Consider the following 113,435-nt stretch of genomic DNA (forward strand, 5'->3'; position numbering starts at 1 on the left):
ACCCGCCCCTGGGCGTCGCAGCCCGGATCGTCGACCATGAACACCGACACGAACAGATAACCGCCCGGCTCCAGCGCGGCGGCCATCTGGCGCGCCAGCGCCTCGCCCTCGTTCGCGCCCAAATGGTCCAGCGAAGTATTGGCGACGATCAGCCGGTAACGCTCCGGCTCCAGCTCCAGGCCGGCCAGATCCGCCACCTTGCCGCCCACGTTCAGCCGGCGCTGGTCCGCCGCCTCGCCCAGGCTGGCGATCGCCTCCGCCGAGCCGTCCACCGCCGTCATCGCGAAGCCCTGCTGCGCCAGGAACAAGGCGTTGCGACCCTGGCCGCAACCCAGATCCAGGCCGGCGCCGCCGCCCGCGACATGATATTTTTCCAAGTACTGAACCAAGGACGGGGACGGTTTGTCCCCGTAGAAAGACGTGCTCGAACGATACACGCCGTCGAATCCCGCTGCTGTCATGATGATGTCCCCGCTTCGGCTGCCCGCCTGATCGGCCCATCGCGGCCCGAATCTGTCGTCCGGGATACCTGTACGATAGGCCACCTACCCTTTTGGACAGCATAGACGATGTCCCCAGCAAGAACATCCCTATCGATTTAGCTATTCATCAAATCATTTGCGGCAGCGCGTGCAGGGACTGCGCCGGCAGCATTTCCAGCAGCAACCAGATCGCGGTCACCGCCAGCATCGCGGCCATGCCGCAATTGAAAACGCGCAGCCGGCGCGGCGACGCCAGGAAGCGGCGCGCGGCCACGCCGGACCCCGCCCACAGGGCAATGCAGGGCAGGCCGATGACGAAGGTCAAGGCGGCGAACAGCAGGCCCGCGTGCCAGGCGTTCATCTTGGCCGGCAGAAACACCATGGCGATATTGAAGCCCATCAGCCACACTTTGGGGTTCAGCCAATTGAACAGCACTCCGCCCCAGAAGCCCATCGGCGCGCCGCCGGATTCGCCCGCGGCCGGCGCCGAGCGCGCCATGCCCCAGGACAGCCACAGCAGATAGAGACAACCGGCCATCGCCAGGTAAAGCTGCACCGAGGCGATGACGGCGATCAGGCTGCCCAGAAACACCGTCAGCAAGCCCACCTGCACCGACAAGCCCAGCGACATGCCCAGCAAGGCCGGCACCGTGCGGGAAAAACCGTGATTGACCCCGGACGAGGCCAGCACCAGGTTGTTCGGCCCCGGCGTGATCGACATCACCAACAAATAAGTTACCAATGCAACAAAATTCATTACCGTTCCAGCCCATTGAAGGCGCCAGGATGGTCCGGGCGCGGTTTGTTTTCAATGCGAGAATGATAACGCCGCGGCAAGGACGAATACAGATTCAGAAAAATTGAATTGGAACCATAACAGTTATAAAATAACAAAACTGTTATGGTCGCTTTTTCCGGAAATTGTACCGATGGCGACCCTCATATCTGTCAGCGAGGCCCAAGCATGAGCGACGAACCCCTGTACCAGCAGTTGGTCAACGAATGGATCACCCTGATCCAGACCGGGGTGGTGCAGCCCGGCGAACGGCTGCCCTCGGTGCGCAAGGCCTGCGAGATGCACAAGGTCAGCCCGTCCACCATCCTGCTGACCTACCGCACGCTGGAGGACCGCGGCCTGATCGAGGCGCGGCCGCAGTCCGGCTTCTACGTCAAATCCGCCGCCACCCTGCCGCTGCCGCGCATGCGCCGGCAAAGCGCCGCCCACCACGCCGGCGAAGTGGTGGACCAGATCGAGGCGGTGATGACGGCGCAAACCCGGGAGGACTTCATCGATCTGTCGCTGGCCAGCCCGCGCGGCAGCGACTTCTACCCCACCACCCGCTTCAAGCACATCATGGGGCGGCTGCTGCGCCAGCACCCGGAGCTGACCACCGACTACCCGTTCCCGCCCGGCTCGGAGCGGCTGCGCCGCCAGATCGCCCAGCGCGCGGTCAGCTGGGGCTGCGTGCTGGCCGCCGAAGACCTGGTGATCACCAACGGCTGCACCGAGGCGCTGCAACTGGCGCTGCGCGCCTGCTGCAAGCCGGGAGACACCGTGGGTCTGGAATCGCCCACTTATTTCGCGCTGCTGCCCACGCTGAAGAACCTGGGCCTGAGCGTGATCGAGATTCCCACCCACCCGGCCAACGGCCTGTCGCTGGACGCGCTGGAGCTGCTACTGTCGGAAAAGCGGCTGAACGCCATCGTGGCCATGCCCACGGTGCACAACCCGCTGGGCTGCACCATGCCGGCCGAAGCCAAGCAAAGACTGGCGGCGCTGGTCAACGAGCATCAGGTGCCGCTGATCGAGGACGTGCCGCACGCCGACCTGCATTACGACGGCGCCACTCCGGACGCGGTCAAGGCCTACGATCGGGACGGCTGGGTGCTGCTGTGCTCCAGCTACAGCAAGACGCTGGCGCCGGGCTTTCGCATCGGCTGGATCGCGCCCGGGCGCTTTTTGCGCGAAGTGACGCGGCTGAAGTTCGCCAGTTCGCTGGCCCAGCCGCGGCTATTGGAGGAAACGCTGGCGGAATACCTGGAAACCGGCGGCTACGACCACCACCTGCGGCTGATACGCCGCCATTTCATGAGCCAGATGGAGCGGCTGCGCGGCACCGTCGCCAGTTGTTTTCCGGCGCAGACGCGAGCCACCTCGCCGTCCGGCGGCTGCCTGCTGTGGGTGGAGCTGCCCAGCGGGGTGGACACCATGACCTTGTTCCAGACGGCGCTGGCCGAGCGCATCACCGTGGCGCCCGGCACGCTGTACTCGGCCAAGGGCCGCTACCGCAATTGCGTGCGGCTGTCCTGCTGCTATCCGTGGAACCCGGCGTACGAACGCGCCTTGCGGCGCGTTGGGGAATTGGCGGGGGAAATGGCCGACTGAATCAGGCCGGACGGCCGTTACGCGGCGGCTGGCCGCGCACGGCGGCGCGCGAAGAGGCCGGCGCCGAAGACGGCGCGACCGCCGGCGCGTGCTGCGGCGCGGACGCGGGCGGCGTCGCCTGGGCCGGCAGAGGGCCGCCCGGCTCGCGGCCGGCCGGTTCGCGCGCGAACTGGGTGTCGTCCGCCTTGCCCGGCGACAGCCAGCGCACCGCGGACAGATCGCCGTCCACCTTGGCCTTGGCCACGTCCTTGCAGGTCAGGCACACCGGCACGCCCTTGCGCGCCTTCAAGGCCTGGTCCACCCGCGCGCCGAACACCACCGCGGACTTCTGCTTCTGCCAGGCCAGCAGCGTTTCCGCCAGCATCGGGAAAGAGGGATCGTCCTGCTTGTAGTGGTTGCGGTAAGCGGTCAGCCACAGTTCGCCGGCGGCGTCCTGGTTCAGCAACACGGTCTGATAAGCCACCGTGACCGCGTCGCCTCGGACCACGGTTTTGGACAACGACAGGGCGTCGTCGTTTTTCATCCGCACGCAGCCGTGGCTGCGGAAGCCCGGCACCGAGCCGGGCGCGTTGGTGCCGTGGAAGCCCAGGCCCAGCTTGGCCTCGCCGAAACGGATGAACACCGGGCCCAGCGGGTTCTTGGGCCCAGGCGGCACCACGGTCTGCACTTCCTTGCCGCTGCGGCGCATTTCTTCCTGAATGGAGCGCGGCACATGCCAGGCCGGCGCCTTGTAGATGCCGGTGATGTCGAAGCTGCCGGTCGGGGTCTGGGTCAGCATCTTGCCCACCGCCACCGGGTAGATTTTGGACAGCCTGCCGTCCTGGTACTGGAACAGCCGCGCCTGCGGCAGATTCAGCACCAGATGCAGGCCCGCGGGGTTGACCTGCACATCAGGCTCGGGAATCACCGCCGCGCCGACCAACGGCGTCACGCCAAGCCCAAGCCACCCCAACAGCCCAACACATCGCTTCAACATACCGCACCATATCTAAAATCACTATTGTTCGATTCTAACAGAAAGCGTGGGAAAGCAAGATTCTGACTATTACCAAGCCCTCCGCCCCGCCCGACCGCCGCTAATATTGTCGGTTTTACGCCAGCATAGCCGGCTTTGGCTCAAAGTTCCGGCCAATGCGCCAAGACCCAGGCCGCCGCGTACAGGCCCAGGCCGAAACTGGCGTGCGCCATCAGGCTGCGCCGGCGCGCCAGCCATGGCCGCGGCGTCTTCGCCGCGAAAAAGCCCGCCCCCATCGCCGGCTGCATCAGCAGGAAGGGCGCCGCCGCGCTGAGGAGGCCGAACAACAGCGCCGGCCCCGGCGTCGGCGCTCGCCACCAGGCCGCGCCGCACGCCGCCAGCAACAACAGCGCGAACGCCCCGCCGATCAGATAATGCGCCAGCCAGCCCAGCGCCCGCTCGCCGCGCGCCGGCTCGGCGCGGGCGATGCTGGCGTGAAGGAAGCGGCCGCGCCGCCAATGCGCGATCCAGCGCCCCACCAGCGCGTAATCCAGGGACGGCGTGCCGAAGCCGCGCCGCAACAGCCATGCCCACGCGTCCATCACCGCCGTGGCGCCGACGCCCACCAGCGCGCCGCGCGCCAGCCATTCCGTTACCGCATCCATGCCCTCTCCCCAAGAATCGTTCAATATCCGCCCGACAGGACGCGGGCGCAGACAAAACCAGGCCAATAGATTATCATTAAATAGATTGATTGAATGATATTTTGAAAGCCGCCCATGCCCAGCCCCCTCCCGCCCGCTCCGGAACGCTTCGCCGATCTGGCCGAGCTGGCCCGCACCCTGAGCCACGCCCACCGTCTGTTGCTGCTGGAACACATCGCTCAGGGCGAACGCCCGGTCGAGCGGCTGGCCGAACTGGCTGGCCTGTCCATCGCCAACGCCTCGCAACACCTGCAGCTCCTGAAGCGCGCCGGCCTGGTCCAGACCCGCCGCGACGGCAAGCGCGTGCACTACCGGCTGGGCGACGGCCCCATCCTGGCCGTGCTGGACGCGCTGCGCGGCCAGGCCGAGCACCGCCGCGCCGCCATCCGCGCGCTGCTGGACTACGCCGCGGCCCGCCCCGAGGCGCTGGACGGCGTCACCCTGGACCAGCTGCTGCCGCGGCTGGGCGACGGCGACCTGATCCTGCTGGACGTGCGGCCGGCGGACGAATACGCCGCCGGCCACCTGCCCGGCGCGCTGAACCTGCCGCCGGAGCGACTGGCGCAAGGCCTGGCGCAGTTGCGCGCCGGCGCCGAAATCATCGCCTACTGCCGCGGCCCCTACTGCGTGCTGTCCACCCAGGCGGTGGCGGCCTTGCGCGCGCGCGGCCTGAACGCCAGGCGCTTGGACAGCGGCTTTCCGCAATGGAAGGCCGCCGGGCTGGAGGTGGAAACCGGCGCGCCGGCCGACGCCGACAAAAAACCCCTGCGCGCCGGCGGATAATTTGAGAAAATCGCCGCTTTCCGTTTGATTTTCCAAGCAACACCATGACGCACAAACAGACTATCGCCCAGGTCGAGTCGCTGGACCACGAAGGCCGGGGAGTCGCCCACGTCGATGGCAAGACCATTTTCATCGACGGCGCCCTGCCTTATGAAACCGTGGTCTACAGCGCCTATCGCAAGAAGTCTTCCTACGAAAACGCCAACACCAGCCAGGTGCTGAAGGAAAGCTTTCTGCGCACGCAGCCGCGCTGTCCGCATTACGGCACCTGTGGCGGCTGTTCGATGCAGCATGTGGAGTTCAGCGCCCAGGTGGCGGTCAAGCAAAGGGTGCTGGAAGACAATCTGGCCCGCATCGGCCGGGTCAAGCCGCAACAGGTGCTGACCCCCATCGCCGGCCCGGCCTGGCACTACCGCCACCGCGCGCGGATGTCGGCGCGGCTGGTGGAGAAAAAGGGCGGCGTGCTGGTGGGCTTCCACGAGAAGCGCTCCACCTACATCACCGATATGCGCGAGTGCCACATCCTGCCGCGCCATATCTCGGACCTGATCGTGCCGCTGCGCGAGATGATCTACAAACTGTCGATCAACAACCGCATGCCCCAGGTGGAGCTGGCGGTGGGCGACAAGGTGGACATCCTGGTGTTCCGCAATATGGAAGCCATCAACGACGCCGACCACGCCTTGTTGCGCGCCTTCTCCGACGCCCACGGCAGCAAGGAGCGGCCGCTGCAAATGTGGTTGCAGCCCAAGGGGCCGGACACCTGTTATCCGGTCTACCCGCTGGACGCGCCCAAGCTGACTTACAGCTTGCCGGAATACCGCGTGGAAATGCCCTACTACCCCACCGAGTTCACCCAGGTGAACCCCGAAATCAATGCGGTGATGGTGGCGCGCGCGCTGAAATTCCTGGACCCGCAGCCGGGCGAGCGCATCGCCGACATGTTCTGCGGCATCGGCAACTTCACCCTGCCCATCGCCCGCTCCGGCGCCAGCGTGCACGGCATGGAGGGCAGCCAGCCCCTGGTCAAGCGCGCGGTGGAAAACGCCACCCACAACGGCTTGCAGGACCAGGTCAGCTATGAAATGGCCAATCTGTTCGACGTCACAGAGGAATCCTTCGCCGCGCTCGGCCGCTTCGACAAGATGCTGGTGGACCCGCCGCGCGACGGCGCGGTGCAGCTGTTGAAGGCCATCACCGAAGACACCGCGCCCAAGCGCATCGTCTACGTGTCCTGTAACCCGGCCACGCTGGCGCGCGACGCCAATGTGCTGGTGCACACCAAGGGCTACACGCTGAAGGCGGCCGGCATCATCAATATGTTCCCGCACACCGCCCACGTGGAATCCGTGGCCTGGTTCGAAAAGACCGGCCCGTGCAAGAGCCGCAGCGAAATCGCCGTGATCGAAGCCGCCGAAGAAGCCGAACGCGAAGCGGTCAAGGCGGCGCAGCGCGCCGAAGCGGCGGCGGAAGCCGCCAAGAAGGAGCGGGAACTGGCGGAAAAGGCCGCGGCCAAGCAAGCGCGCCGCGATTATTATTTCGCCGAGCAAGCGCGCCGCGAAGCGGAACAGCAAGCGCAGTAGACCCGCATGCGACAAGCCTCCGGCCATGGCCGGGGGCTTTATTTTTGCCGTCGCCGCGCAGCTTGTTTGATCAAACCGGCTGGTTTGCGATGGCGGATAAGCGCACAGTGGCGGGCGAATGCGTTTTACATGGAATCCTCGATAGCTTCATGTCAAAATTCGCCGTTCGCCTAATCAACAATACCAAGCACACACAGCGGGCACGCCCGCCGAACGTCGCCGCTCCTGCCTGAAGGGCGGCCCATCAAGGCAATAAACATGCACATATTTCAATTCGTCTTCGGACTGCTGGTTGTCTTCCTGCTGACCCAATTGGTGGCGCGCGACCGCAAGAACATCAAGATCCGCTACGTGCTGCAACTGGTGGTGGTGGAACTGGCGCTGGCCTATTTCCTGCTGCACTCCAGCTACGGCCTGACCCTGGTGGGCGGCGTGGCCGGCGTGTTCGACAAGCTGATGAGCTACGCCGGCGAAGGCACTAACTTCGTGTTCGGCGGCCTGCTCAACCAGGGCGAGTTCAGCTTCTTCCTCAAGGTGCTGATGCCCATCGTCTACATCTCGGTGCTGATCGGCATCCTGCAACACATCCGCGTGCTGCCCTGGGTGATACGCGGCATAGGCTGGGTGCTGGCCAAGATCAGCGGCATGGGCAAGATCGAATCCTTCAACGCCGTAGGCTCCATGATCGTCGGCCAGTCCGAGAACTTCATCGCCTACAAGAACATCATCGGCAGCTTCTCGGAAAAGCGCATGTACACGCTGGCAGCCACCGCGATGTCCACGGTGTCGATGTCCATCGTCGGCTCCTATATGCAGATCATCCAGCCGCGCTACGTGGTCACCGCGCTGATCCTCAACCTGTTCAGCACCTTCATCGTGCTGTCGCTGATCAACCCCTACGACGCCAGCCAGGACGACGATGAGCTGATCAGCGCCGAAGCCGCCCACCGCATGTCCTTCTTCGAAATGCTGGGCGACTACATCATGGCCGGCTTCAAGATCGCCGTGATCGTCGGCGCGATGCTGATCGGCTTCATCGCGCTGATCACCACCGTCAACCACATCTTCGATGCCATCTTTGGCGTCAACTTCCAGTACGTGCTGGGCTATGTGTTCTACCCGCTGGCCTGGCTGATGGGCATCCCGGCCGCCGACATCATGCCGGCCAGCAGCATCATGGCCACCAAACTGGTGACCAATGAATTCGTGGCGATGATGGAACTGAAAAAGCTCACCTCCCAGTTGTCGGAATACACCATAGGCGTGATCTCCATCTTCCTGGTGTCCTTCGCCAACTTCAGCTCCATCGGCATCATCGCCGGCGCGGTCAAGGGCCTGGACGAGGAGCGCGGCAATATGGTGTCCCGCTTCGGCCTGAAACTGGTGTACGGCTCCACCCTGGTCAGCATCCTGTCGGCGCTGATCGGCGGCCTGGTGCTGTAAAAGCCTCTACGCCCCTCCCGCCAACGGGCCCGGCCGCTGCCGGGCCTTTTTCATGCCTCCGCTCAAGCCACCTTGTCGAGAAAAATCAGCTTGATCGGTTCCGCCAGCAATTCGTCGAAGCGCTGTTCGAAAGCCTGGAAATAAGGCGCGGCCAAGTGCTCGTCCAGCGCGGAACGGCTGACGAAAGCTTCCCGCATGTAAAAGCTGCCCGGCTCGTCCTTGAGCTCGAACAGGGTGTAATCGAGGTTGCCCGCCTCGCGGCGGGTAGGTTCGACCAAGGCGGTCAGCGCCGCGCGAAGCGCTTCGCGCTGGCCGGGCCTGGCCTTGAGCACGGCGATGCTGATCAGGGGCGATGTCGTCAAGACGTGGTTCTCCGTGGTTGAAATGATGAATCGGCGGCGGCGCGCTTGCCTACGCCTCAGGCGGCCAGTATGGCGACGCCGCTCGCGGCCAAACAGGCCGGGCGCGCGCAGACTCTTTCAATCCGCGTTTGAAAACGCCGCGCCGCGCGCCGCACCATAAAAAAACCCGGCTCCGCCGGGTTTTCTTCTGGATTGCAAACAGCCTCACACCTTGGGCCAGGCGATGGGCCGGTAATCCGGCAAGCCGTCCTTGAACGGCGGAATCCGCTCGCCCTCCATCAAGGGGCGCACATAGTCGAGGAAGGCCGGCGTCACGCTGAAGCCGTCGGCACCGATGAATTCCGGCGGCAGCCGCTTCTCCTGATCGCCCACCACCGCCAGCGGCACTTCCACCACGTCCCAGCAATAGGGATGGTTCTGGACGCGCTTGATGCCGGCCATCACCCCGCTCTTGCCGGCCAGCAGCCACTCCACCGCCCGCTCGCCCATGATGTAGGCCTGACGCACGTCCATGCTGGATCCCAGATGGCCGCCGGCGCGCTGCAGGTAATCCACCTGCGCCACGTGCGCGGAAATGCCGCGTTCGCGCAGCAGCAGCTGGGCGATCCAGTGGCCGGCGCCGCCCAGTTGCTCGTGGCCGTAGACCTCGGACTTCTTGGCTTCGGCGACGAAGCGGCCGTCGGCGTCGGTAATGCCCTCCGCCACCGCGATCGCGCATTGGCCGAAGCGCGCCAGCCTATCGTCCACCGCGGCGAGGAAGCGCTCGGCGTCGAAAGCCACTTCCGGCAGCAGCAGCAAATGCGGCGCTTCGCGCTCATTGCGCGCCGCCGCCGCGCAGGCCGCCGCCAACCAGCCGGTGTGGCGGCCCATGGTCTCCATGATGAAGACCCGGCCCCAGCCCATGCTGGTCATGTCCAGGCCCACCTCGCGCATCGCGCTGGCCAGGAATTTGGCGGAGGAACCGTAGCCGGGGCTGTTGTCGGTGCCCACCAGATCGTTGTCTATGGTCTTGGGAATGCCCACCACCTTGAGCGGATAAGCCATATGGCGTTCGAACTCCGCCAGCCTTTCGGCGCAGCCCAGCGAACCGTTGCCGCCGTTGACCAGCAGATAATGGATGTCGTGCCGGGCCAGCACTTCGCGCAGCCGCCTCCAGTCGTCGCCGGCCTCGGCGAAGCCGCCTATCATGCGCCGGCTGACGCCGAAGCTGCCGCCGGGCATGAAGGCCAGTTGGGCGATGGCCTCGTCCGACACCGCGTCGGTGTCGCACAAGCGGTCCTCCAGCAAGCCGGCCAGACCGTCGAAAGCGCCGTACATCGACAGGCCGCGCTTGCGCGCGGTTTCAATCGCGCCCTGCGCGGAAGCGTTCAACACCGCAGTCGGGCCGCCCGACTGCAAATATACGGCACGGGGTTTGGACATCATCGCCACCTGGAGAAATGGAGAATCAAACGGCGCGGCGCGCGGCCGGGCCGGGAATACCACAAACATACCACTGGCCGGAAAGCCGCCTCAAGCCGGACGGCGCCGCCATTCCCCATTTCCTTGACCGGCGGCAAATCCGCGCGCAAGTTGCCGCCGCGCTACAGCCGGCCTTGGTCCGCCTAATCCCAGCGCGGGCTGAACTCCGGATTGGCCAGCCGCTCGCCGCGCTCCAGACCGGCGATGGCGTCCATGTCCGCCTCGCTCAAACTGAGCGCCTCCGCCTCCAGATTGGCGGCCAGGTTGGCGCGCCGGGTGGACGACGGGATCACCGACAACCCCCGGCGCAGCAGCCAGGCCAGGGCCACCTGCGCCGGGCTGGCCTGATGGCGCGCGGCGATGCGCTGCAACAGCGGTTCCGCCATCACCTTGCCGTAGGCCAGCGGCATATAGGCGGTGACCGGCACCCCCTGCTCGCGGCAGAAGTCCAGCAACTTGCGGTTTTGCAGGAAGGGATGCGCCTCCACCTGCTGGCTGGCGATCTCCCCCGGCCCCAAGGCCGCCAGCGCCTGGCGCAGATGGGCGATGGTGAAATTGGACACGCCTATCCGCCGCGTCAGCCCCTGCTGCCGGGCCTCGGCCAGCGCCTCCATGTATTCCGCCACCGGCAGCGCGTCGCCGGGCGACGGCCAATGGATCAGCGTCATGTCCACCTGTTCCACGCCCAACAGCTCCAGGCTGCGGCGCAGGCTGTCCGCCAGACGCTCCCGGCCCAGGTTCTCGGTCCAGATCTTGGTGGTGACGAAGACCTGCTCGCGCGGCAGCCCGCTCCGGCGCAAGGCCAGGCCCACCTCGGCCTCGTTGCCGTAAATCTGCGCGGTGTCGATGTGGCGATAACCCAACTCCAGCCCGGTCAACACCGAGTCCACCACCTGCTCTCCTTCCAGACGGAAGGTTCCCAAACCAATTTTCGGCATATCCATGAATGAACTTCCTTTCCGTTGCGCGCCCCGCGGCGCTGCGTGTTTCAAGTCTTGATCCTGCGGTCAAACCGGCTGCGAACACAGCGCCGGCGTCCGCGCCGCGCGGCGGTCCAGCGCGCCGGACCAGGTGGTCAAGGCCAAGGCCGCCAGCACCACCAGCGCGCCTATCCACGGCGTGGCCAGCAAACCCAGCTCCGCCACCACCCAGCCGCCGGCCCAGGCGCCGCCGGCGATGCCGACGTTGAAGGCGGCGATGTTCAGGCCGGAGGCCACGTTCACCGCTTGCGGCGCGTCGCGTTCCGCCTGCCGCACCACATAGAGCTGCAAACCGGCCACATTGCCGAAGGCCACCGCGCCCCAGGCCAGCACCGTGGCCACCACCCAGGCCGGCGACGGCGCGGTGAAGGTCAGCGCCAGCAACACCAGCGCCAGCAAGGCGAAGATGATCTGCAAGGCGCGCACCGGCCCCTTGCGGTCCGCCAGACGGCCGCCCCAGATATTGCCCGCCGCCACCGACACGCCGTACACCAGCATCACCAGCCCCACCCGCGACGGCGCGAAGCCGCTGACCTGCTCCAGCAGCGGCGCCAGATAGGTGAAGGCGATGAAAGAACCGCCGTAGCCCAGGGCCGTCATCGCGTACACCAGCAACAGCCGCGGCCGTTTCAGCACCGCCAGCTGCGCGGCCAGCGAGGCCGGCGGCGGCTGCGGGATGTCCGCGGGCACCAGCAGCAGGCTGCCGACCAAGGCCAGCACGCCCAGCGCCGAAACCGCCAGGAAAGTGGCCTGCCAACCCAGGGTCTGGCCGATGAAGGTGCCCAGCGGCACCCCGGTCACCAGCGCCACCGTGAGGCCGCTGAACATCAGCGCGATGGCGCTGGCCGCCTTGTCCTTGCTCACCAGGCCGGTGGCGATGGTAGAGCCTATGGAAAAGAACACCCCGTGCGCCAGGCCGGTGAGCACCCGCGCCGCCATCAGCGCCTGGTAGCCCGGCGCCTGCCAGGCCACCAGATTGCCCAGGGTGAACAAGGCCATCAGCGCCAGCAGCAAGGGTTTGCGCGGCACGCGGCCGGTCAGCGCGGTCAACAGCGGCGCGCCCACCGCCACGCCCAGCGCGTACAGGCTGACCAGCAGGCCGGCGGACGGCAGCGACACCCCCAGGCCGGCGGCTATGGTGGGAATCAGGCCCACGATGACGAATTCGGTGGTGCCAATGGCGAAGGCGCTCAAGGTCAGCGCCCATAAGGCAAGCGGCATGATGTTCTCCCAAAGAAAAGCCGAATCGGGCCCGCCCTTGCGGGCCAAACGAATAAGGCCGCATTCTCCGCGCTTGCCAGCCGCGGAAAAATCCGCTTCACTGACAAAAACTTTTGCTCAGGAGTCAATAATGCTGCCAATGGAGGCATTGATTGCGTTTGTCTCAGTCATAGACGCCGGCTCCTTCTCCGCCGCCGCGGAACGGCTGAACCAAACCCCGTCCGGCATCAGCCGCAGCGTCAGCCGCTTGGAAAAACAACTGGGCGTGGCGCTGATCACCCGCACCACCCGCCGGCTGGACCTGACGGCGGAAGGCCGCTGGCTGCTGGAGCGCGCGCGGCGCATCCTGGCCGAGCTGCAGGACACCGAGGCCCAGCTGGCCGCCAGCCTGGCCCAGCCCAGCGGCCTGCTGCGCGTCAACGCCGCCACCCCCATCCTCACCCGGCTGATCGCGCCGCTGGCCGCCGGCTTCCTGGAGCGCCATCCGCTGGTGCGGCTGGAGCTGGTGGGCGCGGAAGGCATCGTCGACCTGATAGAAGAGCGCGCCGACGTCGCCATCCGCGTCGGCATGGGCGCGCTGGCGGACTCCAGCCTCAGCGCCCGGCGCCTGGGCGACAGCCGCATCCGCCTGGTGGCCTCGCCGGACTATCTGCGCCACCGCGGCGCGCCGGACGACGTCGACGCGCTGGCGCGGCACCGGCTGCTGGGCTTCACCGCGCCGGAAACGCTCAATCAATGGCCGCTGCGCCACCGCGGCGGCAACGGCCTGGCCATCCAGCCCGCGCTCGCCGCCTCCAGCGGCGAAACCTTGCTGCATCTGGCGCTGAACGGCGCCGGCATCGCCTGCCTCAACGACCTGCTCACCGCCGAAGACCTGCGCAGCGGCCGCCTGCTGCCGGTGCTGGACGCCGTCAGCCTGCCGTGGAGCCAGACCATCTGGGCGGTGTTCTACAAACAGGGCGCGCTGGCGCCGCGCGTCGGCGCCTGGGTGGACTACCTGGCCGCGGAACTGGGCCAGAGGCTGGACCGGCCGCCGGAGGGACAAAAAACCCCGCGGCCATCATGAAACTCAGGAACTGAATTAATTTTCCGCTTACAAAAACAATGAGATAGACAAATTTCGGCGGCCGCCGCCCGCTCGCGCCATGACCACCCTGCCCCCAAAGCTCACCGCCGCCGTCGACGGCGTCGCCATGGAATACATCGCCGTCGGCGACGCGACCCCGCCCATCGTGCTGATCAACGACGCCGGCGCGCCGATGGAAAGCTGGTACAAAGTGCTGCCGGGACTGGAAGCGCTCAGCGGCGTGTTCGCCTACAACCGCTGCGGCATCGGCAACAGCGGCAACGCCCGCGAGGCGCAGACCGGCGCCGCGATGATGGAAACCCTGCGCGCGCTGCTGTTCAAGGCGGACCTGGCCCCGCCCTATGTGCTGGTGGCCCACGCGCTGGGCGGCCTGATCGCCAATCTGTTCGCCCGCAGCTACGCCGGCGAAGTGGCCGCCGTGGTGCTGCTGGACGCCGTCGCGCCGGAAGACATCAGCGCGCTGGACGCGCGGCAAGGCCGGCTGGGCCAGTTGCTGCGCCGGGCGCTGGACCTGGCCCAGGACCGGGACACCCTGAACGAAACCGGCCACTTGCGCCGCAGCGCGGAGCAGATCGCCGAAGCGCCGCCCTTCCCCGACATCCCGCTGTTCGTGATCAGCGGCGGCGCGCCGGGCCTGGCCTGGCTCACCTCCAAAGCGGTGCAGGACGCCCGCGCCGAAGGCCAGCGCCGCTTGGCGGCGCTGTCGCCGCGCGGCCGCCACCTCGTCGCCGCCCGCAGCGGCCACTTTCCGCAATTCTCCGAACCGGAACAGGTCGTCTCCGCGGTGCGCGACGCGCTGGCCGCCTCCGCCGCTCGCTAAGAGCCTGTTCAAAGTCTCGCGAGCAAGGGCGAGACAAGGCGAAAACTAGCGAAAAAGCGGAATGTACACGCGGTACGACAAGGAGGCGCAACGCTGGATCAGGAGTGTTGTTAGCGGGTCTAAACCGTCCTCCCGTCACAAACGCTTGAAGTAATAGGCGGTGGGGTGCAGGCGGCCGTCCGGGCTGGCGGCGTAGTCCGGAATCTCCCCGCTCTTGCTCCAGCCCAGCTTGCGGTAGACCGCTTCCGCGCCGGAGCCGGCCTCGGTGTCCAGCACCAGCAGCCGTATGCCCTGTTTATGTGCATGATCCGCCAAGGCCGCCATCAATCGGCGCGCCACGCCGCGGCCGCGGCAGGCCGAATGCACCAGCAGCTTCTGCACCTCGGCGCGGTGGCGGCCGTTGCCGCGCTGGCAGGGCGCCAGCTGCACGCAGCCCAGCAAGGCCCCGTCCTCTTCCGCCAGCCATAATTGCAGGCCCGCGCCCAGCAAGGCGTCCACCTGCGCCCAATAAGCGGCGGCCTCCGCCTCCGGCAAGGGCGCGAGAAAGCCCACCGAGGCGCCGCCGGCGACGCAGTCGGCCAACAAGGCGCTCAGGCGCGAATAATCGCCGGCCGCCAGCGCCGGCGCCATTCTGATCGTGCTCATCTTTTCTTTCCCCGTTGAACGCCGCGCAAAGGCCGCGGCGACGAGCTGGGGCAAGCAGTTTTCATGCCGGGGCGCGGCGCGGCAAACCTGCTAGTCTGGAAAAAACCCTATCGGACGTTGTCATGATTTGGTCCCCGCTTCGCCTGGCGCTGATCTGCTGCGCCGTTCTCGCCGCGCCCCGTCTCGCCGCCGCGCCGCCGCCGACGCGGGAGGTGGTGCTGGCCAGCGGCGAGTGGCCGCCCTATCTGTCCGCCAAGCTGCCGCAGCAGGGCTATGCCTCCCATATCGTCAGCGAGGCCTTCCGCCTGGCCGGGATCTCGGTGCGCTACCGGCATTTCCCCTGGGCGCGGGCCGAGGCCATGGTGCGCAGCGGCGAGATCGCCGGCTCGGTGGTGTGGTCGATCACGCCGGAGCGCGAGCGGTTCGCGCTGTTCAGCCTGCCGGTGGTGGTGGACGAGGAAGTGGCGTTTCACCTGGCCAAGCGCCCGCTCGCCCCGGCGGCGCTGCCGGACTTGTACGGCCTGCGCATGGCCACGCCCAACGGCTCCAAGCTGGGCGTGTGGGGCGAGGCGGTGCGCGCCGGCCATATCCGCAACGACAGCACCCAGGACATAGAAAGCGGCATGCGCCAGTTGCTGGCGGAGCGCATAGACTTTTTCCCGCTGGTCAAATCGGTGGGGCAGTCCTTGCTGCGCCGGCGTTTCACCCCGGAACAGCGCGCCGCCATCGTCTACGCGCCCAAGGTGTGGGAGCGCAACGAATACCGGCTGATGCTGAGCCGGGCGCAGCCGCAAAGCCAGTGGCTGCTGGACCGCTTCAACGAAGGCCTGGTCCGCCTCAAGAACAGCGCCCAGTACCGGCGGATGGAACGGGACTTCGAGGACGGCGCCTACGATCAATAAGCGTCCGGCCGCTCCAGGCTCACATGCGCTGAAACAGATGGGCGTAGCTGCGGCTGACTTCCAACGGCTCAGGATAGCCGCGCAATTGCAGCAGCAGGCCGCGCTGGCCGTCGTCGCGCTTGATCTGTTCGATGGCGTCCACCCGCACCAGAGTGGAACGGTGGATCTGCCAGAATTCGTCCGGGTCCAGCGCCTGCAGCAATTCCTTGATCGGCATGCGGATCAAGGCCTCGCAACCGGCGGTCTGCACCCGGGTGTATTTTTCGTCGGACTGGAAAAACAGCACCTCGCCGGTGCTGATCATGCGCAGGCTGTTGCCCACCGAGGCCTTGATCCAGCGCAGGTAGTCCGGCCGCGCCAACTGGCGGCTCAGTTGCTGCAAGGACGCCTGCCAGTGCGTGGGCAGCGCCAGTTGCCGCTGCTCCCAGCGCTGACGCGTGCGCGACAGCCGCTCGTCCTCCACCGGCTTGAGCAGATAATCCACCGCGCCTTCCTCGAAGGCCTTGATCGCGTACTGGTCGTAGGCGGTGACGAACACCACCGGGCACAGGCCGTCCATCTCCATCGCGGCGGCGATGCCGTTCTGCACCGGCATGGTGATGTCGAGGAAGGCCAGGTCCGGCCGGTGTTCGCGCACCAGCTCCACCGCCTCGGCGCCGTCGTGGGCCTCGGCCACTATCCGCAACTCCGGCCACACCCGCTGCAAGGCCATGCGCAGCTGCTCGCGCATCAGGCGCTCGTCGTCGGCGATCACCGCGCTCAATTTGCTCATGTATCCACTGTCCTGTTCTGGCCGGCCGCTCACACCAGCGCGAACGGCAGGCCTATGGTGGCGCGGGTGCCGCCTTCCGGCAACACTTCCAGCAACAGCTGGGCGCGCTCGCCGTGCAGCATGGCCAGACGCTCGCGGATATTGCTCAGGCCCAGGCCCTGCCCCGGCTGCTCCGGAAAACCGACGCCGCTGTCGCTGACCGCCACCAGCAGCTCGCCGGTCAGCACCTTGGCGCCGATGACGATCTCGCCGCCCTCGGCCTTGGGCTCCAGCCCGTGCTTGATGGCGTTTTCCACCAGGGTTTGCAGCATCATCACCGGAAAGCGCGCGTCCAGCAGCGACTCCGGCACCTCCAGCCGCACCCGCAGCCTGTCCTCCATGCGCAGCTGCATGATGTCGAGATAAGCGCGCGACAATTCCAGCTGCTGGCCCAGGCTGGTTTCCGCCGGCGACTCCCGCCACTCCGGCAGCGAGGAGCGCAGGTAGCGGATCAGCGCCTTCTGCATCAGCAAGGCGCGCTCCGGCGCGGTTTCCATCAACTGGCACACCGAAGACAAGGTGTTGAACAGGAAGTGCGGCTCGATCTGCGCCTGCAGCGCCCCCATCCGCGCCTCCGCCAGCTGGCGTTGCAGCGCCTCCACCTCGGCCAGCTCCTCGGCCTGCTGGCTGCGGACCACCGCCGCGTCGGCGCGCAGGTCCGCCCGGCGCTTGCCGCCGGCCACGATCTTGACGATGCAGACGGTCACGCCCAGGAAGAAGGCCAGCACCGGCACTCCGATGATGCCGCCCATGATCAGGCCCAGGAAGCAGATTAGCAGCAGCCGCCCCCAGCCGACGATGGCCAGCCAGTCGAAAAACAGCCACCAGTAGATGGAGGCCTTGTGGCTGACGAGGTCAATGCCCGCCAGCGCCTCCGCATGTTTTTGCCTATCCACGATACGCTCCCCGGTCTTGCTTCATTTCTTCCTCGGTCCTCCCCGTCAGCGCCGCCGGCCGCGACGGCTTCGGCGCGACGCAGGCCTTGACCAGGAAGGACATCAGTATCAAAAAAACCACCGCGCCGCTCAAGGCCAGCACGCCGCTCAAAATCAAGGCCAGCAGCGAGATCAGCGCCAGCCGCCCCCAGCCGAGGCCGGCCAGCCAGTCTACATAAAGCCGCCAGTAAATGGCGATCTTGTGCTTGACGCCGTTCAGTCCGTCCAAGGCTTCCGCGTGTTTTTCCCGGTCCATGTCTAGCTCCTCGTGATGCGTTGTGGTTGACGCTGCTCACTGTAGCCAACGGCCAAAACGGCCGACAGCGGCTTGCGACGAAACGCACAGGGCGATGGACGAAACGGCCGAGAGAGCGACGAACGGGCGACGTTTTGACGCCGCCCGTCCAATTTACAAATCCAGCTCCCGCTCCAGCGCGCCCATCTCCCGCCGCCATTCCTGCTGCAACAGCGGCTTCTGATGCTTGGGCTTGCGCGCCAGATCCGCGCTCAGCAGCGCCTCCAGCTGATACAAGCGCTCCAGCTGCCGCTCCGCGCCGCTCGCCGCGGGCGTGTCGCCGGCTGCAAGCGTCGGCTCGGCCGCGGCCGAGACGGCCGGCGGAGTGAACAGCTGGGCGTAGGCGCTGGCGGCGTCCGGCCACTCGCGCAGCCGGCCGTCGTCGAGCACCCAGAAACGGTTGCACGATTGCTCGATCAGTTCGCGGTCGTGCGAGACCAGCAGGAAGCCGCCGGCGAAACCGGCCAGTTCTTCCGCCAGCTCGCGCTTGCCGTCCAGATCCAGATGGTTGGTGGGCTCGTCCAGCCACAGCAGGTGATAGCTGGCCAGCGACAAGGCCAGGAACAGCAGCCGCGCGCGCTCGCCGCCGCTGAGGGTGGCCACGGTCTGGCCGTGGCGCGCATAGGCGAAGCCGGCGGCAATCAGCGCCTGGCGCCGTTCCGCGTCGCTCTGCGGCGCGAACGGATACAGCGCGTCCGACAAGGAGGCGAGGTCGTCCAACTGACGCAGCGACTGATCGTAATAAGCGATGCGCGCCGCCGGATGCGGCCGCCAGCCCTCGCCGGCCTCGCCCTGCCGCCAGTCCTGCCAGCACTGGCGCAGCAAGGAGGACTTGCCGGCGCCGTTGGCGCCGAGCAGGGCGACTTTGTCGCCGCTGCGCAGGCTCAGCTCGTCGGCCTCGAACAAGACCGGCAGGCCCGGCGCGGCGCGCACTTGCAAGCCTTCGAAGGCTTGCAGCCGGTCCGCCGCCAACGCTTGGCCCTGCAGCCGCAAACGCCACGGGCTGCCGCGGCTGACGAAGGCTTGCTCCTCCTTCAGCCGCTCCACCCGCTTCTGCATGGACTTGGCCTTGCGCACCAGTTTTTCATTGTCGTGCTCGCGGCCCCAGATCGCCAGGCGCTTGCTGCTGGCGTTCAGGCGGTCTATCTCCTTCTGCTCGCCGGCGTGGCGCGCGCGCGCGGCGGCGTCGGCCTCCGCCAGCGCGGCCCGCGCCCGGCTGCACGGCAATTCGAAGCGGTACAAGCGCTGGTCGCGCAGCATCCAGCTGTGCGAAGTCACCGCGTCCAGCAGCCGCGCGTCGTGGGACACCAGGATGAAGCCGCCCTGCCAGCGGCGCAGGAAGTCCTCCAACCACAGCAGGGACGGCAGGTCCAGGTGGTTGCTGGGTTCGTCCAGCAGCAGCAGATTGGGCTGGCGCAGCACCGCCCGCCCCAGCAGCAGCCGGGTGTGCTGGCCGCCGCTGAGGCTGGCCGCCGGGGTGTCGGCCGCGGCCGTCAGCTCCAGTTCGTCCAGCAGGCTGTCCACCCGCCAGCTCTGCTCCGGCTGGCGGTCCACCGCCTCCAGCAGCGCCGCGCGCGCGCTCAGAACCGCCAGCCGCGGCGGCAGATGTTGCTCCACGTACTGCAGCCGGCACAGGCCGGCGTATTGCACCTCGCCTGCGTTGGCCTCGCGCTGGCCGGCCAGCACGCCGAGCAGGCTGCTCTTGCCGCAGCCGTTATGGCCCAGCAGGCCGATGCGGTCGCCCAGTTTTACGGTAAAGGAAAGGTCCTGGAACAGCGGGCCGTGGCCGGCGTCCAGTTGCAGGGATTGCGCGGAAATCAGGGTTGTCATGCTCTTGCTCTCGTTTTTTCGGGACGTGACGGTCCCTGTCAACAGGAGCGCTGGCGACAACGTGGGAGTCGGCTAAAGACTCGGCGAGTGAAACTCGAAGTGAAGAGTGGCTTTGCTCCGACCCGGTTATCGCAGCGCGATGGAACTCGGGCAAGAGCCGGCAAATGCGCTAAACAAGAGGGCCAACATTTCTGGGCGCGCAAACTGAAGCATATTTACCTCCTTTCTTTACATGGTGGTGCGGAGCGCCTTGCAAAGCCGGCGCGTTCCGCGTCGCCGCCTCGCCAAGAGGAGACGGCCTCTCTTTATCCATGACGGATACAAGCTTGCAGTGTAAACCATGCGCCGCCGCGCGCGCCAGCCGCCCGCAAGCCCCTCCCGCCCCTATTTCCCGAAATACGGGAATGAAAAGCAAGAATTTGCGATGAATTACCGCCTGATGGGAAACCCGGCTTTTTAGCGGCGGTCGCAACAGATAAGGTTAGAAAATCCTAATAAGGACCGGATATGACCACCCTCAGCTCTTCCTCCGATCGCCTGTTGCAAACCCTGCAACTGGTGGCGGCCTCGCCCCAGCCGCTGAGCGCCAAGGATATGGCGCGGCGGCTGGCCTTGCCGCCGTCCACGCTCTATCGCCAGCTGACCCACTTGAGCCAGTGGGGCCTGCTGCAGGCGGGCGAGGACGGCGCCTATCACGCCGGCCCGCTGGGCCTGCAACTGGCGATGGGGTTTCAGCAGCACAACACGCTGGCGGCGCAGGCGCGCCCGGAAATGCAGCGGCTGGCGCGGCTGAGCAATGAAACCGTGGCCTTGATGGTGGCCACCCGCCAGCAGGTGATTTGCATCGAGATGATGGAAAGCCAGCAGGCGCTGCGCTGCGCCTTCGCCGCCGGCAAGGGGCAGCCGCTGGCGCGCGGCGCGTCGGCGCTGGCCTTGCTGGCCTTCATGCCGGCCGCGCAAAGCCAGGCCACCCTGGACAGCATGCTGCCGCCGGAGGAGCACGAGGCCATGCGCCAGACCCTGGCCGAGGTGCGCCGCCAAGGCTACGCCACCAGCGACAGCGCCATCGACCCCGGCATCTGGGGCGTCAGCGCCCCCTTGCTGCAAGGCCGGCGCAAGCTGCTGGGCGCCCTGACGCTGATGGCGCCCTCCGGCCGCGCCCAACGCAGCGCCCTGCTGGTGGAGCAAACCCGCCAGGCCGCGCGCAAGATCAGCGCTTACCTGGGCTGCGACTGAGCGGCCCGACACCGAAAGAGCAAGCATGACGCTACATACTCCTCCGGCCGCCTGGAGCGGCCGCATCGACGCCGAAGGCGAACTGGCGCGCCGCTGGCATCAGCGCCTGCGTCCGTGGCAGCCCGGCGCCGCCGCCGGCTTCGCCCTGCTGGGCTTCGCCTGCGACGCCGGCGTGCGCCGCAATCAGGGCCGCCCGGGCGCGGCCGGCGCGCCCAGCGCCATCCGCCGGGCGCTGGCCAACCTGGCCTGGCATCAGCGGCAAAATGGCTACGACGCCGGCGACGTCCATTGCCGCGACGACGAACTGGAAGCCGCCCAGGCCGAGCTGGGCCGGCAGGTGGCCAGTCTCCTGGACGCCGGCCAGTTCCCCATCGTGCTGGGCGGCGGCCACGAGGTGGCTTACGGCAGCTTCCAGGGGCTGGCCCGGCATCTGGAAACCGCCGGCCGCGCGCCGCGCGTCGGCATCGTCAACATCGACGCCCACCTGGACCTGCGCCAAAGCCCGCGCGCCTCCTCCGGCACCCCCTTCGCCCAGATCGCCGCCGACTGCGAGCGGCGCGGCTGGCCCTTCCATTACCTGTGCGCCGGCGTGGCGGAAACCGCCAATACCGCTGCGCTGTTCGCCACCGCCCGGCAACTGGACGTCCAGCTGCTGTTCGACGAGGAACTGCAGCCGTGGCGGCTGGAGCGGCCCTTGCGAAAACTGCGGGACTTCATCGCCGCCTGCGACTGCCTGTACCTGACCATAGACCTGGATGCGCTGCCGGCGTCGCAGGCGCCCGGCGTCAGCGCGCCGGCGGCGCTGGGCGTGCCCTTGGCCACGCTGGAAGCGCTGATCGACGTCATCCGCGCCAGCGGCAAGCTGCGGCTGGCCGATATCGCGGAGCTGAACCCGGAGCTGGATCAGGATCAACTGACCGCCCGCACCGCGGCGCGGCTGATACACCGGCTGACGCGGCCGCTCTGAAACCGGCTCCGCAAGCTGTTTAACGCCTCGCGCGTCAGCGCGGGACTCGCCAGACGGAACAAGCCGCGGCACAGCGGCGAACCGCACTTTTGCAAAGGAGAAACCCATGCAGCAATGGAAACTGGATTTGATCGCCACCACCGCGCTGGCGGTGCTGGCCCTGCTGGCCGGCTACCGGCTCAAGCGCCATGTGCGCTTCTTCGAACGCTTCTGCATCCCCGCGCCGGTGATAGGCGGCTTCGCCGTCTCCATCGTCGTCCTGCTGCTGCGCGAGAGCGGCGTCGCCGCGGTCAGCTTCGACACCACGCTGCAAACCCCGTTCATGGTGGCCTTCTTCACCACAGTGGGCATAGGCGGCAGCCTGGCGCTGCTGCGCACCGGCGGCAGCACCTTGCTGATCTATCTGGGCATCTGTTGGGCGCTGGCGGTGTTCCAGAACGTGTTCGGCGCCGGCGCGGCCGCCCTGTTCGGCCTGGACCCGACGCTGGGCGTGATGGCGGGCGGGGTGTCGCTGGAAGGCGGCCACGGCGCGGCGGCGGCCTTCGGCCCGATGGCGGAGCAACTGGGCACCCGCGGCGCCACCGCGGTGGCGCTGGCCTCCGCCACCTTCGGCCTGATCGCCGGCGGCGTGCTGGGCGGGCCGCTGGCCAGCTGGCTGATCCGCCGTTACCAATTGCCCATCCAGCCCAGCAGCGGCGGCGCGCCGACGCCGGCCTATCACGACCACGAAGCCAGCGTCACCGTGAACAGCGATTCGCTGATCGCCGCCATGGGCCTGGTGCTGGCGCTGATGACCGCCGGCACGCTGCTCGCCCGGCAAGTGGAACAACGCTGGGACTTCGTGCTGCCCGCCTATGTCGGCGCCATGTTCGCCGCCATCGTGTTCCGCAATCTGAACGACCGCGCGCGGCTGCTGCGGCTCAACAGCGCCGCCATCGACGCCGTCGCCGACATCTCGCTGGGCGTGTTCCTGACCATGGCGATGATGAGCTTGAAGATCTGGGAGCTGTACGATCTGGCGCTGCCGTTGTTGGGCGTGCTGTCCTTGCAAGTGATCGCGCTGACGGCGATCAGCGTCTTCATCGCCTTCCGCCTGCTGGGCAAAAACTACGACGCGGCGGTGATGTGCGCCGGCCTGATGGGACACGGCCTGGGCGCCACGCCCAACGCGGTGGCCAATATGAGCGCGGTGTGCCAGAAGCACGGCGCCACCTCGTACAAGGCCTTCCTGATCATCCCGCTGTGCGGCGCGGTGCTGATAGACTTGGTGGCGATTCCCTTCCACGCCTGGATCATCAACTACCTGCATTGAGGCCCGCCATGACGCTCATCCGCCTGCAAGACTGCCCGCCCAGCCCGTGGAAAAACGGCGGCGGCAGCACCCGGCAATTGCTGATCTCCCCGGCCGGGGCCGGTCTGGACGATTTCGACTACCGCGTCAGCCTGGCCAGCGTGGCCAGCGACGGGCCGTTCTCGCGCTTCGACGGCGTGGACCGGCAGCTGCTGATCCTGCAAGGCGCGGGGCTGGAGCTGGAACTGGAGGGCCGGGACCGCCTGCGGCTGACGCCGGGCGGCGCGCCGCTGGCCTTCGCCGGCGAAACCCCGGCGCAAAGCCGGCTGCTGGACGGCCCGCTGACCGATTTCAACGTGATGACGCGGCGCGGCCGCTACCGTTCGCGACTGGACCATCTGACAGTGGACGGCGAGCTGGAACTGCGTTCCGACGCCGAGCTGACCTTGCTGCTGACGCTGGAGGACGGCGCGCAACTGCTGCAAGACGGCCGGCCGCGGCCGCTGGCGGCCTGGGACGCCGCCGTCGCCCGGCGCGGCGAGACGCTGCGGCTGCGCGCCGCGCGGCCGCTTCCGCTGTGGCGGGTGGAATTGGAGGCGATCAGTCCGGTCTGATCCCGCCTATAATCACTTAGGCCGTTGAAATAGGCCGATAGGCTATTTAATCCCCTAAGGAGATTTCCATGGCATCACCCATTTCCTATGTCGAGATCGGCGCCGGAGACGCCCGCGCCGTCGGGGCCTTCTTCGCCGAACTGTTCGGCTGGAGCTTCCACCCGATGGGCGCGGACGGCGGCGGCTGGTTTCAGGCCGGCTCGATCAAAGCCGGCTTGCACGGGGGCGAAACCGCGCCGCGGATCGATCTGTTTTTCCAGGTGCCCAATCTGGCCGCGGCCGTTGAGCGGGTGCGGGCCTTGGGCGGCCAAGTCGACGGAGAGATGGCGGAGGAGCCGGGCTTCGGCAAATTCGCTCAATGCCACGCGCCCGGCGGCCTGAGCTTCGGCCTCCATCAGCCCGAGGCCTCCTCCGCAGCGTCCAGTTCACGCTAAGGACGGACATCGGCGCTCCCGCGCTCTTGCGGGGCGCCGTTGGCCACGGCGGGCCCAAGCCCGCCTATTTCTGCCGCGTCACCCAGCTGCGCAGCGACACGCCGCCGGGAATGCCGCGGCACTGCGGCGCCTCGTCGGCGTGCATCAGTTCGAAGCCGCCGCCGGTCCAGGCCCAGGAGGCGCTGACGTTGCAATCGCCTATGCCCCGCCCCTTGGCGTAGCTGCTGAGCACGCCCTGATTGAATTCGGCGTTCATTAAATAGGCGGCGTCGCCGTCGGCCAGCTTGGCCAGCTCCGGCCGATACGGCGGCTTGTCCCGGGCTATCCACACGCTGAAACCGCCCTGATAAGCGCCGCGGCCGCATTCGCGCAGCACCAGCACCTTGTCGGCGCTCAAGCGGTGAACGTCTATCCCCGGGTTCTCCGCGTCCGGCATGTCCTCCCAGCAGCCGCGCTCGCGCACCGCCTTGAGAATGGGCGCGGCCAGCGCGGCGTCGCCGGGCCGGGCCGCCGCCGGCACGGGTTTCAGCAAAGGCGCCGGCAAGGCCGGCGGCACCGAGGACTCCGGCTTCGCGCCCTTCCTCACCAGCGCGCCCGGCGTGCCCAGACGGCCCTGGGCCTCGTCCATCTTCAGCAAGGCGGCCTTGAGGCCGGCCAGCGACAGCGTCCATTCCAGCTTGCCGTCGCTCAGGCTGATCCCATCCGCGTTGAGCATGCGCGGCAGCAGCTGCGCCATCTGCGCGGCGCTCAAGCTCTGCTCGGTTTTCAAGCCGCCCAGTTTGAAATCGCCCAGCCGCAAGGTCAGCGGCCCTACCTTGCCGTCGTCGGCGTCCGCCGCGATCAACTCTCCGGTCAGCGGCGCATTGGGGCCGCCGTCGCGCTTGAGCAGCAGGCTGACCGGATTGTCGCCGTCCGCGGCCTGGGTGCCGTTGGCCTCGCAATGGCGGGTGTTGTCGCAGGCCACCGCCCAGTCCTTGTAGCTGTCCACCTTGGCCCAGGCCGCGGCGGGCAAGCTCAACGCCGCCAAGGCGGCCATGATGTGTATTCGCATGATTACCCTTAGTTTTATTTCAGGCCGGCCGCGCGGCAGCGAGGCCAGACCACCAAAGCGCAGCAGGCATGACGCAAACGCTCAATCCCGCTGGCACACCCGGATCCGGTGCCCGTCCGGGTCTTGCGCCAAGAAAGTGCGGCCGAAGACTTCGGTGCTGGGCGGCTCAGCGATACGCAGATCGGGCTCGTTCCGCCAAGCGTGGTACAGCTGGTCCACCGCCTCGCCGGATGCCAGCATGATACCGGTTTCGACGAATCTCGGGACATCGGCATAAGGCGCAGCCCCGCCGCTCCACAAGGCGAACAGCGCCTCGCCGCCGGCGCTGAAGGCGACGTAACGCGGGCTGACGAACACCGGCTCGGCGGCGAACAAACGGCGGTACAGCGCGGTGGAGCGCTGAATATCCGTCACATACAGCAATTGCAGATTGGGTTGGGGGGCCAAGGTCATGGCTTGCTCCTTTTCACTGAAATGCGGCTTGCGCCGTGGAAAAGAACCAGTCTGCCTGCCCCCTGCTGACAGCGTGACGTCAGCAGGGGACGGCTTTTCCGCGCGCGCGCCGACGCCAGCAGCGCGGCCAGCATCAGCGCCGCCGCCAGGCCGAAGGCGACGCGCGTGCCGGCGGCCACTTGCGGCGGCGCGGCGACGGCGATGTCCGCGGCTCCGCTGGCCGCGGCGAACACCGCCCCCATCAAGGACGCGCCGCTGATCAAGCCCAGATTGCGCGACAGATTGAGCAGGCCGGACACCAGGCCGCGCTGCCGCGCCGCCGCGCCGGTCAGCGCCTGGGTGTTGTTGGCCGCCTGGAACAAGGCGTAGGCGGCGGTGATCAGCGCCAGCGGCAATAGATAGCCGGCCAGGCCCAGGCTGGACGGCAGCAGAGCCAGCGCCAGCGCGCCGGCGCCTATGCCCGCCAGACCGGCGCGCGCCATGGCTTCCGCGCCGTGGCGGTCCACCAGCCGCCCGGCCGGCACGCCGCTCAAGGCCGCCACCAACGGCCCCGCCGACATCGCCAGGCCGACGCCGGCGGCGTCCAGCCCCAGGCCGCGCGCCAGGTGGAACGGGCCCACCACCAGGGTGGCCATCAGCACCGTGGACACCAGCGCATTGCAAAACAGGCCGGCGGCCAGCGCCGGATCGCGCAGCAAGACCAAGTTCAACATCGGCGCGGCGGCCCTGGACTCGGTCCGGACAAAAGCCGCGCAGCCGACGGCGGCCACCAGCAGCAAGACGGCGTTGAGCGCGCCGAAATGGCCGCGAGAATGGTCAAGCTTCAGGGTCACGGCCAGCGCGTAGGCGGCCAGGGTCAAGGCCAGCCAGCCGCTGCCGGCGATGTCGAAGCCGGCATGCTCGACGGCCGGGCCGCGCTCCGCCGGCAACGCGCGCCAGACCAGCGCGAAAGCCAGCGCCCCCAGCGGCGGCAACAGCCAGAACATCGCGCGCCAGCCGAAAGCGGCGATCAGCGCGCCGCCCAGCGACGGCCCCAGCGCGGTGCCGACGGCGGACACGGCGCCCAGCAACCCCATCGCCCGCCCCACTTGCTCGCGCGGCGCGATGTCGGCGACAAAAGCCATGCCCAGGGCCAGCATCAGCGCGGCGCCGACGCCCTGCAAGGCGCGCCCGGCGATCAAGGCCCAGAACGCGGTGGCCGCGCCGCAGCCGACCGAAGCGACGCAGAACAAGGCGATGCCGGCCAGCAACGCGCGGCGGCGGCCGAGTTGATCGCCCAGCCGGCCGACGTTGACGCTGGCAAGCGTGATCAGCAGCAGATAGGCCAGCACCACCCATTGCGCTTGCTGGAAACTGATTCGGAACGCCGCGGCCAGCGCCGGCAGGCCGACATTGGCGACGCTGCCGCCCAGCGACGCCAGCAGGATGGCCAGCGCCAGGCCGGCCAGCGCGGCGACGGAAGAAGACGAAGAGGATGGGGAAACAGGCATGACGGCGACTCCCGGCCGCGCCCGGACCCGAAACGCCGGGACCGCCGACACGGACCCAAGCCAGGCTACGCCGCCGCCATGGCTGGCGGAAGACGCATGGTTTACACTAAATAGTTGCGTTTGACGCCAGGTATCGCTGTGCTAAGAGTCTGTTTACGATCTGCTGCGCTGCGGCGGGATTTTAGACAAGGGCGTTGAAACCGGCTTCGAAATGCTCATGTGCCACGTGTACATTCCGCTTTTTCGGCCGTTTTCGCCTTGTCTTGCCCTTGCTCGCGAGACTTTGAATAGGCTCTTTAAGGTAAGACCATGCCCATGCCCGATCTCAATCTACTGATCACCCTGGACGCGCTGCTGAGCGAAGGCAGCGTGGCCCGCGCCGCGCGGCGCCTGCAACTCAGCCCCTCGGCGATGAGCCGGGCGCTGGCGCGGCTGCGCGAGGTCACCGGCGACCCGCTGCTGGTGCGCGCCGGCCGCGGCCTGACGCCGACGCCGCGCGCGCTGGAACTGCGCGAACGGGTGCACGCGCTGGTGCTGGACGCGGAAAGCGCGCTGCGCCCGGCCGGAACGCTGCGGCTGGACAGCTTGCAACGCAGCTTCACCCTGCGCTGCAGCGACGGTTTCGCCGAGAACTTCGGCCCGCGGCTGTTGGCGCGGATGCAAGGCGAGGCGCCGGGCGTGCGTCTGCACTTCCTGCCCAAGCGCGACAAGGACAACGCGCCGCTGCGCGACGGCCTGGTGGATCTGGACACCGGGGTGGTGGGCCACGAAGCCGGACCGGAGTTGCGGGTGCGCATGTTGTTCCGCGACCGCTTCGTCGGCGCGGTGCGCGCCGGCCACCCTCTGGCGGCCGACGCCATCGACATCGCCCGCTACGCCGCCGGCCGCCATGTGCAGGTGGCCCGCCGCGGCGGGCTGGTCGGGCCGGTGGACGAGGCGCTGAACGCGCAGGGCTTGAGCCGCGACGTCGCGGTCACCGTGGGCGGCTTCGCCACCGCGCTGGCGCTGGCGCGCGCCAGCGATCTGATCGCCACCGTGCCGGAGCGCCACACCGGCCATTTGCGCGCCGGCCTGCATTGTTTCGCGCTGCCGCTGACGGTGGCGGAAATCACCATTTCCATGATCTGGCATCCGCGGCTGGACGCGGATCCGGCGCAGCAGTGGCTGCGCGCCTGCGTCAAGGCGGTGTGCGACGAGCAGTTGGCGGCGGAGGCCGCCGTGTGAAGCGCCGCCGCTAGACGAAGATTTCGCCCTTCAGATACAGCCGCGCCTGCCCCAGCAAGGCCACTTCCGCGCCTTCCACCCGGCATTCCAGGCTGCCGCGCCGCGCGCCGCCCTGGCGCGCCAGCAAGCGGGTCTTGCCCAGCACGCCGGCCCAGTACGGCGCCAGCCAGCAGTGAGCCGAGCCGGTGACAGGGTCTTCGTCGACGCCGACGCCGGGCCCGAACCAGCGGCTGACAAAATCGCAGTCCGCGCCGCGCGCGGTCACCGCCACCCCGCGCTTGGGAAAGCCGCGCAAACGCTGGAAGTCCGGCCGCAGTTCCGCCAGCTTCGTCGCGTCGTCCAGCACCACGATGTAGTCGTCGGCGGCCAGCACCTGGCCGGCGTCCAGGCCCAGCGCCGCCAGCAGGCCGGCCGGCTCGGCGCAGGGCCGCGGCGTCACCGCCGGGAAGCGCAGCTCGATGCGCTCGCCGTCGCGCCGCGCGCTCAGCTCGCCGCTGCGGGTCTGGAAAGCGATGCGCTCGCCGCGCCAGCCCAGCTCATGGAACAAGACCCAGGCGCTGGCCAGCGTGGCGTGGCCGCACAAGTCCACCTCAGTGGCGGGCGTGAACCAGCGCAACGCCATCCGCTCGCCGTCCGCCACTAGGAAGGCGGTTTCGGACAGATTGTTTTCCATGGCGATGGCTTGCAGCGTGGCGTCCGGCAGCCAGGCCGGCAACGGGCACACCGCCGCCGGATTGCCGTGGAACACCGCGTCGCAGAACGCGTCCACCTGGTAAATCGGAATGTTCATGCCCCATCCTCCGCCGCCGCGCCGCGAATTTCGTCCAGATAGTTGTAGATGGTGTAGCGGCTGACGCCCAAGGCCTCGGCCGCGCGCTCCACCCCGCCTTTGACGATGAACAGGCCCTGCTCCAGCATCTGCGCCACCGCCTGTTTCTTGTCCGCCTTCTTCATCCGCGCCAGCGGCTTGCCGTCCAGCGCTTGAGCGATGATGTCCCGCATCGCCTCGTCCATGGCCGGCGGCTCCGGCGCGGCCCGCGGCGGCGGTAGCGGCGCGCGGCCCACCAGCGCCTGCAGGCAGGCCAGCGCCGCTTCCAGCTGGCTGCGGTCGCTGTTCAGGCACAAGGCGGCGAAGGGTTCGCCGGCGGCGGTCTTGAAGACGGCGCTGGCGGACAGCAGCCGCCGACCGTCGCGGCTTAACGTATGGTAGCCGGACACCAGCGCCGGTTCCGCGCCGCCCTGACGCATCGCCTGTTCGATGGCGGCAAAGCCGCGGTCGCCGGCCGGGCCGCCCAGGATGGCGTCCCCTAGACGGCGGCCGGACACATGGCCGTTCTCGATGGCGACGACGGAGCGCTCCGGCCGTCCCAGGTCGTGCAGCACCACCTCGGTGTGCGCGTCCACCATGCCGCCCACCAGTTTGACCGCGGCGCTCAGCGCGCGTAGCACCGCCTGTTTTTCCGCCTGGGCCGGATCCGCCGTTTGCCTTGCTTCTTCCATGCGGCCCCCGTCAACGGTAAAGGCTGAACTTGCGCGTCAGCGCGCCCAGCGCCGCCTCGTCGCCGCACAGCGCCACGCCCCAGTATTCCAGCGCGGCGGCCGGGGTGGCCGCGGTGCGGCGCAGCTGTTCGGCGCTGCCGCCCTCGCCCATGGTGTCGGTGAAATCGACGCAGGCCACGCCGGCCTCGGCCGCGGCCTGGCGCAGCTGGGCCAGCTTGGCGGAGTTGTCGGCGCGCAGCACGATGAAGGGATCGGCCGAAATCGCCGGATGCACGCCGCCATCGGCGTCCACATAATCGACATGGCTTGTCGCCGCGTCCGCGCGCCGCAGTCGGCAGGCCAAGGCCAGCGCCAGATGGCCCAGCACATTCATCGCCCGGCCCGGCTCCAGCCGCTTGTGGATCACCGCCACGTATTTGCGTTCCGCCTCACTCATCGCCGCCCTCCTTCGCCTCATGCTCGGCGCGCAACAAGGCGTAATTGGTCAGCGACAGATAACGGCCGTCTTTCCATTCGCACTCGCGGCTGACGCCCTCCAGGGTAAAGCCCGCGCTCCGCAACAGTTTGCAGGATCCCAGATTGTCCACTTCCACTTGCGCGTAAACGCGGTTGAGCGGGAAGCGGCGATAGGCCAGCCCCAGGAAACCACGCAGGGCTTCTTGCATATAGCCGCGCCCCCAGTGTTCCGGCAGCAGCCAATAACCCAGTTCGGCGCAATGGTGCTGCGCCGACCAGGAGCTGATGCCCACCGCGCCCAGGAAGCGGCCATCCTCCCGCGTTTCCAGCGCCAGCCACAAGCCGCTGCCGTCGGCGCGGATATCATCGAACCAGCGCATCTGCGCGCGGCAGTCCTCTTCGCTGGCGTAATGAATGCCGTAGTGCTTGATCACCTCCGGATGCGACAGCCCGTAAAACACATTGGGCAAATCCTCGGCGCGAAATTCACGCAGCGCCAAGCGCTCCAATTGCAACATCGTTTCCCCTTCATGCCAGCGGCCCAAGCTCGAATCTTGCCGGGCTTGGGCCGCTAAAATTCAACAATATGTTGAAATTTACATTTTTGGTTTAACTATTGCAAGTTCGAACCCGCTCCGTACACCGCGTCGCGCAGATCGGCGACGAAGCGTCCGGCCATGCCTTCGTACAGGGTGTTGGTAAAGGCCACCACGCTCAGGCCGTGCGCGCGGTCCACAAACCAGGAATGGCCGTAAGCGCCGCCCCAGCGCCAGGTGCCGGGCGATTCCGGCGACGCGGCGGCGGCCGGATCGCGCAGCACCGAGAAGCCCAGGCCGAAACCGAAGCCGGGCATTTCCGGCAGTTCCTGCGCTCCGGTGTGATTGCGCGCCATCTCCTCCACCCACTCCGCCGGCAGCAGCGGCGCGCCGCCCTGGCGCAGCGCTTCCAGCAGGCGCAGGAAATCGTCGGCGCTGCCAACCATGCCGGCGCCGCCGGACGGGTAGGCGCCGGCGTCCAGCGCCCGCTCCGGCGCGAAGCGTATGCCCACCGTCCCTTCGAACGGCGCCGCGAGCGCCGGCCCGTCCATCCGCCATGGCCCGGCCTCGCCGTTGACGTAGACCGCGGCCAGGCGCTGCGGGGCCAGCGCGTGGAAATCGGTGTCGTCCATGCCCAGCGGCGCGGTGACCCAGCGGCGCACCAGCTGCGGCAACGGCTCGTCCGCCACCCGCTCCAGCACCGCGCCCAGCACATCGGTGGCCAGGGAGTAAGCCCAGGACTGGCCGGGCGGATACAGCAGCGGCACGCTGGCGATGCGGCGCAGGTTCTCCGTCAGCGTGAGGCCGGCGGCGTCCATGCCGTCGGACACCCCTGCGCGGGCGTAAGGCCCGCTCTCGTCCTCTTCGAAAAAGCGATACCCCAGGCCGGCGGTATGGCTGAGCAATTGCCGCGGCGTGATCCGAGCCGGCGCGCCGTCCGCCAGCCGCGGCCGGAACTCCGGCAGCCAGCGAGCGATGTCCTCGTCCAGCTCCAGCCGCTGCCGCGCCGCCAACGCCATCGCCGCGGTGGAAACAATGGGCTTGCTGATGGACGCGAGCCGGAACAGCGCATCCTCGCGCATCGGCGTCCCTGCCTCCCGGTCCGCCCAACCGGCGGCCCGCCGGTAGGCCGGCGCGCCGTCCTTGGCCACCAGCACCACCGCCCCCACCAGCCGCTGCTCGCTCAGCGCCTGTTCCAACACCGCGTCCACCCGCGCGTCCAGGCCCGCTTCCAGGCGGCTGGGCCGCACGCCGCATTCCACATTCGACATTTCGCTTCCTTTGGCTTCAAAACAGCCACCACGATAAGCGACGGCCGCGCCGGGAAAAAGCGGGCAGAGCTCCGTGCTATCGTGAGAAATTGTCCGGAATGGAAGACCGGCGCTTCAGAGGCTGGCGCGTATGATGTCCGCCGCGCGCTCCACCTGCCCGCGCGTCACCAGGCTGCTGCTGATGAAGCGCACCAGGTCCGGCTTCCAGGCCAGCGCCAGCACGCCCCGCTCCGCCAGCCTGGCCACCATGGACTTGGCGTCCGTCGTCTCGATGAACACCATATTGGTCTCCACCGGGTACTTCAGCCGCGCCGCCGCGCTCAGCCTGTCGCCCAAGATCCGGGCCTTCTCATTGTCCTCTTGCGTCGCTTGCTGCCAGCGCCGCATCTTGTCCAGCGCGATGCCGGCCATCAGCCCGGATTGGTGCAGGCAGCCGCCATACCATTTGCGGAAGACCTTGGCCGCCTCGATCTTGTGGGCGGGGCCGGCCAGGATGGAGCCGAAGGGCGCGCCCACCCCTTTGGAAAAGCAGAAATTCAACATGTCCGCCGGCCGCGCGTAGCGCGCCGGCGACAGGTCCAGATGACTGCAGGCGTTGAGCACCCGCGCGCCGTCCAGATACAAGCTCATCCCCATCTCGTCGCACAACGCGCGCATGCGCAGCATTTCCGCCGCCGGGTAGACGATGCCGCCGTAGGTATTGATGCTGCTCTCGATCGCCACCACCTTGGGCACCGCGTACAGGCCGGACCAGCGCGCCTTGGCGTGGATGGCCCGGCGCGCGTCGTCGGCGGTGAGGACGCCGTCCGCGCTGTGGTAGGGATTCAGCACCAGGCCGCTGTTGGCGCTGACGGCCGAGGATTCGAAGAAATTGATGTGGTAGCCCACCTCGGTGACGATCTCGTCGCCGGGCGCGGCCAGACAGCGCAGCCCCACTTGATTGCTCATGGTGCCGGAGGGCATGAACAGCGCCGCCTCCTTGCCAAACAGCTCGGCGCAGTACGCCTCCAGCTCGCGCACATAGCGGTCTTCGCCGTAACAGTCGTCGCCGATCTTGGCGAAGTCCAGCGTCTCCACATCGCTTTTGCAGACCCGCGTCAAGGTGTCGCTTCTCAAATCGATGATGTCCGGCATGTCTGGTTCCGTTCCTGAAGGTGGGCGGGAGAATGCGACAAGGAAGGCGTCCGGCGAAGGCGGGCCGGCGGGGCGGCCGCCGCCCAGGCTCGCGCCGTTTGATGACAATGAAATGCGAGGCAAATGCTAGGGGCCGGCCGGCAATGATTCAACACTACTTTCGATAAGGTAGCCGCCGGACGGCGCGCTAGTTATTCGTACGGAGTGCGATTTTACGCTGGAGAACTACCATGGTAGCCACGCCGCCAATCAGCGAGGCCATCATGAAAAACCTGAAATACCACGGCTTGTGGCTGGGCCTGCTGCTGCTCGACATCGTCGCGGTCTACTGGCTGTCGAAGCTGATGGAGCCGCCTTTTTCCCATTCGCAGCATGTCAGCCATTTCGCGCTGGGCCTGTTGGCCACCGCGCTGGCGGCCGCGCCGATGATCCGCTTTCTGGTCATAGGCTGGGGCGCGCGCTACGAGGAGTTCCGCAACCGGCTCAACAACGGCGCTCTGGTCTATTACCTGCGCCAGTTCTGGCAGCCGCGCACCGACAAGCACCCGCAGCTCAGCGCCTGGCCGCTGCCGGAAAACGAGGAAGTGGAGGCCGCCGCCGAGCAGCTGTTCGAGCAGATCTACCGCGAGCACTACGGCCGCGCCGCCTTCCTCACCCCTATGGTGCTGATGCTGATCGCCACCCTGTGCATGAGCGTGCTCTACCTGCTCGCCGTCAACGGACAACTGGCCCTGCCCTTCAGCAAGCAGATCGTCTGCGCCGCCATCGCCGGCGCCTATCTGTTCGTGGTCAGCGACATGGTGCTGAACGTGCGCAAGCGCAGCCTCAATGTGGCGGACGTGTACTGGTACGCGCTGCGCATGATGCTGGCCATCCCCATAGGCGCGGCCGTCAGCGCCGCCGGGTCCACCGAGGCCGCTTCCGCGGCGCAGACCGTGTCCGCCTTCGCCGTCGGCGCCTTTCCGATGGACACCCTGTTCAAGCTGCTGCGCCGGCTGGTGGCGCTGAACCTGAGCGCCAAGGAACAGCCGCAGGAAAACGACCAGCTGATCCAGCTGGAGGGCGTGACCGCCAATATCTCCGCCGTGCTGGCGGCCGAGGGCGTCAACTCGATAGAACAATTGGTGTGCATAGACCCGGTGCTGCTCTCCATCCGCACCGGCTTTCCGTTCAAGTTCGTGCTGAGGCTGGGTTCGCAGGCCATCGTCTGGCGACACTTCGGCCAGCACGCCGCCGCCCTGTCCGCCATGGGGCTGGCGGATGCACCCGCCATCGTCACCCTCAACGAGATGCTGAAAAAAGAACCCGGCTCGGCGCTGCGCCAGCAGGCGGACAATGTGGTCGCCGACATCGTCGCCCGGCTGCAGGCCAAGGACGGCGTCGCGCTCAGCGCCGACACCGTCAAGTTCAACTTCCGCCAGGTGGGCAAGGAAAACTACACCCGCTTCCTGATGGCGGCGCAGAAACAGGGCGGCCACGCCCGGCCGCCCTTGCGGCCGGTGCACGGTTTCCCGCACGCGGCCTGAGAAGCGGTTGACGATCGGCTGCGCGTCGCGCGATACGGCGTCTCAGGCCAGGGCCTCCAATACGCATTTGGCGATCTGCGCGTCCTGCACCGCCAGCCCGGTCAGGTCCGCCAGCGTGATCTCGTCCTCGCCTTGCCGGCCCGGGCGCTCGCCGGCCAGCACCTGCCCCAGCTCCGCCAAACGCGTCCTCTCCAGCAGGCCGGCGGCCAGCGCGTGCGACACCTCGCCGTAAGCCGCGCACTGGGCGATGGAATCCACCACCACGCGGTCCGCGCCCGCCACCAGCTCCATCGCCAACTCCTGCTTGCCGGCGGCGTCCGCGCCCACCGCGGTGACATGGCTGCCGGGCCGCAGCCAGCCGGCTTGCAGAATGGGCTGGCTGGACGGCGTGCAGGTGACGATCAATTGGCAGGCGCGGGCCAGCGGCTCGGCGTCCCGCGTGGTCCGCAGCCGGTAGCCCTCCGCCTCGAATTCGGCGGCGAAGGCCGCCAGCTCGGTCTCGGAACGTCCCCATACCCATACCTCGCGGCACGGCGTCGCCGCCTGCAAGGCGCGCAATTGCAAACGCGCCTGCAGGCCGGTGCCGACGATGCCTATCGCCTGCACCCGGCGCGGCGCCAAGACCCGCGCCGCCAGCCTGCCGGCCAGCGCGGTGCGCCAGGCGGTGAGCCAGCCCTCGTCCCGCAGCAGCGCCAGCGGCGCGCCGGTGCGGGCGCAGAAACACAGCACCAGGCCCTGATTGCTGGGCAGGCCGCGCTTGGGATTGTCGTAGAAACCGGACGACACCTTGACTGCGAACAGACTCTCCCCCTCCACGTAGCCGGATTTCACGCAGCAATCGCCGTTGGCCGCGGCGAAGGCGAAATGCTGCACCGGCGGCAGCTGCGCGCGGCCGGCGGAATAGGCGATAAAGCCCTGGCGCAGCAGCGCCTCCGCCCGCTCCAGGTCCAGCCGCGCCAGAATCTCGTCCTTGTCCAGCGTCCTCATGCCGCCACCGCGCCCAGGAATTTGTCCAGCACGATGTTGCGGCCGCACAGCACCACCGCCACCTTCTTGCCCTGATAGCGCGCCGCCAATTGCAGCAAGCCCGCCAGCGCCACCCCGGCCGCGCCCTCCGTCATCCAGCGCTCGGTCTGCGCCAGCAGCCGCAGCGCCGCGCGGATGTCCGCCTCGCTGAGCAGCGCGCAATGGCGAATCAAGGCCTGGCACAGCTCAAAGGTCACCGCGCCCGGCTCCACTCCGCCGGCGGTGCCGTCGGACAGGGTGTCGCCCTCGTCCACTTCCACGATGCGGCCGGCTTGCAGGCTGGCGTGCATGGTGGCCGCCGCCTCCGGCCAGCAGCCCACCATTTCCGCGTTCGGCGCCAAGCGCCGCAGGGCCGCGCCGATGCCGGAAATCAGGCCGCCGCCGCCGACGGACACGAAGACCGCGTCCAATTCCGGGCATTGCTCGGCCAGCTCCATGCCCACCGTGCCCTGACCGGCCACCACGTCCAGGTCGTTGTACGGCGACACAAAGGGCAGGCCCGCCCGCCGCGCCGCCTCGCCGGCGGCCAGTTCCGCCGCCAGCGCGTCGCCGTCCACCAGCTTCAGCTCCGCGCCCAAGGCGCGGATGGCGTCCAGCTTCACCGCGGCGGCGGAGGCCGGCGCGTACACCGTCACCGGCACGCCCAACAGACGGCCGGCCAGCGCCACCGCCTGGCCGTGGTTGCCGGTGGACGCGGCGATCACCCCGCCCCGCCGCGCCGCCGGGTCCAACAGCCGCAGCTTGTTGCTGGCGCCGCGGAATTTGAACGAGCCGGTGCGCTGCAGATGCTCGCACTTCAGATACACCTCGCAGCCGGTCAAGGCGGACAGGGCCGGGCTGTGCTCCAGCGGCGTGACCGGCGCCTGCGGGCGGATGGCCCGATGGGCGGCGGCGATGGCGTCGAACAGGGAATCCAGATTCATGTTTGCTCCTTCAGCTCTTTCAAATGCTTGAAAACCGTGGCGCGGCCCATGCCCAGCACATTGGCCACGTAGTTGGCGGCGTTCTTGCCGCGAAACGCGCCCTCGTGCAGCAGCGCCTCCACCAGCTCGCGCTTGTGTTCGCGATTGAGAATGGACAGGCTCAGCTGACGCTGTTGCAGCCAGCCGTGGATAAAGCGGTTGATGCGTTCCTGCCAGTCGTCCTCGAACAACAAGGCCGGCTGCGCCACCAGCTTGCTGCCGGACAGGAACAGGTCCAGCGCCGCCCGCGCGCCCTCGAACACCGAGATGTCCAGATTCACGCACATCATGCCGAGCGCGGCTCCGGCGTCGTCGCGCAGCACCACGCTGATAGAGCGCAGCTGGCGGCCGTCCCAGTTCAGTTTTTCGTAAGGGCCGATCACCGTCGCGTCCGGCGTGTTTTCCAACTCGTCCAGGCCGGAATCGTCGCCCAACTCGCGCTTGGAGAAATTGTTGGCGATATAGGCCACGGACTGGGTGGCCAGATCGTGCAGCACCACCTCGGCGTAGGGATAGAACAAGGTGGCGATGGCGTCGGCGATGGACTGGTAACGGGACAGCATGGCGGGCTTTCATTGGATCAATGAATCCATCCTAGACTCAACAATCCAAAATGTAAACCAAAAAGTCCATTTTGGACTTTTAGTCTACAAAACTGACGCAGCCAAGCCGCTATGCAATCGCGCCTGGATTAATCCAAACGCATTAATTATGCTGATTAGCAGTAATTATCTTTGGACTATCCACCCTCGCCGGGGAGACGCGCATGCCCGCCGTGAAGCTGCGTTATTGCAATCTGGAAGCCATCTGGAACGGACTCAATCCCCACATCCCGCTGCCGTTTGCCCAGTTCCGCTTCATCCAGCCTGGCGGCGGAGGCGACAACGGCGTGCTGTCCGCCCATGTCGACGCCAACGGCGGGTATCTGTTCGACGCCAGGAGCAATCTGGGCGGCGCCGCGTCGCGCGTCTACGGCGTGATCAGCGCCAACAACGGCTGCGGCCTGTATGTGCCGATAGGCAAGCAGTCGGTCACCCCCATGCTGGCCCTGCATCCGGTGCCGATCTGCGTGGGCGGCGGCCGGGACATGAGAATCACCGCCGGCGGCTTGGTCAACGAAACCGATCTGGAAGTCATCGCACGCGAGGCGGCGGAAGAACTGGGCGAGCCGCTGCACATCCTGTCCAGCTCTCCGCTGGCCACCATACGGTCCGGAGGCCACGCCAACTACCGCTTACTCAGGCTGAGCCGGGAGTTGTCGCGACTGTATTACGCCTGGGACGTGAACGGCAGCGATCAAGTCACCGCCGTCCGTTACTGGGCGGCGCCCTCCTTGCTGGAGCGCCCTCACGGGGGCAACCTCCCCGCCGACGGTCTGGCGGAGCAGTTGTTCGACGATATGGGCTGCGCCGACGCCCACCGCGACGCCTGGCTGCGGGAGTGGCACGCCGAGGCCTACGGCGAGGCCATCCGCACCCTGCTCAACCAGTCTGTGCGCCTGTACTCCGACGCGGAAGGTTATTACATCCTCTCCCGGTGGATAGGCAACCGCCGCTACGTCTACCGCGACCAATACGCCCCTTATCCGCCGGAAGTCACGCGCGCCCACGAGGCCAGCTGCAACGGCCAATGCCGGCAACGCTTGCAGGCCCTGCTGTTCCCGCCACCCGTCGTCGTACACCCGCCCGTCGTCGCGCGCGCGCCCGGCGGCGGCGCCTCGTCCAGCACCTGGCGCGGCGGGGCGTCCTCGTCCTCCAACTGGCGTTCCGGAGCCGGCACCAGCAGTAGCACCAACAATAGCTCCGGCAGCCGCAGCGACGCCAAATCCTGGCGCCGCAAAGACGAATGAACGCTCGCCTCAGCGCCCCAGTTGCAAACGCGGCGCGCCAAACGGCACCGGCTCGCCGTTGGGATAGGCGTGCGGCCACACCAGGGGCGGCGTGCTCCAGGCGAAGTCCTGACTCTCGAACTCAATGAAGTAAGCCTGCCAGCCCGACAAAGAGGCGTCCGGCTTGAACTCGAAGCGGCATTGGCCGCGTCGGCACTGGCCCTCGATTTCCTTGGGCTGATAACGGATGCCGGAATTGAAGCGGAAATCCCGGCTCTTGGGATTGTGCGCCAACCACAAGGTGGCCTTGCCCGCCTCCCGCGCCGCCACGCTGACGCGCAGCCGGCCGCTGGCCGGATCGGCGTCCACCTGCGCCCGCGGCATCGGCTTGCCGGCCAGCCAGCGGCGCATGAACTGCCGTAAGGCCTTGCCGATCTGATCGCCCTTCACATAGTGCGACTGATTGGGCAGATAGCGCAGCTGGGTGGGGCCGGCGAAGTCCGGCAGATAGCTCCAGGCGGAATCCGGCACCGCGAAATCGTCGCCGGAAGCGGAAATCATGTACTTGCTCAAACGCGCCATGCCGGCGCGGTAATTGACCACGTCCTCGAAGCGCAACAGGGCGTCCAGACCGGCTCCGCCCTGCAGCACGTCCTCGGTGATGCCGTTGCGCTGGTAATCGCGCAGCGCCGCCGGCCACTGTTGGCCGTAGCTGTTGTAGACATGGGTGAAGTTGACGCGCACGTTCCAGAAATCCGCCACCACCGGCACGATGGCGCTCACCCGCTTATCGTTCAAGCCGGCCAGCCAGGTGGCCCAGCCGCGCTTGGACGCGCCGGCCACCACGAAACGCTCGCTGCCCGGCAGGCTGCGCTGCAAGGCGTCCATCGTCGCGCTCACCGCCTGCGTCATCGGCAGATGCAGGGAACTGAAACGCTCCGCCTGCGGCTGATCCACCGTCTTGCGCCAGGTATAGGCCACCAGCGCGTCTTCGCGGCCGGTGGGCTGCTCGTCCAGCTGCAATTCCTGATTGGGCGCGAAGTACAGCTCGGCCACCGGCACGCCCAGATCGCGCGCCAGTTCCTCCGCCGGCAAGCGGTCCGGCAGCTTGGGCGGCTGCGCGTGATTGCTGCCGCCGTTGACGTAGAGCAGCACCGGCGCGCCCGGCTTGCGCTTCAAGGGCAGGACCAGCTTGTACTGCTGCTCCCACAGCGGCGCGTTGCTGACAATGCCGCTGCCGGCCCCCGGCCATTGCTGCGACACCATCCGGTACATGCGCACCTCCACCCCGTCCTCCACCACCGAGCTGAGCAGCTCGGCCGGCTGCTGGCTGGCCTTGGCCTGTTGCAGATAGTCGGCGACAACGGTGGATGCGGGCTGAACCGGCAAGGACTTGGCCGGCGCGACGGCGGGCCATGACAAACATAGCGCGGCGCAGGCGCGCAGCGCGAGGGGGAGAGAAATGTTCATCGGCGGAATGCATTGATTGTTAGAGAGTGGGTGCTAGATTTTGCAATGTTTAGGGTAAAGACTCAAGGCGTTTTCTGGCATCGATATGCCAACCGACACATGACACGGCACCGTCTGCAACAAGCCGGGAGCAATCCCCTGCCATGCCTGCCTCCGTGGATTGAAAACCAGGCGGTTCAGGGATCTATTTCGCCCCGGCAGGAAAACAAGGCCGCGTCCCTGTCCCCCGCCGTGCTCTATAAAGAAGCCATATCCTTGAGCCCGGCCGCGCGGCCGGGCCTGGCCGGCGGCATGCCGGCGCATTCATTCGACAGGCGGGGAAACATCCATGCGGCGGCGTGAATTTCTATTGGCATCCCTGGGCCTGCTGGCCTGGCCCCGTCTGGCGGCGGCCGCGGCCAAGCCCACGGTGACCCTGGTGCTCAAATCGCTGAAAAACCCCTTCTTCACCGTGATGACGGCCGGCGCGCGCAAGCACCACGCGCAGCACAGCGGCGACTACCAGCTGACGGTGGACGGGGTGCAGGGGGAAACCGACCTGGCCGGACAGATACGGATCGTGGAAGCCTGCATCGCCCGCCGCGAGCAGATCCTGCTGATCACGCCGGCGGATTCCCGCGCCATCATCCCGGTGCTGATCAAGGCGGTGCAGAGCGGCATGCTGGTGATCAATCTGGACAACAAGCTGGACGACCGGGCGCTGGCCAGCCACGGCGTCAACATTCCCTTTGTCGGCCCCAGCAATTTCAGCGGCGCGCGCGCGGTGGGGGATTATGTGCTGCGGGCCCTGAAGCCGCGCAGCAAGGTGGCCATCATCGAAGGCCTGCCCGGCTCCATCAACGCCAAGGCGCGCAGCGACGGCTACCGCGAGGCGATCGCCAGCGCCAATATGACGCTGACCGCCCTGGCCTGGGGCGACTGGGACCGCGAGCCGGGCCGGGCCGCGGCGCTGAAGCTGCTGAAACAAACGCCGGACCTGGCCGCGCTCTTGTGCGGCAACGACAATATGGCGATAGGCGCGGCGCAGGCGGTGACGGAGCTGAAGCGGGACGGCAAGGTCTTGATCGGCGGCTACGACAATATCCCGGAAATGACCGCGCTGCTGGCGTCCAAGCGCATTTACGCCACCGCGGACCAGCACCCGGCCTTGCAGGCGGAGTACGCCATCCGCCTGGGCCTGGAGTCCTTCAACAAGCGGCTGACGCAAAGCGAGATGCAGAACATCGTGCGCACGCCGGTGGATCTGGTGAAGTCTTGAGCCTGCCGCCCGCGTTCAAACGGCTGGCGGCGACGCTGGCCGGCGTCGCCGGCCTGGCCCAGGCCGCGCCGCTGCTGACCGTGGTGGCGGACGCGCACCCGCCTTATCTGACGCCGGCCCGAGACAGCCTCGGCGGCCCCTACGCCGACGCTTTCCGCTATCTGACGGCCAAGGCCGGGCTGGAGGTGGCGCTGAAGAGCGTGCCGGCCAAGCGCGCGTATTTTCTGGCCGCCGCGGAGAAGAACACCTGCGCGCTGGATGTGAACTTCGATCAGGGCAAGGCGGAAACCGTCAGCTATGTGGCCGCCATCTCGCCGGTGGCCCTGCAGGCTTACGTGGCCCGCGGCAACGCGGCGCCGTTCAAAAGCCTGGGCGATTTGCGGGGACTAGCGCTGGGCACGGTGGACATCGCCGAAGCGCGCGACCTGCTCAGCAGCGCCCAGCTGAGCTACATCCCCATCGCCAAGCCGGCGCTGGGTTTCAAGATGCTGGCGGCCAAACGGCTGGAGGTCTTCGTCAGCGACACCCCTCCCGCGCCGGAGGACGGCCCGCCGCCGCGCAGGGCGCTGGTGCTGACGCCGGCCGAGCGCTGGCTGATCTGCCATCCGGACACGCCGCCGGCCATCCTGGCCAAGCTCAGGCAGGCCTTGCGCGCCGGCCTGTTCGCCAAGGACACGGCCTTCATCTGGGACAAGTACCGGCTGCACGGCTTGTTCCTGGAAACCCAGGCCTCCTGGGAGCGGAGCCGGCAGTAGCAGGCCGACCTCCCGCGCGCGCGACGCCGTCCAAGCCATCGCCGGGCCGCGGCGCAAACAGCTTGCCCTACCCGCCCGCCTGTCCCAAAGCGCAGGCGCGCCCCATGACTATTGCATTAATCTTCAACGATAAATCGCGCCATGCCCTGTTGGCGCAATAACTTACAGCCGCCCGCTTTTAAAACTTCATGCCGGGCCGATAAAGGCCCCTACTCTCCGACAGCGCGTCTGTTTCCGCGGCGCTTGGTAAAACTGCCAAGCGCCGCCGCGCTGCTCCGCCGCCGCTTCCGGTTATGCTGGACGCCGGACACACTCACGCGAGATCAGCGATGAAAAGCAAGATGGCGGCATGCGCCGCGGGCATGATGCTGCTGGGCGGCTGCGCCGCGGCGGCCAATTGGCAGTTGGCGTGGCAGGACGAATTCAACGGCGCGGCGCTGAACACCGCCAAGTGGCGGCTGGAATCCGGCCCCGGCCCCTGGGGCCTGCACGAGCTGCAGTACTACACCGCCGGGGACAATGCGACGGTGCGCGACGGCGCGCTGCACATCGCCGCGCGGCGGCAGGCTTACGGCGGCCGCGACTACACCTCAGCGCGGCTGCGCAGCCAGGCCGCCTGGCGCTACGGCCGGATCGAGGCGCGCATCAAGCTGCCTTACGGCCAGGGCATGTTTCCGGCGTTCTGGATGCTGAACCAGCAATGGGATCAGCCGGCGCATTACGGCGAGATCGACATCCTGGAACTGGTGGGCAGCGAGGCCGGCAAGGAAAACGCCACCGTCTGGGGCAGCGCGCACCGGCCCAAGCCCGGCGCGCCGGCCGGGACGGTGCAGACGGCGTCGGCCTCCTATGTCACGCCGGACCTGGGCTGGTTCAACGACAGCTTCCACGATTTCGCCGTGGAGTGGTCGCCGGCGGCGATACGCTATTTCGTCGACGGCCGGCTCTACCAGACGGTGGCGATGAAGACCGACGGCAGCGACGGCTGGCGCGCCCTGCAAGAGCCGGCCTTCATCGTGCTGAACCTGGCGGTGGGCGGCGACTGGGCCGGCGCGCCGGACGCGTCCACGCACTGGCCGCAGGAGATGGTGGTGGACTATGTGCGGGTGTACCGGGACGCGGCCGAGCCGCCCGCCCGCCGCCGCGCGCCGGCATCGGCCGCCTCGCCGCTGCGCTGAACCGTCATCCCCCTGTCACAGGCGGCTGCTATATTGGCCGGGTGGTTCGGGGAGTCCTCCCCTCCTTTGTATTTATCGACTTCCTCTTGCCGCCCCCAGGGGCGGCTTTTTGTTTGTGCCCAACTATCACGGTTTGCCGGTCACGCCCGCCAGGCGCTGACGCTCCCTGAACTTGATGATGTCATCGCGAGTAAGGGTCGCCACCCGTTTTGGCGCGGGCGAATTGGCCGGCGCCGGCCGCCGCGTCAACACATAGGGCAGTATTTCGCGTATCTCCCGCTGGATGCGGACACCGTCACCGTTTGGCGTCAGAGTAACCGCCTCATAGACCCAGTAGCCGTCAAAGGGGGTTTCATCCCCGTCCTGCGGCGCCGTTTCCGCGTTGCGCCGTTGACGCGGCACGTCTTGCCGCTGCAGCGGCGTCTTGGCGAACTTGACTTCATAGCCCTCGCCCAATCCGGTTTTAAGCGATAGCAGCGTACCCGGCGTTTTTTCTTCACGGCAGGCGGCGAACACCAGCTGCTTGTAATGGCTGTAGCGGCCACCCGGCTTCATTTCCTCCAGCACGTCTTTCAGGGTTTTCTTGTTGCCGGCCATATCGCTGACGGTGAGCAGATCCATCTTGCTCTGGCTGCCGCTGGCGCGGTTGTTCAGGACCGCGAGCCGCGCCTCTTCCTCCGGCATCTTTTCGTAATGCTTGATGTGGTAGTTCTTGACCCAGTTGTCCTTGGCCACACCCGCGTTCACCTCGGTAAAGGCGGAATAATCTTTCCCTCCCACTCCTGCCCTATTTCGCAACCGGGCGTAAATGGCAGGGTATTCCGCTCCGTCCAGCAATTTCTGCGTGGGCAGAAAAGCGGCTGAGCTAGGCGGTTCCAACAGCACTTGGCCGTGCGGCCCCAGAAACACCAGATCCTTGCCCGCTGGCAGCAGAGCGTTGCGGCTGTCCCGCGTGTACCAGCCGTGAGCGCTAAGCACCAGGGTTTCAGCCGGGTCTCCATCAATGGAGGTCAGCGTGAAATTGGCGCTGGGGTCGGTACGAAGTTTTTCAAACAGGTCTGGGCGGCTGCCTTGAAACTGCTCCAACTGGCCCGCGGCCTTCCGGCGCCGGCTGGCCAAGTCGTCGAAACTTGAGCCGGCCGTTTCCATCCGCTGGAGCGTGCCCTTTTCCACCAGGTATTTTTTCATTGCCTCATCAAACTCAGCCTTGTCCGCGAAGTCTTTCAGCTTTGGCTTGACCGGCGCCGGGGACAGGGCGCGCTCAGCCGCCTTGACCCCGCTTCCGGCTTTTGCCGGCACTTGAACGCCGGAAGGCCCTGGACGCGGGAGGCCAAGCGGCCCCGGCGGATTCAGGATGTCCTCGGCCCGCTTGCTCAAGGCCATGAAAGGACCTTCCCCTTTTTGCAGCCTGGCCAAGGCGTAAATAGCGCGCGCGGTTCTGCCGTTGCCGTCGCCAAACGGGTGATAGCGCACTACGGCCGCATATAGGGCGTCGGCAAGGTCCACCTGGCCCGCCACGCTTTTGGCCTCGATCTGGATCAACGCTTTTTCAAAACCGGAACGTGCGATGTCCGAGCCCATGAAGACGGGATCGCTGCTGGAACGAAACGCCCGCGGCAATTGCCCGGCAGCCGGCTTGTAAACGGCGTTGTGGAGGCTTTCCATGGTGCGGATATCCAGTAAATCCGCCTCGCGGTGCCCCTCTAGCGCGCTCTGAATTCTGGTTTTTAGTTCCTGAGCTTCCGCCGCGGTCTTGGCGGAGCGGCTATTGCCGGCAATCCAGCCCGCAGCCGCCTCTTCCGGCACGCCGGGCATCGGCTGACGAGGCACGGCCGGCGGGTGATCCAGCAGTTGGCGCATATGGCCGTTGACGTCGCTCAAACGGGCCAAATCCGAATCCAGCCTCCGCTGGACGTTGGCCTGTTCCGTGGCGAAGTCTCCCCAGGCGAAGCGGGTTTTCTGCTGGCCTTCGAAATCTCGCAGCAGGTTGTTGCGTATGGATTGCCGTACCGTCTCGCGGTTGGTCAATTGCGCCAGACCGCGCGCTTGCGCGCCTTCCTGCATGGTATTGACCAATAGATCCACCTTGCGCGGGTCCGCCAAGCGGCCCCAGTTCATTTCACTGAGCACAGAGGGTATGACCCGGCGCGACACAGCCTTGGCCTGGCGATAAAACATGATGGCCTGATTCACGTTTTTCACCGAGTACGCCGCCTTGACGCCTTGTGAAATCAGCGGCGCGCCGCCCGCCACCGCGCCCACGCCACCTAGCACCCCCGCAATGATGGCTTCAGTGCGGAAGGCTTCCGCCTGGTCCGGCCGGTCCGACATATGGGCTTGCACGGCGCTGGCGCCGACATAGGCCGCGTCCAAAGCCAACGACGCCATGAACAGGCTGAGACGGGCCAAGACCGAGCCCGTGCCGGGGATGGCCACCGCCAGCCCGATGGAGCCGATGGTGAGGATTTTCTTGGCGACTTCCAGCGCGGCTTCGGTGATCTGTTCCGGGTAGCTGAACACCAGGGTGTCGATATCCGATTCCAGCCGCTCCATGAGGCCGTTGTACAGTTGATCGGCCAGTTGCTCCCTGCCCTGGCTGGCAACAAAGGAGAATGGCCGCTCCGTTATCACGCCAAACGAGGGGGGGAACATCAGCCCTCCCGGCACTCTCTTGATGACTTTGTATTTGAAAGCGCTCTGGTCTTGCTCATATTTAAGCGCTTGGTAAGAGGGCTGCTTGCTAAAGACCCACTCCTGGAACGCCTTGTTTTGAGGAAACGTAGACAACACTTCACTCTTCTTGCGTCCCGAATCAATGTAGTCATGCCGGCTGCTGCCGATATGGAAAAACTTGTCGTCATCCACGCTGAACATGACGCCGCCGGCCGGCCCGGCCGGAATCATGAATACCCCGTTCAACGCCGTGCCGTGGAAAGACACCGCTTGGGCCTGAACCTTGCCCTCCAGAAAGTCCTTCACCGCTTGCGCGTACAGCGGCGTCTGGTGACCGCGGCTCAAATATTCCAGGCAGCGCACATTGATCATGTCCTGGTAAAACGACTTCATGCCGGCGGCGTTGTCCGGCTGGTCTCGATAGGCCTTGAGCTCGCGCTCCATGGCTGATTGCAAATTGTCCTTGGTCAGCGCATCCACCAGTTCCTGGTGCTGCATGCCGGTCACGCGATATTCCCGCCCGGAGGAGTCCTTCAGGCGTTTGCTTTCATACAGGTATTGGCCGGTGACGATTTCCGTCAGCGTAAAGTAGCGGCTGGCGGGCAACGGCGCTCTCGGGCCTTGCAAATTAGGGTTGGGATGCACTCTGGGAAAGTAATCGACCCGTATCTTGCTGTCCGGCCGCAACTGCGTCTTGCTTCCCTTGCGCTGTTCAAAGGCGCTGATGCCCTTGCGGATATAGTCGTCGATATAGGACGCGGGATTCAGTATCGGCTGATACAGCCGCTCCACCCGCTCCAAGCTTTGCTCGCTCTGAAGCTGAAACGCTTGCTCCAACGCCTGGTCAGGGCTTGGCGGCGCGTCGGTCGGTACGGCCGCCCCTGTTGGCGGCGCGCTTTGCACGGCGAAGCCCTGCCGGTAACGCTCAACGATGGATTTGCTCAAATCGTCCGTCTGAGCATCGGCCAGCGCGGACAAGTCTTTCAAGATGACTTGGCCAAACTCGCGAAACTCGTTGAGGCTCGGCTTGTCCTTGATGTCGTCGATGAAAGCGCTGGTCAGCTCGATGGTCTTGAGCAGCCTCCGGATATCGCGCTCTTTACCCGGAGGCAGCTCCCGTACTTCGCCTGCCCGATCCGCCTTTTCGAAAAGGCGGTTGAACTCGGTGCGGATCGCCCTGCTCATGTCCAGATTGTGCAGCACCTGATCAATCTGAAACGGCAAGTCCTCCTCATCGTCTGTGTTTTCACTTGGCAAACTCCTGGCCGCTCGGCGCAGAGGAGCCCCTTCTTCCCCTTCCAGCTCCACGGCGAACTGCGGTTGATCAAACACAAAATGGAGATCATCCACATCCAGCTGCGTGATGATTTCATGCGCCAGCCGCAAGGCTTCGCCCTTGGCCGGGTTTGGCTGCGCCCCGTCTCGGCGCGCCCAGCCGTAGAGGAGAGCCCCGCCGGCGGCCATGGCGGCGATGCCGAGCAGAAGCGGCGCTTTCTGTTCCCACAACGCAGATCCGCCGGCAGCCGGCGCAGATGTGGTCATGGGCGGCTGGAACGGGCTGCTTTCGTCCTGAGACGCTGCCGGGGCCGAATGCACGAGTATTTCCTTCAGTTCTATCTCCGCCGGCAACGGTGCTGGCGCATCCTGACGCGCGCGCCACAAGGCATAACCGACAGCGGCCAGGCCCAGGGCTTCCAGGCTGATGCCGCCGGCCAATTGCCAATTGGCGGCCAGCCGGGACGGCGCGGCTGGCTGCGCGGTGGCCGGCTGCGCGGCGCTTGCGGCTTCGGCGCCGGGCAACAGGCCCCATGGCTGCTGTACCAGCGCATCGCAAGCGGACATGACGGCGTCCGCCAGCCAGTTTTCCATGCGCCGGGAGAGTTGTTCGCGCAAGTTCCGCACACTCTCGCTCTTACTGTCGGCCAGTGCGTCCAACCATTGATTGCCCCAGGCCAGCCAGGAGTCGGCAACCGGCTGCGCCCCCACGGTTTGGCCGGCTTCTCTCAAAGCCGGCAGCAAGGGAATCAGATCCACCAGTTTTTCCAACTGCGGATAATGCCGCACCACCTGGCAATCCTTGAGCTGGCGCGCCAGCAGCCGCAAGCGGTCCTCGGTTTCCACCGGGTCCTGGCTGTTGAAGGCCAGGCAAACCTGGTAAGCCAGCCTGGCGTTCAGGTATTGGCTGTAGGCAAACTGCAGGGTCTGGTTCTGGCTTTGATCATGGGCAACGAACCATTGCAGCGTCTGCTCCCAGCTGCTGTGGTTTTGCAGGGCTTCCGCGTACTGCACAGTGGCCGCGGCTAACGGGTCGCCCATCAGTTTTTCCACCAGATAGGGCTTGGCCACCGCCACAAAGCTGCCAGCCATGCGCTGAAACATGCCGCCCCAGCTTTCGGAAGCCGAACTTTCGCGGTAGAACTTTTCTAGCTCCTGCGCCGCATGAGCCGGCAGCCAGCGTTCGGCGAGATGAGCGCCGGCCCAAAGGCCGAGACTGGGCGCGGCGGCCTTGCCAAGATCGCGCATCAGCACCGCCCAGGATTCCGGACTCCGGTTCAACGTCAGCAGGCGATTCAACAAAACGACCGTGTCCGCATCCGCCCCCAGCGCGCTCTGAAACTGGCGGGTCCAAGACCATGCTGGACTCTCCACGCTGGTTTGGCCCAAAGCGCTCAGCAGCCACAAGGCCTGTCCACCCAGGCCGCTGTCCGCCGGGCTGCGGCCTAGCTGATCGGCAAACTGAAAAGCCGCAAGCAATTGCTCCGCCTGGGCTGGGCCGCCCAACAACATTTCCAGATGCGGCTGCAACGATTCCCGCAGCTCCGGTCGGGCCAGGGTTTCGGCCAACCAGCCCAATCGTTCCGCAAGCGAGCCGTTGACGGGATAAGGCACGGTCTTTTGCGTCTGCGCCAGCGCCTTGCCCAAGCGCAGCAAGGACGGGGCGAGCTGCTGTTCCAGCAACGGGTTGTCCGTCAAAATATCCAGATAATCACCTAGGCCGGCTTCCTGGGGCAGAGCCTGCCATAGCCGCACCTGGCCCAGGGTCTGCCTCATCGCGCCCAGGCTCTGGGCGATGCCGTCCAGCCGATCACCGTCCAGCGCTCGCTTCAACTGCGGATCCGCCAGCAGTTTCTCCGCGGCGGCCGTCAATTCCAGCGTCTTGCCCAGCACGGAAGGCTGATCCTTCAACTCCAACAAGCTGTGCTCCAATGCCGCCCACTGCCCGCTGGCGCTTTTCAACCAGGGGCCCACTGCGTCGAGATAGGCTTTCAATTTCCGGCCCTCCTGAGCCCCCAAGCCTTTGCCGCTGGCCAACTGCCGGCCAAGCCGGTCCAACGCCGTGGCCAGTTCTTCCAGTTTGCGCTGTGGGCTGTAATTGCCCTTGCAGATGCCACTCAGCTCTTCGTAGCTGTCCTTGAAGGCACGGAGTTGCGGCAGCGGGATCGCCTCGATGATGAGTTTTTCGAGCACCTTGTGAATGACTTTGCCAGCCATGTCCGACAGCATGCCGGCGACAGCCAGGCCAGGTCGCGGCTCCAACGGCGCCGTCTCGGCCGCACAGGGAAAAGCCGCCAGATAGGCTTGCGGGTGCTGCTCCACTTCCTGAATCACCTTTTGGGCGAATTGCTGCAAATACGACGGGGCGCCCTGCCCACCGCTTTTCCAGTCGTAGGCGTCCAGCTCCGCCAGCATGCGGTCGTTATCCCAGTGCGGGGATAACGACTGCTGTTCCGAATGCAGTTTTCCCGCCGCCATTTTGAGCAGTGCGGCGCTGTCATGGTCCCATTGGCGGAGATCGCGCAGTTTTTCCGTTTCACGCAGCAGCGCGGGATAGTAAGCCAAGGAGGTTTTGCTCTGCGGGGCTTCAGCCTGGCTCTGGACAGGAGCCTGGCTCTGAGGAGCGAGCAGGCGCGACAGCTTGGAAGAAATCATCATAATTGCAGGCTTTCGGATGGCGGATCAGGTGCGGTGGCCACGGACGGCGCTCTATTCGTTTGACCAGATTCGCCCTTGAGCGAATCTGCATGAAATGCGTTGGGAGGCGCATCATTCACGGCTACGCGAATTCCGAAGCAGATGAGGCGGGCTTGACGGATGACACGCGGCCTGACGCCGTGGCTTTCATTTAGGGATGCAGCTTAAAGGGCCGCCGGCAAGCCGGGCTTGCAAAAATTGTTGATTTGCCGAAATGGTTTTGTGAACACCTCCGCCCCATAAAAAAAACCCGCCAATATTGGCGGGTTCTTGTATGGCTGCGGTGTGAAAACCTGTTCAACTCATATCGCTGCGGCGGTACAGGCTGAGGCCGATGGCCAACACCGCCAGCATGCCGGCGCAGCTGCGGTTGATCCAGCCCATTACGCGGGCGGAGAAAGTGCGCATCGCGTGGCGGCCGCCGTAGGCGTAGATGAACATCATCACGCAATCCACGCTGGCGGTGACCACCGCCAGGATCATGTACTGCGTGAGCACCGGCTGGTCCTGGCGGATGAACTGCGGCAGAAAGGCGGTGAAGAACAGCAGGCCCTTGGGATTGGACAGGCCCACCACCAGCGAGCGCAAAAACGTGCCGCGGCCGCTGGCCTCGCCGCCCTGGGTGCTGGCCGTCAGCGCCTGGGTGGGCGCGCGCCACATCATCCAGGCCAGGTAAACCAGGTAGGCGGCGCCGCCCCATTTGACGATGGAGAACAGTTGTTCCGACGCCTGCAGCAGCGCGCCCAGGCCGCAGCCCACGGCGGCGATCAGCAGCAGATCGGACAGCACCGCGCCGGCAAAACCGTAGCTGGCGATGCGCATGCCGTGGCTGGCGCCGTTGTTGAGCGCCAGCAGCATGGACGGACCGGGGGTGATCATCACGGCGCTGACGGCGACGATGTACAGCAATAAGGTGGCGAAACTCATTCAAAACTCCAGGACGGCTATCATCTATGACTTGGCGCGGCCACCCGGAAACAGTCGACGACGACGGCGCGCGAAACGCGGCGTCTTGGCATGAAACAGGGAACTGGGTAGTGCGGACAGGGGCGGCAAACAACGCAGAGCCGGCATCATAATATAAAAGCCGGCGCGGCTGTAGTGGCATATTGGCTTATGCTTATGCGCTTAAAGAAGAAGCGCTCCCTCTTTACCTGCTAGCAACGCGTCTCCGGACGCCCGGGAGCGCGCGTATCCTGCACGCCCCCGGCCTCTTCAGGCTCGTCGCCGGAGGCGCGCCTCGCTCAGCCCTCGCGCTGCTTCTCGTACAGCACATCCCCGCCCTCGGCCGGGCCGGCCTGCCGCCAGCCCTGGCTCTGGTAAAAGCCGTTGGCGCGGATGGCGGCGTCGCCGTCGGTCGTCAGCCGGATCACCGGATGCTGCTGAAACAGCGCGGCTTCGGCCTGGCGCAGCAGTTGCCGGCCCAGGCCCAGGCCCTCGAACTCCGGCTTGATGAACAAGGCGAACACTTCGCCGGCGTCCAGGTCCGCCATGGCGAAGCCGGCCGGCTGGTCGTCCTGCTCCGCGATCCAGGCGCAGGGCGCGGCGGCGATGGTTTCGGCGATAGTCTCCGGCGTGATGCCCAGGCTGGCCAGTTGCTCGATGGAAAGGTGGTTTTGCCGGACGCTGGTGCGGATGTCGAACAGCGCGGCGATGTCGGCGCGGACGGCCGGACGGATGGTGGAACTCATACGCTTCCTTGCGGGCCGCTTACCTCCCGGATCGGCAAGCGGCGCTGGATAAAGAACATAACCGGGCCGGGTGGGACCGCCCGCCGGCGGCAAAGTTCGCCGGCCGCGGCCCCGCGCCGGGAACCCGCGGCCGGCCCGCCGCTCCATAGTGCTATCTCGTCCGCAAACGCGGGCGGCTCTCTGCGAAGGAAGCGTCTCGATGCGATTGATTGCGTTGCTGTTGTTCGTCCTGCTGGCCTACTGGCTGATCCGCCGCGCGCTGAACCCGTCGCGGCCGGACGCGCCGCCGGCCGACACCGTCTCCGAGACCGAGCGCGCCTGCCGGGTGCTGCAGGTGGCCTGGCCCTGCTCCGCGGAGGAGTTGAAAGCGGCTTACCGGGCGCGGATGGCGGAATACCACCCGGACAAGGTCAGCGCGCTGGGCCTGGAGCTGCGCGAACTGGCGGAACGCAAGAGCAAGGACATCAACGCCGCCTATCAGCGGCTGCTGCCCTTGTGCGCCAAGCGACGCTGAGCGCGGCTCTCCAACGCTCAAGCCGTCCTCCCGGTTGACCGCGCAACAAAAGCTTCATCAAAACCTCTCCTGGCCGAAACATGCGCCCACTATGCTGTGCCGGTTTTTTTCATGCCCGGAACATAACATCATGCGCATCCTCAGCCTGACCCTGGCCGTGACGGCCGCCATCGGCCTGGCCGCCTGCGGCAGCAGCGGCGGCCCCGCCAGCGGCTCCGCCAACAACAACCAGGGCCTCCGTCCCGCCGCCAAGAACGTGATCTTCTTCCTGGGCGACGGCATGGGCATCAACACCACCACCGCCGCCCGCATCTACTCCGTGGGCGAAGACGGCGAGCTGACCATGGACACGCTGCCGGAAAGCGGCTTCGTCAAGACCTTCTCCAACGACGCCCAGGTCACCGACAGCGCGCCGTCCATGTCCGCCTACATGACCGGCGTGAAGATGAACAACGAAGTCATCTCCATGTCCACCGACACCCAGGCCAAATCCCCCTCCGCGGACTACACCTCCAACTGCGGCGTCGGCAACGGCCAGCCGGTCAGCACCCTGCTGGAGCTGGCCAAGGCCGGCGGCAAGGCCACCGGCGTGGTCACCACCACCCGCGTCACCCACGCCACCCCGGCCGCCACTTACTCCCACGTTTGCCACCGCGACGCCGAATCCGACATCGCCGCCCAACTGGTGCCGGGCGGCGCGCTGTACAACGCCAAGCTGCAAGACGGCGTGGACGTGGTGTTTGGCGGCGGCCGCCAGTTCTTCCTGCCCAAGGCCGCCGGCGGCAAGCGCGCCGACGGCCGCGACCTGGTGGCGGAGCTGAAAGCTAAGGGCTACGGCTACGCCGCGGACAAAACCGGCTTCAACGCGCTGGACCCGGCCAAGACCAGCCGCGCCGTGGGCCTGTTCACCAGCAGCCACATGAGCTACGACCTGGACCGCGACGCCTCCAAGGAACCCAGCCTGGCCGAGATGACCGCCAAGGCCATCGCCATGCTGGCGGACCGCAAGGACAAGCAGGGCTTCTTCCTGATGGTGGAAGGCGGCCGCATCGACCATGCGCTGCATGAAACCACCGCCAAGAAAGCGCTGCAGGACACCGTGGCCTTCGACCAAGCGATCAAGACCGCCATCGACGCGATGAAACAGCGCGACCCGGAGCTGAAAAACACCCTGATCGTGGTCACCGCGGACCACGACCACACCCTGGTGCTCAACGGCTACGCCCAGCGCACCGGCAAGACCACGCCCGCCAACCCCGGCGTGCTGGGCCTGGTGAAAAACTACAGCAACGGCAGCGTGGCCACCGACGCCGACGGCATGCCCTACTCCATCATCGGCTTCGGCAACGGCGAAAACCGCGTCAACGGCAACCGCAACGCCGCCGTCGCGCTGACCGACGCCGTGGTCTCCGCCAACGACTACCACCAGGAAGCGGCGGTGCGCATGCCGGCCGGCGGCGAAACCCATGGCGGCACCGATGTCTACATCGGCGCCATCGGCCAGGGTTCGGACGCCTTCCACGGCTTCCTGGAAAACATCGACGTGTTCGGCCTGGTGAAGAAAGCCGCCGCCCTGTAACGCCGCACCCGACCCCGCGCAAACCAATACAAGAGAACCAGAATGAAACCGATGATGAAACCGCTGCTCAGCGTCGCCGCGCTGGCCGCCGCCCTGCACGCGCTGCCGGCCCAGGCCGCAGGCGAAGCCAAGAACGTGATCTTCTTCCTGGGCGACGGCATGGGCCCCACCACCGTCACCGCCTCGCGCATCTACAAATACGGCGAGGCCGGCAAGCTGAACATGGAACAGCTGTCCCGCACCGCCCGCGTCAAGACCTTCTCCAATGACGCGCAAACCACCGACAGCGCGCCGTCGATGTCCGCCTACATGACCGGCGTGAAGATGAACAACGAAGTCATCTCCATGTCCGCCGACACCCGCGCCATCGACCCCAATAGCAACGGCACCGGCAACTGCGGCAGCGGTAACGGCCAGCCGGTGGCCACCCTGCTGGAACTGGCCAAGGCCAAGGGCAAGGCCATAGGCGCGGTGACCACCACCCGCGTCACCCACGCCACCCCGGCCGCCACTTACTCCCACGTCTGCCACCGCGACGCCGAATCCGACATCGCCGCCCAGGCGGTGCCGGGCGGCGCCGGCTACAACGCCAAGCTGGGCGCCGGCCTGGACGTGCTGATGGGCGGCGGCGGCAAGTTCTTCCTGCCCACCGCCTCCGGCGGCAAGCGCCCGGACGGCCGCAACCTGCTGACCGAAATGCAGGCCAAGGGCTACGCCCTGGTGAGCAGCGGCAGCGAGCTGGCCGCCTTCAACCCGCAATCCGGCAACAAGCTGCTGGGCATCTTCAACAAGGACCACATGGACTACGAGCTGGACCGGGTGAAGAACAGCCTGAACCAGCCCAGCCTGGCCGACATGACCGCCAAGGCCATCGACACCCTGTCCCGCAACGGCAACGGCTATGTGCTGATGGTGGAAGGCGGCCGCATCGACCACGCGCTGCACGGCACCAACGCCAAGCGCGCGCTGGAAGACACCATCGCCTTCGACAACGCCATCAAGACCGCGCTGGCCAAGGTGGACCTCAACAACACCCTGATCGTGGTCACCGCCGACCACGACCACACCATGACCATCAACGGCTACGCCAAGCGCGGCAACCCCATCCACGACATCGTGCGCGGCTACGCCGACGGCAAGGAGTCCAAGGACGCGGACGGCGCCACCTACACCGCCCTGGTGTTCGGCAACGGCCCCAACCGCAAGGCCAGCCGCGTGTCGGTGGATTCCGCCACCGCGATGGGCGACGACTACCAGCAGGAAACCGGCATCCGCCTGTCCAGCGAAACCCACGGCGGCGGCGACGTGATGCTGATGTCCGGCGGCGCCGGCTCCAAGGGCTTCAAGGGCGTGATGGACAACACCAAGGTGTTCGGCCTGGTGAAAAGCGCGCTGGGCCTGTAAGAACCTGTTAACGATCTGCTGCGCGTCGTGGAGCGTTACACGGTGAGTACCAGCTCAAAATGCTCATGTACCACATGTACATTCCGCTTTTTCACTCGTTTTCGCCTTGTCTCGCTCTAGCTCGCGAAATCGTAAACAGGCTCTAACCCCCCCCCTCGCGATGAGCTCCGCGCCGGCGCCGCTCCAGGCCCGGCGCGGCCGTCCCGGATTCACTCCATTCGGCTTGCCCTCGGGCAAGCCTCCTTTTACGACTGACGAAAGACCGCAATGAAAATCCTGCTGCCGCTGGCCTTGCTGGCGCTGTCCCCGGCCCTGCGCGCCGCCGCGCCGGACCTGGTGGCCACCATCAGCTACGAAACCGTCACCGTCGGCAACGACGGCGTGGAAAAAACCATACGCTATCGGGAAAAACTGACCCGCCAGGGCAAGCACGTCTGGCGCGAACGGCTGAACGCGCGTGCCGGCGGCCACGATCACGACGACGGCCATGGCGCGGAAGACGGCCACGACCACATCGACTACGCCGCCGCCAGCCGCCATGTGTGGCTGGACGCCAAGGGCCAGCCGCGACTGGAATTCGCCGTGCCGCAACAGCGGCTGCTGGTGCAAGTGGGTCAGCGCGAATGGGGCGACGTCGGCTTCGACGGCTCCTGGACCCTGGCCAGCCAGCTGGTGGACATCGCCAAGCTGAAAGGCTTTGCCGTCAGCCCGGGCGCGGACGGCAGCCGCTGGTATCGCAAGACCGCCAACGGCCACAGCAAGCAATTGCAGTGGAGCACGCGCTGGGCGATGCCGCTGCGGGTGGAGTCGCGCTCTCAGGACGGCCGCCACAGCGAAAGCATGCGCGTGGAGATCCGCCCGCTGGCCGCCGGCCAGCCGCTGCCGTGGGCGCAGACCAGCCGGCTGCGCGGCAAGGACTATATGGATACGCTGGACTGAGCAGCCCCTCTCGCCAAACCCGACGCGGCGGCGTAAGCCGCCGTGCGCCCCCGCCTGGAAGACGGCACAGCTGCCTCCCAAACCCCACCTGACAATAAGGTCAGGCAGCGCCATTCAAGCAGCCAACATTTGATCCAGGCCCTTGTCACGTCATTGTCCTGATACTTAGAATCCCCTCGCTATCTAGTCTCTTGAGCCAAAAACACCCCTCAGACACCCTCCTGCGCGAGGGTGCCTCTATTTTTGCGTCAGGAAAAAAGCCCATGGACCTCAGCACCCTGCTCGCCAGCTTCGCCTCCGCCTTCAACCAGGACCAGCGCCTGCTCACCCTCAGCCTGGGCGACGGCAGCGTGGCGGCCGAGCAATTGCTGCCGCTGAGTCTGGCCGGCGAGGAAGGCGTGTCCCGGCCTTACGCCTACCAGTTGACCTGTCTGTCCCCGGACGGCGCGATCGAACTCAAGACCCTGCTCGGCCTGCCGGCCCGGCTCGGCATCCTCGACGCCGCCGGCGCGGAGAGCCTGCGTTGCGGCGTGGTATCGAAAGTGGAAAGCCTGGGCTCGGACGGCGGCTTCAGCCGCTACCAGCTGACCATAGAGCCGCCGTTCGCGCTGCTGCGTCATCGCGTCAGCTCACGGGTATTCCAGGATCTGACGGTGCCGGACATCGTCAAACAGATCCTGGCCGAGCATCAGCAGGCCAACCCGGTGTTCGCCCGCGTCCAGACCCTGGACTTCAAGACCGGCCCAGCCTCGCCGCGCAGCTACTGCCTGCAATACCGAGAATCCGATTACGACTTCATCGTGAGGCTGCTGCACGAAGAGGGCTATGCCTGGCGCTTCGATCACCTCGACGGCGACACCCCCCAAGTGCAACTGGTCGCCTTCGACGATCCCTACAGCCTGCCGCCGGCCGGTATTGAGCGCGTGCGTTTCCACCGCAGCGACGCCACCGAGGCCGAAGACGGCCTGACCGAGTGGAACGCCCAGCGCCAGATTGTCCCCGGCGCGGTGGCGCTGGCCAGCTTTGATTACCAGCCTGTGCAAACCCAGCACAGCGGCGACGACAGCCGCATCGACCAGGGCCAGAACGGCAAGGCCTTGCAATCGTCGCTACACGACTACGACCCGCAATCGCTGTACTACGCCGGCGACGCCGACCAGCTCAGCCACTACGCCCAGCTGCGCCAGCAGGCTCATGACCTGAACGCCAAGCAATTCAGCGGTGGCGGCTCGGTGCGTGGCCTGGCCGCCGGCCAGTGGTTCCGCCTGGACGAACACCCGGCCCACGACGGCGACAGCAGTGAACAGCGCGAATTCGTCGTCACCCGCCAAAGCTTAAGCGCGCGCAACAACCTGCCGGCGGATCTGAAAGCCTTCCAAGATGGCAAGGAGGCGCAACCGTTCCGCGCCGACTTCGACGCCCAACGCCGCGGCGTGCCGCTGACCCCCGCCTACGCCCACACAGAACTGGCCAAGCCCAAGTCCCGCGGCGTGCAGACCGCGACCGTGGTCGGGCCGCAAGGAGAGGAAGTCCACACCGACCAGCACGGCCGCATCAAGGTGCAATTCCACTGGCAACGGATGGACGAGCACCCCAGCATAGGCGCGGGCATGGACGACAAATCCTCCTGCTGGCTGCGGGTGGCGATGCCCAGCGCCGGCGCCGGCTGGGGCCACCAATTCATCCCACGCATCGGCCAGGAAGTGCTGGTCGACTTCATCGAAGGCGATATCGACCGCCCGGTGATCACCGGCGTGCTCTACAACGGCAGTCACGCCACCCCGGACTTCAGCGGCGCGGGCGCGCTGCCGGCGAATAAAACCCTGTCCGGCATCAAATCCAAGGAACACCAGGGCGGCCAGTACAACGAACTGCTGTTCGATGACACCCCCGGCGAAGTCAGAGCCAAACTCAGTTCCGAACCCGGCAAGACCCAGCTCAACCAGGGCTTCCTGACCCAGCCGCGCAGCAACGGCAAGGCCGAAGCGCGCGGCGACGGCTTCGAACTCAGAACCGACAGCCACGGCGCCATCCGCGCCGGCCACGGCCTGCTGCTGAGCACCGAAGCGCAGAACGGCGCTTCCAGCAAGCAACTGGCGCGCGAACAAGCGCAAAGCCAGCTGGACGCGGCCTTGGCCCTGAGCCAGAGCCTGGGCGACACCGCCACCGGCCAGCAGGCCGACACCATGGAAACCGGGCCGGAGGAAATCGGTCCGGACAACGCCAAAGCCGCCAAGAAAACCGAAGGCCATCTGCAACACCAGGCCGCCGCGCTGAAAGCCTGGGAAGCCGGTTCCAACACCGACAAAGACGGCAAGACCGCAAAAGACCAAGCCGGCCAACAACCGCTGATCGTACTGTCCGCGCCGGCCGGCATCGCCAGCCTGAGCCAGCAAAGCCAGACCGTGGCGGCCGGCACCAACCTGGACCTGGTGGCGCAGCGCGACACCAACCAGACCAGCGGCCGGCGCTGGCTCCATAACGTGGGCCAGCACATCAGCCTGTTCGTCACCGGCCTGCAAGACAAGATCGCGTTGAAGCTGATCGCCGCCAAGGGCAAGATGCAGGTGCTGGCGCAGAGCGACAGCATCGAGGTGACCGCGGACAAGGATGTGACGGTGACGTCCTGCAAGGAAAGAATCACCGTGGCCGCCAAACAGGAGATCCTGCTCAACGTCAGCGGCGGCGCTTACATCCGCATCGCCGGCGGCAATATCGAACTGCATTGCCCCGGCAAGGTGTCGGTGAAAGGCGCCAGCCACCAGATGAGCGGGCCGGACCGGATGAATATCGCGCACCCGGCTTTTCCCAAGCACCTGCCCAAGTCCCCGCTGACGGTCCAGATCGACCAGGCAGGGCAAGGCGTGAACAGCAGTTGGGCCGGCATGCCCTTCACTCTGTACGCCGACGGCGCGGAGATGAAAAAAGACGTGCTGGACGACAGCGGCCGCCTGCATATCGACCACATGGCGCCCAACCAGAAATACCGGATCGAAATGGCCAATGGGGTCAAATACGATATCCCGGTGCCCAATGAATACAGCAACCCCAGCCAGGGCGAACCGGCCAATCTGGGTTTCCACGGCCACCAGGCCGGCAGCGCCGACGACGCCGGGCGCACCTCGCTGCTGGAGTCGGCGCGGGAGGATTTCCTGAGCCTGGCGAAAGGGAAAGGACGCAATCATGGCTGACGCAGGCAAGAACAAACCAATCAAAGTCCCGGTTGCGCAAAACCAGACCATGCGTTGCACCATCACCCCGCCGTGGTTTGTCGACAAATCGGAATACAATGCGCTGACCGCCAGTTTTCAGCCGCTGGTCAATGGCGAGCGCGCCTTCCGCGCCGTGCATCAGGCGATTGAAGCGGCCAAGAAATCGGTCTGCATCATCTGCTGGGGTTTCCAACCGTCGATGTATTTCATCCGCGACGGCAAATCGCCTTGCATTGGCGAACTGCTCAGGCAGAAAGCCAAACAGGGGGTGAAGGTCAAAGTCCTGGGCTGGCGCATGGGACCGGCCGGCAGCAACCTGGCCCAGTACGGCCCGGAGAACAACCAGCCTGGCGGCGGATTGTTCAGCAGCAGCCCCACCGCCACGCCGGAGCAAAGGAAATACGATCATTACTGGTACGGCAACTCGCAACACCTGATCGCCAACCCGCGCTTTGTCGGACGCGACTTCAGCCTGACCGAGCGGGCGGAAATTCTTTACCGCTCGCTGTTTCAAGCCACCGACACCCAGCTGAGAAAAACCACCAGCGCGGTTCAGGCCGCCACCGTCACCCATCACCAGAAAATGGTGCTGGTGGACTACGAAGACCCGCAGCGCGCGGTCGGCTTCGTGATGGGCCACAATATGTTGGACGAGTACTGGGATAAGGACGCGCACAGCTGCAAACGCTATCCGCCGCACCTGGGGCCAAACGGACACGGCCCGCGCCAGGACATTTCCAGCCGCGTGACCGGCCCCATCGTCGGCGATCTGTTTGCCAACTTCTGGCAAGCCTGGAAGAAGGAAACCGGGGAAACGCTGCCCAAGCCGGACTTCCGCGACTACCCCGCGCGCCCGGACAGCCAGAACCTGCCCATCCAGGGGCAAATCCTGCGCACCCAGGCGCAATACAATGTCCGCGACATCGAAAAGCTCTATCTGCAGGCGGTCAACAACGCCAGCACCATGATCTACATCGAGAATCAGTATTTCCGCTGGCCGCCCTTGGCGGACAAGATCAAGGCCGCGGCCCAGGCGCAAACCCGCTGCGGCCGCGATCCCGGCAAGCACGACTCGCTTTATCTGTTCGTGGTGACCAACTCCTGCGACGAAGGCATGGGCGACGGCACCGTCAAAACCTATGAAATGCTGGACAGCCTGGGCCGGGCGGAAACCATTCCCAACGTCGCCCGGCTGGAGCGCGCGCAAGACCTGCAAACCCAAATGAACCGAACCGAGGTCGAAATCCGGCAAACCCAGCTGGAACGCAATATGCAGCTGATACCCAGTGGCTACGCCAACAAAGCCAAGATCCAGGCGTATCAGCAGCAAAAGCAGGCTTTGGAAGCCAAGCAGGCCGCGCTGGAAGCCCGCAAACGGCAGCAGGCTGCGCGGAAAGCGGCGCTGGAGCAGCCCGACGCCCCCATCCTGCCGGAAGAGCGGCCGGGCCTGAAAGTGCATGTCTGCACCCTGGTGGCGCCGGATTCGGAACCCACCACGCCGGACAGCAAACGCGTCAGGATGAAATACCCGATGAGCGCGGAATCCTATACCGTGCCCGGCCGGGACTGGACACCGGTCTACATTCACAGCAAGCTGATGATCGTCAACGACACCTTCATGACGCTGGGCAGCGCCAACATCAACACCCGCAGCATGCAGGTGGACAGCGAACTGAATATCGCCCACCACCGGCCGGAGATCACCCCGGTATTACGGCGGCAGCTGTGGAATATTCATACCAAGGGCATGGGGGCGCAGGATAAGCCGAAAGATGCGTATCAAAAATGGCTTGAGATAATTAATGAAAATAGAAAAGCTAATGCAAAATTTCAAACACCAATAGCCTCCCTTGTTGAGTTTTCCCGCCTAAGCGCCACACGCACCAACAAGGACTAAGTTGTGAAATACCTTTCACTTTTAACCCTATGTCTGATTCTCGCCGCCTGCGGTAATAAGGAGCGTAACGTGCCCACGCTTGATGAGGTCAAAGCCAATCTGGCCTTTAACTGTGTCTACGAAAAAGACCACTTGCCAACACGAGATCCCGACGCGGAGCAGCTCTATCGCTATGCGCGCCATGTGCAAAAGAATAATCTGCTGAAGGATGATGTCAGCGTTTATCCAGTGCTGGAGCGTTATTACCGCATCGCCACCGCTTACGGTCATGACAAGGCCAATCTGGAGTTGCGCCAGATGATAGCCAAGGGCCAGGCTTGGAGCGCCGACCCGGTCAAAGAAACCCTGGACCTGACCGAGGAACTGATACGCCTAGGCGTGCCGGGCGGCTATTACGATATGGCCCGCTACCTTGATGCCGGCTACGGAGTCAAAAAAGACCCTGAGCTGGCGTTACGCTATTACCGCAAGTCGGCGGACATGGGAAGTCCAGAGGGGCAGTACTACGTTGCTGAAAAACTAGCACCACTGGATCGAGCACCAGAAGTAGCACGAAAAATGTACCAGTGTGCAGCAGAGCAAGGAGACGGGAATGCTGGGGATAGTCTTGGGCGCGACCTTAAAGGCGACAAGCTTTTTAATGATGCATTAAAAGCTTTCCAGTTAGGGGTTAAGGGGGGAAACGAGGCTTCAGTTTCGACAATGGGAGAAACTTTTCTGGAGCCGCCGACGGCTAGTAAAATTTATTTCATGAATGTAGCCAAAGACCCTGAGCGTAGCCAGCGCTATAAGGCAATCGGTGACATCCTCGGCCGCTATTCCTACCTCCACCCCACCGTACCCGAGTTAGACGAGATCGTCCCGCTGCCCCCAGCCAAGCTACCACCCTGGGACGGCAAGATTCAGTGGCTGAAAGATCACGAAGCCAATATCGCCCCGCCCAAGCCCAGCGAAGAACTGATGGAAAAGCTAGCCAAAGCCAAGGGGCTGGCCCCTAAAACCGGCAGGCCGCTGGGTGCTGACGCTTCCTAAGCGCGCTCTGCTCTGGGCGCTGCTGCTTCTGTTGACCGCTTGCGGCAACAAGCAGCGCGCCGTGCCCACGCTTGATGAGATCAAAGCCAATCTGGCCTTTAGCTGTGTCTATGAAAAAGACCACTTGCCAACACGCGACCCCGACGCGGAGCAGCTCTATCGCTATGCGCGCTATGTACAAAAGAATAATCTGCTGAAGGACGACGTCAGCGTTTACCCCGTCCTGGAGCGTTATTACCGCATCGCCACCGCTTACGGTCATGACAAGGCCAATCTGGAGCTGCGCCAGATGATAGGCAGGGCACAAGCCTGGAGCGCCGATCCGGTCAAGGAAACCCTGGACCTGACCGAGGAACTGATACGCCAAGGCGTGCCCGGTGGCTATTACGATATGGCCCGTTACCTTGATGCAGGGTATGGGGTACAAAAAAATCCAGAATTAGCTTTACGCTACTACAGAAAGTCAGCAGATCTTGGCAACCCTGATGGACAATTCCTTGTGGGTGAAAAGCTTGACCCAATAGAAATAGCCCCAAATATCGCAGAACAAATGTTTATTTGTGCAGCCCAACAAGGACACGGACGGGCAGCCAATTCTGCGGCCATTGGGTATGAGTTAAAAGAAAAATATCAAGAATCAACCAGTTTATTTCATCAGGGAGTGAAGAATGGTGACTCTGCCTCTGCCTCTAGACTTGAGCATGGATTCTCAGCCCCACCCAATACCGACAAGTTATACTACCTAAACTTAGAAAAAGACAGTACACGCAGTCAACGCTATAAGGCCATTGGAGATATTCTTGAGCGTTACTCCTATCTCCACCCCACCGTGCCCGAGTTAGACCAAATCGTCCCGCTACCTCCGGCCAAGCTGCCACCTTGGGATGGCAAGATTCAATGGCTGAAAGATCACGAAGCCAATATCGCCCCGCCCAGGCCCAGCGAAGAACTGATGGAAAAGCTGGCCAAAGCCAAGGGGCTGGACCCAAAGACCGGCAGGCCGCTGGGTGCCGACGCTTCCTAAGCGCGCTCTGCTTTGGGCGCTGCTGCTTCTGTTGACCGCCTGCGGCAACAAGCAGCGCGCCGTGCCCACGCTGGATGAGGTAAAAGCCAATCTGGCCTTTAACTGTGTCTACGAAAAAGACCACTTGCCAACACGCGATCCCGACGCGGAGCAGCTCTATCGCTATGCGCGCTATGTGCAGAAGAATAATCTGTTGAAGGATGATGTCAGCGTTTACCCTGTGCTGGAGCGTTATTACCGCATCGCCACCGCTTACGGTCATGACAAGGCCAATCTGGAACTGCGCCAGATGATAGCCAAGGACCAGGCCTGGAGCGCCGATCCGGTAAAAGAAACCCTGGACCTGACCGAGGAGCTGATACGCCAAGGCGTACCGGGTGGCTACTACGATATGGCCCGCTATCTTGATGCGGGTTATGGCGTAAAGAAAGATCCCGAGTTGGCCTTGCGTTATTATCGTAAGTCAGCAGACATGGGTAGTCCTGAGGGGCAGTACTATGTAGCGGAAAAGTTAGCTCCTCTTGATAAGGCACCAGAGGTCGCACGACAGATGCGCCGCTGTGCCGCCGAGCAAGGCCATGGTAGAGCCGCAACGATGTTAGCTGTCGATTTAAGGGATGATCAACGCTATACAGATGCACTTGCCGCTCTTCAACTTGGAGTTCAAGCAGGAGACGAAGGTGCTGCTTCGCGCCTTGAGCAGGGTTTCTCTGGCCCCTCGAAAGATAATGAGCTGTATTTCATGAACTTAGCTAAAGATTCTGAACGTAGCAGTCGTTACAAAGAAATTGGCGCTATCCTCGGCCGCTATTCCTACCTCCACCCCTCCGTACCCGAGCTAGACCAAATCGTCCCGCTGCCCCCAGCCAAGTTGCCGCCCTGGGATGGCAAGATTCAGTGGCTGGAAGATCACGAAGCCAATATCTCCCCGCCCAAGCCCAGCGAAGAACTGATGGAAAAGCTGGCCAAAGCCAAGGGGCTGGACCCAAAGACCGGCAAGCCGCTGGGTGCCGACGCTTCCTAAGAACCTGTTCAAAGTCTGCTGCGCTTCAGCGATACGGCGTTGAAAACCAGCTCAAAATGCTCATGTACCACTTGTACATTCCGCTTTTTCGCTTGTTTTCGCCTTGTCTCGCCCTTGCTCGCGAGACTTTGAACAGGCTCTAAGAGCGGCTAACAAAACTCCTGATGCTGCGTTGCGCCGACTTGCCGTACTCAAGTACCGCCTGCGTCGGCGCGCCTTGCCTCAGACGTAAAACTGACAATGTTAGCCGCTCTAAGCACATGTTTACGATCTCGCGAGCTAGAGCGAGACTTTGAACAGGTTCTTAGAACGTGTTTACGATCTCGCGAGCTAAGGCGAGACAAGGCGAAAACGGCTGAGAAAGCGGAATGTACAAGTGGTACATGAGCATTTCGAAGGCGTACTCATCGTGTAACGCTCCACGCAGCGCAGCAGATCGTAAACAGGTTCTTACACATTTCGCCCCAACAGCTGGCAAGGCCAGCCGTCCACGTCGAAAGCGGCGATGCGTTCGTAGCCGCAGGACTCGTAAAAACGCGCCAAGGCCCCGGAACCGCCGCCGTAGCAATCGACGCGCAAGCGCCGGACGCCGGCCAGCCTCGCCTGCTCGTCCGCAAAAGCCATCAAGCGCCGGCCAATGCCGCGCGCGCTGGGGCGGCGCGAGGCCACCAGCAGGCGCACGTAGATTTCAGGCTCCGTCGCCGCCGGCACATAGGGCATGGCTTCCCCCAGCACCAAGGCGGCCAGCACCTCGCCGCCCCGCTCCTCCGCCACCCAGGCTCCCGGCAGCGAACAGGCCTCGACCACCCGTTCCACTTGCCGCGGCTGGCTTGACCAAGGCTCGCTTCCCCATTGCTCCGCATTGCCCATGGCGACAAACCAGTCAATGATTTCGTCGAAGATTTTCAATACCGCGGGCGCGTCGGCCGCGCTTGCGCGGCGGATGATCACGCCGTCCGATTCCGCGTTCACCATATGACCGTCCTTCTCTGAATGCTCGTCAGGTGGGGGGCGGCTTATCCGCCTCAAATCCCGTTTTTTAAAAAACCTGCTCAAAGTCTCGCTAGCCAGAGCGAGACAAGGCGAAAGCTGCTGAGAAAGTGGAGTATACCTTCAGCACATCAGCATTCCGAATGAGGCACTCGCCATGTCACTCCTCACAAAGCGCAGCAGATCGTCAATCAGCTGCCAAGAGCTTCTTCAACAGGCTTCCGCGTGGGTATCGCTACGCTCCACCCACCCTACTCATGACAAGCGGCCGCACGTAGGGTGGGAGGAGCCGTAGGCGATACCCGCCAGCTGCCGCTGTTTTCTCGGCGACGGGTTTTATACAGGGGATAACGCCAGCCTAGGCAAAACACGGCATATGGGCACTGAATGCGGCACTCGCCGTGCCACGACTCACGAAGCGCAGCAGATCGTCAATCAGGTGCCAAGAACCTCTTCAACAGGCTCCCGCGTGGGTATCGCTACGCTCCTCCCACCCTACTCATGACAAGCGGCCGCGCGTAGGGTGGGAGGAGCCGCAGGCGATACCCGCCAGCTGCCGCTGTTTTCTCGGCGACGGGTTTTATACAGGGGATAACGCCAGCCTAGGCAAAACACGGCATATGGGCACTGAATGCGGCACTCGCCGTGCCGCGTCTCACGAAGCGCAGCAGATCGTCAATCAGCTGCCAAGAGCTTCTTCAACAGGCTTCCGCGTGGGTATCGCTACGCTCCACCCACCCTACTCATGACAAGCGGCCACGCGTAGGGAGGGAGGAGCCGCAGGCGATACCCGCCGGCGCTCGCTGTTTTCTCGGCGACAGGTTTTATACAGCGCTTGGGGATAACGCCAGCCTAGGCGAGACAAGGCGTTGCGGCTGAGAAAGCGGAATGTACTCGTGGTACATGAGCATTTCGAAGGGGTACTCACCGTGCCACCTGTCACGACGCGCAGCAGATCGTAAACAGCTTCTAAGGCAACACCCCCAGCAGGGACCATAGCCGCCGCGCCTCGGCGTCGCTGTCTATCAGCTCCGCCAGCAATTCCCGCAACGGCTTGTCTCCCCACTCCACCGCGCGGTAGATCAGATAGGGCACCGGGCTGTGCGGTTCGGTGCGCGCCAGGTAGTCGGCGATGCCGCGCAGCTGGCGGTAAGCGTCTTCCCTCCCCTGCGGCTCGCGTTGGGAAAACGCCGGCGCGGCCGCCCGCGGCGGCGGCGCGTCATGGCCTGCTTCGGCTTCGATTTCCGCTGGCGGCGCGGCGGCTTCGGCGCGGTCCACGGCGGCGTCTTCCGCTTCCGCCGGCGCGCCGGGATGCAGCACCGCCAACTCCTGCAAGGCTTGCGCCGCCTGTTCCAGCGCCTGGTTCAGCGGCGCGTAGGACGGCGCGTCCGCGCCCATGCGCTCGTCGCACCAGCTTTGCAGCCGCGCCAGCCATTGCCGGCTGCGCGCCAGCGCGCCGCGGCTGTCCTCCAGCACAGCCGGCGGCAGCGCGCGCACCCAGTCGTGCAGCTTCTGCTGCTCGTGGCGCGCCTGCTCGCGCTCCAGCTTGCCCTCGTCTCCGCCGGCCAACAGCCGACGGTTGAGGTCCTGCCACTGCCGCAGGGTCAGCGGCTGCCGTTCTTGCGGCGGCGGCGCGTCCAGCAAGGGCACCTGGGCCGCCAGCGTGGCGGCGTAGGTCTTGGCCAGCCATTCCAGCGGGCCGGTGCGGAAGCTCTGATCGTCTTGCTGCGGCAAGGGATGCAGGCTGTCCCAGAACTGCTCGCAGCATTGCGCGCTCAGCGCCAGCCCCGCTTCCAAGCCGGACAGGCCCAGCAGGTGCAGCCAGGATTCTCCCAGCCAGGCGGCCACCATCAAATCCTTGCTGCGCTCGGCCAGCAGCGCGGAGGCGACGCGCTCCACGCCAGCCCAGTCCGCGCGCTTCAGATCGCTCTCCCAGATGCCGGCGGGCAGGCTGGGGTCGTCCTCGCGCCGCAGCTCGCGCAGCTGGTCGTATTCCGGCGCGTAGCGCAGCGGTTCGCCGCCGGGATTGTCCGCGGCGATGGCTTGCAACAGGGTATCCAGACTCGGCGTGGCGCTCATGGCCGTTTCCTCATGGTGTTCAATGCGCGCATCAACTGCCTTCTATCGCGGCCAGCCGCGGGTTGGCGGCGGCGCGGAACGGCGACGGCGGCGCGGAGTAAGGCAGGCTGGCCACCGCCAGGCCGCTCTTGCCGCCCGGCGCCTGCAAGCTCAGCCGCAAAAACATCTGCGCGTTGCCGCTGCCCAGCAACGCCGGGTTGCGCACCGGCAGCGCCAGCATCAGGCCCACGTCGTTGAAGCCGTCCGCGTTGTTGACGCGCAGCGGCGAATTGTTCTCGCGCAACAGCCGCAGCAAGCCCCATTGGCCGCCGTAGTTCCAGCTGGCCAGCCGTTCGAACACGGTCAGCCCGTTTTGCGTCGAATCCTCCACCGGCGCCTGCTGGGACTCCTTGGCCCAGCGCAGGGTCGCCGTCACCGGCTGGCCGATGTTCCAGTGCAGGCGCTGGCCGTCGCCGCCGGGGTAGCGCAGGCGCTGGCCTCCGCTGGCCAGCGTCCATTCGATCACCTGGTCCGCCGCCTGCTCGTGTTCGCGGTCGGTGCGCCAGCGCACTTCCACGTCCACGCCTTGCCACGGCCCACCGCCCTCGCGGACAAACATCGGACCCAGCCAGGCCCGCGCCGCCTTGGCCGCGTCCAGAAAGCGCCGCGCGGCCTGGGCCTGGCCGGACTTGAGGTCTTGCAGCCCGGCGGCGGCCAAGGCGCCGCTGTCGTCCATCATCCTCATGAACTCCGCCACCCGCTCCGGCGCGGCGTCCGGCGCGCTCAGCTTGGCGGCGAAGGGGAAGCGATTGGCCAGGTATTGATTGAAGAAGGCGCTCAGCTTCAGGTAGGCGGCGGCGCCGGCCTGGGTGCGCAGCGCGCCGCAGCGGTCGCTGGCCAGGCTGACCAGGGTCTGGGCGCGTTCGGCGAAGATATTGCCGGAGGCCGGCAGCTCCACCTGGTCCAGCACCGCGCGGCAATTGGCCACATCCATCTCGTTGAAGTCCTTGACGATCATGGTCTCCAGCACCGTAGGCGCGCTGTTGGCGGCTTTTTCCTTGTAGTGGCGCAGCTCGGTGGTCGCGCTTTGCCAGCGCTGCACCAGCTGCTGGTCGCTCACCGACATTTCGCTCTTGTGCGACAACAGCCAGTTCAGCGCCGGCGCCTGCGCCTGGGACAGGGTGCCGATCAGCTCCAGCTGCGAGCCCAGGTATTGCTGCAGTTCGCGGGCGCCGCCGGCGCGGAAGGCGCGGGCGCCGGCGTTGCGCGAGCCGTCCCACCAGCGGAAGCTGCCTTGCAAGGGCTGGTACACCGCCAGCCCTTGCAGGCTGCGCTCGGCGTGGCGCAAGGATTGCAGCGCGCGCCGGTCCATTTCCGCCACCAGCTTGCCGCGCAACGCGGTTTGAGCCAAATCGTCCATTGCCGCCAGCAAGGGGGTGGCCGCCTTGGCCTGGGCGTCGAAGGCGTTGCCCTCGCCCACCGAGCCGCTGGTCAGGTCCGCCGACGGTTCAGAATGGCGGCTGCTCAATTCCCCCCACATCGCGCGCGCCGCGCTGTCCTGCAAAGCGCGCTCCAGGCCCTTGCGGTAGGCCGGCGGCATTTGAGAGGCGCTGCCGGCCACGTATTTCTGGTAGCCGTCGTAATGGCGCAGCGCCGCCGTCATCGCTTCGGCGTCCATCGTCGCCAGCCCGCTCAGGCCGGCCTCGCGCTGCGCCCGCGCGCTGGCGACGAAGTCCTGCTTCAGCAAGGAGGCCAGGGTCACGTTCAGCTTGAGCACCGCGTCCTGCAACTCCAGGCCGCCGGACGGCCCTTGCGCCAGCAGCGCCGAGGTGGCGCCCACGCCGCCCAGCCAGCGCTTGCGGAAATCCTGGCGCGCCACCGCGGAATGGTCCACCACCCGCGCCACCGCGTCGCGGCCTATCAGGCTGGAGCGGCGCGCGCCGTCCAGCATCGCGCTGTAACCGGGCACCAGATCCTGGCCGGCGGCGCGGCTCCAGGCGCTGTTGGTGGCGTTGACCAGGCTTTGCAGCAGGCCGATGTGGCCGGCAACGCTGTCCAGCTCCGTCAGCGTATTGCCCTGGCCGGACTCCAGCATCTGCAATTGCTTTTGCAGCTGTTGGGCGGTGAGATCGAAGGTCTGGTTGGTGTAAAGCTGGCCGAGCCAGGCCTGCATCAGGCCGCTGAAGTGGTCTCCCACCTGCGGCCGGATCTTGGAAAGGTCTATCGGCGCGGCCACCAGTTGATCGCTGGACAGCAGGATGCGGCGCAGATTGTCGCGCTGGGCGTTCTGCGGCGCGCGCAGGCTGAGGCCGAACAGGCCGTTGGCCAGGTCCGCCGCTTCGTCCAGCGTGGCGCTGCCGTCGCGCACCGCGTGGTTGAACTGGTTGACGCGTTGCTCCAGCTTGACCGCGTCGCCGGCCAGTTGCCGCGCCAGCAGGTAGGCCGGCCATTTTTCCGGCGCGGCGGTGTCGTCGCTGACGCTGTCCGCGCCGGCCTCGCCCAGCCGCCGCACTTGTTCGGCGTCGCGCAGCAGCCGCTGTTGCAGCGGCTGCATCACCGCGCGCCGCAGCGCGTATTCGATGGTGTCGTCGATGCGGCCGTCCACCGGGGAAAACAGCGAGGTGGGCAGCAGCAGGGTGCCGAAGCGGCGCGACGGCGCGTCCTTGAGCGCGCGCCAGAAGGCGGCGACGCTTTGCCGCGCCGCGGCATCGTTGCTCAGCTCCGGCCGCGGCCCGCCGCGCTCCAGCTGCAGGATGCGCAGCTGGCGGCCCAGCGCGTCGGCGTCGTCGGTCACCGTATGCCAGTACCAGCTGATGCCGGCCAGCCACAAGGCGGCGAACAGGCCCATGCCGATCAGGGTCCAGCGGTGCCAGCGCTGGCGCAGCCGCAGAATGCGCGGCACCGGCTGGGCCAGGCCCTGTTCCGCCAGCACCCGCTGACGCAGCAGCCGGCCGGCGAACAGGGGCAGCGCCGGCGGCGCGACGGTTTCTTCCAGATCGTCCTGCGGCGCCGCCTGGGCGCCGGTGAAGTAGATGCCGCGCAATTGCGGCGCCTCGCCCAGCGCGTTGCCGCGGAACACCGGATCGCACAGCGCCTGCAGATTGGCGCGCACGTCTTCGAAGCTGCGCGGCAGCAGGTAGAGGTCTGTGGACACCCCGCCTTGCAGCGCGCCGAATTCGGCTATGGTTTCGCTCAGGGTCAGCCTCAGCCGCGTCAAGGCCTGCTCTATCCAGTCGGATTGATAGGCGGCGCTGGCGGCGTGGGGCGAGGACCAGCCCAGCATCGCGTCGCGCGCTTCGCGCGGCAGCGCCTGCGCCAGTTCCAGAAAGCCCGGCGCCTGTTCGGTTTCGGTCACCACCAGGTAGATGGGCAGGCTCAGGCCCAGCCTTCTTTGCAGATCGGCAAATTTCTTGGCGGCGGCCAGGCCGGCGCTGACCGCCAGGTGCTCGCTCCACAGTTGGCTGGCGGACACGGTCCAGATCAACGCGTCCAGCGGCCGCGCGGCGCGGCTGCGCAACAGCACGCCCAGCAGCCGCCGCCAGGCCGACAACGGCGCCAGCGCGCCTTCCGGATGGCTGAACATATCGTCCGGAATCACCAGCACCGCGCCGTCGCCGCCGTACCACCAGCGGCCGAACCAATTGGCCTCGCCCTCGCTCTTCAGCTGCAGCGAGGCGCACAGCGCCTCCACATTGCGCACCCGGTCGCCCACCGCCAGCACCCAGGGGGTCTGGTAGCGGTCTTCCGCGCCGATCTCGCGCTCGAAGCGACGCACCGAGCCGCGGAAGCTGCGCCGCGCCGGATCGGCCTCGCGCCGCAGCCACCAGATCAGCGCCGCCAGCGCCAGCAGGATCAACAGGGTCAGCAACACAATGCCGGCTATGGTCTGTATCGTCATTTGCTCTGCCCGTCCCCGTCCGTCCCGCGGTACAGCATGGGCTCCACCCGCGACACGATGTCATGCCAGAAGGCGTGGCCCACCACCGACATGCCCAGCAGAATGGCGGCCACGCCCAAGGCCAGCCGGAAGCCGTCCGGCAGCATGCGCCGCACCGTCAGCCGCAACGGCGGCAGATTGCTGCTGCGCTCCAGCGCCGGCGCCAGGCTGCGGAGATCGGCGTCGCGCTGGTAGGCGAAGGCGAACAGCTCGCGCCGCCATTCCTCGTGCTGGGCCAGACCGCCCGGCCCGCGCAGCCGGCCGTAAAAGCCCAGGGTCAGCGTTTGCAGGCAGACGTTGGCCAGGTCGCGCCCGGCCGGGTCGCGCTCGCGCAAGACCCGCTCTATCAGCGCCGGCACCTTGTCGCCGGCGGCGCGGCTGCCGAACAGCCGCTGCTCCAGCGGCGTGGCCTGCCACAGGCTCTGCCCCGGCCAGTCCTCGAACAGCAAGCGCTCGTCGATCAAGGCGACGAACAGATATTGCAGGGACTCGATCTGGCTTTGCCCGGCCGCGCCCACGCGCGCGCCGGCGGCGCGGCTCAAGCGCCGCGCCAGCAGCCCGCCCTGCTCGGCCGCCAGTTCGGCCGCGGTTTCGGCCTTGTGGCCGCCGCCGGCCAGTTCGCGGAACACTTGCAGCCATTCGGCGTAGGCGTCTTCGAACGTGGCGCTCAGCGGCGCCTGCGCCAGCACGCCCAGCGGCTGGGACAAGGCGCTATCCAGCATGGCGTTCTCCGTCGGCCTCGTCGCGCGGGTCGGCGACGAAGAGCAGCGCCTCCCACGGCTCCAGCGCCGCGCCGCCGGCCGGCAGCGTCATCCGCAGCGGCTGCTCCGGCTGCAGCCAGTCGCCGCTGGCCAGCAGCGCGAACAGCCGGGTGTCGTCGCCCACGCTGTAAGCCACTTGTTCGGCGCGGTCCAGCGCTTGGAAGGACAGGCCGCGCATGCGCTGGCGCGCCAGCGTGGCCACATGGGATTCGGAAGCGATGATGGCCTGGCCCAGCCACTGCTGGGCGGCGGAATCCGGCGCGCCGCCGGGCATGCGCAGGCCCACGATCAAGCGCCCGCTGTCGCGCGCGGCCTCCGGCAATACGATCCAGAAGCCTTCCTCGTCGCGGTTGAACGGCAGGCTGCGGTAGCCGGCCCGCACCCGGTCCAGCGCGGCGGACAGCCAGTTCAGCAAGGGCTCGTAACTGGCCAGCAATTCCTGGTAGTTGAAGGCGGGGAACACCGGCGCGCCGGCGCCCGGGTCCAGCGCGGTCAGCGAGCCGGCCATGCCGGCCAGCAGGCCGAACATGGCGGCCGGGTGGGCGGCGCGGCTGCCCAGCGCCGCCTCCACTTCCGGCAGCCGCGCCCACAGCGCCGCCAGCTGGCGGCGGATTTCGTCGATGTCGTCGTCCTTGCCGGCCTCCTTGGCCTGGCGCAGACGTCCGCTGAGGAAGACGCATTTTTCGCGCGCCTTGGCGCACAGCGCCGCCACCTTGCGCCCCAGCAGGCTGTCCGGCAGCAGCCGCGGCGACGGCGGCGCGTAGGCGCGGCGGGCAAAGCCGCCGCCCTGCTGGGCGATGCGCAACAGCGGCAGGCAAATCATGTCGGCGCGTTCGGCCTCGGTGACCAGGCGGATGTCCGGCCGCCACAGCGTCAGGCTGGCCGGGTTCTCCCCGCTGCTCAAATCCGGCACCGCCTCGCTGTTTTCCGAACGGAAACGGCCGGTCATCGCGTCCAGCCGGCCGGCGCGCCACAAGGGCGGCAAGGCCAGGTAAACCGTCACCGTGCGCCCCGGCGCCTCCGCCGCGGCCGCCGTCACGTCGCAGCTGAGCTCGGCGCCGTCGCCAGCGTCGAAGCGCAGCGGCAGGCCGTCCGGCAGCACCGCCTCCAGCGCGGACACCCGCGCCACGCCGCCGGCCAGCGCCGCCTCGTCCAGCTCCAGTTCCAACACCCCCCAGTACAGCGGCTGGGCCGCCGCCGCCAGCGCCGCGGACACCCCGTCCGCGCGCAGCGCCTGCCATTGAAAATGCTGGGGCAGCAACTGCATCCCCTCGTACCAACACACCGCCTGTGGCACTGCTTTCAAACCGCTCTCCCCCCGCTACGGCTCCATCAGCCGCATATTCTTGCTTTCAAAACGCAACCAGACCTTCTTGCGCGTATCCAGGCTCAGCCGGTGCATGCCCGGCCCGACGTAGCCGGCGTACACCAGCAGGCCGGCCGCGGATTCGCCGCGTATCGGCACGTCTTCGGTTTCCAGGTGCTGGCCCGGCACCAGCTCCAGCCCCCACACCTTGATGCCCTCCGGGTAATCCCGCTGCAGCTGCTCGCGCTGCTCAAACCACTTGGCCGCCGGCAGACCCAGCAACAGCTTGTGCAGCTCCGGGTCCTTGACCGCGACGAAGTCCACCGCCAGCGGCGTGTCGTCGTTGGCCATGCTGACCACGTCCAGCGTGGCCGCCTGCAGTTTGACCGAGGGGCCGAAGCCCAGCGACGAGCAGCCGCCCAAACCCAAGACCAAAGCGCAGAACAGCCCAGCCAGATACCCGTTGCGCATCCGCATCACCTCAACGCCATTATCCATTGCAAATAATATTGGCAAAAAAACGCCGACAGTTCTATAGGAATTGTTAAGCCATGGTCATTGAAAAATGCAAGTTGCAAGCATTTGTCAGCAAAAAAGGCTTCCATGCGACGGCTTGAGCCGGCATCAATGGAAAAGAGCGACCAGGCCCGACCGGGCAACAATGGTCTGACAATCATGCAATTTCGCCAAAGCGGACCGGACTCGCGGCCCGCCGTCGGCGTCCCTAGCTTCCCAACCGATCGAGGTCTGTTATGGCAGAGAGCACACAGCACAAGCTGGACCGGATTCGTCCGCCGCGCGTGCAAATCACGTATGACGTGGAAATCGGCAACGCCCTGGAAAAACGGGAGCTGCCGCTGGTGGTAGGCATCATGGCGGACCTGGCCGGCAAGCAGGAGCAGCCGCTGCCCAAGCTCAGCGAGCGCCGCTTCGTGGAAATCGACCGCGACAACTTCAACGCGGTGCTGGCCTCGCTGACGCCACGCGTCACCGCCCAGGTGGACAACGCGTTGGCCGACGACGGCAGCAAGCTGAACGTGGAGCTGAAGTTCAACCACTTCGACGACTTCGACCCGGTCAACATCGTCAAGCAGGTTACCCCGCTGCGCCGGCTGTACGAGGCGCGCCAGAAGCTGCGCGACCTGCTGACCAAGCTGGACGGCAACGACGAACTGGACAAGCTGTTGCAGGACGTGGTGGCCAACACCGAGGAACTGCAAAAGATCAAGAGCGCCCGCCCCGAGGCCCCGGCCGCCGCGGAAGCCGCGCCGGCGCCGGACGCGCCGCCGGCCGCCTGACGCCCAGTTCCCCCTACCCGACACCGGAGACATCTCATGGCTAAGACCCAAGCCGAAGCGCCCAGCGGCGACGCCGCCTCGCTGTCGCTGCTGGACCGCATCATCCAGGAAGGCCGCATGGCCCACGACGACATCCAGCAGGAATACGCCAAGGACCTGCTGTCCGAATTCGCCACCCAGGTGTTGGACGAAGGCATGGCCATCGACAAAGACACCGTGGCGATGATCAACCACCGCATCGCCATCATCGACCAATTGCTGAGCAAGCAGCTCAACAACATCCTGCACCACCCGGACGTGCAGAAAATGGAAGCCTCCTGGCGCGGCCTGCACTTCCTGGTGATGAACACCGAAACCAGCAGCCGGCTGAAGCTGCGCCTGCTCAACGCCACCAAGGACGAGCTGCAGAACGATCTGGAAAAGGCGGTGGAATTCGACCAGAGCGCGCTGTTCAAGAAGATTTACGAGGAAGAGTACGGCACCTTCGGCGGCCACCCCATCAGCCTGCTGATCGGCGACTACGAGTTCGGCCGCCACCCGCAAGACGTGGCGCTGCTGGAAAAGCTGTCCAATGTGGCCGCCGCCGCGCACGCGCCGCTGATCTCCGCCGCCAGCCCGCGGCTGTTCGACATGAGCAGCTTCACCGAACTGGCGGTGCCGCGCGACCTGGCCAAGGCCTTTGAAAGCGCCGAGCTGATCAAATGGCGCTCCTTCCGCGCCAGCGAGGATTCCCGCTACGTCAGCCTGGTGCTGCCGCACATCCTGCTGCGTCTGCCCTACGGCCCGGACACCAAGCCCACCGAGGGCATGAACTACGTGGAAGACGTCAACGGCACCGACCACGGCAAATACCTGTGGGGCAACGCCGCCTACGCGCTGGGCCAGCGCATCACCGACGCCTTCGCCAAATACGGCTGGTGCGCGGCCATCCGCGGCGTGGAAGGCGGCGGCGCGGTGGAAGGCCTGCCGGCCCACACCTTCGGCACCGTCTCCGGCGACATCGCGCTCAAATGTCCGACCGAAATCGCCATCACCGACCGCCGCGAGAAAGAGCTGGACGGCCTGGGCTTCATCGCGCTGTGCCACAAGAAAAACACCGATCTGGCGGTGTTCTTCGGCGGCCAGAGCGCCAACCAGCCCAAGCTCTACAACACCAACGCCGCCAACGCCAACGCGCGCATCTCCGCGATGCTGCCCTATGTGCTGGCCGCCTCGCGCTTCGCCCACTACATCAAGGTGATCATGCGCGACAAGATCGGCAGCTTCCTGACCCGCGACAACGTGGAAACCTATCTGAACAACTGGATAGCGGACTACGTGCTGGTCAACGACAACGCGCCGCAGGAAGTGAAGGCCCAGTACCCGCTGCGCGAAGCGCGGGTGGACGTGACCGAAGTGCCGGGCAAGCCCGGCGCCTACCGCGCCACCGTCTTCCTGCGCCCGCACTTCCAGCTGGAAGAACTGACCGCGTCCATCCGCCTGGTGGCGGAGCTGCCGCCGCCGGCCGCCGCCTGACGCCACACCAAGGGCCCGCCGCGCGGCGGGCCCGATATGTCTCATAACACGGAGAACACATAGCAATGGACGCCATCATTCTGGACCTGGGCAGCGACATCAAGGGCGAGTGCAAGCTGGAAGGCTACGCCGACAAGATCGAAGTGCTGTCCTACAGCCACAACGTGGCCATGCAGGTTACCAACGACGTCAGCAACACCGAACGCACCTCCGGCAAGCCGCATATCGGCGAATTCAGCCTGACCAAGTTCACCGACAAATCCACGCCGGAACTCAACGCCTACTGCTGCCAGGGCAAGAACATCCCCGAGGTCAAGATCACCATAGGCCGCAACGCGGCGGACAGCAGCGGCAAGGTGCTGCCCTACATCGTCTACACCCTGACCAACGCCATCCTGTCCAATGTCAGCGTCAGCGGCGGCACCGGCGGCAAGCCGGTGGAAAACCTCTCGCTCAACTTCACCAAGATCAAGTGGGAGCTGACCACCCAGAAAGACACCGGCGCCAAGGACGGCAACGCCGCCGCGGTGTGGGACCTGGCCGCCAACAAGTACTCCAAGTAAAACATGCGCCAGCCCGCCCAGTTCCGCCCGGGTCTGTTCGAACTGCTGGCCGACGCCGAACCGCGGCAGCGGCTGGAAGCCGAGCCGCTGCTGCGGGTGGACCGCCGCCGGCTGCAGGAATCGGTGCGGGCGGAACTGGCGCGGCTGCTGTCCAGCCGCCGCGCCGAACAGCCCTACCTGGCCGAACTCAGCGTCATCGACTACGGCGTGGCGGACTGGAGCGCGCTGCACCCGGAGCGCGCCGAAGACCGCCAGCGGCTGGCGCGCGAGATCCGCCAGGCGATACGCAGCTTCGAACCCCGGCTGGCCGCGCCGCGCGTCAGCGTGGACACCGTGCCGGGCCGCGGCCTGCTCCTCAGCGTGCGCATAGACGGCGAACTCCAGGCCGAGGGCAGCCGCTGGCCGGCCGCCTTCGTCGCCGAACTGGACCCGTCCGGCGCGCGGCTGACCGCCTGCGAGGACGCCGGCTGATGGAATCGCTGGACCCGCGCCTGCTGGACTACTACCAACGCGAACTCGCCTACCTGCGCCACGCCGGCGGCGAATTCGCCCACCGCTACCCCAAGGTGGCCCACCGCCTGCAACTGAGCGACGGCGAATGCCCGGACCCGCAAGTGGAACGGCTGCTGGAAGGCTTCGCCCTGCTGTGCGCGCGGCTGCAACGCCGGCTGGACGACGACTACTCCGAACTCACCGACGCGCTGCTGGAACAGCTCTACCCGCACGCGCTGCGGCCCATGCCCTCCTGCGCCATCGCCCGCTTCGAGCCGGACCCGGACAAGGGCAAGCTGGACGCCGGCTACCGCATCGAGCGCGGCACCCCGCTGTTCGTGGCCACCACCGCCGGCGACAGCCTGCGCTTTCGCACCAGCGCCGCCGTCACCCTGTGGCCGCTGCGGCTCGCCGACGCCAGCCTGCTGACCGAGGACGAAGCCCAGGCCGCCAGCGGCCTGGCCCAGGCGCGCGCCGCCCTGGTGCTGCGGCTGGAGAAACTGGGGCCGGAACCGCTGGGCGCGCTGCCGCTGAACAGCCTGCGCATCCACCTGGCCGGCTCCCCGCTCAACGCCGCCGCGCTCTACGACCTGCTGTCCGCCCACAGCCTGCAAATCAGTTGCCGGCTGCCGGAACGGCCCGGCCTCGCGCCCTCCATCCGCCCCGGCGCGCTGCCGCGCGCCTGCGGCTTTGGCACCGACGAAGCGCTGCTGCCGGCCGAGGACGGCGTGCACCCGGCGCACGCGCTGCTGGCGGAATACTTCGCCTGCCCGGAAAAATTCGCCTTCTTCGACCTGCCGCTCAGCCTGCCGCGCCAGGCGGAGCGGCAGCTGGAAATCGTCATCGCCTTCGAACGCGTGCCGGCCGGCCGCCTGGGCATCCAGCACGGCGACATCGCGCTGGGCTGCGCGCCGGTGATCAATCTGTTTCCGCACACCTCGGAGCCGCTGCGCCCGGACGGCAGCCGCAGCGAATACCTGCTGGTGGCCGACTCCCACCGCGACCACAGCGTGGAAATCCACTCCATCCGCCAACTGCGCGCCGCCGGCCCGGACGGCGCGCGCCGCATCGCCCCCTATTTCGCCTGCAGCCACGGCGAGGGCGGCGACGGCCGCTACTGGCACGCGCGCCGCGTGCGCGGCCTCAACCGCCTGCGCCCCGGCAGCGACATGCTGCTCACCCTGGTGGACGCCGATTTCGACCCGCTGGCCGCCAGCGAACTCAGCCTCACCGCCGAGCTGCTATGCACCAACCGCCACCTGGCCGAGCAACTGCCGGCCGGCGCGCCGCTGATGTTCGAACTGCCCGGCCCGGTGGGCCAGGCGCGGCTGCTGCGCCCGCCACGGCCGCAAACCGAAGCCGCGCTGGACGGCGCCTCGCGCTGGAAACTGGTGTCCCAGCTCAGCCTCAACCACCTGTCGCTGAGCGAAGGCCCGCAGGCGCTGGCCGCGCTGCGCGAAATGCTGGCGCTGCACAATCTGGGCGAACAGCCGGCCGCGCGCCGCCAGATCGAAGGCATCGCCGCGCTCGGCAGCGAACGCATCGTCGACCACGTCGGCGCCGACGCCTGGCGCGGCTGGCGCAACGGCCTGCTGCTGACGCTGGAGCTGGACCCGGCCTGCTTCGCCGGCGGCAGCCGCGTGCTGTTCGCCGCCGTGCTCGCCCACTTCTTCGCCCTCTACGCCCACGCCAACCGCTTCGTGCGCACCCGACTCGTCCACCAGCAACAGGAGATCCAGACATGGCAGCCCCCGCCCGGCCCCAGCCTGGTTCTGTAGCCGAGCGGCTGCTGACGCGGCCGCAGGGCTTTGAATTCGCCCAGGCGGTGATGCTGCTGGAACGGCTGACGCCGCAGGCCGCGCCGCTGGGCCAGGGCGCGGACCCGGCGCGCGAAGCGCTGCGGCTGCGCGGCCCACTGCTGCCCGCCTTCGCCGCCAGCGAACTGAGCGCGCTGGAACCGGGCGCGCTGGGCGGCGACGCGCGGGACGGCCAGCCGGCGCTCGATGTCGAATCCTTCGGCCTGGGCGGCCCGGACGGCCCACTGCCCTACGCCTATCAGGAATGGCTGCAACAACGCCGCCAGGACAAAGACCACGCGCCGGCGGAATTCCTGCAACTGTTCCAGCACCGGCTGCTGGCCCTGCTCTACCGCGCCCAGCGCAAATACCGGCTGGCGCCCAGCTTCGCCGCGCCGCGGCTCAGCCCGGCGCGGCCGCTGCTGCTCAGCCTGTGCGGCCTGCTGCCCGCCGGCCTGCAACAACGCCAGGCGGTGCCGGACGCCGCGCTGCTGGCCCGCGCCGCCCTGCTGGCGGACCGCCGCCGCTCGCTGGCCGGCTTCGCCGCCTTGGCCAGCCGCCACCTAGCCGCGCCGGTGCAAGCCAGCCCCTACGCCGGCGGCTGGCGCGAGATCCCGCCGGCCAGCCGCACCAGCATCGGCCCCAATGGCCGCAACGCCGCGCTGGGCCAGGGCGCGCTGGCCGGCCGCCGCGCCTGGGACGAACACGCTGGCATCCGCCTGACCGTGGGCCCGCTGGACCCGGCCGGCTACCGCGCCTTCCTGCCCGGCGGCGAACGCCACCGCGCGCTGGCCGCGCTGGCGGCGTTCTACTTCGGCCCGGACCTGGACATCCAGCTCAGCCTGCTGTGGCAGGCCCCGGCCGCCGCGCTCAAGCTGCAAGCCCGCGCCGCGCCGCGGCTGAGCTGGGACAGCTGGCTGGGCGGCCCCGGCGGAGCCCGGCGGCTGGACACCCGGCTGCAACGGCCGTCCCCGCCCGGCGAGGAGCCGGCATGAGCGCCGAACTGTCCGAACTGGTGGCCCGCCTCAACCCCAGCTGCCGCAAGGCGCTGGAACTGGCCGCCCAGCGCTGCCTGCAGCAAAGCCACTACTACGTGGAAATCGAACACGTGCTGCTGGAACTGCTGGAACTGCCCAACGGCGACCTGCCGCTGCTGCTGCCCAAGCTGGGCCTGAGCACAGACCAGCTGAGCACGGAGCTGCGCCGCAGCCTGGACCAGTTCAAGCGCGGCGAAACCCGCGCCCCGGCCTTCTCCAGCCACACCGTGGCCTGGCTCAAGGAAGCGCTGCTGCTGGCCACGCTGCGCCAGCAGGCCAGCATCCGCTCCGGCCTGCTGCTGCTCACCCTGCTGGAGCGCGACGAGCTGCGCAATCTGCTGCTGATCGGCGCGCCCTGCCTGCTGCGCGCGCCGCGCCAGCCGCTGAGCGAACAACTGGACGCCTGGGCCGCCGCCTCGCGCGAAGCCCCGTCCGCCGCCGCGGCGGAACCGGCCGGCGCGCTGGCCCGCTTCACCCACGACCTGGTGGCCGACGCCCGCGCCGGCCGCATCGACCCCATCGTCGGCCGCGACGGCGAAATCCGCCAATGCCTGGACATCCTGCTGCGCCGCCGCCAGAACAACCCCATCCTGGTGGGCGCGCCCGGCGTGGGCAAAACCGCGGTGGCGGAAGGCCTGGCGTTGCGCATCGCCCACGAGGAAGTGCCGCCGGCGCTGGCCGGCGTCGGCCTGCTGGCGCTGGACCTGGGCCTGCTGCAAGCCGGCGCCGGACTCAAGGGCGAATTCGAACAAAGGCTGCAAAGCGTGATGGACGACATCCGCGCCGCCGCCCGGCCCATCATCCTGTTCATCGACGAAGCCCACACCCTGGTGGGCGCCGGCGCGGCCGAGGGCCACAGCGACGCCGCCAACCTGCTCAAGCCGGCGCTGGCGCGCGGCGAACTGCGCACCGTGGCCGCCACCACCTGGCAGGAATACAAGAAATACTTCGAGCGCGACCCGGCGCTGGCGCGGCGCTTCCAGCCGGTGCAAGTGGAAGAACCGGACGAAGACCGCGCCGTGGCCATGCTGCGCGGCGTCGCCGCCCGGCTGGAACAACACCACGGCGTGCGCATCCTGGACGCCGCCATCCACGACGCGGTCAAGCTCTCCCACCGCTACATCTCCGGCCGCCAGCTGCCGGACAAGGCCATCAGCGTGCTGGACACCGCCTGCGCCCGCGTGGCGCTGGCCCAGCACGACCAGCCGCCGCAGCTGGAAAACCTGCGCCACCGCCAGGCCATGCTGGACGAAGAACTAGAGCGGCTGCTGAACGAACAGGCCACCGGCCTGGACCACGCCGTCCGCATCGCCGCGCTGCGCCAAGACAGCGCGCGCCAGCTGCAAGCCATGCGCGAACTGACCGTGCGCTGGCAGGACGAATTGCGCGCGGTGCGCGAAATCCTGCGCACCCGCCAGCAACTGCTGGACTTCCTGGCCAGCGAGCCCGAGCTGCCCGCCGGCGAACCGCCGCTGCTGCTGGAAGAAGCCGAAGACGGGACCGCGACCGCCGACGACGACGAAGCCGCGGACCCGGCGCTGCGGCTGGCGGAACAACTGGCGCGGCTGGAAGCCGGCCTGGACGCGCTGCGCCAGGACGACCCGCTGGTGCCGGAACACGTGGACTCCAAGGCGGTGGCCGCCGTCATCGCCGGCTGGACCGGCATCCCGGTGGGCAAGATGCTGGCCGACGAAGCCTACGCCATCCGCACCCTGGCCCAGCGCATGGGCCAGCGCGTGATCGGCCAGCCGGCCGCGCTGGGCAAGATCGCCCAACGCATCCAGGCCTACCGCGCCGGCCTGACCGACCCCGGCAAGCCGGTGGGCGTGTTCCTGCTGCTCGGCCCCACCGGCGTGGGCAAGACCGAAACCGCCTACGCGCTGGCCGACGCCCTCTACGGCGGCGAACGCAATCTGATCGTGGTCAACCTGGCGGAATACCAGGAAGCCCACAGCGTCAGCCAGCTCAAGGGAGCACCGCCCGGCTATGTCGGCTACGGCCAGGGCGGCGTGCTGACCGAGGCGGTGCGGCGCAAGCCCTACAGCGTGGTGCTGCTCGACGAAATCGAAAAAGCCCACCCGGACGTGTTGGAAGCCTTCTACAACGTGTTCGACAAGGGCCAGATGGAAGACGGCAGCGGCCTGGTGGTGGACTTCAACAACACCATCATCCTGGCCACCAGCAATGTGGGGGCGGAAGCCATCCTGGCCGCCGCGCCCGCCGCCATCGGCCACCCCGGCTTCATCGACCAACTGCGGCCGGAGCTCAACGCCGCCTTCCGCCCGGCGCTGCTGGCGCGGATGACGGTGGTGCCCTACCGCGCGCTGGACGACACAGTGCTGGCCGACATCGTGCGCAGCAAGCTGGAAGTGCTGCGCCAGCGCTATCAACGCGCTACCGGCAAGATGTTTGATTTCGACCCCGGCTTGATTCAGGCGGTGTTGAACCGCTGCCGTGGGGCCGGGGCTAGGGATATTGATAATGTGTTATTGGCGGAGGTGGTGGGGAAATTGGCGGAGTGGGCGGTGGGGTAGAGTAGTGTGTTTTCTTTCTTATTATGCCATGAGGATCCATGGGTTATTTCGAAAAGCAATCATGAAATACCTTGGACACTAAACTCGTTGGTTTAATGGTAGTTAATGATGCTGAAATTTTCAATTACATTTCATTTACCTTGAGTAATTAAATGATTTTTATTGCTTTAATGAATTTATTTTAGTGCGTGCACCTTTTCATGTGCTTGCTGTTTTTGATTTTATTGTGTATTGAGGTTTGAATTTATTAACGGGAGAGTTTTATGCCATTCAAAGCGAGAGATTTTGAACATCCTTTGTATCATGAAGACATGTTGAAAAGAATGAGTTGGATGGACAAGGTCGCATCTTATATCTTAGCCATATACTGGACTCGTGCGGAAGGTCAAGATACAAATCGCAAAACAAAAGTTGATGGATTTAAAGTAAAAAATCGTCAACTAGAATCGCATTTGGATTGTGTGGCGGTGATGGAGGTTGAAGGAAAATGGTACATCGCTGCAAATCGGTTATCAATCAGCGATGTTGATGTTCGGCTTACTGATATGTCACTATGTCGATCAACCAGTAATTTTGTGGACAATTATAGGTTTGGCTATATTTATTCTGATTTTGAATTGGTTCAGAATTATGATAATTTTATGCATGCTGAAATGAAAATACTCAAGAGACTGCATGAGCTTGGAAAGTTGAAGGTTCGAATGCATATTGGCGTATCAAAACCATGCTGCCCAAGATGCAAAAAGGTTCTGGATGACTGGCAAATTGAATATACTTCATTTCATGATGTATCTCCCAATGATAATACTTGGATTGACCCTGGGGTAGGGCATCCTGCAGATGAGTCGAATACAATTCGTGATTTGTTTTTATGAGACTGGTTTGCTATGTTGAAGACTTGCTTTATTTCAGGGGCGTAGATTGGACTAAATGTAATGAAGCTCAATGTTAACCACAAATTCTTAGGAATAAGTTTTGCGTATGGCCTCGTAAGCTAAATCCAAGCCACGAGCTATACCGTAACCGAGATATATCATGATCAGACTCCACACCCGCAAGATGGGCGATGAATGGCCCTATGATCAAGCACCTTTCGCCAAGGATGCCGGTGCATTGCATGCGCTATATGACAAGGCGCGCGCGGTGTTGATGGGGGGCAGCGCCACGGCGCGGCGTGTTTTTGAGCTTGTTGAGAGTTCAAGCATTGTCATCGACATGATTGTTTCCAGAGGCAAGTCTGGTGGCTACTTCTTACCCGCCGATCCCAGCTATGGTTTTGATTTTCATGGCTCCAGTGGCTTGATTGTTTGGTATCCGGAGGCTTCATTCGAGTTTTACGTGGAAGGGCCGCAGCCTACACATATCAATCCTGAAACGGGCTCAAAGTGGTGTTTGATGGCGGCCTCATCTGATTTGGTGCTGGCGCATGAGCTGGGCCATGTTGTGCAATATATGACTGATTTTGGCAGCAATGCTGCCCGCTTCCATGCGGAATACAAAGCTAACTTGCTGCTGATTGAAAATGATAATGTGCGCCGACATGAAAGGCCGGTGGCGCAGGAGATGGGAAATTTTATGACCAGGAGAGACTATCGCACCAGTAAAGATAGTGAATGGTCCGGAAAGTTGATAAGAATTTAGCGTTATAGATGTGGCTGTATAAAGTGATGGCTTTATTTTGTGTTAAATTGTCAATTTTTTAACGGGTTGATTACTAAGCCGCGTGAGCCCCCGTAGCGAGCATGCCGAATATGGGCTTAGGGATTTGCCCACCCTACAATGTGGATGTTGTAGTAATCGACAGGGCCGTAGGTTAGGCTGAATGCAATGAAGCCCAACGTTTACCGTTCACCATCCAAAAGCGACATAACATTGGGCTTTCCCCTTCACCCATAAAATGAACGTAACTCATTAACCACCATGCCCCGCCCCTCCGACAAAACCGCCCCGCTCTCGCTCAGCGCCTCCGCGCTGAAAGAGTTGTACCCGGACAGCCTGTCCGGCGACGAGGCGCTGAACGCGCTGGGCAGCTTCACCCTAACCGGCTTCAGCGACAGCGCGCTGACGCTGAACAGAAGTTCTCTCACCCTGGTTAGCAAGATGGCAGAACAAATTTAGAACTGATTTGATGGTTTAAGCAGCACCCGGCAGAGTATCAATTCATTGGAAGCAAACACAGGGAGGCCGCATGATTACCGTTATGACCCTCAGTGGTGGCTCGGGCACCATGTTTTGCAGTTGCAAGAATGGGGACTGCCAAGACCACAGCCTCATCTCCATTACCACTCAAAACCGTGAGGTCTATCAGTTTCAATACTCTGCCGGCCATCAAAAAATGCATCTCAGAACCACCAAGGACGAGATCACCCGGTTTTGGGCCAATACCCGAGGCAAGGGCATCCGGGTCCGGCATGTGATTTACATCCCCAGCAAGAATGAAGTGGCGCACATACTAAGAGGCAAGCCGCCGGAAATCGGCATCCCGCCAACAGTCGCCATCGGCAGGCCGCCGCCAAGCCATCAAAGCATGGATGCGGTGCCTCCCCCCAGCATGACCATGCGCCGCAGCGATGAAGTTTCCATTCATATTGGTGGCAGCCATGGCGATGAAAAGGCCGTCTCGCACAAGCCGCTATTAAAAAAAACGCCGACGGCGCTGGGCTTGGATCAAGACAGAATGATCCAATTCATGACAGAGAATAATGGGAAAAACCTGGGCAACTGTGCGGAGGTGGTGGCGGCGGTGCTTGAGGCCGGCCTTACCGACGCGCGGGATAGGCCGCTGACCACCGGCTGCACCCTACCCTTATGCGCTTGCATCTGCTGCTGCCATTCGCCCACCTCGGTGAGCAAGCTCGCCTTTAATATCCAGAAAAATACACTGGCGCAACTCAGCGAACAAGGCCTGCTGAGCGCGGACTTGCTGGGCTACGCTCCCAATAGAATCTCCAGAACCGGGAAAAGTCAGTTTGACGAATTCGATTTATTCGATATCGACTTTGACCAGCTGTCTTACTACCAAACCGATGACAATTGCTGTACCTCTCTGATTAAAATCATCTGGGACACTTTATCCATGTGTACCTTCAGCACCTACTCCAGAGCGCAAAGCGGGGGCCAAGACAAGCAGCACTGAAACCGCAGCGTTAAATTAGATCGGCCAAGGAGCAAAGATGCGCGTAGCCAGCTTCAATCTGGAAAAGAACGGCGAATCCTCGCCGCTGGATAAAAAAGCGCAGGTCGAGACCTTCATCCACCAGTGCTGCTCCAACGACAACTGGGACGTTGACGTGGTGTTTCTGTGCGAAGTGCACTCCGCCAGGCTGGACGACTATTACGATTATTTACGCAAGGTGTATCAAGACTATGATGTCCACGCCTTTGCCGGCGGCCACTCCAACGGCTACATCGTGATAACCAGAAAAGGGCAGCATCTAGAAGTTGTCAGCCAAGGGCACTTGAAAGGCCTGAACCGGGACTTGATCGCGGTCTGGGCCCAAGCCGTCAACGGCTACACCGGCTTTCTGTTTCTGGCGCACTTCAAATCCGGCCAGGGCGGGCTGACCAAGAGCCAGTTGCGGGACTGCACCAGCCTGGGCGGGCACTGGGTGGCCACCGGCGATCTGAACCTGGACTACACCCGTGTAGAGGAACTGGACACCCCGGGCGTCGCCTATGAATGCTGGCAAGGACAGGCCACCCACGCCAAAGGCGGCATCCTGGATTGGGTGCTGGCCTCGGTCGACGTCAAAGTCGCGCCTTTCGACATCAGCGGCTGGGCGGACGCGTTCGACATGAGCGGCCCGGACCATCGCCCCATCGTCTTCGACGTTGTCTGCTGACATCCGCTGCCGCGAGACTCCCATGCCCCGCCATCAGCCTGACTGATTATTCGACAAAGCAATACTAAGAGCCGCTAACAAAACTGCGCAGCGTACCTGAGCCAAGGCGCGCCGACGCAGGCAGTACAAGTAGTACGACAAGTCGGCGCAACGCAGGATCAGGGGTTTTGTTAGCGGATCTAAGCCCACCTTTAAGGAGCATAGCAATGAGTCTTAGATTGAGATTTGAATTGCTGAAGAGCTTGGTGAATATCACATCGATAGAAGGCGACGGCAAGTTTCCCGGCAATGCCAACAGCAGCTGCACCGGTCAGGTGCTGACCTGGTTTCGCGCCTTGAGCGGCAACTTGAAAAGCGGCACCGGGCTTAGCGAATCGCTATTAAGCCCGCAGCAACAGGCCACCCAATTGCATTTTGAACAGCTGAATAACGGCAACACCAGAATACTGGCGTCGATAGCGGAGAAAACCGTCAATATGCGCGGGCAAAACTCCGCGGAAAACATCAAAGACAAAACCCCATGGTCAGGCAAATACAAGCTCTACATCATCGCCAGCTCCAAAGGCAGCGGCCATGCGCTGGGCGTCTATTTTCCCTGGACGGGAAGAGTCCAGTTTTACGATCCCAACCTGCTAGTGTGCGAGATGAAGAAAGACGACGACATTTACGCTTTATTATCGCAATGGGTCAGGATGTACGACGGGCTGGACGCGCCGGAATCGATATGGGGGCACGAGGACCTGTACGTCATTCCCGAATCCAAATTAAAAACCGCCTATATCGTATGACGCGGCAATCGCAAGCATCGATGCGCGCCAGCCCCCAAGCCGGGATCAGAGGGAAAGAGCAAATGAAACACCGCATCCCATTCACCGCCTCAAGCCCGCCTTGCCAGCGGCAAGCCGCCCTATTGGTAGCCTTGCGGCCAGAGGCGTTCAGGCAGGAAAATAGTCAATCCCGCAGCGCCGCTCATTCTCTATTTTCCAATATTTGAGAACCGTCATGCCCCGCCCCTCCGACAAAACCACCCCGCTCTCGCTCAGCGCCTCCGCGCTGAAAGAGCTGTACCCGGACAGCCTGTCCGGCGACGAGGCGCTGAACGCACTGGGCAGCTTCACCCTGGCCGGCTTCAGCGACAGCGCGCTGACGCTGGACAAGGCGGTGGCTTCCCACCTGACGCTGAGCCTGCGCCGCGACGACGACACCCGGCCGCTGGACGGCCTGTGCGCGGCGATTCGCCAGCTGCCGGGCGACGCCACCGCGGACCGCTACAGCGTGACGCTGCGGCCCTGGCTGTGGTGGCTGAGCCTGGCCGGCAACAACCGCATCTTCCAGAACCAGAGCGTGCCGGACATCGTAAAAGCGGTGTTCGCCGGCCACGGTTTCAGCGATTACCAGCTGAAACTGGATGCGACTTATCCCAAGCGCGAGTACTGCGTGCAGTTTGGCGAGAGCGATCTCAACTTTGTGATGCGGCTGCTGGAAGACGCCGGCATCTTCTGGTTCTTCACCCACGCCGACGGCAAGCACACCCTGGTGCTGGCGGACGGCAACAGCCATTTCCCGGACTGCCCCAATAGCGCCAAGATCCCCTACCTGGGCCAGGACCTGGGCGGGCGCGAGCTGGAAGGCGTGCGCAGCGCCGGCATCAGCCGCCAGGCGGTGGCCGGCGGCTACCGCGCCGGCGATTACGAATTCACCACCGCCAGCGCCTCGCTGTACGCGCAGGCGCTGGCCAAGTCAGACCTGCCCAACCTCTACCAATACCCGGGCGGCTACGCCAAGAAGGCCGACGGCGACGCGCTGGCCAAGCAGCGCAGCGACGGCCTGCGCGCCGAGGAAGTGGAGCTGGTGGGCGACAGCGACTGCCGTTGGCTGATTCCCGGCCACTGCTTCACTCTGAGCGGCCACCCGGACCCGGCCTGCAATATCGCCTGGGTGGTAACCCGCGTCAGCCACGAGGCCGGCCAGCAGCATTACCGCAACCGCTTCGCCGCCATCCCCAAGGCCACCCCCTACCGCCCGCCGCGGCTCACCCCCAAGCCGGTGATGCACCCGCAGGTGGCCAAGGTGGTGGGCAAGGCCGGCGAGGAGATCTGGACCGATAAATACGGCCGCGTCAAAGTGCAATTCCCCTGGGACCGCGACGGCAAGGACGACGAATCCAGCTCCTGCTGGCTGCGGGTGATGCAGCCGTGGAGCGGCAAGGGCTTTGGCATGCAGTTCATCCCGCGCATCGGCCAGGAGGTGATTGTCAGCTTCATCGACGGCGACCCGGACAAGCCGCTGGTCAGCGGCTGCGTCTACAACGGCGACAACGCGCTGCCCTACGAACTGCCGGCCAAGCAGGCGCAGTCCGGCCTCAAGACCAACTCGACAAAAGGCGGCGGCGGTTTCAACGAATTGCGCTTCGACGACAGCAAAGACAAGGAGGAAGTGTTCTTCCAGGCGCAAAAGGACTACACGGTGAAAGTGCTCAACGACGCGGCCGCCGACGTGGGCCACGACGAAACCCTGGTGGTGAAGAACGAGCGCAAGCGCAGCGTCACCGAGGGCAACGACAGCCTCAGCGTGGACAAGGGCAACCGCACCGTGGAAGTGAAAACCGGCAATGAAACCCTCAACGTCAAGGGCAAGCGCACGGTCAAGGTGGAGGGCGACCAGAGCCACAGCACCGGCGGCAATCACGAACACAAGGTCAGCGGCAACTACACGCTGACAGTGGACGGCAACCTCACCATCAAGGTCAGCGGCACCCTCACCCTTCAAAGCGGCGGCGCCTTCAGCGCCAAGAGCGACGCCGCCTACACCGCCCAGGCCGGCACCAGCCTGACCAACAAGGCCGGCACCGGGCTCACCAACCAGGCGGGCACCGAGCTGACCAATAAAGCCGGCACCACCCTGACCAACGACGCCGGGGTGTCGTTGACCAACAAGGCCAGCGCCAGCCAGACCGTGGACGGCGGCGGCATGCTCACCCTCAAGGGCGGGCTGATCCAGCAGAACTGATGCGATGGCGGAACCGATAGACATCCAGCAAGACCAGCAGCGCTTCGTCGGCCAACTGGGCGACGGCAAGCTGCAAGGCCCGGCGCGCATCGAGCAGGCCGGCGCGCCGCTGGCGCGCTTCCACTACCAGGACGGCCAGCTGCACGGCCCGGCCACCCTGCTGCACCCCGGCGGCCAGCCCTCGGCCCAGCTGCATTACCAGCGCGGCCAGCTGCACGGCGCCGCGCAGTATTGGTCGCCGGAGGGCGCGCTGCAACGCCAGGCCCACTACCGCCACGGCCTGCCGCACGGCGAAACCCGCACCCTGTTTCCCAACGGCCAGGCGGCGGAGCTGGCGGTCTACCGCAACGGCCTCAAGCACGGCCTGCAACAGCGCTACCACCCCAACGGCGCGCTGGCGGAACGGCAGAATTTTGTCGAGGGCAAACCGCTGGGGCCGCCGGAGCGCTTCGCCGACGACGGCCGGCCGCTGAACGCGGACGGCAAGCCGATGGCGCGCTGGCGCTGGTGGTGGCGAAAGATGATGGGGTGAGCGCGGGAAGCCTAAGAACCTGTTTACGATCTGCTGCGCGTCGGCGATACCGCATTGAAACCGTCTTCGAAATGCTCATGTACCACTCGTACATTCCGCTTTCTCAGCCGTTTTCGCCTTGTCTCGCCTTAGCTCGCGAGATCGTAAACACGTTCTAAGAGCGGCTAACATTGTCAGTTTCACCTCTTTCGCCAATCAAGACTGCTCTACATTTCCTGAACGAACATCACCGTATTCCCGGCTGGATCGCTGACTTGGGCAAGCTTTATGAATCCCAGGTCCTGTGTTTTGCTAGCGGCGACACCAGCGTCTTGACAAACTGCCCTCTGCGTTTCGATATTGTGGACACCGCACACTACACATGATTTACCTGCCAGGCTTGGGTCAGGCGCAAGCGAAACTTGAATCCAAGCATTTTCCGCCAGCCGCCATTCGGCGACGCCCTCATAAGGGCTAACATCCGGCTTGCGCCCAAGCCATTTGGCGTACCATTCAACGGCTCCGTCGAAATCATTCACGTGAAGAACGGAGACTACACTCGTAAAATTGTTATTCGACATGTCCTTATTCTCCTTTTACGATTTTTTCAGTGCGTGAAATGCCGCTTAACCGCGCAGCGGATTCAATGCCTTGAACAAGACTTCCAGTCGGCAAAGACCATGAACAGGTCAGCGCTACACCTGCCGCCCCAGCCACACCACCCGCCCCAACACCGAGAAATCCGGCGGCGGCGCGGCCAGGTCCACCTCGAACGGCGGATACGCCTCATTGGCGCTGGACAAGCCCAGCTTGCCGCCCGGCAGCCTCTGCGCCCGGCGCACCACCACCTCGCCGTCCAGCTCCAGCGCGTACAGGCCGCTGCCCGGCTGCGTCTCCGCCCGGTTGATCAGCACCAGATCGCCGTCGTTCAGCACCCCGGCCATCGCGTCGCCGGCCACCGCCACCGCCGCCAGCTGACTGGCCGGCAGCTTGAGCCGCGACTCCAGCCAGTCCTGGGCCAAAGGCAGAGCCGCGCCGGCGCCGTAACACGGCACTTCCACCTGCGTGTCCCACGGCGCATAGCGCTCTATCGTCTCGCCGGCCCGAAGACCGGCTTCGTCCGACAAGACCTCCCCCTCGCCAAACAGCAGCCAATCCAACCGCGCGCCGGTCAGCCGCGAAAACTTGCCCACCAGCACGGCGGACGGTTTGCGCGCGCCGCCTTCGTAGTTCTGCAGCGACACCAGCGAGATGCCCAGTTTTTGCGCGGTGACGTCGCGCGCTTCTTTCAGCACCGCGTCGCGGATAAACCTCAGTCGTTTGCCTAGATATTCCAATCCCCACCCCCTTAGAGCCCGTTCCTAATCTGCTGCGCCGCGTGAGACGCCGCACGGTGAGTGCCACTTCAAAATGCTCATGTACCACTCGTACATTCCGCTTTTTCGCTTGTTTTCGCCTTGTCTCGCCCTTGCTCGCGAGACTTTGAACAGGCTCTTAGATTGAACAACGAACGAAGCTGACGGACGAAAAAACAACATTTACAGCCCGCGCAAAACATTGAACTTATTGAATATATTTAATTTATCGATTTACAGACCACGCTCGCATTTGCCCTTAACCGCAATCGTGGTCAGATAAGGTCATTCCCGTGACTCGAACGGGCCGCCCCGCCAAGGCCGGACCGAACCCGTCAACGGATATCCGGCGGCCGTCAGCCAGGCCGCCCATGCGTCAAGGCGGCGCCAGGCGCCAGCGCGATTCGTGCATTCTAAGCCGGCCTTTCCGAAATCGCGAATCCGGCCGGTTCGCCTCGCGCCCGCCCTTGACTGAGCTCCAGGAGCCGCCATGCCGATACGCCACCTGCTCGCCCTGTTCGCCAAGCCGCCGCCGGCCAGGCCGCCCGCCCGTCTGATCAAGACCGTGCAGCAACTGCGCGCGCAGCGCGCCGACAACCCCGCCCTCGCCGCCATCGACCTCGAGCTGGTCTACCTGTCCCGCTGCTGCGAACACTACGACGACATCGCCGATGAATTGCGCCGCTGCTGCGAAGGGCTGAGCGCGCTGCTGCTGATGCTGCGCCACACCGAAAACGCGCAGCTGCGCGGCAAGGCGCTGTGGGCCTTGCTGGAACCGCTGCAACAACGTTTGCAGCTGGCCGCGGCCAAGCTGGAGGCGGTGACGTCTTGACCGCGGCTTAGCCCTGCTCATCAAATCCCTGATCCGGCGCGGCGCCTCCTTGCGCGGCGCGCCGTCAATCCGCCGCCGCGCCCTCTTCCCGCAGCCAGTCGAACATGCGCGCCATCGCCTCGCTGCGCAGGCCGTCGCGCGGCCGCGACAGCCACCATTGCGCGCCCGGCAGCCGCGGGTAGCCGGCCAGTTCGCGCAGCCGGCCGTTGGCCAGCGCTTCCTCCAGCGCCAGCGACGGCAGGCAGGCGATGCCGTGGCCGCGCAAGGCCGCGTCCAGCGCCAGTTGCGGCGCGTCGTAGACGGCGGCGACGCCGAAACGCGGCAACAAGGCCTGCACCGCGGCCTCCGCCGGCTCCGGCATCCGCGCTTTTTCCAGACAGATCAGCCGCGCCAGCCGCGGATGGCGCTCGGCCGGCAGCGCCGCCAGCTCTTCCGCCAAGGCCGGCGCGGCGACGAAGCGCCAGTCCTCGCGCAGCCAGGCCGCGTCCTCCCAGCCGGCCATCGCCAAGGCTTGCCGGCCGATGACGATGTCGACGTCGATCTCATCCGCCTGGCCCGGCTCTTCGTCGGTGGACAGCAAGGGCACGATGTCCGGGTGGGCGGCGCGCAAGCGGTCCAGCCGCCCCTGCAGCCAGCCGTGCAGCAGAAAGGCCGGCCCCACCAGCACCACCAGGCCGGGATCGGTGTACACCGCGATGCGGTCCAGCCCGCGCCGCAGCGTGTCCAGCGCGCGCCGCACGCTCTGCTGCAGCATTTCGCCGGCGAAAGTCAGTTCGATGCCGCGCCCCACGCGCTGGAACAAGGGCTGGCCGACAAAGGCTTCCAGCTGTTGAATCTGGTGGCTGACCGCGGACTGCGACAGGTGCAGCGCCTCGGCGGCGCGGGACACGCTGCCCAGGCGCGCGGCGGCTTCGAAGCCGGCCAGCAGCCGCAACGACGGCAGCCGGCCGGCCGCGCCGGTAGCCTGGTCTTCCCCCTCGTCCGCCTTCGGCCCCTTATGGTGATTGTTTGAATCCATGCTGATCTGTCCCGCGGGCTTCCCGCCGCTTAAAGCGGCTGCTGCTGGGTTGCGCAATGAATGCCTCCGCCGCCGGCGGCGATGCCGTCTATGTTCAGCTGCACCACCTCGCGCTGCGGGAACAGCTCGCGCAGCGCAGCGCGCGCGTTGCGGTCGGCCTTGGCGTCGCCGAACTCCGGCGCGATCACCGCCCCGTTGCAGACGTAGAAATTGATGTAGCCGGCCGCCATCTCGTGGCCCTCGTACTCGGGCCGTACCCGCTCCGGACCCGGCAAGACCACCACTTCCAGCTTGCGGCCGCGCGCGTCGCGCGCCTGGCGCAGCAAGGCCAGGTGGCGGCGGGTCACCGCGTAATCGTAGGACTGCGGGTCGGTGTCCAGGCCGGCCACCACCACGCCGGGGCGGGCGAAACGGGCGTAGAAATCGGTATGGCCGTCGGTGATGTCGCGGCCGGCGATGCCGGGCAGCCAGATCACCTTGTCCACGCCCAGCAGCCGGCGCAGTTCGCGCTCGCACTGCGCCTTGCTCCAGCCCGGATTGCGGTTGGGATTGAGCACGCAGCTCTCGGTGACGATGGCGCTGCCCTCGCCGTCCACCTCGATGCCGCCGCCCTCCAGCACCAGGGAGGTCCGCAGCGCCGGCGCGCCGCTCTTGGCCGCCACCGCGGCGGCCACCCTGGCGTCCTTTTTATGCGCCTGCTTGCCGCCCCAGCCGTTGAAGTTGAAATCCACCGCCGCCGCCCCGTCCTTGCCCTTGACGAAGACCGGCCCGCTGTCGCGTATCCACAGATCGTCCAGCGGCTGCTCCACCAGTTCCACCTTGGGGCCGCACAGCTTGGCCGCCAGCTCCATGTCCTCGGCGCGCGCCAGCATGCGCACCGGCTCGTGGGCGGCGATGGCCTGAGCCACTCGCGCCAGATCGCGCCGCACCACCGGCAGCAAGTCCTCCCCCCACACCGCCAGACTGGCTCCGAAGGCCATCCAGGTGGCGGCGTGACGTTCGCCCTCGTCCGGCATGCGGTAGCCGGCCGCGCCCGGCGCGCCGCTCCAGCCGCGGGCGGCCAGCAGGCTGCCCGCCGTCAACAGGCTCGCGCCCAGGAAGTGTCGTCTAGTGTTCATCGCCGCGTCTCCAAAACCGGTTTCCAGCCACATGGCTGCGCTCAGCATTGTGCAAGCGGCAATACATTTGAAAAAGCGATGAATTTTGCGGAAACCTATCTATTTCTATCATGTATTTGCCGCCGCCGCGCGCCGGCCGGCGGAATGACATAAGCTGAAGACGGAATACCGGAGGGACCGGCATGCGTCTCGCGCTCTGCATCCTCATCGTCGCCATCGCGGCCCAGGCCTGTCCGGCCCGGGCGCAGGAACCCGAACTGGTGATGGGCTACCGCACCAATGAGCGGCGCCCCTATATCGAGGAGGACAGCGACGACGGCATCTACAAAACCCTGTACAGTCGCGCCTGCCAGCGCATAGGCTGCGCGCTGAAAGTGGTGCGCCTGCCAAAGAAGCGGGTGCTGCAAGCGCTGGCGCAGGGCGAAGTGGACTTCTACCCCGGCTACACCTACAACGCGGAGCGCGAAGCCATCGCCCTGTTCGTGCCCAACGGCCTGCGCGAGCGCCACGTCTTCATCACCCGCGCCAAGCACCCGCCCATACGCGGCTACGCCGATCTGGACAATGAGGTGGAGCTGCGCAGCCTGGGCAATCCGGACCTGCTGCCCCCGCCGTGGCAAGCTCGCGTCAAGGTGCTGCCGGTGCCGGAGCTGGATGTGGAACGCGCCTTCCGCCTGATCAGCGCCGGCAAGGCGGATTTCTACATCTACGACGAACTGACGCTGCGCTTCTATTGGGAACGGCTGCGCCCGCCCGGGCTGACGCTGCATCCGTCGCTGGAGGCCTGGCAGCCGATGCAGATGGGCTTTTCCAAGCATTCGCGCTTTTACCGCGCGCAGCCCAATCCGGATTACCGCGCCGAGCTGCCGCTAAGCCCGGACAACTACCCGCTGCGGCTGGACCCGGCCTCGCTGGCCGGCAAGCTGAGCGCGGCCTTGCAGGCGATGAAGCAATCCGGCGAAACCGAACGCATCGTCGAGCATTTTCTCCAGACGCCGGCTCCTTGAGAGGAAGGCCGGCGGCTCGCGCTGGCAGCCAAGCGCCCCAAACCCCTGGCGCCGTCTTGCTGCACGGCAGGGGCTGAGGCAGCAGAGCCTGTTCATCATCTTGGGACCTTGAGGTCTTGGATGGATGCCCAGGAAACCAGGTATTCGGCCCGCCCCTTCAAGAACCTTCCGCATGACTATCGCCGCGCGCCCCACCCTAGCCATGACAAGCCGCCGCGCGCAGGGCGGGTGGAAGCGCAGGCAATGCCCGCCAACGGTCTCCTTTTCCGTCCATCCCGCCGACGCGCAGCGGATCGTAAACGGGTTCTAAGGCGTGACCCGCATATACGGCGTAGTGCTCAGCGTCGCGCTGATGGAGCAGCCGCCGGACAGTTGCGCCGCGTCCAGGCCGATCACGGTTTCGCTGCCGTTGTCGGCCACGCTGCCGACGATCTTGGTGGGCCCGCACAGGCCGCCGCCGATCGGCGATTTCACGTTCACCGCCACATTGTCCAGCGTCAGCTGGGTGGCGGTGTCCACATGACCGGTCCACGGCGAGGTGACGGAGGCGGTGGGCTTGATCACCTTGCACAGCGCGCCGCCGCTGAAGGAGGCGCTGGTGATGGCCACATTGCCGTAGCCGTCCACGGTGCCGCTGAACACCGCCTTGCAATCCAGGTCGATGCCGAACTTGCCCACCTTGGCCGGCCCCACCGCGGAGAACGGCATCGCCGCGCCGCCGGGTCCGGGCGGAGTGATGGTGACGGCGAAGGCGGAAGCGGCGGCCAGGCCGAGGGCGGCAACGGCGAAACGATGGAAAAGGCTCATGACGGCTCCTTGCTTGAAAAGGTTGTTTCATGCCAAACGGCAAGAAGCCGATAAATTATTATGCCAATTCAATTGAACGTTTGATTTTCATCAAGCCGCCGCCCGCGCCCGGCCTGACCTATAGACGGATGAACAGGCCTCAGCTGTCGGCGCGGCAGCCGACTGGACAGCCGTCAAGCAAGGCGAGACAAGGTATTGCGGCTGTGAAAGAGAAGGTCCGGAGCGATGCGCCGTGCGACGCGCCAGGAAGCGCGGCAGACCTTTGAGCAGGTTCTCAGGGAATCATCACCGTGAACTGGCCGGGCGAGTTGATCTTGATCACCCCACCCCAGTTGCACATCAGCATGCTGTTGCTGTCCAGCGCCGGCATATTGCCTATCAGCACCGTGGGCGCGCCCGGCGTCCACGGCGCGGCGGTGACCGGGATGCAGGGCATGGGCGTCAGCACGCCCATGGCGGCGGCGGTGGCGGCCGCCACCATAGGGTTGGCCGGGCTTTGGCACATGCCGAAGGGCATTACGTTGAGCATGGGCACGTAGTCCATGATGTTGGCGGCCGGCACCCCGCCGGCCATCACTCTATTGGCCGGCAACACCACCAGGCTGCTGGGGGCGACGCCGAAGCTGCATTGCAGCATCGCGCCCATGCACACTTGCGGACATCCCATGCGCGTCTCCTCACTCCGGCTGGCCAAGACATGACATCGTCACGCCAAAGCCAAACGCCGTCAAGCACGTCCGCGCCAGCCCTGACAACGCCGGCTCAAGGCCCTCTCCAGCCCCAGCAGCAATAGCGAAACCGCCGCCGAACTCAACGCGATCAGCGTGGCCATTGCCGCCGCCGCAGCGGTGTCGCCGGCGTCGTCCATGGTGACGATGGCCACCGCGGCCAGGCTGTTGTCCGGACTGGCGATGAAGATCAGCGCCGACAGCGTGGTCATCGCCGACACGAACAGATAGCGCATCACGTCCAGCAGCGCCGGCAGGCACACTGGCAGCGTCACCCGCCGCAGCGTCACCCAGAACGGCACTTTGAGCGAGGCGGCCACCGCTTCGAACTCGCCGTCCAACTGCTTGAGCGCGGTGCTCATGGTCAGGTGGCCGGTGGTGTAGAAGTGGGCGATGGTGCAGGCCGCCATCAGCGTCATGCCGCCGTAAAGCGCATGCAGCGGATTGTCCGGATGGTTGAAGAAGAACACATAGCCCAGGCCCAGCACCAGGCCGGGCACCGCCATCGGCAGCATGGCGAATAAGCGCAGCAGCGCGCGCCCCAACGGCGCGGCCGGCAGCTTCTCGCAGGCGTAGGCGCCGGCGAACACCAGCAGGCTGCCCGCGCCGGCGGTGATGCAAGCCAGTTTCAGGCTGTTGAAGTAAGCGCTCCAGCCGCCGCCGTCCACGCTGTCGAACTGATAGTGGGCCAGCGTCAGGCTTAAATCGTACGGCCAGTACTTGATGAAGGAAGCGACGACGCCGACGCCGAGCAGGGCCAGCAGCGGCAGCGAGATCGCCGCCAGCAACAGCCAGGCGGCCAGGTCGCGCCATGGCGCGCGCGCCGGCGAAAACGGCACCGCGCGCGCGCTGAGCGCCGCTTGCTGACGCCGCGCCATCCGCCGCTCGATGAAGAAGGAAAACACCGCCGGCAGCAGCAGCATCAGGCCCACCACCGCGCCGCGCGGGAAGTTCTGCTGCCCCACCACCTGCTTGAAGGCTTCCACCGCCAGCACGTTGTAGTCTCCGCCCACCACCTTGGGCACGCCGAAGTCGGTGATCACCAGGGTGAACACCACCAGGCCCGCCGAGACCAGGCCGTAGCGCGCGCCCGGCAGGGTGATGGTGAGGAAGCGGCGCAGCGCGCCGGCGCCCAACGCGCGGCCGGCCTCGTACAGCCGCGCATCCGACGCCGATAACGCGGTCAGCAGGATCAGCAGCGCGTGCGGAAAGGTGTAGAAGGCCTCGCCCAGCACCATGCCCCAGAAGCCGTAGACGCTGCCGCCGGCGAGCCAGGACTTGAGCAGGCCCTGGTTGCCGAACAGATACACCAGCGAGATGGCCGGCATCAGCGACGGCGCCAGCAGCGGCGACAAGGCGATCTGCCTGAACGCGCCGCGGCCCCAGACGCGGCTGCGGCTCAGCCCCCAGGCAAAAGCGAAGGCCAGCGGCAGCACCAGCGCGGTGACGGTCAGCGCCAGCCACAGGCTGTGGCGCGCGGCGCGCATCAGGCCGGGGCTGTCCAGCACCTGGGCGAAGTTGGCCAGGCCGACGAAGCCGCCGTCCATGTCCAACACCGATTTGCCGAAGATGAACAGCAGCGGCAGGCCCAGCGCCAAGGTCAGCAGCGCCGCCAGCGTCCACACCAGCGCGGCGGCGACGCGGCGCTCGCCGTCGGCAGGCGCGGCGCGCCAGCCCTGCAAGGCGCGGCTCAGCATCCGCCCCCCCCGGCGTAGGCGCGCAGCAGCGCGGCCGGCAGCTCCACCGGCACCACCTCGCCCGGGGTCAGCGGCTGGCGCTGCAGCATGGACGGGCAGATTTCGGCGTGCAGCGCCAGGCCGGGCATGGCTTCCGGCTGCAGCCGCAGCCGGGTCATCGCGCCGCCGAAGCTGATGTCGTCCACCCGCGCCAGCACGGTGTTGGGCGCGCCGTCCCAGCGCGCCTTGACGATGATGTCCTCCGGCCGCAGGAACAGGGTCAGCGCCTCGGCCTGCGGCAAGGGCGCGTCCAGCCGCAGCAGGCAGTTGCCGACGGCGGCCTCGTGGCCGTCGCGCCGCCGCGCCGGCAGCCAGTTGGCGGCGCCGACGAATTCGGCGACGAAGCGGCTGGCCGGCCGGCGGTAAATCTCGGCCGGGGTACCGACCTGCTCGATGCCGCCGGCGTTCATCACCACCACCCGGTCGGCGATGGCCAGCGCCTCGGCCTGGTCGTGGGTCACCATCAGCGTGGTGACGCCCAGCCGTTTTTGCAGGCCCTTGAGCTCGTCGCGCAGCTTGTCGCGCACCCGCGCGTCCAGCGCGGACAGCGGCTCGTCCAGCAGCAGCAGGCCGGGCGAGGTGGCCAGCGCGCGCGCCAGCGCCACGCGCTGCTGCTGGCCGCCGGACAGCTGGGCCGGATATTTGTCCTCGGCGCCGGGCAGGCCCACCAAGTCCAAGAGCTCGCGCACGCGGCGGGCGTGGCGCGCGCCGCCGCCGCGCGGCTTGAGGCCGTAGGCGATGTTGTCGGCCACGCTGAGATTGGGGAACAACGCGTAGCTTTGGAACACGATGCCGTAGTCGCGGCGCGCCGGCGGTTCGCGGGTGATGTCGCGCTCCAACAGATGGACGCTGCCGGCGTCCGGCTGGTCCAGCCCGGCGATCAGGCGCAGCAAGGTGGTCTTGCCGCAGCCGGACGGGCCCAGCAGGCAGACGAATTCGCCCTTGCGGATGGACAGGGACACGCCGTCCAGCGCGACGAAGCCGCCAAAACGGCGGCTGAGGCCGCGGACGGACAGGTGTTCGGACAAGCCGTCCAGGCTATCGGCCGGTTTCATGCGCAACTCCAGAATGTCTTGCAAAGGAACGACGCCGCCCGGCGGGCGGCGCGATGGCGGGACGCGGCTCAGCTCTTGGGCTCGGCCTTGCTCTCGTAGCGGCGCGACCATTCGCGCAGGATGGCCTCGCGCTGCTTGGCGGCCCAGGCGAAGTTGTTCTTGCTCAGGCGCTGGGCGTAGTCGGCGGGGATGAAGGGATTGGGCTTGGCCACGCCGGGCATGGCCAGCACCGCGTAGTTCTTTTCATACAGGCGCATCGCCGGCAGGCTGACCGAGAAGTCCGCCAGCTTCTGCGCGGCGGCCAGCTTCTTGCTGCCCTTGATGATGGCGGTGGCCTCCAGGTCCCAACCCAGGCCTTCCTTCGGATAGATCAGGTCGATGGGCGCGCCCTTCTCCTTGAGCTGGGCGCCGCGGTATTCGAAGGAGATGCCTATCGGATACTCGCCGGCGGCGGCCATTTTGCACGGCTTGGAGCCGGAGTGGACGTACTGCGCCATATTGGCGTGCAGCTTGTCCATATAGTCCCAGCCCTTCTTCTCTCCCATCATCTGCAACCAGGCGGACACGTCCAGATAGCCGGTGCCGGAGGACGCCGGGTGCGGCATCACGATCTGGCCCTTGTAGGCCGGCTTGGCGAGGTCCGCCCAGCTCTCGGGCTTGGGCAGGTTCTTCTTGGCGGCTTCCACGGTGTTGAAGCAGATGGTGGCGGCCCATACGTCCATGCCGGTCCACTTGGGCGGCCTGGCCTTGTCGACGAACTCCGGGCTCAGCTTGTCCACGCCCTTGGGCGCGTAGGGCTGCAGCATGCCCTGCTGGTCCAGAATCATCAGGCTGGTGGCGGCCAGGCCCCACACCGCGTCGGCTTGCGGATTGTTCTTTTCGGACAGCAGCTTGGCGGTGATGATGCCGGTGGATTCGCGCACGAAGCGGATTTCGATGTCCGGGTTGGCCTTCTCGAAAGCCTCCTTGTATTCCTTGACCTGGTCCGCTTCCAGCGCGGTGTACACGGTCAGGGTGGTGGTGGCCTGCGCCAGCGGGGCCGTCAGGCCGGACAGGGCCAGGCCGGCGGCCAGGACAATCAGCTGTTTCATCGACATCGCTCCAATGGGTTTAGACGTATAGACCTCATGGTCCATGCGCCGTCCGTCAAATCAGCCGCCACCTTACGACGCGCCGATGACAGCGCGGTGACGGCCGGGTGAAGCTTGTCTTGCGCGGCTGGACGTCTCGCCGCCGGCGCGCGGCCTACCAGGCCAGCGGCCCTTTCTCGCCGTTGGCGTGTTCGCCGTAGTACAGCGAGGGCAGGAAGCGCGCCAGGCAGCTGAACTCGTTGTAGCAGTGACGCATCAGTTCCAGGCCCAGGCGTTCCGGCACCGCTTCGCCGCTGCCGTCGGCCGCGCCCAGCAGAAAGCGGCTGCGCAGCACCGCGCCGTGGGCGGTGTCCCGCGTCAGGTGCACCATCTCGCCGTCCAGCGGGTCGCCGTCGGCGCTGAGCCGCGGTTCATCGCCAAAGGCGATGCGCGCGCACACCGCCGCCGAGACGTCGCCGCGCGCCAGCGCGGCGCTGAGCCGGCCGGCGCCGAAAAAGTTCTCCGGCGGATGGAATTTCAGCACCGCCGGCACCGGCGGGATCTCGCCCAGCGCCTCCACCGCGCGCACGGTGGAGCCGACGTAACCGCGGCCGGCGCGGCGGCGCCCGTCCCAGCCGCGCAGCTCCACGTGGTCGTGCGGGTGCCACCAGCGGATGTGCCGGGTGGAATCGAAGAAGGTGAACCACCAGTCGAACATGCGGCCGGCGCAGCCGGGCAGCTCGGTGCGCGCGGCCACCAGCAGCCGGCCGTCCTCCAGCCGGCTCACGCCGGTTTCCAGCATCAGCGGACCGGGTTGCAGCAGCTCGTCGTAAGATGTTTCATAGCGAGAATTCACAGTACACTCCTTGGCTTGAAGAATGATCAGGGCGCGATGCGCGGCTTTCCATTAATTTGGAAACGCATCACGTTTCCATAATGAGGAAGCCATATCCAGATGTCAAGCCAGGATCAGGGACCGCGCGCGCGCGGCCGCCCCGCCGCGCCGGAACGGGAGTTGCGCCGACAGGTGCTGGACGCCGCCACCGAGCTCTTGCTGAGCCAGGGCTACCAGGCCGCCACCATGGCGGCGGTGGCGCAGCGGGCCGGCGTGGCCAAGAAAACGGTGTATCGCTTCGCCGACAACAGCGAGCAATTGCTGGGCGCCGTCATCCACGGCTGGACCGACGCCTTCGTCGCGCCGATGAGCGCGCCGCTGGAGGACGCCGCCGGCCTGCCCCAGGCGCTGGAGGCCTTGCTGAACACGGTGGCGGCCAAGGTGCTGACGCGCGAGGCGGTGGGGCTGTTCCGTCTGCTGATCGGCGATTTTCCCGGCCGGGAAGCGGCGTTGGCGCAATACGCCGAACACGGCGTGCAACGCTGCGCCGCGCTATTGGCCGGCTGGCTGGAACGCCAGGCGGAGCAGGGCCTGATCCGCTGCGCCGACCCGGCGCAAACCGCCGAACTGCTGCTGGCGATGACGATAGCGGAGCCGCTGCGCCGGATGGCGCTGGGCCTGACGCCGCCGCTGCCGGAGCACGATCCCGGCGAGCGCATCCGCGCCGCGGTGGCGCTGTGTTGCGCCGGCCTGCTGCCGCGCTGAGCCGCCCCAGGCATACAAGCCACCAAACCTTGGCTAAACTGTCTTGAAGACAACCATAACTTGCGACCATGAGCCTGCGCCGCGTCCTCGATAGCATTGTTACCCGCTTGCTGCTGCTGGCGCTGGGCATCGTGGCGGCCGGCGCGGTGGCGCGCTACTACGCGGTCAGCCAGTTTCTGCGCGAAGACTTGAGCAAGGTGGTGCAAAACCAGCAGATGGCGCTGGCCAGCTACGTCGCCCGCGACGTGGACTTCAAGATCCAGCAGCGCCAGGCGCTGCTGCGGCGGCTGGCCTCCACCCTGCCCCAGGAACTGCTGCAACGCCCGGACGAACTGCAAGCCTGGCTGCGCCTGCATTGCGACTTCCAGTGCCCGTTCTCGCAAGGCCTGTACGTGGTGACGACCGAGGGCCGCGCCATCGCCGACTACCCGTCCCTGCCCGGCCGCATCGGTCGGGACTACTCCGACCGCGACTACATCCGCATCGCGCTGTCCAGCCCGCCCAATCTGGACCGCATCGTCATCGGCCGCCCCATCATCGGCCGCGTCAGCAAAAAACCGGTGCTGCCGATGGCGGCGGCGCTGCCCTGGCGCGACGGCCGCCCGCAAGGGGCGCTGGCCGGCATCACCGCGCTGGCCGCGCCCGGCTTCATGGATCTGCTGCTGGCCTCCCACATCGGCGGCCCCAACAGCGGCTTCCTGCTGATCTCGCCGCAGGACAAGCTCTTCGTCGCCTCCTCGCAGCCGGACATGGTGCTCAAAACCACGCCGCCCACCGGGATCAATCCCCTGCACGACCGCGCGATGGCCGGCTTTCGCGGCGTGGGCATCACCGTCAACGCCCAAGGGCGCGAGGAAGTGTCCGCCATCGCCTCGGTGCCCAGCACCGGCTGGTTCGTGGTGGCGCGCATGCCCAGCAGCGAGGCCTTCGCCACCGTGGGCCGGGCGCAGACCTTCATGCTGAAAAACGCGGCGCTCGCCATCCTGGTGTTCGCCCTGGCCGCCGGCGCCGGCCTGTATCTGCTGTTCCGCCCGCTGTTCCGCGCGGCCAGCCACGCGGACCGCATGACCCGCGGCGACTTGCCGCTGGAGCCGCTGCCGGTCAAGCGCAACGATGAGGTCGGCCATTTGCTGGCCGCCTTCAACCGGCTGCTGAGCAAGCTGAACCAGCATCAGGAAGAGCTGGCGCGCATGGCCCACCACGACAGCCTGACCGGCCTGCCCAACCGCGCGCTGCTGTCAGACCGCCTGGCCATGGCGCTGGCGCGCGCGCAGCGCAACGCCAGCCGGCTGGGCCTGCTGTTCCTGGATCTGGACGGCTTCAAGCAGATCAACGACGGCTACGGCCACAAGGCCGGCGACAAGGTCTTGTGGCAGGCGGCGCAGCGCCTGGGCGGCATCGTGCGCCAGACCGACACCCTGGCGCGCATCGGCGGCGACGAGTTCGTGCTGTTGATAGGCGATCTGGGCGAGGACGCCGAGGAGGTGGCGCGCATCGTGGCGGCCAAGTGCATAGAGACGATGCAGGCGCCGTTCGACATCGGCGGCGAACAGCGCCTGTTGGGCATTTCCGTCGGCATCGCGCTGGGCAACGGCGACAGCAGCGCGGACAATCTGCTGCAGGCGGCGGACCAGGCGATGTACCGGGCCAAGAAATCCGGCCGCAGCGGCTGCGAAAGCGTCACGCTGTAAGCGTCAGGCGGCCCGGCCGGGCGAGCCGCCGCGGCCGCCTGCTACACGATCTCGGGGATAGGCTCGATATAAGCCACCCGCTCGTTATTGTGCAGCACTTCCACCGCCGTGTACTTGGGCGCGCCCGGCGGCAGCACCCGGTTGTAATGGGCGTGCGCCACCGCCAGCACCTGCGGCCACATGCCGGGTTTCTGCACCAGGTGCAGGTCCAGCATCAGGATGGCCGGGTTGATGCCCTGCGGCTCGCGCATGCACAGCAGCGCCTCCACGCCCGGATTGGCCACCACCACGTCGCCCGCCACGTGCAAGCTCTTGGGGTGACCCGGCATCGCGTTCAGCCAGGCATGCCAGTTTCTCGATTGCAAAGCCATGTCCATTCTCCTGCCAACGGCGGGACGACGATCGCAGGCGCGAAGCTCCGGCGTCCCGCCAGCCGGAAACAGCGCGCGGCCCGCCGCCACGCTGCCGGCGAACTGCCCCGGTTATAGCAAGCGGCGGCGGCCTCGCCGGCCCGGTTTTCCAGGCATTAAGGACAGTCGGCGCCGCCGTCCCCGCTCAACAGCCGCAGCAATCGTTCGCCGGCCTCGGCCAGCTCGCCGTCGTTGCGCAGCACCGCCGCGCCCGGCGGCGGCCTCAACGCGGCGGCCTCTTCCAGCCGCTGGGCGACGCGCTCGGCGGATTCGCGGCCGCGGCCGGCCAGCCGAGCCGCCAGCGCCGCCGGGCTGGCGACGATCCATACCGGCCGCAGGCCGGGAAACCGCCGCGCCGCCAGCGGCAGCGCCGAGCGCGAGCCGTTGACCACCACGTCCAGGCCCTGCTCCAGCCACAGCGCCAGCTCCATGCCCAGGCCGTAAGCCAGGCCGTGGCGCCGCCAGCTCAAGGCGAAACAGCCGCTGCGCTCGCGCTGCTCGAACTCCTCGCGGCTCAGCGCGATATGGTTCTCGCCGCCGGCGTCGGCCGGCCGGGTGATGTAGCGGTGGGCGAACACCAGCCGTCCGCAGGCCGGCAGCCGCGCCCGCGCATAGGCCAGCAAGCTGTCCTTGCCGGCGCCGGACGGGCCGATCACATACCACAGCGCGCCGGGCTCAGGCTTCATAGCGCGCCGCCTGCCCGTCGAAGCCGCAATGCGCCAGATAACGGAAGGGCTGGCCCGCCGCCGGCTCCCAAAACACCGCCACGCCGTCCACCCGCACGCGGGAGAAAGCGGCGAAATGCCGGCGCGCCGCCTGCTCCAGCGCCCGTCCCGCCGCGCCGTCCGGCCTCAGCCGGCCGCTCAGCGTCAGGTGGAAGCGGTACTGCTCGAACACATAGGGATAGCCCCAGCGCCGCCGCAACTGCTCTTGGCGCGCGTCCAGGCCGGCGCGCGCCTGGCTGGGCGCTGCGCGGTCGGCCAAGGGCTCCATGTCGACGACGCAGGCGGCAGCCAGCTCCGCCAGCTCCGGCGGCGGATCCGCCGGCCGCAGCGCCAGGAAATCCGTCAGCCAGGCCACGTCCAGACTCAGCTCAAAAGGCTGGAAACGGCGCGCCAAGGCCGCGGTCCGCGCCAGCAGCACCGCCTCGTCCACGCCGGCGCCCAGGGCGAACGGCGCTTTCAGCGTGGCGTGCCAGCCGTAGCGGGCCGGCGCCGCGGTCAGCTCCGCCAAGGCGTCGGCGTCCACGCCCGGCGCGTGCGGCTGCAACACCTGCAGGCCGCTGAGCGCGTCCTGGCCCAGCCAGCCGCTGCCCGCGCGCCAGAAGGCGCTGTCCGGACGCGGCGCGTAATACAGCGCGTAACGCATCAGAGATCCTCCATCACCAATTGCACCAGATCGCCGTTGAAGCAGGTGATCCCGTATTGCACCGGCCGCCCCTGCGGGTCCACGTTCAAGGACTTCACATGCAGCACCGGCCTGTTCTTGGGCAGGCCCAGATAGTCCACCGTCTCGCTGTCCGGCAGCCGCGCGCTGACGCGGGTGAAGCGCCGGGTGTAGTCGTCTACGCCGAAATGCGCGAGCGCGCGCGTCACCGAGCGCTCGCGCCGGTAAATCTCCGGCAAGCCGGGGAAGCGCGCCGCCGGGAAGAACAGCGTCGCCCAATCCACCACCCGCAGCTCCACCCGGCTCAGGGTCTTGATGCGCAGCAGCGGCTCGCCCGCCGCCACTTGCAGCAGCTCGGCCAGCTCGGCGTTGGCCGGCACCGTGTCGCTGGCCAGAATATCGATGTCCGAGTTCAGGTTCTGGCTGGCCATGTTCCGGGAGAAGCGGGTGCGCTTGCTGATCGCGTAGTCGATCGCGTTGTTCTGGACGAAGGTGCCGCGCCCCTGCTCCACCCGCAGCAGGCCGCGCTCCACCAAGGTGGCCACCGCGCGCCGTATGGTGTGGCGGTTGACGCGGAAGCGCTGGGCCAGTTGCAGCTCGGTGGCCAATTGCTCGCCGGCGCGGATCGCGCCGCTGGCGATCTCCTCCGCCAGGCTGTTTTCTATCTGCCGCCAGACGGCGACGCCGGAACCGCGCTCAATCATCGTTTTCCCCCTTCCGCTGCCGCGGCGGCCATGGTCTAGCGCCGCCACCCAATCGTCACAAAAGCTTCATCGCCGCATGCTGTTAGCGCCTTGTCGCCGGCCATTATCATGGATACGTCTATACGTTTATATGAATTTTTGTTGAAACCGATCAAGGGGATGCCCGATATGGAAACCTCGACCAGACAAGACTGGCTCAGCCTGCTGGCCCACACCCCGCCGCCGCGGCTGCGCCGGCTGCTGAGCCCGCAACTGCCGCCGGCGGCGCAAGTGGAATGGCTGCGCCGCGCCGAAACCGGACTCATCATGCTGCAAGGCCGCGCCGGCGGCAGCGGCGCCCGCTTCAATCTGGGCGAAGCCAGCGTCAGCCGCGCCAGTTGCCGGATAGACGGCCGCCTGGGCCACGGCTGGGCGCTGGGCAGCAACGGCGAACACGCCGAATTGATCGCCCAGGCCGACGCGCTGCTGCAAGACCCGGCACGACAAGAGCGGCTGCTGGCGCAATGGATCGCGCCCTTGCGCGCCGAACGCGCCGCGCGCCGCGAGCTGGCCGCGCGCGAAGCCGCCGCCAGCAAGGTGGAGTTCTTCACCCTGGTCAGGGGGGAATGAGATGCGCGCCGCCTTCGCCGATCCGGTCCACGACAGCCAGCGCTGCTTTCGCGCCGCGCTGACCGCGCTGGCCGAACCCTTGCAGCCGCTGACGCTGCCCGTGCTGCCCGCCGAGCTGCCCGGCCTGATGCCGGCCACCGCCGCCCTGCTCTACACCCTGCTGGACCAGGACGTCAGCGTCTGGCTGCCGCCGCTGCCGGCGGACACCCTGGCCAGCCTGCGCTTCCACACCGGCCTGCGGCCGGCCGCCGCGCCGGAACAGGCCGACTTCGTGGTGCTGCCGCTGGGCGCGCCGCTGCCGCCGCTGGCCGCGCTCAAGGCCGGCGAGCCCGAATACCCGGACCGCTCCGCCACCGTGCTGCTGGAAAGCGCCGGCTTCAACGCCGAGCAAGTGGAAGCCGACGGCCCCGGCTTCGCCGCGCCGCGCCGTTTCGGCCTAGACGGCGCGCCGGACGGTTTCTGGCGGCAATGGCGGGACAATCACGCCCGCTTCCCGCTGGGCGTGGACATCTTGCTGATCAGCGGCGAGCGCGTGGCCGGCCTGCCGCGCAGCACCCGCGTCAAGGAGGGTTGATATGTATGTAGCCGTCAAGGGCGGAGAAACCGCCATCGCCCGTTCCTGGGACCTGCTCGCCGCCAAGCGCCGCGGCGACGCGGCCACGCCGGAACTGAGCCTGGCGCAGATCCGCGGCCAGTTGCGGCTGGCGCTGGCCAGAGTGATGCAGGAAGGCTCGCTCTACGACGAGGAACTGGCGGCGCTGGCGCTGAAGCAGGCGGCCGGCGACTGCGTGGAAGCGGTGTTCCTGTTGCGCGCCTTCCGCACCACCCTGCCGCGCTTCGCCGCCAGCCGGCCGCTGGACACCGCGGCGATGCGGGTGCGCCGCCGCGTGTCCGGCACCTTCAAGGACGTGCCCGGCGGCCAGGTGCTGGGCCCCACCGCCGACTACACCCAGCGGCTGCTGGACTTCGGCCTGGCCCAGGCCGCCGAGCCGCCCGTCCCGGCTCTGGCCGACGCGCCGTTGCCGGAACGGCTGCCCTGCGTGCTGGACGCGCTGGCGCGCGAGGGCCTGATCGAACCCGAAACGCCGCCGCCGGGCGACCCGGAGCCCGTCGACCTGACCCGCGAGCCGCTGCTGTTCCCGGCCGGCCGCGCCGCCCGGCTGCAAAACCTGGCGCGCGGCGACGAAGGCTGGCTGCTGGGCCTGGCCTACTCCACCCAGCGCGGCTACGCCGAGAGCCACCCCTTCGCCGGCGAAATCCGCATGGGCGAGGTCAGCGTCGTGGTCTGCCCGGAGGAGCTGGGCTTCGACGTCGACATCGGCGAAATCACCCTGAGCGAATGCCAGATGATCAACCAGTTCGCCGGCAGCCGCAGCGCGCCGCCGCAATTCACCCGCGGCTACGGCCTGAGCTTCGGCGAGGCCGAGCGCAAGGCGATGGCGATGGCGCTGGTGGACCGCAGCCTGCGCGCCGCCGAGCTGGGCGAGGCCGCGCACGCGCCGGCGCAGCAAGCGGAATTCGCGCTCTGCCACAGCGACAACGTCGAAGCCTCCGGCTTCGTCCAACACCTCAAGCTGCCGCATTACGTCGATTTCCAGGCCGAGCTGTCGCTGATACGCCAGCTGCGCCGCGAACACGCCGCCAAGGAGACGCAAGCATGAACACCGCCGCGCCATGGGCGTACAACTTCGGCTTCCTCGATGAAAACACCAAGCGCATGCTGCGCCGCGCCCTGCTCAAGGCGGTGGCCGTGCCCGGCTATCAAGTGCCCTTCGGCGGCCGCGAGATGCCGCTGCCCTATGGCTGGGGCACCGGCGGCATCCAGCTCACCGCCAGCGTGATCGGCCGCGACGACGTGCTCAAAGTGATAGACCAGGGCGCCGACGACACCACCAACGCGGTCAATATCCGCCGCTTCTTCGCCCGCGTCGCCGACGTGGCCACCACCACCCGCAGCGCCGAGGCCAGCCTGATCCAGACCCGGCACCGCATCCCGGAAACCCCGCTGCGCGCCGGCCAGATCATGGTGTTCCAGGTGCCGGAGCCGGAACCGCTGCGCACGCTGGAACCCAGCGAGCAGGAAACCCGCAAGCTGCACGCCCACCAGGACTACGGCCTGATGCACGTCAAGCTGTACGAGGACATCGCCCGCCACGGCCACGTCGCCGCCAGCTACGACTACCCGGTGCTGGTCAACGGCCGCTACCTGGCCTCGCCGTCGCCGATTCCCAAGTTCGACAACCCCAAACTGGACCGGAGCCCGGCCCTGATGCTGTTCGGCGCCGGCCGCGAAAAGCGGCTGTACGCGATCCCGCCGCACACCCGGGTGGAAAGCCTGGCCTTCGACGACCACCCGTTCCAAGCGCAAAGCTGGGAGCAGGCCTGCGCGCTGTGCGGCGCCGGCGACAGCTATCTGGACGAAATCATCATCGACGACGCCGGCGCGCGCCAGTACGTCTGCTCGGACAGCGACCACTGCCGGCAACGCCGCGACTCACAGGAAAGCCCGCAATGAATCCGCCCCTACTCAGCGTCCGCGGCCTGAGCAAAGACTACGGCAACGGCAACGGCTGCTTCGGCGTCGACTTCGAACTCTACGCCGGCGAAGTGCTGTGCGTGGTCGGCGAATCCGGCTCCGGCAAATCCACGCTGCTGGCCGCGCTGGCCGGCAAGCTGGCCGCCGACGCCGGCAGCGCGCGCTTTCGCGAGCGCGACGGCCGCGAACACGAACTCACCTCCGTCGCCGAATCCGAACGCCGCCGGCTGGCGCGCAGCGAATGGGGCTTCGTGTCCCAGCACGCCCGCGACGGCCTGCGCATGAACGTCTCCGCCGGCGCCAATATCGGCGAGCGGCTGATGGCGCTGGGACAGCGCCACTACGGCCGGCTGCGTCAGACCGCCGGCGACTGGCTGGAGCGGGTGGAAATCGGCCGCTCGCGGCTGGACGATCCGCCCAGCGCCTTCTCCGGCGGCATGCAGCAGCGGCTGCAGATCGCCCGCAGCCTGGCCACCCACCCGCGGCTGGTGTTCATGGACGAACCCACCGGCGGCCTGGACGTCTCGGTGCAGGCCCGCTTCCTGGACCTGACCCGAAGGCTGGTGCGCGACAGCGGCATCGCCGTCATCATGGTCACCCACGATCTGGCCGTGGCCCGGCTGCTGGCGCAACGCACGCTGGTGATGCAGGGCGGCCGGGTGGTGGAAGCCGGCCTCACCGATCAAATCCTGGACGACCCGCAGCACCCCTACACCCAGTTGCTGGTCTCCTCCATTCTGCAGGCCTGACGCGATGAACTTGTTGATAGACGCTAGCCGATTGAGTAAAACTTTCACCCTGCACCAGCAAGGCGGCCTGACGCTGCCGGTGCTCGACGACGTTTCGCTGCAAGCGGCCGCCGGCGAATGCGTGGCGCTGGCCGGCCCTTCCGGCGCCGGCAAAAGCACCTTGCTCAAGGCCTTGTACGGCAACTATCTGGTCCAGCGCGGCAGCATCCGCCTCCGCCACCGCGGCGGCTGGCTGGACATGGCCGCCGCGCTGCCGCACGAGATCGCCGACGCCCGCCGCCACACCCTGGGCTACGTCAGCCAGTTCCTGCGCGCCATCCCGCGGGTGCCGGCGCTGGACATCGTCGCCGAGCCGCTGCGCGAATGGGGCGTGGAGGCCGACGCGGCGCGGCGCGAGGCCGGCGCCCTGCTCGCGCGGCTGAACATCCCGGAGCGGCTGTGGCGGCTGCCGCCGGCCACCTTCTCCGGCGGAGAGCAGCAGCGGGTCAACATCGCGCGCGGCATGATCGCGCCGCGGCCCGTCCTGTTGCTGGACGAACCCACCGCCTCGCTGGACGCCGCCAACCGCGCGGTGGTAATTGAACTGATGCGCGAAGCGCTGGCGCGCGGCGCGGCGCTGGTGGGCATCTTCCACGACGAGACCGCCCGCGACGCCGTCGCCGACCGCGTGTTTGAAGTGCCGCTGGCAAACCAACCGGAACACCGAGCATGAAACGGATCTTGAACAACGCCAGGCTGATCCTGGCCGACTGCGTCGTCGAACGCGGCGCGCTGGAAATCGACAACGGCGTCATCGCCGCCGTCCACCCGCGGCCGCTGAGCGCGCCGCCGCCGCTGAGCGAAGACCTGGACGGCGACGACCTGCTACCCGGCCTGGTGGAAGTGCACACCGACAACCTGGAAAAACACCTGATGCCGCGCAACGGCGTGCTGTGGCCTACGCTGCCGGCCGTGGTCACCCACGACGCGCAATGCGTGGCCGCCGGCATCACCACGGTGCTGGACGCGCTGTCGGTGGGCGATCTGGAAGGCGACAGCGTGCGGCTGGACACCCTGCAAAGCGCCTTCGAGGCGATAGACGCCGGCATGCGCCGGCGCGTGTTCCGCGCCGAGCATCTGTTCCACCTGCGCTGCGAGCTGGCCTATCCGACGCTGCTGGACGCGCTGTCGCCCTTGATCGGCCACCCGGCGGTGCGCCTGGTGTCGCTGATGGACCACACGCCCGGCCAGCGCCAATACCGCGACCTGGCGCAGTACAAAAAGTACTACGCCAAGAAGAACGTCAGCTGGAACGACGACACCTTCCTCGCCGCGGTGGAACAGCGCAAGCTCAAGCAGCGGCAATACGCCGGCCGCCACCGCCAGGCGGTGGTGGAGCTGGCGAGGGCGCGCGGCGTCGCGCTGGCCAGCCACGACGACACCGAGCTTAGCCATATCGACGAGGCGGTGCGCGACGGCGTGGCCATGTCGGAATTCCCCACCACCTTGACCGCCGCGCGCGCCGCGCGCGAACAGGGGCTGATGACGGTGATGGGCGCGCCCAACATCGTCCGCGGCGGCTCCCACTCCGGCAACGTCGCCGCCTTGGAACTGGCCGGCCACGGCCTGCTGGACATCCTGTCCTCCGATTACGTGCCGGCCAGCCTGCTGCACGCCGCCTACCTGCTGGGCCGCCAGCCGGGCTGGGATCTGAGCCGCGCCGTCGCCACCGTCACGCTCAACCCGGCGCGGGCGGTGGGGCTGGCGGACCGCGGCGCCGTCGCCGTCGGCCAACGCGCCGACCTGATCCAGGCGCGCGAACGGGACGGCATCCCGCTGGTGCGCCAGGTATGGAGCGCCGGCCAGCGCGTGTTCTGAGCCGCAGTGGCACGACAAGGAGACGCAACTCAGGATCAGGAGTGTTGTTAGCGGGTCTAAACCAAAAGGGCCGCGTTATCGCAACGCGGCCCTTTTCCATTTCCATCCAATAATTCCTATTTCCACCCGCTCCGGCAAGGCGAGGAGAAACCCGCGCCTGACTTTGCTGCCACAAACCAGGCGCAGGCGCTCACTCGCGCCGCAACGGCGCATTCAACGCCTTCTCCTTGCCGATATGCAAGAGCAGCATCAAAACGCCTATGCCCAGCGCCTTCATTCCGCACCAGAACAGAGCAATGCTAAATACCCGATAACAAACAAAGCCGATCAGCGACACTATTGATTTCCCAATCCAAAAATACACGCCACTACTGACCAAAAATCAAATGGAAAACGATTCCGACTTCACTGCCCAATAAATATCCAGACGTTCCTTGCGGGTCAGATACACTTTGCCGCCCACGCCGCCGCCTTTCAAAGCGACGCTGCATATTCTCAGCGCGCGATATAAACCGGGCACTACCGCGCCCATGGCTGAGGTTTTTCTAATCAGGTTTTCGATATAAACCGTCAAACCCTCCAAATCCTGCCGCCAAATCATCTCCCGCTCCCGGGCCAATCCTTCCAATACTTTTTCATTTCCCGCCAATAACACGGTCGCTTGCCTCCCCAAAAACATCAGCGACCAGCTTAACCTCGTTGATACTAAATGTCTTTATCTCAATCAGTACAATTTATTATCAGCCATTAGAAATGATTATCGTTTTTACCGCCGCCCGGCGTCCGACAACGCCCCGCACAGGCCCGACAGCGGCCGCAGCAATCATTATCATTCCTTACCACCCCTGGCAAAAAGCTTAATTCTCAAGGCTTGCGCCCCCGCTAATCCAAACTGCATGCTATGATCTGCGCTCTGTTCCGTGGGCGCGAAATCCGCTTTCGCCAGCCTAAATGTATTGAATAACGACACCACATCATTCAGCATGCAATATAAAAACAAAGACCACGCCAACGCCAGCGCTCCGCTAATGGAGCAACTCGCCAACAGCGCCAAACTCTCCGCCCTGATCCTGTGCCTGGATCAGGCCCAATTGCTGAGCGAGCAACTGTTAAACGAACTTAACAGCAGAGATAAAAGAATTAACGCGATAGAACAAGAGCTGTTGCAAGCGCAGCAAGAAATCAAACAGCTTAAATCCACGCATTAAAAAC

105 protein-coding genes (1 of these 105 cut by a window edge) are annotated in these 113,435 nt (G+C 66.1%); 54 read left to right on the top strand and 51 right to left on the bottom strand.

The features are described 5' to 3' along the window. Positions 1–461: the 5' portion of a class I SAM-dependent methyltransferase gene (locus tag JW897_RS16320; protein ID WP_082158802.1), read on the bottom strand. Its footprint begins 172 nt before the window's first position; 461 of the gene's 633 nt are visible here — the first part of the coding sequence; its start codon is at positions 459–461; its stop codon lies off the left edge, out of view. 148 nt (positions 462–609) lie between these two features. Next, the gene (locus JW897_RS16325; protein WP_048413323.1) at positions 610–1,239 is read right to left on the bottom strand and encodes a LysE family translocator; all 630 of its coding nucleotides are present in this window, start codon (positions 1,237–1,239) and stop codon (positions 610–612) included. A 207-nt stretch (positions 1,240–1,446) separates the two neighbouring features. Here JW897_RS16325 and JW897_RS16330 point away from each other — a divergent pair, with 207 nt between their 5' ends. After that, positions 1,447–2,868: an aminotransferase-like domain-containing protein gene (locus JW897_RS16330; protein WP_048413322.1), complete on the top strand. Its 1,422-nt coding sequence runs from the start codon at positions 1,447–1,449 to the stop codon at positions 2,866–2,868. A gap of 1 nt (position 2,869) precedes the next feature. Here JW897_RS16330 and JW897_RS16335 read toward each other — a convergent pair whose 3' ends face one another. Together JW897_RS16335 and JW897_RS16340 are read right to left on the bottom strand one after the other, a co-directional pair. Beyond that, positions 2,870–3,799 carry a L,D-transpeptidase gene (locus JW897_RS16335; RefSeq protein ID WP_338030577.1) on the bottom strand — a complete coding sequence of 310 codons (930 nt, stop codon included), beginning with the start codon at positions 3,797–3,799 and terminating at the stop codon, positions 2,870–2,872. A gap of 185 nt (positions 3,800–3,984) precedes the next feature. Beyond that, positions 3,985–4,488: a DUF2938 domain-containing protein gene (locus tag JW897_RS16340; RefSeq protein ID WP_205466931.1), complete on the bottom strand. Its 504-nt coding sequence runs from the start codon at positions 4,486–4,488 to the stop codon at positions 3,985–3,987. 114 nt (positions 4,489–4,602) lie between these two features. Here JW897_RS16340 and JW897_RS16345 point away from each other — a divergent pair, with 114 nt between their 5' ends. The 3 genes from JW897_RS16345 (at position 4,603) to JW897_RS16355 (ending at position 8,336) form a co-directional block, all read left to right on the top strand. Beyond that, on the top strand, positions 4,603–5,310 hold the full coding sequence (locus JW897_RS16345; protein WP_205466932.1) for an ArsR/SmtB family transcription factor: 708 nt from the start codon (positions 4,603–4,605) through the stop codon (positions 5,308–5,310). Between the two features lie 44 nt (positions 5,311–5,354). After that, on the top strand, positions 5,355–6,893 hold the full coding sequence (gene rlmD / locus JW897_RS16350) for a 23S rRNA (uracil(1939)-C(5))-methyltransferase RlmD (RefSeq protein WP_048413320.1): 1,539 nt from the start codon (positions 5,355–5,357) through the stop codon (positions 6,891–6,893). Between the two features lie 258 nt (positions 6,894–7,151). Then, entirely contained in the window at positions 7,152–8,336 is a 1,185-nt protein-coding gene (locus tag JW897_RS16355) for a NupC/NupG family nucleoside CNT transporter (RefSeq protein ID WP_205466933.1), read from the top strand. 62 nt (positions 8,337–8,398) lie between these two features. Here JW897_RS16355 and JW897_RS16360 read toward each other — a convergent pair whose 3' ends face one another. From JW897_RS16360 to JW897_RS16375, 4 genes are all read right to left on the bottom strand, one after another. Further along, on the bottom strand, positions 8,399–8,698 hold the full coding sequence (locus JW897_RS16360; protein ID WP_048413318.1) for a putative quinol monooxygenase: 300 nt from the start codon (positions 8,696–8,698) through the stop codon (positions 8,399–8,401). 204 nt (positions 8,699–8,902) lie between these two features. After that, on the bottom strand, positions 8,903–10,120 hold the full coding sequence (locus tag JW897_RS16365) for a 6-phosphofructokinase (protein ID WP_082158808.1): 1,218 nt from the start codon (positions 10,118–10,120) through the stop codon (positions 8,903–8,905). Positions 10,121–10,302: 182 nt separating this feature from the next. Next, the gene (gene dkgB / locus JW897_RS16370; protein WP_205466934.1) at positions 10,303–11,103 is read right to left on the bottom strand and encodes a 2,5-didehydrogluconate reductase DkgB; all 801 of its coding nucleotides are present in this window, start codon (positions 11,101–11,103) and stop codon (positions 10,303–10,305) included. Between the two features lie 63 nt (positions 11,104–11,166). After that, the gene (locus tag JW897_RS16375) at positions 11,167–12,360 is read right to left on the bottom strand and encodes an MFS transporter (protein ID WP_048413316.1); all 1,194 of its coding nucleotides are present in this window, start codon (positions 12,358–12,360) and stop codon (positions 11,167–11,169) included. Between the two features lie 130 nt (positions 12,361–12,490). Between JW897_RS16375 and JW897_RS16380 the strand changes: the two genes are divergently transcribed. Next, positions 12,491–13,426, top strand: a complete 936-nt coding sequence (locus tag JW897_RS16380) for a LysR family transcriptional regulator (RefSeq protein WP_048413315.1) — start codon at positions 12,491–12,493, stop codon at positions 13,424–13,426. 79 nt (positions 13,427–13,505) lie between these two features. Beyond that, positions 13,506–14,267, top strand: a complete 762-nt coding sequence (locus JW897_RS16385) for an alpha/beta fold hydrolase (protein WP_048413314.1) — start codon at positions 13,506–13,508, stop codon at positions 14,265–14,267. A 135-nt stretch (positions 14,268–14,402) separates the two neighbouring features. Here the strand turns inward: JW897_RS16385 and JW897_RS16390 are convergent, their stop codons facing one another. Then, entirely contained in the window at positions 14,403–14,912 is a 510-nt protein-coding gene (locus JW897_RS16390) for a GNAT family N-acetyltransferase (protein ID WP_205466935.1), read from the bottom strand. Between the two features lie 122 nt (positions 14,913–15,034). Between JW897_RS16390 and JW897_RS16395 the strand changes: the two genes are divergently transcribed. Further along, the gene (locus JW897_RS16395) at positions 15,035–15,814 is read left to right on the top strand and encodes a substrate-binding periplasmic protein (protein WP_205466936.1); all 780 of its coding nucleotides are present in this window, start codon (positions 15,035–15,037) and stop codon (positions 15,812–15,814) included. A gap of 19 nt (positions 15,815–15,833) precedes the next feature. Here the strand turns inward: JW897_RS16395 and JW897_RS16400 are convergent, their stop codons facing one another. From JW897_RS16400 to JW897_RS16415, 4 genes are all read right to left on the bottom strand, one after another. After that, positions 15,834–16,586, bottom strand: a complete 753-nt coding sequence (locus JW897_RS16400; protein ID WP_205466937.1) for a LytR/AlgR family response regulator transcription factor — start codon at positions 16,584–16,586, stop codon at positions 15,834–15,836. 29 nt (positions 16,587–16,615) lie between these two features. Then, a complete protein-coding gene (locus tag JW897_RS24635) occupies positions 16,616–17,521 on the bottom strand; it encodes a sensor histidine kinase (protein ID WP_205466938.1) in 906 nt (301 codons plus the stop codon). Beyond that, positions 17,514–17,816: a hypothetical protein gene (locus tag JW897_RS16410; RefSeq protein WP_205466939.1), complete on the bottom strand. Its 303-nt coding sequence runs from the start codon at positions 17,814–17,816 to the stop codon at positions 17,514–17,516. The genes JW897_RS24635 and JW897_RS16410 overlap by 8 nt, the downstream gene beginning before the upstream one ends. Positions 17,817–17,969: 153 nt before the next feature. After that, complete coding sequence (locus tag JW897_RS16415; protein ID WP_205466940.1) at positions 17,970–19,685, bottom strand: ABC-F family ATP-binding cassette domain-containing protein; 1,716 nt, start codon at positions 19,683–19,685, stop codon at positions 17,970–17,972. A 507-nt stretch (positions 19,686–20,192) separates the two neighbouring features. On the opposite strand from JW897_RS16415, the gene JW897_RS16420 reads away from it, so the two are divergent. The 5 genes from JW897_RS16420 (at position 20,193) to JW897_RS16440 (ending at position 24,227) form a co-directional block, all read left to right on the top strand. Next, positions 20,193–20,921 (top strand): IclR family transcriptional regulator, encoded by a 729-nt coding sequence (locus JW897_RS16420; RefSeq protein ID WP_048413308.1) that lies wholly within the window; start codon positions 20,193–20,195, stop codon positions 20,919–20,921. Positions 20,922–20,946: 25 nt separating this feature from the next. After that, positions 20,947–21,888, top strand: a complete 942-nt coding sequence (hutG, locus tag JW897_RS16425; protein WP_205466941.1) for a formimidoylglutamase — start codon at positions 20,947–20,949, stop codon at positions 21,886–21,888. A 106-nt stretch (positions 21,889–21,994) separates the two neighbouring features. Then, the gene (gene gltS, locus JW897_RS16430) at positions 21,995–23,200 is read left to right on the top strand and encodes a sodium/glutamate symporter (RefSeq protein WP_205466942.1); all 1,206 of its coding nucleotides are present in this window, start codon (positions 21,995–21,997) and stop codon (positions 23,198–23,200) included. An 8-nt stretch (positions 23,201–23,208) separates the two neighbouring features. After that, positions 23,209–23,793 carry a HutD/Ves family protein gene (locus JW897_RS16435; RefSeq protein WP_205466943.1) on the top strand — a complete coding sequence of 195 codons (585 nt, stop codon included), beginning with the start codon at positions 23,209–23,211 and terminating at the stop codon, positions 23,791–23,793. Between the two features lie 68 nt (positions 23,794–23,861). Next, the gene (locus tag JW897_RS16440; RefSeq protein ID WP_205466944.1) at positions 23,862–24,227 is read left to right on the top strand and encodes a VOC family protein; all 366 of its coding nucleotides are present in this window, start codon (positions 23,862–23,864) and stop codon (positions 24,225–24,227) included. Positions 24,228–24,291: 64 nt separating this feature from the next. Here JW897_RS16440 and JW897_RS16445 read toward each other — a convergent pair whose 3' ends face one another. From JW897_RS16445 to JW897_RS16455, 3 genes are all read right to left on the bottom strand, one after another. Next, complete coding sequence (locus JW897_RS16445; protein ID WP_205466945.1) at positions 24,292–25,278, bottom strand: DUF1176 domain-containing protein; 987 nt, start codon at positions 25,276–25,278, stop codon at positions 24,292–24,294. An 81-nt stretch (positions 25,279–25,359) separates the two neighbouring features. Beyond that, positions 25,360–25,731 carry a VOC family protein gene (locus tag JW897_RS16450; RefSeq protein ID WP_205466946.1) on the bottom strand — a complete coding sequence of 124 codons (372 nt, stop codon included), beginning with the start codon at positions 25,729–25,731 and terminating at the stop codon, positions 25,360–25,362. After that, the gene (locus JW897_RS16455) at positions 25,728–27,221 is read right to left on the bottom strand and encodes an MFS transporter (RefSeq protein WP_205466947.1); all 1,494 of its coding nucleotides are present in this window, start codon (positions 27,219–27,221) and stop codon (positions 25,728–25,730) included. Before JW897_RS16455 ends, JW897_RS16450 begins: the two co-directional genes overlap by 4 nt. A 309-nt stretch (positions 27,222–27,530) precedes the next feature. Here JW897_RS16455 and JW897_RS16460 point away from each other — a divergent pair, with 309 nt between their 5' ends. Beyond that, positions 27,531–28,445, top strand: coding sequence for a LysR family transcriptional regulator (locus JW897_RS16460; RefSeq protein WP_205466948.1), 915 nt, complete (start codon positions 27,531–27,533; stop codon positions 28,443–28,445). Between the two features lie 10 nt (positions 28,446–28,455). Here JW897_RS16460 and JW897_RS16465 read toward each other — a convergent pair whose 3' ends face one another. The 6 genes from JW897_RS16465 to JW897_RS16490 all read right to left on the bottom strand — a co-directional run bounded on the left by JW897_RS16465 (position 28,456) and on the right by JW897_RS16490 (position 33,342). Next, positions 28,456–29,235 carry a PhzF family phenazine biosynthesis protein gene (locus JW897_RS16465; protein WP_205466949.1) on the bottom strand — a complete coding sequence of 260 codons (780 nt, stop codon included), beginning with the start codon at positions 29,233–29,235 and terminating at the stop codon, positions 28,456–28,458. Then, positions 29,232–29,945: a helix-turn-helix transcriptional regulator gene (locus JW897_RS16470; protein ID WP_205466950.1), complete on the bottom strand. Its 714-nt coding sequence runs from the start codon at positions 29,943–29,945 to the stop codon at positions 29,232–29,234. The genes JW897_RS16465 and JW897_RS16470 overlap by 4 nt, the downstream gene beginning before the upstream one ends. Before the next feature lie 10 nt (positions 29,946–29,955). Further along, positions 29,956–30,381, bottom strand: coding sequence for a DUF2000 domain-containing protein (locus JW897_RS16475; RefSeq protein ID WP_205466951.1), 426 nt, complete (start codon positions 30,379–30,381; stop codon positions 29,956–29,958). Then, the gene (locus JW897_RS16480; RefSeq protein ID WP_205466952.1) at positions 30,374–30,919 is read right to left on the bottom strand and encodes a GNAT family N-acetyltransferase; all 546 of its coding nucleotides are present in this window, start codon (positions 30,917–30,919) and stop codon (positions 30,374–30,376) included. The genes JW897_RS16475 and JW897_RS16480 overlap by 8 nt, the downstream gene beginning before the upstream one ends. Before the next feature lie 95 nt (positions 30,920–31,014). Continuing rightward, positions 31,015–32,208 (bottom strand): serine hydrolase domain-containing protein, encoded by a 1,194-nt coding sequence (locus JW897_RS16485; protein WP_205466953.1) that lies wholly within the window; start codon positions 32,206–32,208, stop codon positions 31,015–31,017. Positions 32,209–32,322: 114 nt separating this feature from the next. Continuing rightward, a complete protein-coding gene (locus tag JW897_RS16490; protein ID WP_205466954.1) occupies positions 32,323–33,342 on the bottom strand; it encodes a threonine aldolase family protein in 1,020 nt (339 codons plus the stop codon). A 263-nt stretch (positions 33,343–33,605) separates the two neighbouring features. Between JW897_RS16490 and JW897_RS16495 the strand changes: the two genes are divergently transcribed. Beyond that, positions 33,606–34,868, top strand: coding sequence for a hypothetical protein (locus JW897_RS16495; protein ID WP_205466955.1), 1,263 nt, complete (start codon positions 33,606–33,608; stop codon positions 34,866–34,868). A 42-nt stretch (positions 34,869–34,910) separates the two neighbouring features. On the opposite strand, the gene JW897_RS16500 is transcribed toward JW897_RS16495, so the two are convergent. Genes JW897_RS16500 through JW897_RS16510 form a run of 3 tightly spaced genes read right to left on the bottom strand, consistent with a single transcriptional unit; the run spans position 34,911 to position 37,419 of the window. After that, the gene (locus JW897_RS16500) at positions 34,911–35,855 is read right to left on the bottom strand and encodes an ornithine cyclodeaminase family protein (RefSeq protein ID WP_205466956.1); all 945 of its coding nucleotides are present in this window, start codon (positions 35,853–35,855) and stop codon (positions 34,911–34,913) included. Next, positions 35,852–36,817, bottom strand: coding sequence for a threonine/serine dehydratase (locus tag JW897_RS16505; protein ID WP_240352248.1), 966 nt, complete (start codon positions 36,815–36,817; stop codon positions 35,852–35,854). The genes JW897_RS16500 and JW897_RS16505 overlap by 4 nt, the downstream gene beginning before the upstream one ends. Then, positions 36,814–37,419 carry a helix-turn-helix transcriptional regulator gene (locus tag JW897_RS16510; protein WP_048413294.1) on the bottom strand — a complete coding sequence of 202 codons (606 nt, stop codon included), beginning with the start codon at positions 37,417–37,419 and terminating at the stop codon, positions 36,814–36,816. The genes JW897_RS16505 and JW897_RS16510 overlap by 4 nt, the downstream gene beginning before the upstream one ends. A 203-nt stretch (positions 37,420–37,622) precedes the next feature. Here JW897_RS16510 and JW897_RS16515 point away from each other — a divergent pair, with 203 nt between their 5' ends. Further along, complete coding sequence (locus JW897_RS16515; RefSeq protein WP_205466957.1) at positions 37,623–38,705, top strand: hypothetical protein; 1,083 nt, start codon at positions 37,623–37,625, stop codon at positions 38,703–38,705. 9 nt (positions 38,706–38,714) lie between these two features. On the opposite strand, the gene JW897_RS16520 is transcribed toward JW897_RS16515, so the two are convergent. Beyond that, entirely contained in the window at positions 38,715–40,154 is a 1,440-nt protein-coding gene (locus tag JW897_RS16520) for a PhoPQ-activated protein PqaA family protein (protein WP_205466958.1), read from the bottom strand. A 328-nt stretch (positions 40,155–40,482) separates the two neighbouring features. On the opposite strand from JW897_RS16520, the gene JW897_RS16525 reads away from it, so the two are divergent. The 3 genes from JW897_RS16525 (at position 40,483) to JW897_RS16535 (ending at position 43,345) form a co-directional block, all read left to right on the top strand. After that, positions 40,483–41,412 carry a substrate-binding domain-containing protein gene (locus tag JW897_RS16525; protein WP_048413291.1) on the top strand — a complete coding sequence of 310 codons (930 nt, stop codon included), beginning with the start codon at positions 40,483–40,485 and terminating at the stop codon, positions 41,410–41,412. Continuing rightward, entirely contained in the window at positions 41,409–42,167 is a 759-nt protein-coding gene (locus JW897_RS16530) for a hypothetical protein (RefSeq protein ID WP_048413290.1), read from the top strand. Before JW897_RS16525 ends, JW897_RS16530 begins: the two co-directional genes overlap by 4 nt. Before the next feature lie 329 nt (positions 42,168–42,496). Then, on the top strand, positions 42,497–43,345 hold the full coding sequence (locus JW897_RS16535) for a glycoside hydrolase family 16 protein (protein WP_205466959.1): 849 nt from the start codon (positions 42,497–42,499) through the stop codon (positions 43,343–43,345). Positions 43,346–43,471: 126 nt separating this feature from the next. Here the strand turns inward: JW897_RS16535 and JW897_RS16540 are convergent, their stop codons facing one another. The 3 genes from JW897_RS16540 to JW897_RS16550 form a co-directional block, all read right to left on the bottom strand. Further along, positions 43,472–49,951, bottom strand: a complete 6,480-nt coding sequence (locus JW897_RS16540) for a putative adhesin (RefSeq protein ID WP_205466960.1) — start codon at positions 49,949–49,951, stop codon at positions 43,472–43,474. A 336-nt stretch (positions 49,952–50,287) separates the two neighbouring features. After that, positions 50,288–50,917: a LysE family translocator gene (locus tag JW897_RS16545; RefSeq protein ID WP_205466961.1), complete on the bottom strand. Its 630-nt coding sequence runs from the start codon at positions 50,915–50,917 to the stop codon at positions 50,288–50,290. A 317-nt stretch (positions 50,918–51,234) separates the two neighbouring features. Then, a complete protein-coding gene (locus tag JW897_RS16550; RefSeq protein ID WP_205466962.1) occupies positions 51,235–51,681 on the bottom strand; it encodes a GNAT family N-acetyltransferase in 447 nt (148 codons plus the stop codon). Positions 51,682–51,880: 199 nt separating this feature from the next. On the opposite strand from JW897_RS16550, the gene JW897_RS16555 reads away from it, so the two are divergent. The 9 genes from JW897_RS16555 (at position 51,881) to JW897_RS24640 (ending at position 64,306) form a co-directional block, all read left to right on the top strand. After that, positions 51,881–52,195 carry a DnaJ domain-containing protein gene (locus JW897_RS16555; protein ID WP_205466963.1) on the top strand — a complete coding sequence of 105 codons (315 nt, stop codon included), beginning with the start codon at positions 51,881–51,883 and terminating at the stop codon, positions 52,193–52,195. Positions 52,196–52,325: 130 nt separating this feature from the next. After that, complete coding sequence (locus tag JW897_RS16560; RefSeq protein ID WP_205466964.1) at positions 52,326–53,774, top strand: alkaline phosphatase; 1,449 nt, start codon at positions 52,326–52,328, stop codon at positions 53,772–53,774. Between the two features lie 42 nt (positions 53,775–53,816). Then, positions 53,817–55,178: an alkaline phosphatase gene (locus JW897_RS16565; protein WP_240352249.1), complete on the top strand. Its 1,362-nt coding sequence runs from the start codon at positions 53,817–53,819 to the stop codon at positions 55,176–55,178. Positions 55,179–55,445: 267 nt separating this feature from the next. Further along, positions 55,446–56,117, top strand: a complete 672-nt coding sequence (locus JW897_RS16570; protein ID WP_205466965.1) for a hypothetical protein — start codon at positions 55,446–55,448, stop codon at positions 56,115–56,117. A 263-nt stretch (positions 56,118–56,380) separates the two neighbouring features. Next, the gene (locus tag JW897_RS16575) at positions 56,381–59,308 is read left to right on the top strand and encodes a type VI secretion system Vgr family protein (protein WP_205466966.1); all 2,928 of its coding nucleotides are present in this window, start codon (positions 56,381–56,383) and stop codon (positions 59,306–59,308) included. Further along, positions 59,301–61,226: a phospholipase D-like domain-containing protein gene (locus JW897_RS16580; protein ID WP_205466967.1), complete on the top strand. Its 1,926-nt coding sequence runs from the start codon at positions 59,301–59,303 to the stop codon at positions 61,224–61,226. Before JW897_RS16575 ends, JW897_RS16580 begins: the two co-directional genes overlap by 8 nt. A 69-nt stretch (positions 61,227–61,295) precedes the next feature. Further along, positions 61,296–62,258: an SEL1-like repeat protein gene (locus tag JW897_RS16585; protein WP_197082985.1), complete on the top strand. Its 963-nt coding sequence runs from the start codon at positions 61,296–61,298 to the stop codon at positions 62,256–62,258. Then, entirely contained in the window at positions 62,242–63,282 is a 1,041-nt protein-coding gene (locus JW897_RS16590; RefSeq protein ID WP_197082984.1) for an SEL1-like repeat protein, read from the top strand. Before JW897_RS16585 ends, JW897_RS16590 begins: the two co-directional genes overlap by 17 nt. Further along, entirely contained in the window at positions 63,266–64,306 is a 1,041-nt protein-coding gene (locus tag JW897_RS24640) for a DUF6396 domain-containing protein (RefSeq protein ID WP_205466968.1), read from the top strand. Before JW897_RS16590 ends, JW897_RS24640 begins: the two co-directional genes overlap by 17 nt. A 450-nt stretch (positions 64,307–64,756) precedes the next feature. Here the strand turns inward: JW897_RS24640 and JW897_RS16600 are convergent, their stop codons facing one another. The 6 genes from JW897_RS16600 to JW897_RS16625 form a co-directional block, all read right to left on the bottom strand. Beyond that, positions 64,757–65,281, bottom strand: a complete 525-nt coding sequence (locus JW897_RS16600) for a GNAT family N-acetyltransferase (protein ID WP_205466969.1) — start codon at positions 65,279–65,281, stop codon at positions 64,757–64,759. A gap of 984 nt (positions 65,282–66,265) precedes the next feature. Then, positions 66,266–67,375, bottom strand: coding sequence for a type VI secretion system protein TssA (gene tssA / locus JW897_RS16605; RefSeq protein ID WP_205466970.1), 1,110 nt, complete (start codon positions 67,373–67,375; stop codon positions 66,266–66,268). 31 nt (positions 67,376–67,406) lie between these two features. Next, a complete protein-coding gene (locus JW897_RS16610; RefSeq protein WP_205466971.1) occupies positions 67,407–71,252 on the bottom strand; it encodes a type VI secretion protein IcmF/TssM N-terminal domain-containing protein in 3,846 nt (1,281 codons plus the stop codon). After that, a complete protein-coding gene (locus JW897_RS16615) occupies positions 71,249–72,013 on the bottom strand; it encodes a DotU family type IV/VI secretion system protein (RefSeq protein ID WP_048413279.1) in 765 nt (254 codons plus the stop codon). Before JW897_RS16615 ends, JW897_RS16610 begins: the two co-directional genes overlap by 4 nt. After that, complete coding sequence (gene tssK / locus JW897_RS16620) at positions 72,003–73,349, bottom strand: type VI secretion system baseplate subunit TssK (protein WP_338030578.1); 1,347 nt, start codon at positions 73,347–73,349, stop codon at positions 72,003–72,005. Before tssK ends, JW897_RS16615 begins: the two co-directional genes overlap by 11 nt. Positions 73,350–73,373: 24 nt before the next feature. Further along, the gene (locus JW897_RS16625) at positions 73,374–73,835 is read right to left on the bottom strand and encodes a hypothetical protein (RefSeq protein WP_205466973.1); all 462 of its coding nucleotides are present in this window, start codon (positions 73,833–73,835) and stop codon (positions 73,374–73,376) included. A 275-nt stretch (positions 73,836–74,110) separates the two neighbouring features. On the opposite strand from JW897_RS16625, the gene tssB reads away from it, so the two are divergent. From tssB to JW897_RS16700, 15 genes are all read left to right on the top strand, one after another. Further along, positions 74,111–74,656 carry a type VI secretion system contractile sheath small subunit gene (tssB, locus tag JW897_RS16630; RefSeq protein ID WP_048413276.1) on the top strand — a complete coding sequence of 182 codons (546 nt, stop codon included), beginning with the start codon at positions 74,111–74,113 and terminating at the stop codon, positions 74,654–74,656. Positions 74,657–74,692: 36 nt separating this feature from the next. Continuing rightward, on the top strand, positions 74,693–76,171 hold the full coding sequence (gene tssC, locus JW897_RS16635; protein ID WP_048413275.1) for a type VI secretion system contractile sheath large subunit: 1,479 nt from the start codon (positions 74,693–74,695) through the stop codon (positions 76,169–76,171). 65 nt (positions 76,172–76,236) lie between these two features. Beyond that, complete coding sequence (locus JW897_RS16640; RefSeq protein WP_048413274.1) at positions 76,237–76,734, top strand: Hcp family type VI secretion system effector; 498 nt, start codon at positions 76,237–76,239, stop codon at positions 76,732–76,734. A gap of 3 nt (positions 76,735–76,737) precedes the next feature. Beyond that, positions 76,738–77,205 (top strand): type VI secretion system baseplate subunit TssE, encoded by a 468-nt coding sequence (gene tssE, locus JW897_RS16645; RefSeq protein ID WP_118268628.1) that lies wholly within the window; start codon positions 76,738–76,740, stop codon positions 77,203–77,205. Beyond that, a complete protein-coding gene (gene tssF / locus JW897_RS16650) occupies positions 77,205–79,004 on the top strand; it encodes a type VI secretion system baseplate subunit TssF (protein WP_205466974.1) in 1,800 nt (599 codons plus the stop codon). Before tssE ends, tssF begins: the two co-directional genes overlap by 1 nt. After that, positions 78,968–80,017 (top strand): type VI secretion system baseplate subunit TssG, encoded by a 1,050-nt coding sequence (gene tssG / locus JW897_RS16655; RefSeq protein WP_205466975.1) that lies wholly within the window; start codon positions 78,968–78,970, stop codon positions 80,015–80,017. The genes tssF and tssG overlap by 37 nt, the downstream gene beginning before the upstream one ends. Continuing rightward, positions 80,014–82,593 (top strand): type VI secretion system ATPase TssH, encoded by a 2,580-nt coding sequence (gene tssH / locus JW897_RS16660; RefSeq protein WP_205466976.1) that lies wholly within the window; start codon positions 80,014–80,016, stop codon positions 82,591–82,593. Before tssG ends, tssH begins: the two co-directional genes overlap by 4 nt. 263 nt (positions 82,594–82,856) lie before the next feature. Then, a complete protein-coding gene (locus tag JW897_RS16665; RefSeq protein ID WP_205466977.1) occupies positions 82,857–83,468 on the top strand; it encodes a hypothetical protein in 612 nt (203 codons plus the stop codon). 160 nt (positions 83,469–83,628) lie between these two features. After that, positions 83,629–84,234 carry a hypothetical protein gene (locus JW897_RS16670; protein ID WP_205466978.1) on the top strand — a complete coding sequence of 202 codons (606 nt, stop codon included), beginning with the start codon at positions 83,629–83,631 and terminating at the stop codon, positions 84,232–84,234. Positions 84,235–84,513: 279 nt separating this feature from the next. Further along, a complete protein-coding gene (locus tag JW897_RS16675) occupies positions 84,514–84,711 on the top strand; it encodes a hypothetical protein (RefSeq protein WP_205466979.1) in 198 nt (65 codons plus the stop codon). 70 nt (positions 84,712–84,781) lie between these two features. Then, positions 84,782–85,729 carry a hypothetical protein gene (locus tag JW897_RS16680; protein ID WP_205466980.1) on the top strand — a complete coding sequence of 316 codons (948 nt, stop codon included), beginning with the start codon at positions 84,782–84,784 and terminating at the stop codon, positions 85,727–85,729. 37 nt (positions 85,730–85,766) lie between these two features. After that, entirely contained in the window at positions 85,767–86,435 is a 669-nt protein-coding gene (locus tag JW897_RS16685; RefSeq protein ID WP_118268070.1) for an endonuclease/exonuclease/phosphatase family protein, read from the top strand. Positions 86,436–86,641: 206 nt separating this feature from the next. After that, positions 86,642–87,223: a hypothetical protein gene (locus tag JW897_RS16690; RefSeq protein WP_162897096.1), complete on the top strand. Its 582-nt coding sequence runs from the start codon at positions 86,642–86,644 to the stop codon at positions 87,221–87,223. Positions 87,224–87,437: 214 nt separating this feature from the next. After that, entirely contained in the window at positions 87,438–89,444 is a 2,007-nt protein-coding gene (locus tag JW897_RS16695) for a type VI secretion system Vgr family protein (RefSeq protein WP_205466981.1), read from the top strand. 4 nt (positions 89,445–89,448) lie between these two features. Beyond that, on the top strand, positions 89,449–89,976 hold the full coding sequence (locus JW897_RS16700; RefSeq protein ID WP_205466982.1) for a toxin-antitoxin system YwqK family antitoxin: 528 nt from the start codon (positions 89,449–89,451) through the stop codon (positions 89,974–89,976). 206 nt (positions 89,977–90,182) lie between these two features. Here JW897_RS16700 and JW897_RS16705 read toward each other — a convergent pair whose 3' ends face one another. Beyond that, positions 90,183–90,536: a VOC family protein gene (locus JW897_RS16705; RefSeq protein ID WP_205466983.1), complete on the bottom strand. Its 354-nt coding sequence runs from the start codon at positions 90,534–90,536 to the stop codon at positions 90,183–90,185. Positions 90,537–90,650: 114 nt separating this feature from the next. After that, the gene (locus JW897_RS16710; protein ID WP_053077260.1) at positions 90,651–91,292 is read right to left on the bottom strand and encodes a S24 family peptidase; all 642 of its coding nucleotides are present in this window, start codon (positions 91,290–91,292) and stop codon (positions 90,651–90,653) included. A gap of 508 nt (positions 91,293–91,800) precedes the next feature. Here JW897_RS16710 and JW897_RS16715 point away from each other — a divergent pair. After that, the gene (locus JW897_RS16715; RefSeq protein ID WP_205466984.1) at positions 91,801–92,142 is read left to right on the top strand and encodes a hypothetical protein; all 342 of its coding nucleotides are present in this window, start codon (positions 91,801–91,803) and stop codon (positions 92,140–92,142) included. Positions 92,143–92,206: 64 nt separating this feature from the next. Here JW897_RS16715 and JW897_RS16720 read toward each other — a convergent pair whose 3' ends face one another. Together JW897_RS16720 and JW897_RS16725 are read right to left on the bottom strand one after the other, a co-directional pair. Beyond that, positions 92,207–93,160: a LysR family transcriptional regulator gene (locus JW897_RS16720; protein ID WP_205466985.1), complete on the bottom strand. Its 954-nt coding sequence runs from the start codon at positions 93,158–93,160 to the stop codon at positions 92,207–92,209. A gap of 29 nt (positions 93,161–93,189) precedes the next feature. Then, complete coding sequence (locus tag JW897_RS16725) at positions 93,190–94,278, bottom strand: agmatine deiminase family protein (protein WP_240352250.1); 1,089 nt, start codon at positions 94,276–94,278, stop codon at positions 93,190–93,192. Between the two features lie 182 nt (positions 94,279–94,460). On the opposite strand from JW897_RS16725, the gene JW897_RS16730 reads away from it, so the two are divergent. Next, positions 94,461–95,285: a substrate-binding periplasmic protein gene (locus JW897_RS16730; protein WP_048413266.1), complete on the top strand. Its 825-nt coding sequence runs from the start codon at positions 94,461–94,463 to the stop codon at positions 95,283–95,285. A gap of 306 nt (positions 95,286–95,591) precedes the next feature. Here JW897_RS16730 and JW897_RS16735 read toward each other — a convergent pair whose 3' ends face one another. From JW897_RS16735 to JW897_RS16760, 6 genes are all read right to left on the bottom strand, one after another. After that, entirely contained in the window at positions 95,592–96,092 is a 501-nt protein-coding gene (locus JW897_RS16735; protein WP_205466986.1) for a hypothetical protein, read from the bottom strand. A 274-nt stretch (positions 96,093–96,366) separates the two neighbouring features. Beyond that, a complete protein-coding gene (locus JW897_RS16740) occupies positions 96,367–96,759 on the bottom strand; it encodes a DUF4280 domain-containing protein (protein ID WP_205466987.1) in 393 nt (130 codons plus the stop codon). A gap of 60 nt (positions 96,760–96,819) precedes the next feature. Next, complete coding sequence (locus JW897_RS16745) at positions 96,820–98,517, bottom strand: putative 2-aminoethylphosphonate ABC transporter permease subunit (RefSeq protein WP_205466988.1); 1,698 nt, start codon at positions 98,515–98,517, stop codon at positions 96,820–96,822. Further along, the gene (locus JW897_RS16750; RefSeq protein WP_205466989.1) at positions 98,511–99,611 is read right to left on the bottom strand and encodes a putative 2-aminoethylphosphonate ABC transporter ATP-binding protein; all 1,101 of its coding nucleotides are present in this window, start codon (positions 99,609–99,611) and stop codon (positions 98,511–98,513) included. The genes JW897_RS16745 and JW897_RS16750 overlap by 7 nt, the downstream gene beginning before the upstream one ends. A gap of 68 nt (positions 99,612–99,679) precedes the next feature. Next, on the bottom strand, positions 99,680–100,702 hold the full coding sequence (locus JW897_RS16755) for a putative 2-aminoethylphosphonate ABC transporter substrate-binding protein (RefSeq protein ID WP_205466990.1): 1,023 nt from the start codon (positions 100,700–100,702) through the stop codon (positions 99,680–99,682). Between the two features lie 154 nt (positions 100,703–100,856). Next, complete coding sequence (locus JW897_RS16760) at positions 100,857–101,537, bottom strand: DAPG hydrolase family protein (RefSeq protein ID WP_048413259.1); 681 nt, start codon at positions 101,535–101,537, stop codon at positions 100,857–100,859. 99 nt (positions 101,538–101,636) lie between these two features. On the opposite strand from JW897_RS16760, the gene JW897_RS16765 reads away from it, so the two are divergent. Both JW897_RS16765 and JW897_RS16770 read left to right on the top strand, forming a co-directional pair. Beyond that, positions 101,637–102,281, top strand: coding sequence for a TetR/AcrR family transcriptional regulator (locus tag JW897_RS16765; RefSeq protein ID WP_205466991.1), 645 nt, complete (start codon positions 101,637–101,639; stop codon positions 102,279–102,281). A gap of 68 nt (positions 102,282–102,349) precedes the next feature. Beyond that, a complete protein-coding gene (locus tag JW897_RS16770; RefSeq protein ID WP_048413257.1) occupies positions 102,350–103,972 on the top strand; it encodes a diguanylate cyclase domain-containing protein in 1,623 nt (540 codons plus the stop codon). Positions 103,973–104,013: 41 nt separating this feature from the next. On the opposite strand, the gene JW897_RS16775 is transcribed toward JW897_RS16770, so the two are convergent. From JW897_RS16775 to phnF, 4 genes are all read right to left on the bottom strand, one after another. Beyond that, a complete protein-coding gene (locus JW897_RS16775) occupies positions 104,014–104,343 on the bottom strand; it encodes a hypothetical protein (RefSeq protein ID WP_048413256.1) in 330 nt (109 codons plus the stop codon). Between the two features lie 155 nt (positions 104,344–104,498). Continuing rightward, positions 104,499–105,068 carry a phosphonate metabolism protein/1,5-bisphosphokinase (PRPP-forming) PhnN gene (gene phnN / locus JW897_RS16780; protein WP_205466992.1) on the bottom strand — a complete coding sequence of 190 codons (570 nt, stop codon included), beginning with the start codon at positions 105,066–105,068 and terminating at the stop codon, positions 104,499–104,501. Next, positions 105,058–105,750: a DUF1045 domain-containing protein gene (locus JW897_RS16785; RefSeq protein WP_205466993.1), complete on the bottom strand. Its 693-nt coding sequence runs from the start codon at positions 105,748–105,750 to the stop codon at positions 105,058–105,060. Before JW897_RS16785 ends, phnN begins: the two co-directional genes overlap by 11 nt. Beyond that, entirely contained in the window at positions 105,750–106,472 is a 723-nt protein-coding gene (phnF, locus tag JW897_RS16790; RefSeq protein WP_048413253.1) for a phosphonate metabolism transcriptional regulator PhnF, read from the bottom strand. The genes JW897_RS16785 and phnF overlap by 1 nt, the downstream gene beginning before the upstream one ends. 168 nt (positions 106,473–106,640) lie before the next feature. Between phnF and phnG the strand changes: the two genes are divergently transcribed. Genes phnG through JW897_RS16825 form a run of 7 tightly spaced genes read left to right on the top strand, consistent with a single transcriptional unit; the run spans position 106,641 to position 112,223 of the window. Continuing rightward, the gene (gene phnG / locus JW897_RS16795; RefSeq protein ID WP_205466994.1) at positions 106,641–107,081 is read left to right on the top strand and encodes a phosphonate C-P lyase system protein PhnG; all 441 of its coding nucleotides are present in this window, start codon (positions 106,641–106,643) and stop codon (positions 107,079–107,081) included. Between the two features lies 1 nt (position 107,082). Next, entirely contained in the window at positions 107,083–107,655 is a 573-nt protein-coding gene (gene phnH / locus JW897_RS16800) for a phosphonate C-P lyase system protein PhnH (protein WP_205466995.1), read from the top strand. Between the two features lies 1 nt (position 107,656). Further along, on the top strand, positions 107,657–108,742 hold the full coding sequence (locus JW897_RS16805) for a carbon-phosphorus lyase complex subunit (RefSeq protein ID WP_205466996.1): 1,086 nt from the start codon (positions 107,657–107,659) through the stop codon (positions 108,740–108,742). Further along, positions 108,739–109,596 carry an alpha-D-ribose 1-methylphosphonate 5-phosphate C-P-lyase PhnJ gene (locus tag JW897_RS16810; protein ID WP_205466997.1) on the top strand — a complete coding sequence of 286 codons (858 nt, stop codon included), beginning with the start codon at positions 108,739–108,741 and terminating at the stop codon, positions 109,594–109,596. The genes JW897_RS16805 and JW897_RS16810 overlap by 4 nt, the downstream gene beginning before the upstream one ends. Further along, a complete protein-coding gene (phnK, locus tag JW897_RS16815; RefSeq protein ID WP_205466998.1) occupies positions 109,593–110,366 on the top strand; it encodes a phosphonate C-P lyase system protein PhnK in 774 nt (257 codons plus the stop codon). The genes JW897_RS16810 and phnK overlap by 4 nt, the downstream gene beginning before the upstream one ends. Positions 110,367–110,370: 4 nt before the next feature. Then, positions 110,371–111,078 carry a phosphonate C-P lyase system protein PhnL gene (gene phnL, locus JW897_RS16820; RefSeq protein ID WP_275899873.1) on the top strand — a complete coding sequence of 236 codons (708 nt, stop codon included), beginning with the start codon at positions 110,371–110,373 and terminating at the stop codon, positions 111,076–111,078. Beyond that, entirely contained in the window at positions 111,075–112,223 is a 1,149-nt protein-coding gene (locus JW897_RS16825; protein WP_205466999.1) for an alpha-D-ribose 1-methylphosphonate 5-triphosphate diphosphatase, read from the top strand. Before phnL ends, JW897_RS16825 begins: the two co-directional genes overlap by 4 nt. Positions 112,224–112,413: 190 nt before the next feature. Here JW897_RS16825 and JW897_RS16830 read toward each other — a convergent pair whose 3' ends face one another. Together JW897_RS16830 and JW897_RS16835 are read right to left on the bottom strand one after the other, a co-directional pair. After that, entirely contained in the window at positions 112,414–112,560 is a 147-nt protein-coding gene (locus JW897_RS16830) for a hypothetical protein (protein WP_156038819.1), read from the bottom strand. A gap of 45 nt (positions 112,561–112,605) precedes the next feature. Continuing rightward, positions 112,606–112,878 (bottom strand): hypothetical protein, encoded by a 273-nt coding sequence (locus JW897_RS16835; RefSeq protein WP_156187784.1) that lies wholly within the window; start codon positions 112,876–112,878, stop codon positions 112,606–112,608. Positions 112,879–113,206: 328 nt separating this feature from the next. Here JW897_RS16835 and JW897_RS16840 point away from each other — a divergent pair, with 328 nt between their 5' ends. Further along, on the top strand, positions 113,207–113,431 hold the full coding sequence (locus tag JW897_RS16840) for a hypothetical protein (protein ID WP_205467000.1): 225 nt from the start codon (positions 113,207–113,209) through the stop codon (positions 113,429–113,431). Positions 113,432–113,435 lie beyond the last annotated feature (4 nt).

Origin of the sequence: Chromobacterium alkanivorans (assembly GCF_016937655.1) — a bacterium.
Classification (GTDB): Bacteria; Pseudomonadota; Gammaproteobacteria; order Burkholderiales; family Chromobacteriaceae; genus Chromobacterium; species Chromobacterium alkanivorans.

Bases quoted from the DNA above. Each gene is read 5' to 3' on its own strand.
- JW897_RS16325 (WP_048413323.1), bottom strand. From the start codon at position 1,239: ATGAATTTTGTTGCATTGGTAACTTATTTGTTGGTGATGTCGATCACG.
- JW897_RS16330 (WP_048413322.1), top strand. From the start codon at position 1,447: ATGAGCGACGAACCCCTGTACCAGCAGTTGGTCAACGAATGGATCACC.
- JW897_RS16340 (WP_205466931.1), bottom strand. From the start codon at position 4,488: ATGGATGCGGTAACGGAATGGCTGGCGCGCGGCGCGCTGGTGGGCGTC.
- JW897_RS16345 (WP_205466932.1), top strand. From the start codon at position 4,603: ATGCCCAGCCCCCTCCCGCCCGCTCCGGAACGCTTCGCCGATCTGGCC.
- rlmD (WP_048413320.1), top strand. From the start codon at position 5,355: ATGACGCACAAACAGACTATCGCCCAGGTCGAGTCGCTGGACCACGAA.
- JW897_RS16355 (WP_205466933.1), top strand. From the start codon at position 7,152: ATGCACATATTTCAATTCGTCTTCGGACTGCTGGTTGTCTTCCTGCTG.
- JW897_RS16365 (WP_082158808.1), bottom strand. From the start codon at position 10,120: ATGTCCAAACCCCGTGCCGTATATTTGCAGTCGGGCGGCCCGACTGCG.
- dkgB (WP_205466934.1), bottom strand. From the start codon at position 11,103: ATGGATATGCCGAAAATTGGTTTGGGAACCTTCCGTCTGGAAGGAGAG.
- JW897_RS16375 (WP_048413316.1), bottom strand. From the start codon at position 12,360: ATGCCGCTTGCCTTATGGGCGCTGACCTTGAGCGCCTTCGCCATTGGC.
- JW897_RS16380 (WP_048413315.1), top strand. From the start codon at position 12,491: ATGCTGCCAATGGAGGCATTGATTGCGTTTGTCTCAGTCATAGACGCC.
- JW897_RS16385 (WP_048413314.1), top strand. From the start codon at position 13,506: ATGACCACCCTGCCCCCAAAGCTCACCGCCGCCGTCGACGGCGTCGCC.
- JW897_RS16390 (WP_205466935.1), bottom strand. From the start codon at position 14,912: ATGAGCACGATCAGAATGGCGCCGGCGCTGGCGGCCGGCGATTATTCG.
- JW897_RS16395 (WP_205466936.1), top strand. From the start codon at position 15,035: ATGATTTGGTCCCCGCTTCGCCTGGCGCTGATCTGCTGCGCCGTTCTC.
- JW897_RS16400 (WP_205466937.1), bottom strand. From the start codon at position 16,586: ATGAGCAAATTGAGCGCGGTGATCGCCGACGACGAGCGCCTGATGCGC.
- JW897_RS16410 (WP_205466939.1), bottom strand. From the start codon at position 17,816: ATGGACCGGGAAAAACACGCGGAAGCCTTGGACGGACTGAACGGCGTC.
- JW897_RS16415 (WP_205466940.1), bottom strand. From the start codon at position 19,685: ATGACAACCCTGATTTCCGCGCAATCCCTGCAACTGGACGCCGGCCAC.
- JW897_RS16420 (WP_048413308.1), top strand. From the start codon at position 20,193: ATGACCACCCTCAGCTCTTCCTCCGATCGCCTGTTGCAAACCCTGCAA.
- hutG (WP_205466941.1), top strand. From the start codon at position 20,947: ATGACGCTACATACTCCTCCGGCCGCCTGGAGCGGCCGCATCGACGCC.
- gltS (WP_205466942.1), top strand. From the start codon at position 21,995: ATGCAGCAATGGAAACTGGATTTGATCGCCACCACCGCGCTGGCGGTG.
- JW897_RS16435 (WP_205466943.1), top strand. From the start codon at position 23,209: ATGACGCTCATCCGCCTGCAAGACTGCCCGCCCAGCCCGTGGAAAAAC.
- JW897_RS16440 (WP_205466944.1), top strand. From the start codon at position 23,862: ATGGCATCACCCATTTCCTATGTCGAGATCGGCGCCGGAGACGCCCGC.
- JW897_RS16445 (WP_205466945.1), bottom strand. From the start codon at position 25,278: ATGCGAATACACATCATGGCCGCCTTGGCGGCGTTGAGCTTGCCCGCC.
- JW897_RS16450 (WP_205466946.1), bottom strand. From the start codon at position 25,731: ATGACCTTGGCCCCCCAACCCAATCTGCAATTGCTGTATGTGACGGAT.
- JW897_RS16455 (WP_205466947.1), bottom strand. From the start codon at position 27,221: ATGCCTGTTTCCCCATCCTCTTCGTCTTCTTCCGTCGCCGCGCTGGCC.
- JW897_RS16460 (WP_205466948.1), top strand. From the start codon at position 27,531: ATGCCCATGCCCGATCTCAATCTACTGATCACCCTGGACGCGCTGCTG.
- JW897_RS16465 (WP_205466949.1), bottom strand. From the start codon at position 29,235: ATGAACATTCCGATTTACCAGGTGGACGCGTTCTGCGACGCGGTGTTC.
- JW897_RS16470 (WP_205466950.1), bottom strand. From the start codon at position 29,945: ATGGAAGAAGCAAGGCAAACGGCGGATCCGGCCCAGGCGGAAAAACAG.
- JW897_RS16475 (WP_205466951.1), bottom strand. From the start codon at position 30,381: ATGAGTGAGGCGGAACGCAAATACGTGGCGGTGATCCACAAGCGGCTG.
- JW897_RS16480 (WP_205466952.1), bottom strand. From the start codon at position 30,919: ATGTTGCAATTGGAGCGCTTGGCGCTGCGTGAATTTCGCGCCGAGGAT.
- JW897_RS16485 (WP_205466953.1), bottom strand. From the start codon at position 32,208: ATGTCGAATGTGGAATGCGGCGTGCGGCCCAGCCGCCTGGAAGCGGGC.
- JW897_RS16490 (WP_205466954.1), bottom strand. From the start codon at position 33,342: ATGCCGGACATCATCGATTTGAGAAGCGACACCTTGACGCGGGTCTGC.
- JW897_RS16495 (WP_205466955.1), top strand. From the start codon at position 33,606: ATGAAAAACCTGAAATACCACGGCTTGTGGCTGGGCCTGCTGCTGCTC.
- JW897_RS16500 (WP_205466956.1), bottom strand. From the start codon at position 35,855: ATGAGGACGCTGGACAAGGACGAGATTCTGGCGCGGCTGGACCTGGAG.
- JW897_RS16505 (WP_240352248.1), bottom strand. From the start codon at position 36,817: ATGAATCTGGATTCCCTGTTCGACGCCATCGCCGCCGCCCATCGGGCC.
- JW897_RS16510 (WP_048413294.1), bottom strand. From the start codon at position 37,419: ATGCTGTCCCGTTACCAGTCCATCGCCGACGCCATCGCCACCTTGTTC.
- JW897_RS16515 (WP_205466957.1), top strand. From the start codon at position 37,623: ATGCCCGCCGTGAAGCTGCGTTATTGCAATCTGGAAGCCATCTGGAAC.
- JW897_RS16520 (WP_205466958.1), bottom strand. From the start codon at position 40,154: ATGAACATTTCTCTCCCCCTCGCGCTGCGCGCCTGCGCCGCGCTATGT.
- JW897_RS16525 (WP_048413291.1), top strand. From the start codon at position 40,483: ATGCGGCGGCGTGAATTTCTATTGGCATCCCTGGGCCTGCTGGCCTGG.
- JW897_RS16535 (WP_205466959.1), top strand. From the start codon at position 42,497: ATGAAAAGCAAGATGGCGGCATGCGCCGCGGGCATGATGCTGCTGGGC.
- JW897_RS16540 (WP_205466960.1), bottom strand. From the start codon at position 49,951: ATGATGATTTCTTCCAAGCTGTCGCGCCTGCTCGCTCCTCAGAGCCAG.
- JW897_RS16545 (WP_205466961.1), bottom strand. From the start codon at position 50,917: ATGAGTTTCGCCACCTTATTGCTGTACATCGTCGCCGTCAGCGCCGTG.
- JW897_RS16550 (WP_205466962.1), bottom strand. From the start codon at position 51,681: ATGAGTTCCACCATCCGTCCGGCCGTCCGCGCCGACATCGCCGCGCTG.
- JW897_RS16555 (WP_205466963.1), top strand. From the start codon at position 51,881: ATGCGATTGATTGCGTTGCTGTTGTTCGTCCTGCTGGCCTACTGGCTG.
- JW897_RS16560 (WP_205466964.1), top strand. From the start codon at position 52,326: ATGCGCATCCTCAGCCTGACCCTGGCCGTGACGGCCGCCATCGGCCTG.
- JW897_RS16565 (WP_240352249.1), top strand. From the start codon at position 53,817: ATGAAACCGATGATGAAACCGCTGCTCAGCGTCGCCGCGCTGGCCGCC.
- JW897_RS16570 (WP_205466965.1), top strand. From the start codon at position 55,446: ATGAAAATCCTGCTGCCGCTGGCCTTGCTGGCGCTGTCCCCGGCCCTG.
- JW897_RS16575 (WP_205466966.1), top strand. From the start codon at position 56,381: ATGGACCTCAGCACCCTGCTCGCCAGCTTCGCCTCCGCCTTCAACCAG.
- JW897_RS16580 (WP_205466967.1), top strand. From the start codon at position 59,301: ATGGCTGACGCAGGCAAGAACAAACCAATCAAAGTCCCGGTTGCGCAA.
- JW897_RS16600 (WP_205466969.1), bottom strand. From the start codon at position 65,281: ATGGTGAACGCGGAATCGGACGGCGTGATCATCCGCCGCGCAAGCGCG.
- tssA (WP_205466970.1), bottom strand. From the start codon at position 67,375: ATGAGCGCCACGCCGAGTCTGGATACCCTGTTGCAAGCCATCGCCGCG.
- JW897_RS16610 (WP_205466971.1), bottom strand. From the start codon at position 71,252: ATGACGATACAGACCATAGCCGGCATTGTGTTGCTGACCCTGTTGATC.
- JW897_RS16615 (WP_048413279.1), bottom strand. From the start codon at position 72,013: ATGCTGGATAGCGCCTTGTCCCAGCCGCTGGGCGTGCTGGCGCAGGCG.
- JW897_RS16625 (WP_205466973.1), bottom strand. From the start codon at position 73,835: ATGCGGATGCGCAACGGGTATCTGGCTGGGCTGTTCTGCGCTTTGGTC.
- tssB (WP_048413276.1), top strand. From the start codon at position 74,111: ATGGCAGAGAGCACACAGCACAAGCTGGACCGGATTCGTCCGCCGCGC.
- tssC (WP_048413275.1), top strand. From the start codon at position 74,693: ATGGCTAAGACCCAAGCCGAAGCGCCCAGCGGCGACGCCGCCTCGCTG.
- JW897_RS16640 (WP_048413274.1), top strand. From the start codon at position 76,237: ATGGACGCCATCATTCTGGACCTGGGCAGCGACATCAAGGGCGAGTGC.
- tssE (WP_118268628.1), top strand. From the start codon at position 76,738: ATGCGCCAGCCCGCCCAGTTCCGCCCGGGTCTGTTCGAACTGCTGGCC.
- tssF (WP_205466974.1), top strand. From the start codon at position 77,205: ATGGAATCGCTGGACCCGCGCCTGCTGGACTACTACCAACGCGAACTC.
- tssG (WP_205466975.1), top strand. From the start codon at position 78,968: ATGGCAGCCCCCGCCCGGCCCCAGCCTGGTTCTGTAGCCGAGCGGCTG.
- tssH (WP_205466976.1), top strand. From the start codon at position 80,014: ATGAGCGCCGAACTGTCCGAACTGGTGGCCCGCCTCAACCCCAGCTGC.
- JW897_RS16665 (WP_205466977.1), top strand. From the start codon at position 82,857: ATGCCATTCAAAGCGAGAGATTTTGAACATCCTTTGTATCATGAAGAC.
- JW897_RS16670 (WP_205466978.1), top strand. From the start codon at position 83,629: ATGATCAGACTCCACACCCGCAAGATGGGCGATGAATGGCCCTATGAT.
- JW897_RS16675 (WP_205466979.1), top strand. From the start codon at position 84,514: ATGCCCCGCCCCTCCGACAAAACCGCCCCGCTCTCGCTCAGCGCCTCC.
- JW897_RS16680 (WP_205466980.1), top strand. From the start codon at position 84,782: ATGATTACCGTTATGACCCTCAGTGGTGGCTCGGGCACCATGTTTTGC.
- JW897_RS16685 (WP_118268070.1), top strand. From the start codon at position 85,767: ATGCGCGTAGCCAGCTTCAATCTGGAAAAGAACGGCGAATCCTCGCCG.
- JW897_RS16690 (WP_162897096.1), top strand. From the start codon at position 86,642: ATGAGTCTTAGATTGAGATTTGAATTGCTGAAGAGCTTGGTGAATATC.
- JW897_RS16695 (WP_205466981.1), top strand. From the start codon at position 87,438: ATGCCCCGCCCCTCCGACAAAACCACCCCGCTCTCGCTCAGCGCCTCC.
- JW897_RS16700 (WP_205466982.1), top strand. From the start codon at position 89,449: ATGGCGGAACCGATAGACATCCAGCAAGACCAGCAGCGCTTCGTCGGC.
- JW897_RS16705 (WP_205466983.1), bottom strand. From the start codon at position 90,536: ATGTCGAATAACAATTTTACGAGTGTAGTCTCCGTTCTTCACGTGAAT.
- JW897_RS16715 (WP_205466984.1), top strand. From the start codon at position 91,801: ATGCCGATACGCCACCTGCTCGCCCTGTTCGCCAAGCCGCCGCCGGCC.
- JW897_RS16720 (WP_205466985.1), bottom strand. From the start codon at position 93,160: ATGGATTCAAACAATCACCATAAGGGGCCGAAGGCGGACGAGGGGGAA.
- JW897_RS16725 (WP_240352250.1), bottom strand. From the start codon at position 94,278: ATGAACACTAGACGACACTTCCTGGGCGCGAGCCTGTTGACGGCGGGC.
- JW897_RS16730 (WP_048413266.1), top strand. From the start codon at position 94,461: ATGCGTCTCGCGCTCTGCATCCTCATCGTCGCCATCGCGGCCCAGGCC.
- JW897_RS16735 (WP_205466986.1), bottom strand. From the start codon at position 96,092: ATGAGCCTTTTCCATCGTTTCGCCGTTGCCGCCCTCGGCCTGGCCGCC.
- JW897_RS16740 (WP_205466987.1), bottom strand. From the start codon at position 96,759: ATGGGATGTCCGCAAGTGTGCATGGGCGCGATGCTGCAATGCAGCTTC.
- JW897_RS16745 (WP_205466988.1), bottom strand. From the start codon at position 98,517: ATGCTGAGCCGCGCCTTGCAGGGCTGGCGCGCCGCGCCTGCCGACGGC.
- JW897_RS16750 (WP_205466989.1), bottom strand. From the start codon at position 99,611: ATGAAACCGGCCGATAGCCTGGACGGCTTGTCCGAACACCTGTCCGTC.
- JW897_RS16755 (WP_205466990.1), bottom strand. From the start codon at position 100,702: ATGAAACAGCTGATTGTCCTGGCCGCCGGCCTGGCCCTGTCCGGCCTG.
- JW897_RS16765 (WP_205466991.1), top strand. From the start codon at position 101,637: ATGTCAAGCCAGGATCAGGGACCGCGCGCGCGCGGCCGCCCCGCCGCG.
- JW897_RS16770 (WP_048413257.1), top strand. From the start codon at position 102,350: ATGAGCCTGCGCCGCGTCCTCGATAGCATTGTTACCCGCTTGCTGCTG.
- JW897_RS16775 (WP_048413256.1), bottom strand. From the start codon at position 104,343: ATGGCTTTGCAATCGAGAAACTGGCATGCCTGGCTGAACGCGATGCCG.
- phnN (WP_205466992.1), bottom strand. From the start codon at position 105,068: ATGAAGCCTGAGCCCGGCGCGCTGTGGTATGTGATCGGCCCGTCCGGC.
- JW897_RS16785 (WP_205466993.1), bottom strand. From the start codon at position 105,750: ATGCGTTACGCGCTGTATTACGCGCCGCGTCCGGACAGCGCCTTCTGG.
- phnF (WP_048413253.1), bottom strand. From the start codon at position 106,472: ATGATTGAGCGCGGTTCCGGCGTCGCCGTCTGGCGGCAGATAGAAAAC.
- phnG (WP_205466994.1), top strand. From the start codon at position 106,641: ATGGAAACCTCGACCAGACAAGACTGGCTCAGCCTGCTGGCCCACACC.
- phnH (WP_205466995.1), top strand. From the start codon at position 107,083: ATGCGCGCCGCCTTCGCCGATCCGGTCCACGACAGCCAGCGCTGCTTT.
- JW897_RS16805 (WP_205466996.1), top strand. From the start codon at position 107,657: ATGTATGTAGCCGTCAAGGGCGGAGAAACCGCCATCGCCCGTTCCTGG.
- JW897_RS16810 (WP_205466997.1), top strand. From the start codon at position 108,739: ATGAACACCGCCGCGCCATGGGCGTACAACTTCGGCTTCCTCGATGAA.
- phnK (WP_205466998.1), top strand. From the start codon at position 109,593: ATGAATCCGCCCCTACTCAGCGTCCGCGGCCTGAGCAAAGACTACGGC.
- phnL (WP_275899873.1), top strand. From the start codon at position 110,371: ATGAACTTGTTGATAGACGCTAGCCGATTGAGTAAAACTTTCACCCTG.
- JW897_RS16825 (WP_205466999.1), top strand. From the start codon at position 111,075: ATGAAACGGATCTTGAACAACGCCAGGCTGATCCTGGCCGACTGCGTC.
- JW897_RS16840 (WP_205467000.1), top strand. From the start codon at position 113,207: ATGCAATATAAAAACAAAGACCACGCCAACGCCAGCGCTCCGCTAATG.